This window comes from Mixta intestinalis (genome assembly GCF_009914055.1).
GTDB lineage: Bacteria > Pseudomonadota > Gammaproteobacteria > Enterobacterales > Enterobacteriaceae > Mixta > Mixta intestinalis.
This window is the reverse complement of sequence record NZ_CP028271.1, coordinates 3,152,950-3,268,292: the sequence shown is the minus strand read 5'-3', so window position 1 is coordinate 3,268,292 and position 115,343 is coordinate 3,152,950. Positions and strand designations below refer to the sequence as shown.

The following is a 115,343-nucleotide window of genomic DNA, read 5'->3' as shown; positions in this document are numbered from 1 at the left end:
CAGTGGAATAATGCTGGCCGGGGCTGTCTGTTCCTGCTTTGCCAGGGAGCAGTGGCCTGCGGCTCTTCCCGTACCGCAGGCGTGAAACAGGCGATAGCGATGCGGCATCCTCCACGAAAAAAGATACAGGCCTCATTGATACGCTATACCGGATAGCAGAATTGAATCGTGGAAGCACGAGCTGCGACTAAACCTCTGCGCATGCTTTTGCTTCTTTAACGCGGCTCACGGTAATTTCCTTATTAATATATTTTCTGAATAGCGCACGGGTAGCATATATTGGGCCTACGCCTACCAGTGCATAAGTTAGCTTAATAATGAACTGGGAAACGATCATCGTTTTGATCGTATCCATACTCAATACACCGTAAAAAGCCAGCGTACAGAAAATGATACTGTCAATGGCCGAAGCGATAACGTTGCTGGTAATGACGCGTATAAATAGGTAACGGGAGTTAGTCAACTCTTTGATTTTACACAGTATCATCGAGTTGATGTTTTCAGATATCAGGTAAGCGGCAGAGGAGGCAAAAAGTACTGCAATAATACTCTGCACAAAAGCGGTATAAGAATTATTCAGCTCCCATTCTGCCAGGCTTGGCAGCAGGCTGGTTATCCACAGGCCAGTGACAAAAACTATGTTAGAAATAAATGAGATAAGGATGGTTCGCCGTGCCATCTTTAAGCCATAAAATTCATTGATAATATCGACGAAAATAAAAGAGAGTGGATAGAAAAATATAGCGGGCGGCACAACAAAATTGACTACGGGGATCAGTATGGGTTTCACCCCGCTGACGGTGCTTAACAGGTAGATAACCGTTAGTGCAATGCTTAATATCAGGTAAGCATACCATGAGCGCTCATGCCTGTCGCCCAGGTCATAAGCGGTAACAGTATTACCATCACCGTAGAGCCGTCGATAAAGCGCTTTAAGCTCGTTAGGATTGAAATCATCTGATATTTCACTACTTGCCAGTTCCTGGAGACCTATGGTGATATGTTTTCCGGTCGCCAGGACCATTACATTGGCTGTAATGGTATCCGAGCGGTTAAATCCAAGGAGCTTATACTTCTTATTGTATTCCATCCTGTTTTTATCCTTAAAATTATGACAAATATAGATATTTTACTGAATTCTTTCTTCAATAATCGTTCCCAGAAGCGATGCTTTATCTTTTTGAAAAGGAAGGATTTTGTCATCGTTTTTTCCGATAAATAGTCCCTTTTCCTGCGAATAATATAATGCCAGCTGTTTGCTTTTAGGTATGGCATTACGTTTTATAATCAGAATGTCGCCGGGAAAGAAAATATTACTCATATTATTTTCTACCCGCATCGCTATCGTATTGGATACATCGCCAAAAAACCATGTCAGAGGATATTGCGTAGCCAGATCGCCCACTCTTTTCCCTGCGTTAATAAGAAAAGCGGATTGAGGAATAACAGGAACCGCTGCTGGATTCTTGTTTCCTTCAGGAGATAGCGTGTTTTCTATCGTTTCAATATGTTCTAAATCATAATTTTCGATCACATCGCAGGGAACGCCGAAAAAATCGGCAATGCGCGAGATCGTTGAGCGCTGGACGTTGTTCACCTTGCCGTCCAGTATTTTGTACAGGGTGGCACGGGTGACGCCGGTACGATTGGCGAATGAGACTTTAGTCTCACCTCTGCTTCTCATAATATATTCTATATTGTTGATTATATTCTCTTTTCTCTGAGAGCCCGATAACTTCATTGATGAACATTCCCGTCGGTAGTTTCGCACAGCATGCTATAAAGAAATTTATTACGTTTCAACAAAAGCTCTCTCTAAACCTTAATGAAACCATACATTTAATAATAATTAATGTATACATGTATTTTTTAATTTATTCATATATTACAATGGCTTATGCGGTATTAGTTGTTCTTAGTAGTCATTTTAAATTTCATTTTGTCTCTTTTTGTGTTGACTTTATATGCCATAAAATATTAGGTTGTCTACATAAAGTGTACGTTCGTTGCACAATAATTTTTACATTCTCTATCTTTTCTTCCAACACCAGGGAAACACAGCGGTCAGCAGCAGGTACGCTGACCTGCTTCCTGCCTGGCTTAGTGCCATGATGTACGTATTCAGGTGTTAATACTTCAGTCTGAAGTCATTGATTTTTGGCCATGTGATTGTTGTTTTACAGCTAAAGTGAGAGCAGAGATTAGCGGGCGTGAGCGTTTCTGACAGGAATGGTATTTTTTGTTAGTCATATTTTCATTATTTCATTCTCAATGCATCCATGATCAATGTTGATTAGCGTGGGTATATCTACAGTTAGCTTGAGTATTATTGGTAATTTAATATAACCATTAAACTACTAATGAAGTAGAATGATAATGTTATATCGAAAATAAATATCTCCTCTATTCACTAAACTCCATTAAGATGATTGAGTTTAATACGCTGTATGAAGTTTTGCCAGCCAGATGCATATTCTTGTTTTATTGTAATGATGGATGCTAATCAGCTCCGTTATCTCTCAAAAATGAAGGATGGCATCAGCAGTTCACGGCATAGCCAATCGTTAATAAATTAAACTCAGCCTCTTAGTAGAGGTGGTTTTTCCTGGCTTATTGCTGTATGGGTATAAGTGAACTGAAATATGTCGCGGCAGTTACACCAGTAACTTTAATCATGCTCTTTTAAATATTAAACATGAGTAAATCTTAGTTAAGTAATAACGGCATATTCCGTTAATGAGAGAACACCATTAAAACTGCAACGTATATCATAAAAATAAACCAGAAACTTTGTTGGATGTTTTTGGAGAATATTTTTTTATAATCAGAATGTAAAACTGAGGTCTATTTTGATTCGCTATATACCCATACCTGTCTCACTTCTTGCAATAGTAATCTCTGGCACGCTCAATGCGGCATCAATAAATAGTTCAATGCTGTCAGGCGTCGATAATTTCCGTGATATTGCTGGTTCCACTTCGACCTATGAAATCAGCCACGGTGGGACAATGCGTAGCGGTGTATTTTACCGCTCCAGCGCGCTGACATTAACCGAGGCAGACAGGAATATTTTTGACTCGCTTGGTATTACCCGCATCTACGATGTCCGAACCCTTAAAGAAATAGCTAAAACACCAAATACTAATACTGATGGCATTGATTATACTCATATCAACGTCATTATGGCGGTTCTTGGCCGGGATGATGAAAGTTTACCTGTCGCCATGCCTCAGAGCGGAGAAGAAACAAAATCATTGATGCTACAGGCTAACGTGGCCTTTGCTAATGATGCTGGCCTGCGTACGCAGTTTGCGAAACTGTTTAATAGCATGGCGCTTACCGATGGGGCTGTCGTCTTTCACTGTACCGAAGGTAAAGATCGTACCGGGTGGATTTCGATGGTATTGCTAAACATCGCCGGGGCGGACGATGACGCAATTATGGCCGATTACCTCGCAAGCAATGAATATTCCCGTGAACATATCGAGGCGACAATTGCCCGGCTGCCGCCGCGGCTGGCTGAAATTTATACGCCGTTCCTCTATGCGGACGCCAGCTATTTGCAGGCTGGCCTGGATGAAGCTATCCGCCTGTACGGTTCTGTAGATAACTATATAAAAGAAGGATTGGGGTTATCCCAGGAGACTATCTACGTGCTGCGCAGCCAGATGGTGCAATATAACCAGCTTCCTGGTCAGCAGGCGCTACGGGGTAATGCGGCTCAGGGTGCGGCGCTGCTCAATGCGTTGCAAAATAGCGACCTGGCGGGGCGCTACACCGCATATAACTATTACCTGCAATCCGCGATTGACCGTGGAAGTCTTGGCGGCGTTGAATCCCGGATCGGCGGACAGATCCATGCCGATACGGCCAGCTATCTGTTACGCAGCGGCTCACGTATGGAAAGAGCGCTGGCACCCAACGTTGACAGTCGTCGGCTACGGGATGGCGAAGGGAAACTGTGGCTTACCGCGCTCAATGGCTATCTGGGCAACGAGAGTTCAGACAAGGCGGCCAGCAGTAATGAACACAGTACTGGTACACTACTGGGCTATACCCAACGCGTTAACGCACAGCTTAGCGGCTACGGTACGCTGGGTTACAGCTGGGGCTCGCTGGGCAGCGCCGGTGCTGAGGCGGATGCTAATACCACCATTCTGGGCGCAGGTGCCAGGTATGCGTTTGAGGATCTCGCGTATGGGCCTTTTGCCGCTGCCGATATTCATGCCGGTTGGGTAGACTATAGCAGCACCCGCCGACTGGGCGGTGCTTTGGGAACTGCCTCTGGTGATACGCATGGACAGCTGTTTGGCGGCGCGCTTCGTCTTGGCTACGTCAACCAGTATGAGATGCTCAGCATTGAATCTTCAGTTGGTGCCCGGTTAACACATCTCCATATGAATGGTTTTCGCGAACGCGGGAGCGAACTGGCGCTTAACGTTGATCGTATAAGTGAAAATCGCTCCGGCGGCCTTGCCAATATTAATATCATCTTCCATCCGTTTAACAGCGGAAGCTGGACAGTAACCCCTGCTGTTTCTGTGGGTTATGAACATAGCTTCAGCACGCCTTCAGTACATACTCGCGGGCAGCTTTATAACTACGGAATTGGTCAGCGTTCAGCATTCAATAGCCATAATATGTTTAATGCCGGAGCCAGCATCGGCGTAACGCGCGGATCTTTCAGCCTGAATATTGGTGGTCAGGCTGAGGCTGCCAGCGGAGGCAACAGCCATGGTTTTAGTGGCAATGTAAGCCTGGCCTACGCCTTTTAATGACCAACAGCCGCTGTCGTTACGGGTAGCCTGTCTTGCAGAGGTTAACAGGCTATTTGCCGACGTTTCATCGCTGCGCCGGGTGGTTTTTATCCGGCAGAGAAGGGGCGTACCAGGCAGATTTAAAATCAAACCATCCTGGCAACTCCATTTTGAGGCCGCGCATACTGCGCTGTCCCTGAGTAATTAATCAGTTGTGAAAAAGAGGATGAATTTCAACCCTATTGATGAGCGGGTGGCTTCATTTCTGAGCGGGCAACAGCCCTGATGCCCGCGTGCAGACTGTTCGACCCAGCTTTTGCATACATTGCCTGAAAAGGGGAATTCATGAGGAAATGACTGAAGACGGAAAATCAATCAGGGGGCAAAGCTGCTGCTGGAAAACCATAAATTGGACGAAGCGGTGCCTGAACCCTGTTAAGGGATTCGTGTAATCAGCTCTACTTTGTAAGGATGCTTTCGACTGAATGACAACAACTCACTGTTTTAAAACAGATAATTGTTACGGCTTGATGTTCTGTTCGCGCTTCTGAATGTGGACATAAAAGAGGAACAACCTTAGGCAAATCCATCAATTTATTCGTTCCGTGTTTTGGATCACACTTACAGCATCAAAGGAAACGGATATCTGTGATTACCACGAATGATATCGTTCAGGGTTTTAAACCAGCATAACGGTAGATATCTGGTAAAAGGATCGGCCTGACCTTTAGCGTAATAATCAAAACGTAAGGTTTTAATTTCACCGACCTGTATTAAATAACAAACATCGCAATATGGAGTTCATATGAAAAACGAAAGCAAAAAATTTTATCACACCTATTTTTCAGCAACCGAAAATGCAAAAAACTGGGTTTCAGCAATTTTTAGCGCCACACGACGTGAAACTATGCTTGATAGTGTTATGCAATGGGATTACACCAAACCTGCCATTAAAAAATAAAATAATAAGGTATGGCGATAATGATATCGCCATACCTTTATATCAGATTGTTGTAGTGTTAAAGGCAGTAAACCAGTCTTTTTCAAATTTCTCAACCGCAGCATTGACGGCTGGGGTTGAAATAATTTGTTCGGCGACATCCAGAGGAAGCGTTATCGCCTCACAGCCAGCCAGCAGGCAATCAAGCGCCTGACGCGGGGTTTTGAAGCTGGCCGCAAGCACTTTTGAAGCTGGCGCATGCGTTTTCAATAGCAGCTGTAATTCCTGAACCGTTTGAATGCCGTTTCCGCCCTGAGCATCAAGCCGGTTAACATAAGGCGCGACATACTGCGCGCCCGCCAGTGCGGAAAGGCAGCCCTGAAAGGCTCCATAAACTGCCGTACCTAATGTCGGAATACCTTCCTTTGTGAGCATCTTTATCGCGGCGAGCCCTTCTGCCGTGACCGGTATTTTTACCACGATATCATTAACAATGGCTCTTAACCTTCTGGCTTCTTCAACCATCTGATCCGCATGGGGTGCCATAACCTGTGCAAACAGCACTCCCTCATTTCCCAGCGCTTCTTTTAGCTCCGGTAATAAAACGTCAACGGGTTTCTTTCCGGCAGCCACAATACTCGGATTGGTCGTTACCCCGGCAAGTGGGAAAATTCGGGCAAGACGTTTTACTGAGGCTACATCAGAGGTATCAAGATAAAGTTTCATATTTTGCTCCGCATAACGTTGCGATTACTGGCAAGTTTTCCTCAGTATAACTTTCGAACGGTCGGGCTTATTGATCAAAATCAACATGACTTTCTTTCGAAAGTTTCATTGTTTTCTTACGTAATAGAAAGGCTGTTTTTCACTGGGGCTGTATGCTGGCTGTTATGCTTTGAAAAGGCATCGGCTGTCTTTATTCGTATCAAAGCCCTCCCGAAGGAGGGCAGGTAATCACGCTTTAGAGGGAACGACTCAGGGCATCAACGGCCAGTATGGCATTGGCGACATCTTCACCGCTGAGCGTAGCGTCAAGGTTGCGCAGCGTATCACCGCTGCTGTTCGCCAGATTGCCAATTTTGACAAGGTCGCACCAGGATGCCGTCTCAAGATGCAGCTCTTTAAGCGTGGTAGGCATTTTGATGGAACGATAGAAAGCGATGTATTTCGCAATCTCCTCATCAGAGCGCTGCTCAAGGATCAATTGTGTTAGCGTGCCGTAAGCCACTTTTTCACCATGCGTCAGATGATGAATATCACCGCTAATTGCGGTGAAACCGTTGTGAATCGCGTGCGCGCCAGCAAGACCGGCATTTTCAAAACCAAGACCGGAAAGCAGCGTATTTGCTTCTACAACAGCCTCAACGGCTGGCGTTACCAGCTGTTTGCTGACCGCTTCGTAAGCGCTTTTGCCCCATGTGAGCAGCGTTTTCTCGCAGGCTTCGGCAATTGCCATTGCTGCAACGGTTGGCGCTCCATCAACCATCGATTTGGAATGGCTGCGCTTAACGGCTGCCGCCTCAATATAGGTTGCCAGGCCGTCTGCAATACCGGATGCAAACAGGCGAACCGGCGCTTTTACGCAAATACCGGTATCAACCAATACCAGATCCGGGTTTTTAGTATAAAAGCGATATTTCTCAAATACGCCGGTATCTGAATAGATTACTGAAAGCGCACTACAGGGGGCGTCGGTAGAGGCTACGGTAGGGACAATAATTACCGGCTGCTTAAGCTCGTCCGCAACGGCTTTTACCGTATCTAAGGTTTTGCCTCCACCCAGACCAATTACCGTGGTGGTTTTGTAGGTTTTGGCCAGTTCAGTCAGCCGGGCGATCTCGTTAGCAGAAGATTCGCCGTTAAACGTTTCTTTATTAAAGCTAATATTTGCCAGGTTTAGGGACTCCGTTACACTAGTGGACGTGATCCCCCAAACAATATCGTCGGCAACCACAAATGCTGAGTTGCCCAGCTCTGCAACATATTTACCCAGTTCAGCGATGACTCCCATACCCTGAACATATTTGCGGGGTGATGAATATACAAACTTAGACATGTCAACTCTCCTTATCTGTATCTGTGAACAAAGTGAACATTAAAGCGTAATAACCTTAGTGACTTTAGACAAAGTAGCAGTAAACTTTCTTTCGAAAGTTGATCTGCTTTCGTCTGTGAGAATTTATCCTTTTAATTATCTGTGTTATGCTTTCTAACAGTTTGAAAATTCGAAAGTTTATTGATTTTTTGTTAAATGGAAGTTATGGATTGAGGTGGTAATGAATTCAAGGCAGCAGCTGATACTGCAAACAGTGATAGAAAACGGGAAAATTTCTGTCTCTGAGCTTTCTAAATTGACGGGTGTATCGGTTGTTACAGTTCGCCATGACCTGAATGCGCTGGAGAAAAATGCTTATTTACGTCGTGTGCACGGATCTGCCGTGGCTATCGACAGCGATAGCGTTGATACAAGGATGCTGAATAATTTCAAACAGAAGAAAGTGCTTGCCGAGTATGCCGCTTCAATTGTAGAGAGTGGGGAAACCATTTTTATTGAAAGCGGCAGCACAAACGCGATACTTGCGCGTATTCTTGGTGAACGAAAGGATCTCACGATCGTAACGGTAAGCTCCTATATCGCCAACCTGCTACGCCAAAGCAAGTGTGAAATTATCTTGCTGGGAGGCATTTTACAAAAACGCAGCGAGAGTATGGTGGGCTCCCTTACTCAGCTGGCGATGAAGAATGTGCATTTCAGCAAAGCGTTTATCGGCATTGATGGGTTCCGTATTGATACCGGATTTACCGGCAGAGATATGCTGAGGGCGGATATTGTTAACAGCGCGCTGCAAAAACAGGCAATGAATATAATATTGACTGACAGTTCTAAGTTTGGCGTTGTTCATCCACATCCTCTTGGCCCAACCGGGCTGATTAATATGGTAATTTCTGATTTCAGTATTAATGATGAATACCAGGACTACTTATCACGGCAGGGAATAGAGACAATTGCGCCATCGGGTGATCAATGAACATTATAGTACCGGATAGAATGAGTAACCTGCTTCTCTGAAGCTACGTTGAGATATTTAACGCTGAACAGATCAAACTTCAGGATTCCGCTCTGTATATAATCATTGTGCCGATAGATAACCCCTTGCTGACTTAGCTGCTGCCTGTTTACATCATGGATGTTCAGAGCGGCATCCGTCTCAGGCGGATAGGCACACTGTGGTACAAAATATGATATTTGCAGTTTGAATAAGTACTAAAAAGAGTGTTATATATTTTGTGAAGACGCTGATTTGAACTGTTGTTTATCATCATTTATATCAGTACAGCTAATATAAACTTGCTAATATAGTTTCTGGTTGTTACTTTTGATTTTTTAGGGATGGATAGATTTTACAGGGAATTTTCGATGGCTTTGAAAATAAAAGCTCTGTCTGCCGCGATAGCAATGTTACTAATAAACAGTGCCCCCACGGCTTTTGCTGACACCATTTATTATAATTCTACCGGCGTTCATAGCTCGGGCGTGTGGGACTGGCAATCCCTGGGATATGTGATTGGCGCAGGAGATAATAATAGCGCTGAACTAACGTTAAAAGGTACGTCTGGTTACGATCACGCTTTCTCCGTCGGTAAGGACGGAGGTAAAGGCACGCTGACTATTTCAGAGTTTTCTCGTAACGTAAATGATACCACCTATTTTTCTGTGGGATCCGTCACTAAAGAGAATATGACGCTTAGCAATACCGAAGGTGTATTAAACCTTGTTGGCGCGGATATTGGTGAAGTGACAACGCTTGGCCTTGATATAGGCAGTAGTGGTTTTTTTGACTGGCACACTGAGCGCGAAAGTACGGTAACAGGCATTCTCAATATACGCGATGGCGCGATAATGAATGTTGGAGAAGCCGAAAACTTTTCTAATAACAAAGCGTATGTGGGTGCGGGTAATATCAGTAATACCGGCATCATTAATATTTCCGGCGTTGGTAGCGCTTTGCGTCTGATAAACAACGCGCCTTACTATGGCGATTCAGTTGAAAATGGAACGTTGTATTTAGGATTTATAGGTAATGGCATTGTGAATATTACCGATGGCGGTGAGTTGTCTGCTGGCAGGATTAGCGCATCAACTACGTTGGCAAACAATGGACCCGCTACGGTAGCAAAACCTCCCTATGCGGAGATCAATGTTACAGGAGAAAAAAGTCGCCTTGTTATTGGTAGTCAGATGATCCTGGCCGCAGATGTTTACGACGATCTTCAATCTATCGATGCCAAATTGACACAAAAAGGGGCGGGATCCGCAGTACTGAATGTAAGTGATTATGCTGAGGTTGTTTTTGAAGGTAAAGCCAACACTGACATTGATGGTTTTGATAATCCGGTTTCAGGCCTGTTTATGGCCGGTAATTCTGCAACATCTGCCATCGTAAACTTGAATAAAAATGGTTTTATTACCATCGCTAACAGTTCCTTATCATCAGATAAAGATGCCATTATTGCTGGCGACGGTATATATGCCTTCAATTTAAATGGAGGTACTTTACGGGTAAATGATTGTAGCTACTGTGAAGATACGCTTTCTACTGAAGTAGATATGAATGTCCTGGCGCGGTCGACGCTTGAATCAGGCGACAATAAACAAATGTTGTTGAAGGGTTCATTAGCAGGCCATGGTGGAATAGTTAAAACAGGCGCAGGGCTAGTTGCGCTTGCTGGCAAAAATCATTACCTCGGCGGCACTTGGGTAGAAGAAGGAGAGCTGCGTACTGATAACGATGATGCCTTCGTCAATAATACGCCCTATACCGTTAATGGCGGTAAACTGAATCTTAACGAACATGATTTGGTGATGTCGTCGCTGTCCGGTAAGGGCGGCGTAGTGGATGTCACCACGGCAAATCTTATTATCGATCAAAACTCAAACAGCCTTTATGCCGGCTCCTTTGCTGGCGCAGGCTCTGTTAAAAAGCAAGGTGACGCGACGCTTTATCTGAGCGGCGACAGTCAGCAATATAATGGCGCTATTGTTGTGTTGAGCGGAGGTCTGGATTCCTCCAGGGCGGTAGGCGGAAATATATCGGTCCATAATGGCGGCACGCTATCCGCAGAAGGCTATCTCGGTAAAACTCAGGTAATGAATGCGGGCGTTCTGAAAGTAGGCAGTCTGTATCAGAATAAACAAACCCCGGTATCGTTAGAAATCGATCGCGGGCTGACTAACAGCGGAAGCATTCTGCTGGCAAAAAGCGGGAATATTAAACAGCAACAGGTAGGAAATAAGCTGCTGGTTAATGGTAATTACAGTGGTCAGAATGGCGATATCTACTTTAATACCGTATTGGGAAATGATACTTCCGCTACCGATCGCATGATCGTTACTGGCGATACCGACGGCACGACTGTTGTACACGTTAATAACGTGGGCGGCAAAGGTGCTTATACGAAAAAAGGGATCGAACTCATTAACGTAAGCGGACAATCACAGGGTGAGTTCGTCCAAAAAGATCGCATTGTTGGCGGAGCGTATGAATATTTTCTAAGACGCGGCGTGGGTACGGATATCGGTAACTGGTATCTTGTCAGCGTCCAACCGGCTTTTGAACCGGATCCCACTTCTCCTCTGGATCCGGAACCCGTATTCCGCCCGGAAGCAAGTGAATATGGCGCTAACCTGTGGGCAGCAAATAGATTATTTGTGCACCGTCTGCACGATCGACTGGGAGAACCTCATTATGTCGATTCTCTGACTGGCGAAGAAAAAGTTACCAGTATGTGGCTGCGGCATGTGGGAGGGCATACGCGCTTCAGGGATAACAGCGGTCAGTTGAAAACTCAGGCTAACCGTTATGTATTACAGCTGGGCGGGGATATTGCGCAGTGGAGCACCGATGAGCGAGATCGTTTCCATCTTGGCATCATGGGGGGATATGCGAATCAGAAAAGTAATACCCGTAACTACCGAAGCGGTTACCGGGCGGATGGCAGCGTTCACGGCTATAGCCTGGGGGCTTACGCTACCTGGCTACAGAATAATGAAGAGAAGAGCGGTGCTTACATCGATAGCTGGATGCTGTACAGCTGGTTTGATAATAGCGTAACCGGGCAGTCGCTGACCGCAGAGCGCTACAAATCTAAGGGAGCTACGGCATCGGTGGAAGCGGGTTATACCTGGAAACTGGCAGAGAAAAATAAGCGTGAAAGCTATTTTATTCAGCCAGTGGCACAGCTGACCTGGATGGGCGTTAAGGCCGATCGCCATCGGGAAATGAACGGTACCTGGGTGGAGAGTACGGGGGATAGCAATATTCAGAGCCGCCTTGGAGTACGTGCGTTTATTAAAGGGCACAGCCTGTTAGATGAAGGCAAAGAGCGCCTGTTTGAGCCGTTTGTAGAACTTAACTGGCTGCATGATACGAAAAACGTTGGTGCATCGCTGAACGGCTATCATATTGAGCAGGCCGGTACACGTAATATTGGCGAAATAAAAGTTGGTGTTGAAAGCCAACTGGGGAAAAATATCAACCTGTGGGGAAATATTGCTCAGCAGATTGGCGACAAAGCGTACAGTGATACGCAGGCGATACTGGGTGTTAAGTACCTGTTTTAAATAAGCACAGGACGTATTTGCTGCATGAATAGCGTGATCCGCCACGCATTCAAACAACGTAAGGCGTTCCCGACGGATGATTTAGTGAAGAAGGTGGCGTGACGGGTAATCCAGGCGGCATCGTAAAAATAAACGATGCCGCTTAGAGACTGACGAAGGGTAATGAGTCGCTTTATTATCGTGTTCGGTGATCGCCAGGGCAATTATCATTAACAGACTGACGATAACACGGAATTACGGACCGGCAGGTTCTGTCAGACAAAGCTAACCCCCTGGGTTGCAAGCCGTATAGCACCAACGCCCGCATCTACAGCGACGTTTCTTGCAGCAGCAGGCAAAATAAAACGTCTCAGCAGGTTCATCGCTCTTCCTCCTAAAAAATCAAGCATCGATCCCAGTTGATTAATTCTGTTCCTGAAATGTTGATCTGGCGCAGTGCTACTTAATGCAGTGCCAATCCCGCCAACCGCAGCGCCGATGCTGCTTCCTGCCCATTCATTAGAACCGCCGACTGAAATAGTACTTCGTAAAAAAGAGAAGGCGGCCCCGCCTAATCTTCTGCCTATGAACCTCGTCAGAAAATTATTACCCGTAAAGTTTGTTACGATTGCCTGAGCGGCGCTTCTGGCAATCTCTCCGCCAACTGCGTTGAATGCATATGAAACAGCATTGTCTGCATACCGGCCAACCATTCCCCCGATATAACTACCATAACCTGCATTTTCTCCTACTGCGGTACTGCCATGAGTACCTGTGATAAATCCACCGATAGCACCAAAAGTTGCGGACGTTAACTCCATTGCATAGCTGACATCTCTACCCGCCATTGTGTTAACCGTACCAACTGCAATACCAGCAGCATGCGCTCCTCCCATGCCTCTGTCGGAATTGGCAACGGCCCCGCCAAGCGCGCCTGAAATCGCACCTGCCGCTCCGGCTATGGCGGTGCCCTGTATCCTTGCTCCGGTCAGGTGAGCTGTTGTACTCCCCAGAGCTGCACCAGCCGCCGTATTGGCCGTAACCGATCTCCCCTGTAATCTTTTTGATATAAATTTCGCAATCCCGGCGGTTATTTTATTTATGTTCCATCCGGCAATTGCACCAATGGCAAAGGCACCAACTCCGATAGCGGCCACCACGCCCAGGGCAATACCAGCAGTTGCCGCTCCGGCTATAGCTATACCCGCAACGGCCACTCCTCCCGCAATAGCTCTGGAAACTTTCATTCCACGGGAAAGCGATGCTCCCATGCCTTCCCCCTCTCTGCGCAGACCAAATGCGGCCAGCCTGAAAATATTTCTGTTGCGGTTTTGCGTTGCTTCTCCCGTGTCATCCTCGCAGGTGACCGGATTATTCTGAACCATCCTGAACAGGTTCATCCCGTCCACCGTGCCCGCCGGGTCCGCGCTCAGCCAGCGACCTGCCCATGGCTGATAGTACCGGTAGCCGTAGTAATACAGCCCGGTGGCATCACGCTCCTTGCCTGAGTACCGCATGCTCTTGTAGTTTGCTTCAACCTGATTACGCGCTGTCCAAATCGCCGTACCGCCGTAAGGATAATATTCCTCCGCGCTGATGAGATTGCCATCGCCGTCCAGCTCAAACGTGCTACTCCCGGTCAGGCTGTTATAGCTCCAGCGCATCTGGCCATTGTCGATGTCGGCGGGCTTACCTTTCTCCCAGTGCAGCACCCGCACCTGCGCCCGGCCTGCTTCGCCTGGAGAGATCGCCTGCAGGTTTTCCGTTTCCGTATTGCCGCTTTTTGTGCTGCGCAGCTCCAGCCCCGGCAAATACAATACCTGCTGCGTCTGTGCGCTGTTGCTGGTTTTCTGTACGCTCATTTTCAGGAGGCGTTGGTTATCCGCATCATAGCGATAGCTCTCCCTGTCATCCTTACCGTCGTTTCGAGACACCTGGGTCACCTGCAACAGCTCGTTACGCGGCGTCCAGATAAGGTTTTTTCCCGGCAGTAGCTGCTTCTGCTGGCCCCCGGCGGTGAACAGCGCCTCCACGTCAGAGGCATGTGAGGCAAGAGTATTCAGCACGCCCCGATTACTCTGTTCTGAGACCGTGATATCCGTGGTATAGCCACTGCCGGTTGCTGGCGTATGACGTATTCGCGTCAGGTTACCGGCACCGTCATAGCTGTAAGTACGGATGTAGTTTGTATATGCGGAACTGTCGGTGGGAAGGGGAACGGTGACGGATGGTAAGTTATTGCCTTGCTGACCGGCGTTTGCCATCTCGCGCCCGGTGGCGCTGACCAGCTGGTAGAGGCTGTCATAGGTATATGTATTCTTTGGCACTATTTTCTGATTGTGCCAGAAACGCGTCTCTTCCGCGTCGTTGCTGACGTTGAGTACGTTACCTACCGGATCATATTCATAGCGCAGGTCCTGTAGCACCTTCTGGCCTGACTTGTGTTCTGGCGGTCGTTCCGTCCTGATTCCCGTCAGGCGCTGCGTCTCCGCTTCGTATGTATACGTGGTGACTACGTCGTTGCCGTGCACCTCGCGCAGCTTCTGTCCGGCAGCGGAGTACGTCAGGGATTTCACGATAGCCTGCTCAGTTCCCCCGGCAAGGGTCAACCAGCTGCTGGTCAGTAGCCCCGCCACATCGTATGCCATGCGCTGCATATTGCCTTTTGCATCGGTAGTGGTCAGCACCGCCCCGGTGGCATCAGCGGTTGTCAGGGTGGCATACTCTTCACCATCCAGCATGTCGTTCCAGGTAGCGGCGTCACCCTGCCAGTCGGCCACAACGTCAGGGTTGCCGGCGTCCTTCAACAGGCGGCGGGTAACGCAGAGCGGTACGCCGGTGATCGCCATGCTGGTTGTCTGGAGCAGACCGGCTGTATCGTAGTGGCCGATGCACTGACCCGCCAGGTTCAGGGCTTTCTCCGCGTCACTATTACCGGCGTAGATAAATCGCTCCGTGATACGGGCAGTTTCGCCGGTTACCTGCTCCGTGATGCTCAGCGGACGACCGGGCAGCGCTATATCCTCATACTGCCAGGTGTGGGTCACCGCCTGACTTCTGTCCTCCGTACCGTCGCTGGTGATACTGATGTTGCTGACGGTGATGAACGGTCTTTCGGCTATGTCGCTGATTGTTACAGTGATACCGTTATCCGCGCTTTGTGTACGCAGAGTGTTACCGGCCAGGTCCGTCAGATACCTGAAGTTCGCCAGCCCGGCGTTGCCCAGACGCGGGTCGGCGCTCTGCGCGAGTGCGCCGCGGGCATCGTATTGCTGGCGGGTAATGCGTTCGTCTGTCGTATCAGGAGAATCCGGATGACGATGATACGCGATATTGCGCACGGTCAGGCCACGGTTGTCGAATACCGTGACTGATGGCGTGTTACGAAACAATGCTGTATTCATGAATGTATCCTGCAAAAAATTTTATATAAGAGAAGTGTGTTGGTTGGGAGCCTCGCCTGTTAATGCTAAACAGTGAGCCCGGCCTGTGCTGCCTGTGTGGTAAATGCCACGAACGGAACAGGTGTTTCTGGGTTGCCGCGTGCTCCTGGGCCTGGCGATAAAGCTGTTGTGTATGGCTGACATCCATATCCGGAACGGTATTAATAAAATTAGCGTGGCTTTGATTAACGATATCAAAGACGGTTCGGTAGCCAGCTTTTTGCAGTTTGGTACTGATTCTGCCTCTAAAAATGACAGTAGGCGATTTGTAGGCATACAATTATCTCCAGAGATTTATAATTCACAGAGAATGTTATTTTCTTTCCTGAGTTTCATAAAAATATCGGTAAAAATATATCCTCCATGAGTAAGGGGTTTATATATTTCAAAGCGGAATTAATCTAGCAGGTTGCCGCACAGTTAACAGAATAGATTTTGTTTGATAGTAAACAGAAAGTGGTTCTTTAACGACATCAGAAGTTGTGATTTTATTTGGTTTTCTTAGGAATAAGATAAGCGGGAATGGCTTACCCATCATAATGAGGTTTATAACGCTTCAGGAAAATAATATGGGAGTGAAATTATCAGGAGTATGACGATAAATGTCTAACCAGTAAGCCGTTAATACCAAATGAAATACAACACGTAAAACCTATAATTCAATAATGTGACATGAATTCGATTTCATATTTCAAAATGAAATCCATACAATTTATTTTGCAATGAAATGGTGGTGGGTAATGATTTTTTGTGATTTTAATCACTGGTTAGTTTATTCGATAAAAAATAAAAAAACTTAAATTTCAACAAGATAATAATATAAATACTCTTATTTAATTAAGTCTGGCACGGTGCCTGCAAATATTGGAGAAACAACAAAGGAGAACGTTAAATGGCGTACAAAATTTTACTTCCGCAAGAAATCATGAAGGAAGGGCGGGAATATCTTGAGAGTCGCGGCTACGAGTTGATTACCGGTTCCGGGATGGAAGAAGAAGATATTATCCGCGATATTCCTGACTGCGATGGCATTATTGTTCGTCTCTCTAAAATGTCCGATCGCGTGTTCGATGCGGCAAAAAAATTAAAAGTGGTAGCACGCCATGGCGCTGGTTATGACACCGTCGATTTAGAATCCGCTAAACGCCATGGTGTGACCGTCCTGAACGCACCCGTTGCTAACAGTATGTCTGTTGCAGAACTGGCGATTTTTTACATGTTGTATTGTTCACGTAACTTCAAGCTGGTGGAAGAAAAAATGCTTGAGGATTACTACTGGGCAAAGCTGCGCACCCCGAAAGTTGAGCTGGATGGTAAAACCCTGGGTCTGGTCGGCGTGGGTAACATCGGTTCACGTGTGGCCATCAAAGCGCTGCATGGCTTCAATATGAAAGTCATTGCTTATGATCCTTACAAAACCCAGGAGCAGGTGCCGGAAGGAGTAGAGTTAACCGACGATTTCGACCGAATATTTAAAGAAAGCGATTTTGTCTCTCTGCACTGTCCTGCTACTGCAGAAACCTTCGACTTCGTTAACGAAAAGCAATTTTCGTTGATGAAACCTACCGCCTATTTCATCAACACCGCCCGCGGCAAGCTGGTTGACGAAAAGGCGCTTTATCATGCGCTCTCTACCCACTCCATCGCCGGCGCAGGCGTCGACGTACTGAAAAAAGAACCTTTCGATCCGGCAGATCCAATTTTCACCCTGAGCAACATAGTAATTGCTCCGCACATTGGTGCCGCTACCAAAGAAGCCACCGACCGCGCCTCGCTGCACTCCGCTATCGGTATTGACGAAGTGTTATCAGGCAAAAAACCGTCCTGGCCGGTGCCGGGTTTTTAAGGAGAAAATCATGTCCATTGGTAATCGTGTTTTTATCAAACGTCCGGCATTCGATGTTGAGTTATTGAAACATTATGAGCAGCTTCCTGCGGCAAATATTGCTGACACCATGAACCGCATTGCGGTACTCGGTAACGGCATTAAACGTATCTCTTCACCAAAGAAACCGATTATGGCGGGCTATGCCATTACGGTGAAAGCGCGTGCGGGCGACAACCTGATGCTGCATGCAGCACTGGATATGGCAACGGAAAATGACGTCATTGTTGTCTCTAACGAAGGCGATCGTTCCCGTGCACTGATGGGCGAAATCATGGTTGCTTACGCCCATTACAGCAGGAAAATCGCCGGTATCGTGCTGGATGGCCCCGTTCGCGATATCGATACTCTCTCCGTTATGGACTTCCCTATTTTCGCTACCGGATCAAACCCGGCAGGCCCGTTTAAAGAGGGCCCAGGGGAAGTAAACACGCCGATTGCCGTTGGCGGCGTGGCAGTGTGCCCCGGCGATCTGATTGTGGGTGATGCTGACGGTGTGATCGTGGTGCCGCTAAACGATGCCGCTGCCTTGCTCGACAAAGCCACCAGCTACGCCAAATTTGATGCGAGCAAAGTGGAAGCCGCGAAAAACGGCACTGCCAACCGTGCATGGGTAAGAAAATCATTAGATGAAAAAGGTGTTGAATTCATCGACGACACCTACCGCTAATTCCTACCAATAATGAAATGCCGCACGCTGTAATCAGAGCGTGTGGCTGCCAAATACAGGTAATGTAAATATGCTTTATCTTAAACTCTTACCCGTTATCTTTTTCCCCGTTTTGTTCTGGGTTATACCTCATCCGGAAGGTATTTCCGCACAGACCTGGGAAATCGTCGGTATCTACCTGGCTATGCTGTGCGGGCTGGTTCTGCGTCCGTTTACCGACGCCGTTATTATGCTCATTATCCTCGGTTTTGCCTCGCTGGTGATCGAACCAGGCCCGCTGTTTGCCGGATTCGGTAGCCCGATGGTATGGTTTATTATCAGCGCCTTTATCATCTGTAAGGCTTTCGTGATCACTGGCTTAGGCAAACGTATCGCCTATCTGTTGCTTCAGCGCTATGGCAAAAACACCCTGACGCTGGGCTATCTGATGATGATTACAGATACCGTTTTGGCTCCTGCCACCGGATCAAATATGTCACGTTCTGGCGGAATAACCTTTCCTATTTTTCGTAATATCGCAGAAGCGCTGGGTTCGAAGCCGGATAGCGGTAGCCGTAAAATCGGAGCCTATCTCACGATCCTGATGTATGTGGTATCGATGGGAACCTCCAGTTTGTTTCTGACCGGGATGGCCACCAACTCCATTACCGTCTCACTCGCTAATGAGATAATGGGTGTCAATCTTGAATGGATGGTGTGGTTCAAAGCCGCCATCGTACCGGCAGGCATTGTGCTGTTAGCCGCGCCGTGGATCCTCTACAAGCTCTATGCGCCTGAGCTGAAAACCATCACTAACGTTAACGAAATCGCTACCAAAGGATTGCAGGAGCTCGGCCCGTTGAAGCGAGAAGAGAAGCTGCTGATGGTCTTCTTTGTGCTGGGTATTATCGGCTGGATGACGGGTTCCGTTACCGGTATTGCGTTTATTCCTGTCGGCCTCGCTTTCCTTGCCTGCCTGTTGCTGTTTGGCGTACTGAGCTGGAACGATGTGGTCAGTGAAAAATCGGCCTGGCAGACCTTTGTCTGGTACGGTGCGTTTTATGGATGCGCCGTCGCGCTATCCAAAGGCGGTTTTTACGTCTACCTGGTAGAAGTGATCAAAACCTGGCTCGATCTGTCGCAGCTAAGTGAAATCAGCGCGCTGGGTGTACTGGTGTTTATCAGCCTTGCAGTGCGTTACTTCTTCGTCTCTAACAGTGCCTTTGTGGTGTCGTTCTACCCGGTTCTTTTTACTCTCGGTATGACCACCCAGGCGCACCCGATGTATGTTGCCCTGTCGCTGGCATTCTCCGCCGGTTACGGTGCCCTGCTGACGCACTATGGTAACGGCGCAGGCGTGTTTACCTTTTCCAGCGGCTATGTTCCGCAAAAAACTTTCTGGCTGCTCGGTACCATCATGGTGCTGATCAACGTGCTGGTTTACTTCCTGGTAGGTATTCCTTACTGGAAAATGATTGGTATCTGATAAGGAGAGCAAAATGAAACTGGATATTTTGATTAAAAATGGTCTGGTGGCCGACCTCGACAGTGCAGGCTATGTGAATCAGAACATCGGCATCGTCGGCAACCGTATTGTTGATTTACAGAGCGTTGAAAATGCGGAAGCTGAAACCGTCATTGATGCGGCAGGCTGCATTGTCCTGCCCGGACTGATTGATTTTCATGCTCACGTTTTTCACGGCGGTACCGCCATCAGCGTCAATCCGGATGTACTCTGCCTGCCCAACGGGGTGACAAGCGTAGTGGATGCTGGCAGCAGCGGCTGGGTGAACTATAAAATGTTTCGCAACAGCGTGATAAATACCGCGCAGACGCGCATTAAGAGCTATCTGAATGTGGTCAATGTGGGGTTATCCACGCTGGGCGGCGGACCGACAGGATATCTGGAAAATACCAATCCGGCCAATTTCAACGTAGAGAAAATTAGTCAGACGCTGGACGAAAACCGCGACAATATTCTCGGCCTGAAACTACGTTACAGCCGGGACATTGCTGACGGACGCAACTACAGTGATGATCCCTTCTACGTAACCGTAGAACTGGCCCGTATGCTGAAGACAACGTTGTGTGTACACGTGACGGATTCGCGCCTGCCAGCTGACGAACTGATTAGTCATTTCCAGTCCGATGACATCTATGCCCACTGTTTCCACGGTACCGGTAATGCAATTCTTAAGGAAAACGGTGAATTGTTTCCCGCTATCAGGGAGGCCAAAGAGCGTGGGGTGATTTTTGACTGTTCTAACGGTGTGGCGCACTTTGATTTTAACGTAGCTCGCCATGCCCTGGAGCAGGGGTTTACCCCCGATATCATCAGCACCGATCTGACACTTCGTAACAGCCTGCGTACTAACAAAGTTTTCAGCCTGCTGTTTATCATGTCGAAGTACCTGAACATGGGGATGTCATTCTTTGATGTGGTTCGTGCGGTAACCCAAACGCCCGCACGACTGATGAAAATGCAGGGACAGATTGGCACGCTGGCTCCCGGTGCACTGGCTGATATAGCCATTGTGAAGCTGCGTAAAGAGAAAGTGGTGTTTGAAGATACCAAAGGTGTGTTACTGGAGGGCGATCGCTATATCGATAACTGTGCCACCATCAGCAACGGGCAAATTGTCTATCGTCGACAACGTTTTTGAATGAAAAATCGGTTCAGGATCCTTTGCTCGCGCGCTGCATATGCGCGGGCTTTTTTCATTTGCTCTGGCGGCGCTTTGTGGGATGAGGTCCGTGACAATATGATATTCCCGCATAAATCGATAATTCTGGATTGCCAATGAAAAATAACGAAATCGCCATTTTCTCGGTGTCAAAAACCATTACGCAACGCATATCCAATGTGCTTATCGAAAGAAAAATCGCTATTCCCGTTTATGAATATCACTATTCCGACGTGGTGGAAAAAGCCCGAAAACTGATTCAGAACGGCACTAAAATACTCATCAGCCGGGGAGGAACGGCAGCACTGTTGCGTAGCAACCTGAACATTCCGGTTATTGATATTGCCCATGATTTGCATGGGATCTATCGTATTCTGCAGGATGCGCGCAAGAAGTCGCAGAAAATTGCAGCGGTGGGGTTTCCGCAGTTCTGTAACGTACTTCGCCATTATCAGAACATGACAAATGACGAATTTAAAATTTGTCAGGTCTATAACCACTACGATATTGAAAATGTCGTAAAAAACCTGGCAGAAAATCACTATCAGTTGGTTATCGGCGGCCTGACGGTGGCCGAAATGGCGAAAAAGTACGATCTGAACGTTATCATGGGGGATACGGATAATATCTCCATTGAACAGGCGCTCGACGTTGCTGCCAGCATGCTGAAATATATCAACGCTGAGAGTATGAAGCTGGCGATGTCCTGGTCTGCACTTAACCAGTCGAACGAAGGGGTGATGTGCCTCGACCAGTCGGGAGAGATCATCAATATGAATTCCCGGGGGTTCTCGCTATTTCAGTGCAATACCGGGGAGAAAATCTTCAAAAAAGAGGCGTTTAAGGGGATTTTTGGTTACATCATTAATGAGCAGGATGTAAAAGAACATGCGCTGGAGATCGAGGGAGAAATAGTTTATCTCGCGGTGAAGCACTTTTCTAATAAGCACGGTTTTTACACTATTATCACCGGCGTCAGGCCGGAACAGACGGGCCGATCTGCTTCTCGTAGCGTCAGAAAGAGTGACAATAAAGGCTTTACCACCACTTATTCTTTTGCCGATATCATTGGACATTCGCCGGTTATGAAGACGGTCATTGAGCAGGCCAAAATTTATGCCGCCCACGATCTGCCAGTGAATATTTTGGGCGATAGCGGCACCGGTAAAGAACTGTTTGCCCAGAGCATCCACCATGCCAGTCCACGCAGTGCCGGGCCTTTTATCGCACTCAACTGCGCTGCCATTCCGGAAACGCTTCTGGAAAGTGAGCTGTTTGGTTATGCCGATGGCGCTTTCACCAATGCGCGCAGGGGAGGAAAACCCGGTATTTTTGAGGTGGCAATGAACGGCACGGTATTTCTTGATGAAATCAGTGAAGCGCCGCCTGCCGTGCAGATTAAGCTGCTGCGCATATTGCAGGAGAAAAAGTTCAGTCGGGTGGGGGGAGATACGTTAATCAGCGCTAACTTCCGTCTTATTACTGCCAGCAACAAAGATCTTGGTGCGCAGATAGCGGCGGGTGAATTCCGTCATGATCTTTGGTATCGCATCAATATCCTTGAACTGCGCCTGCCAGCACTTAAAGAGCGTAGCGGAGATGTGATGTTAATTATTGAGTCTCTGCTGGCAAAGCAGGGGAGGTTGCTGAGCTTTACCGATGAAGCCGTGGATTTTCTTAACCGTTATGCGTGGCCAGGTAATATACGAGAGCTGCAGGCCGTTATTTTCCGTCTGATTGTGCATAATGTGCACAAGGTGGATATCGGCGTGTTACAGTCGCTGTGCAATCTTTCGGCTTCTGCCTCAGGCAGTGACGAAATCGTAGTCCCGCTGGCCGGCGAGGTGGATCTGCTGAAAAAGCAGGAACAGAAGCTGATTGCTTCCGTGATGAAACAGACCAACGGCGATCGCACCAGAGCGGCAACTATTCTGGGTATAAGCTCGACCACACTGTGGCGAAAAATGAAAATGTACGGAGTGGAATGAATCGCCACAGATTTAACAGACACCTCAGGGTCACTTTAGATGGCTTAAAGAGAGGTGCTCATCAGCGGTAAGCGTTATCCTGAAGAGTTTAAAATTGCAGCGGTTAAACAGGTTGTTGATCGTGGCTATTCTGTTTCCAGTGTTGCAACACGTCTCGATATTACCACCCACAGTCCGAAGTTGCAGAAAGTTTTTTCCAGCTGCTGAAGTGTGAACGGATAAAGAAAAGGATTTACGGAACGCGGGAAGAGGGCCGCAGTGATATTTTTGATTATAACGAAATGCCTTATAACAGTAAGCGTCGGCAGGGTTCGAGTAATCAGATGCCACCGACGGAATATGTAAATCAATATTATCAACGGCTCAAAATTATCTGCATTATCCGTGGAGATTGACCAAGATAGAATATAAACAACCCAGTGAGACAGCAAAACTGTCTCACTGGGTTGCCTGATTTGGGTCTGATCTCCCTTAACATCTTAGAAATTTCAGATGTTTTATTTCACATTTGTCTACATATAATTTTCCTTTTCTAACCAGGGTTTGACAACACGCTAAACTGATAATCTTCTCGTTAGATTTTTTTGTTTAACTGGCATGATTACTTCAGTACCAAAAATGGTTTTATCTTCATATCCTGACATCTTCAGATAAGGAAGATAGCCATCCGGAATTTCAAGTCTTGGCATCGCACTATATTTTTTTGCCTGAGGCGAACTGAAAAACGCATTGTAAGAATCAATCACCGTATTTAATTCTCTGTTCGTTGGTATTCGGCCTAGTTCAGACATCACCCTCGACAGAATAATTTCAATTCTTTCAATAGGTAATAATTCTGAGGCGGCAATTTTTTCATTTCCTTCAATAGCCCAATACATCGTTCCCTTTGATAGGATTGTCCCGATTAACGAGTTTCTTGCAGCACTATTATGTTCCGAATTTGAATTGCTCCCTTCATTTCCCATCCCTTTTCTGAAAGTAGAGGAATGCGCATAATATAATTGGTTTATTTGTATGGCAGCTGCAGGATTTCCTTCTTTAAGCAGGCCACGTTGCAAGTTATAATATTCCTTATAATTTGACCTGTTGTTATTTGAACCGACATGTGCATGGTGATATAAATCATACTCTTGGTAGGCATATCCTCTTTTTTCTAATTCGGGTATGGTATTAATAGCTGACGGTGGAACCTTGGTGTTGCCACTGATATCTCCACGGCCAGCTCCCGCAGCGGTAACCGAATGTAATATAGCATGTTCAGAAGTATACATAGCTTTACCACTTGCATCCTTCTTATTTTTTAAACCCAATCTGACAGCTTCATTATTTCTGTTTTCATGTGAGCCAAGATCTTTTTTCTTTGAATTTTTCTTACTAAGTGTTAAAAAGTCATTATTACTTATTTCCATATACCCTCTGGCATATTTTGTACTAATTGAATCTATTGCTGAATAGTCTGGCTTATCAATATTCAAAATATCTAAAATAGAATATAATCCTTGGTTATCACTAAACGTGACAGGATTATTTCTGACCATGCTGAACAGGTTCAGTCCATCTGCCGTACCCGCAGGATCTGAAGAGATCCATCTGCCCGCCCATGGCTGGTAGTAGCGATACCCGTAGTAATACAGCCCCGTCGCGTCACGCTCCTTGCCCGAGTAGCGCACGGCTTTGTAGTCCGCCTCCACCGCGCTGCGGGCGGTCCACACTGCCGTCCCGCCGTACGGATAGTACTCTTCCGCGCTGATGACGTTTCCGTCACCGTCCAGCTCCAGACTGCTGCTCCCTGTAAGATTGTCGTAACTGTAACGTAGCTGGTCGCCGGTGATTTCTGTCGGCTTGCCGCTCTCCCAGTGCAGCACCCGCACCTGCGCTCGGCCCGCTTCACCTACAGTGATGACCTGCAAGCTTTCCGTTTCAGTATTGCCCGCTTTTGTGCTGCGCAGCTCCAGGCCCGGCAGGTAAAGTACCCGCTGCGTCTGTACGCTGTTACCGGTTCTTTGCGTGCAGACCTTCAGGATGCGCTGACTGCCCGTGTCATAGCGGTAACTTTCGCTGTCATCCGTACTACCGTCACGCACCACCGGCGTTATCTTCAGCAGCTCGTTACGCGCTGTCCAGACCAGATGCTGTCCCGGCTGCAGCTGCATCTGCTGCCCGCCCGCCGTGAACAGCGCATCCACGTCCGCGGAGTTTTCCGTCAGGGTGCTCAGCACGCCCCGGTTGCTGCGATCGCTGACGGTTATTTTGGTGCTGTAACCGCTGCCCGTTGCCGGAGTATGACGGGCTTGCGTCAGGTTACCGGCTTCGTCGTAGGTATAAGTACGGGTGTAGTTCGTGTATGTGGAGTTGTCTGTGGGAAGGGGAACCGTAGCGGAAGGGAGATTATTGCCCTGCTGGCCGGCATTCGCCATCTCGCGTCCGGTGGCGCTGACCAGCTGGTAGAGGCTGTCGTAGGTGTATGTATTCTTTGGCACTATTTTCTGATTGTGCCAGAAACGCGTCTCTTCCGCGTCATTGCTGACGTTGAGTACGTTACCTACCGGATCATATTCATAGCGCAGGTCCTGCAGCACTTTCGCTCCCGAGGCGTTCCCGTCGGGTCGTTCCGTTTTAATCCCGGTCAGACGCTGCGTCTCTGCTTCATACGTATACGTGGTCACTACGCCGTTGCCGTGCACCTCGCGCAGCTTCTGTCCCATGGCAGAGTATGTCAGGGAGGTGACAATGGTCTGCTCTTTTCCGCCCTTCAGAGTCAGCCAGCTGCCTGACAGCAGTCCCGCCACATCGTACACTACCCGCTGCATATTGCCTTTTGCATCGGTGGTGGTTAGCACCGCCCCGGTGGCGTCAGCGGTTGTCAGGGTGGCATATTCTTCACTATCCAGCATGTCGTTCCAGGTAGCGGCGTCACCCTGCCAGTCGGCCACAACGTCAGGGTTGTCGGCGTCCTTCAACAGGCGGCGGGTGACGGATAGTGGTACGCCGGTGAGGGCAACACTATCGGTCTGTAACAGGCCGGCGGTGTCGTAATGGCTGATACACTGCCCGGCGAGGTTCATGGCTTTCTCCACATCACTGTTGCCGGCATACACGAAGCGCTCCGTAATGCGGGCGATGCCGCCGGTAACCTGTTCAGTCACGCTCATCAGGCGACCGGGCAGTTTGGCGTTTTCATACTGCCAGGTGCGGGTCACCGCCTGGCTTCGGTCCTCCGTGCCGTTATTTGCCGTACTGATATTGCTGATTGTAATAAATGGCCGTCCGGCGGCGTCATTCAGGCTGACAAATGTGCCGTTATCTACTCCCTGTGTCCGCAGGGTATTACCGGCCAGGTCCGTAAGGTACGTGAAGTTCGCCAGTCTGGCATCATGAAGGCGAGGGTCGGCACTCTGTGTCAGAAAGCCGTGGGCGTTGTACCGATGGCGGGTGATGCGCTCAGTGGTAACGTCCTGGGTGCCAGGATGGCGGTGGTACGCGATGTCGCGTATGGTCAGGCCACGGTTGTCGAATACCGTGACTGATGGCGTGTTACGAAACAATGCTGTATTCATGAATGTATCCTGCAAAAAATGTTATTGAGAAGATAGGAGCCACTGGGCAGCCCCGTATTTTCATGACAAAAAATAAGCCCGCTCACGCTGCCTGCGCGGTAAAAGGATGTCCGGATCCCGGCCTGCTTATCTGCATGAATTCCCCCTGACGTTGCTCCCGGATATGTTTTGACTAAAGCGGCAGACCCGCTGCCGCTGTAAGGGGTTATACCTCTGCTGCCGTGTCGTTCTCATCTTCGCTGACGACAAACCAGGGGGTGAACATCCCACGACGCAGCCAGTTTTTTGCCGTTCTGGTCTGCCACACGCGCCCCAAAGGATCATAGAAATGCATATCGGCATACAGATCCTGCCGGGCGGCGTCATCACTGACGTATTTCCAGCTGTCGAGGAAATAGGGCTGGTATGTCCGGACAGCCTGTCCCTTATTGTCATACTCCGTTCTGCCGGAAACCGCCCACCGGAAGCTGGTTTGTGCCGTCGCAGGCCGATCGTCCGGCCCTGCGATCAGGCTGCCGTCTTCTCCCCTTTGCCAGGCATCACCTGCCGTTTGCCGAACCGAAGTCTGCAACACCCGGCCAAAACCGTCACTGAAGGTGACCTGCTGGCGAATTTGTTGCTGCGGATCGTTGTCATAGCGATCGGTGGTCAGCACAGCTACGTGAGGTGGTAGTCTGTCCGCCTGATCCTGTTGCCAGCAGTCCGTAACGTAAATCATGCACTGATAAACAGGCACAGGAGCGGACAGCGCAACCGCCGCATCTACCGTTGCAGGTGGCGTGAACGCACTGTCACTGTATCCGACATTTTCACTCTCCTCCGTTCCCCGGAAGGTGGTCGTCGTCACGCGTCCCAGCGCATCAAGAGTCAGAGAATGAAGGTTATCGTTCGCATCAAAAACACTTACCGGCGTCATAAACCGCCAGTCATATTCTGCTGAAGCAGTCAGGCCCGCTGCATCTGTGGTCTGTGTAATGACGCAGTCGCAGGGATCGCGGGCGAGGCTCACCTCACCGGTAAGGAGCGTATCTCTGACCGCCACCGGCAGGAAGAAGTGTGCTGCAGACGCATAAGTGACGTATCCGCTACGCACCGTCCATAATGTTTTTGACGCTTCATTATCATCAGCAAAAAGATACGGCAACCGGGCATATCCAGCCTGCTCCAGACGAACCGGGGTTAAATCCTCTGCCAACAAAGCCACAATACCTTCGTCAAGTACCGCAGCCTCACTGAATGCCACGCGCGGCGGAAACGCCAGATTACCGGTCGTGGCTTCTCCCTGCGCGTCCAGATACCAGATCTGCTTCTGTCCACTCAATAAGGGTTGCGCATCAGCAAACGGGCCTTCCTCCGCCAGCAAATCTTCGAGCATAAAGCCTTTCGCCGGCACGGCTATTTCCGCCAGTGTGACCTCATCGTTGCGGGCCGCATCGGCCAGACCCGTTATCCAGATACCGCTGGCCGGTTCGAATAAACTGTGCCAGGTGTTTCGGGTCAATGCCAGACGCAGGATCTGCTGCTGCTCATCATAAGAGCTGGCAAAAAGCGTATCGGGTAAGGTATCTGGGTACGGACTTTGTGCTGGCCGGGCGCGGCGCGGGTAACGGATACTGACCTGCCGGAGCGGCTGGCCGTATTCATCGCTGCTCAGGAGTACGTGCTGGCTGCATTGCGGATCGCAACTGATACGTTCATAGCTGTAGTTTCTGCTTTCAACCGTTACCGGAAGAATAACGGGATAGTTGCCGCGGGATTCCACCAGGCGCACCTGCGGCCGGCTTTCACTGACTGAATAGGGGATATCTGCCTGAGCACTCCCGTCACTGCCGTACAGCTCCGAGCGCAACACCATCCCCTTCAGGCCGCGGCGAAGCCAGTATGCGGCCTCATCATCAGGGGTAAAGGCCTGCTCGTTGTCCCCACTGCCGGTGGTAAACCGCGGAAGATAACCGGGGAAAGCCTGCTCATCACCGGCCCAGAATTCATTGTGCAGGCTGTCATCCACCACAGGCAGGCCGGTGGCGTACCAGCTGCGGCTGATGGCGGGCATGCTGATCTCCCCGGCGGTCCCTGTGTCCGCCAGCACGTCAGTGTCGCGGATCTCAACGAAGCCAAAACCCCTAAACTCCCGCTCCCGTCCGTCCCAGACACCGTGACGGTAGCGCACGACGCTGGTCAGGTGATTAGCCGTGATTTCATCGATAACGTCCGTGCGGCACAGCATATACAGCGCAAACGGCAGATAACAGGCTGGCGCTGATTTGCCCTCTGCCACTGCGTCTGCTTTTTCATCCAGCCAGAACTGGGCCGAACTGCGGTAAGTCAGGGCACAGCGGGCCCCCATATTATTGTTCGTCCCTTTCAGCAGCCACGGCTTGCTTTCCGTCAGGTGGCAGACCCAGTGGGTGGGGACAGGATAGGGGACCGTCAGGACCAGACTGGCCACGCCAAGCCCCTGAATATCCGCCAGCTGCAGGCTGCAGGTCCGGTCATAATGGACGCCCTCCGGCAGGCTGATACTGAAAGACTCTGCAAAATGGTTACCGCTCTGATTAAGCCAGACCACAAGTCTGTCGCTCAGGGCGTAAATCAGATCGGTGGTCCCTGAGCCGTCCACATCGGCAAAATACAACTGGTCCGGATTAAAAGCTTCTGTCGGGCAGCTAAAGCCGTCCATGCTGACGGGGGGACCGAAGCGGCCGTGCCCCAGTGCAGGCCAGTAGCGAACGCCTTCTGCACGTACTTCCACCAGATGCTGCTGGCCGCTGCCCGCCATATCGCTGAAGGCAACCAGCACGCCGGCATCCGGGTTAAACTGCGGCAGGGTGATATCATCCGGCTGCATGACGATCGTCGCGGGGTTCCAGCCTTCGCCGGTTCCGCTGTACAGACGTACGCTCCTGGGTCCGATCAGCACCAGATCGCTCAGGCCGGTCCCAGAGATATCCGCCAGCTGCGCGTGAATATGAGCATACTCAACCGGCAGCGCGTTAAACGGTATGAAACCCGTCCAGCCACGTTCCGGCGTACGCTGATAACGCCCTGCGGTACCGGAGGCGGCGACGACCCACTCCAGGTATCCGTCTCCGTTCAGGTCGACCAGCGAGCCGCCTTCCCGCAGGGGCGGAACAGCCGGCAGCGGCGCGGGTTTATCCCAGGTGACCGCATCCGCTCCGCCTGCCGCATCACGTACGGGCGCCCGGTACCACCAGGCTTTCCCATCCTGATACAGAATGCCCGCCATGCCTTCCCCGTTCAGGTCAACCATCCGGTAAGGCTGCAAAAGGTTGAACCTGTCCATGTCAGCCCGTTTCTGCCATTGCACCGTTTCCGGCGGGGAAAAATCCTGCCAGTCCAGCGTCAGTGGAGGAAGCTTTACAGGACGCCCATCGGCCTCATAAGCGATTTGCTGAACCGATTTCAGCGTGGAAACCGAGGCATTCTCCTCCCAGACCAGCAGCAGGCGCGACACCAGATAAGGGACGTTCTCCGCCTGAGCTTCTCCGGCCAGTGCCGCAACATCGTGATACATCAGTACCTGGCGGCAGAGGCGGCGGGTGCGCACATCAAAACCGGCATCGTAAGCTGAGAAACAATCCCTGCGACACGGCCACTCGCCGCTGCCCGGCGCCAGCCACTCAGGGGCGACGTCTGCGTCGGTTCCCCGCTCGCCATAATCCAGAACCAGCGTAAACAGCCACTCTGCGGGGGATGGCTCTGCCATAAGTGCAGGTAATTCACGGGCGGCGACTTTGTTGCCGTACCAGACCGCAGTCAGGTAGCGCTGCGCGGTGGCATTCGGGTGTGCGGCCGTCTCCGTTTCGTCACAGCCTTTTTCATCTTCGCCCCGGTACTGCCAGTAAATTTGTTCGCCCGTGGCCGACACGGAGGATTCAGCCAGCCAGACGGCCACCTGCGCCGGGTTTTCAGGGTGGCTGATACGGGCCTGAGGGGTGCGCCCCAGAAGATGGACCTGCCCGTCGGGGCTGTACATCACCCAGAAACCCGGCTCGCTGTGGCTGTGAGGTTCCCAGAACTCCAGTCGGCTAAAATCCGTTTCGGTTCGGCTGCGCCAGGCTGAAACGGTGAAATCTTCTCCCAGCTCTCTGTCAAGGAGCATGCTGCTGTGGCGCAGATCGGGCTCCCCCGCCTCATTCAGTGCCGGAACAAGGACTTCCCCGTCAGGCCCGGTGAATTCATCTTTTTCATCCCAGGTTGGTACGCCCTTGCTGGTACGTCGGCGCACTGCGGGCTGGCCAACAGCCCAGCCGATGCCAAAGGGCCCGTTACCGGCCCGGCTGTGATAGCTCAGGGCAAGGGAAGGGGCATATCCGCGACCGGTGCTGACCGGCAGTGCGAGCGTAAGTACTGCTGCGCCATCAGGACCTGCCGCAGCCATGTCTCCTTTTAGTCCCGTGACGGCACCTCCGCCTTTTGGTAAAGAAGGCAGCTCCAGTTTGATCGTGTCTGTATTTTGCATATAAGTCTTCCTTACGGCCCCCGGAAGGGGGCCGTACAGCAACTAAAGTCTCAGGACTAGCGGTTACGCATGATGTAGCGGATATGGAAAATAATATCGCTCAGGTTTTCCACGATGGACCGCTGGTTCGGCGCCGCGTCACCGGCGTCCTTCACATTAAAAATGCTCAGCGTCAGGGTCATTGTCCTCGGATCTCTGCCCTCAAACGGCAGGAAGCGGCTGTCGTCGAAGTTCACGACAAAGCGCCCGGTATCCTGTATGCCGTGGGACAGCGTGGCGACGGTCCCCTTGTCATCAGACAGCGTGGCGGCAATGTCCTGATACGGCCCCAGCAGGGTTGGCAGCGTGACGGCAATGCTCTTGGTAAAGAGCGTTTTGTTACTGCTGGTTGGGCCGTAGTCATCAGCCAGCTGCAGGGTTGACATATCCAGCACGGCGCTGAAAATGTTGTTCTCCAGCGTAAGCTTACCGACCGCAGACTTATCCGTGCCTTTATTAAGCACGTCCGCGATGGCGGCACTCAGGCTGCCGCTTTCCTCCCCGCGCACTGCGGCCAGCGACACCGTTCGCGTGGCCTCCAGCCCGTTCGCGCTGTTCTGGATCCAGACGTTCTCCAGCTTCTGCAGCTCGGTGGTGAGGCCTTCGCCAGCCAACAGCCCCTGATATAAATCGTTCCAGACCGGCGTACTGAAAATGCTATCCGTTTTGCTGCTGCCGAACTCACGCTTAAGCGCTTCACGGGCCTGAATACAGACCGGAATAGTGGCATCGTAGAGCTGGTAATAGAGCGAGGACAGGCGGCTGACCATCCAGCTGTACAGGGTAAGCCCCGTAAAGCAGCTGTTATACAGGTCCAGATAAGCCTGTTGATTGGCATACTCCATCTCCGCCAGCGCAATTTGCTTCTGCTGCATAGCAATCTGCGCCTTCAGGCTGTCGATACGGTTATCGGTTTCTTCAATGGATTTTGCCGCAAGCTCGCTTTGCTGACGCCAGTCCTCAGCCCGTCGCCGATAGGAGGCGGTGATTTCACTGATTGCGGCCGCCTGGTCAAGGACCTGTGCGGAAACCTGCAAGCCCTGCGCAGCCGCTTCAACCGGTGCTCCAAGGTCATGCCCTCCGTTTGCCAGACCAAAAATATTGGGAATGGCTCTCATCACGCCGGCCGGAAACAAAGCGATGGCTGCTGCGGTATTGCCCACCATACTGCCGCCGCGTAGTGCCAGCCCGGCGACTTCTGCGGCAGACAGGTCGCCGTTAATCAGGGAGGTATAATATTTCTGGTTCAGCACCAGGCCCTCGCGGCTGCTGTTCAGCGCGGCAAGCTCTGCGTTAAGGCTGTCAAGGTTGTTCTGCGCGATCTCCTGCTGTAAACCGAGCACGCTACTCTGCTGGGACTGCAGCAGCATCGTGACCTTTTCGCTGTCCTGTTTTTCAAGCGCTGCCAGCAAGCCTGAACCAAACTCTCTCAGCCGGCTCACGGCTTCCTGTGCTTTAACAGCCAGCAGCGGGTAACGCCAGCCGGTATCCGCGCGGTCAGCCGGGCTGACATCCCCCTGTATGCCATTGCCACCGGATTGCTGGCGATGCAGTTCGGCAGGGTCAACCGGGGCAGCAAACAGCGGCAGGCTGAGCGGCTGGCCGTCGAGGCTCAAATTATGGCGCAGGTTATAAAGACGGATATCCAGCTTATCCCAGTAGGCCAGCAGCACGTCATTGTACGGCGGCAGAAAATCACCGTCCCCCATTTCATTGGCATCCCCGGCACGTAACCACTGCGCAAAGGTCAGCGGCACACCCTCACCGCTGCGCGTGACCGGATCCTGTATTACATCGGCCTCGGCGGACAGGGTCGGGTTATCCCAGGTATTTGTCATCCGGATATCCGGACGCGGGCCGAGCAGCTGCTGCGCCTGGATATAGTACATTTTGGCTTCGGTCAGCGTATCGCGCTCCAGCAGGCGATAGGCCGCATCGCCGCGGGCAATCAGCAGGTCAAGGGTATGCTGGAAAATTGCCAGCTTATAGTGCATCGGGTCAGCGGTGGCGATCACGTCCGGATCGGTGCTGGCCGGCATATCGGTGAGGCTGTCCCAGGCTACGTCCTGCTGCAAAGGGTAACAGTTCCAGTAGCGCGGCTGACCGTTTTCATCGGTCAGGATATGACCGTCTTCATCACGATAGCCAGCGCTGTTAAAGATATATTTATACCAGCGCTCAGCCTCCTCAAAGCGCTGCTCAGTGGCAAATCGGGTAGCGATCAGATAGGGGGCATGGAAGAAGAGTTCCCACAAATATTGACTATATGGACCAGAAAATGCTCCTCCCCCGACAACATTCTTGTCACCGTTGTAATACCAAAGCCCGTTGTCAGCGATAAGTTTCTGATTTTCATAAGTAAGCAGATTTTCTGTATTTGCTTCCAGATTTTCACTTAACTGACCGAAAAGAGAGGCGGTATCAACCGTAAAGTATTTTTGCTGGTTATTGGCATCAACAAGCCAGACATTATTTGATGTATCTTTCTCTGAAAAGCTATATGGCGAAGAAAAATTAGAGTCAATTTTTAATTTAAAGTCAAGACGAGATGCGTACCTATTATAGCTATCATAAGCTGCGATGGTTAATGTTTCTCCCTTATCTAATGGTATTAATTGTGAGAAAGTATTCCCAGGGTTAATTCTATCTGAAATAGCTTCACCGTCAAGTTCAACGACAAGTTGCAGTTTGGTATTCTCAGAAAGTTGCTCCACATTTTTTATGACCAGCTCACGTGCTTTAATATCATAAGAAAGCACCCCTTTCAGGTGATATTTATTGCCCTCGCCGCCTTGATGTGAAAAAAACATATTATAAGTTTTTTCATCTATGTTATTACAACTTGCCTCGTAGGAGTGAGAGTTAATGAACGTATTTTCCACCTCTGTATGTGTCAGTTGCCAATTGCCGTTTCTTTTTAATACCCAGGTATAATTTCTTATTAAATACCCCAGGCCGCTCCCATCATTTATTAATTTGTCATACGAAGACCAACTACACTGTAAGTTGTTAGATTTATAATTCAACACAACGACATTTTTTATAGGGTCTTTTATGTTAGGGGGAAGAGATTGCCACCCCTCCCACAATATCGGCTTGCAGTCATCATTATGAATAGAAGTATCCAGTAAAACTTTACGACCATAGTATTTTTCATTGAGAAAACCGGTAATGAAAAGAACATTATCCTTGTTGCCTGGAGTCGCGCAAAGAAATTTCATGTAGGCAAAATCATCCATGTCTGCGACAAAAGAAACCAGACTGTTTTTTGCTGCAATGGACGTCAATTTTCCCTGGTTAAGGGTATTTTCAAGTTTCTCAAATAATTCCGTCTTGCCAATGCGCAACGATGGCTCAACATAGTTTCCGGCATAAAAACGAAGCTTCTCCTTGCCGGCCCATGTGCTGTAGCGCTTGTTATACTGGTCCCAGTTATTCAGGAACGCATCCTGTGCGAGGTATGGCGTTGCAGTGTCAGCAAGCTTACCTTCATACCCTTCCAGCGAGCGGTGGATAAACAGCTGCAGGCTGCTGATGGCCTCCGCCAGACGGGAGGTGGTCACGGCATTACTGATTTTAGTATCCAACAGCAGGTATTCGTACAGGTCATCAGCCGTGGTCACGCTACTGCCTTCCGGCAGTGATGAAAAGTCATGCGTCGCCAGATAGTGGCTGACCAGCGCGTCGCGACGCGCTTCCTTAAGATTCTGATTAAATAATGAGATTGACATAGAATTGATATCCTTTATTCAGTTTACTCTGCCTGTCTAGCGGCTCACGCCGGCAGTCAGGGTGTCTGCCACACGGGCAATCAGGACGTTGTCTTCCGCTTCGACACGACTCTGTGCCATGGTCAGCAGGTCATGCAAAGCGGCGGAGCCAACGTTGAGCATCTGACCCGTACGTAGCCAGGTCAGCAGGGAATACAGCTGCGCAAAACTGTGCGGGAATTTGCCGTTGCCAAACCGGAGCGTGTTCATCCTGAGGACGCTGTCCGCCGTGAGGTTATGAAGAACCGCGATTTTCTCCGCCACGTCAGCGGCCTTTGCGGTGCCATCCGCCAGTACCGGCAACAAACGCAGGGCTTCGTCGACGGAGGTAGTCACCTGGCTCTGCCAGCGTTTGAAGCGGGTCAGTAACAGCAGCAGAGGCAAATCTGGTTGCGGAGTGCCAGGGAGAGAGCCATCCAGCTGTTTGGGGGTATCGGTCAGCAGCATCAGGTCCTGCTCGCTCAGATTCAGCCAGCGGGCTACCAGTACCAGCTGGCTCAGGCGCTGCGTCGCGTCCACCAGTCCGGCGGTATCCTTTTGCAAATCTTCCACGGTGGTGTTCTGCGCATTGCCAAAGAACGCCTTGATGTTCGCCCAGTAGCGATCAAGCGTGAAGCTGGCGTCCGTTTTATCCAGCCATTTCGTTACCTGAGCCATAATATTGGCTTTAAGATTAAAGCCGCCAGCCAGCGCACGGCATACCTTCTGATGCAGGGCATCGTCCATTTCACCGTCAGCAGAGAGGGACCCTTTCACGCTGTGATAGACATTTTGCAGGAAAGTGAACATCTCAGCCGTGGCTGTGCCGTTGTAAACCGTGCTCACCATCGCCTGGACCTGAATCAGGTTCAGGTTGTTATCCGCCATCCAGCTCAGTACCTGTTCGGTGCGACGGATAAGGTCAATGGCGGCAAAGCCGGTATCACGACCAAGCGCAACCAGGAGGGCATCAGAACCACCAGCCATCAGCTGCCACAGACACTCCGCTTCAGCAAACGTCAGGCCCAGCATGCGGGGGATTGCGCCAAAGCGATAAATTTGTCCGGCGGTAAGCTCAGACATTTTGAACCTGTCCACATTACCGAAGCAGTAACGGCCGATACGGACAAATTCGTCGCTGGTTACGCCAAGGGCTTTAAAGCAGGCTGACTCATAACTTCCCGCGTCGCCATTGCATTTAACATTGCCGCCCAGCGGGATGCAGCCAGTCTGATCCGCCAGGGTGAACAGACTCTCGTAAAAACTTTTTTCCTGCGCACGGGCATACGGATTGACCGGACCAATAAAGCTGACAAACGTATTTGGGGTAATGCCATAGCGTTCCTGCAAATCGACACAGGCTGCGAGGGCTCTGAGCACCACAGAGTTGGGTATCGGGGAATCGTAACCTGCTGCCTTTGATGCGCTAACGATCACCCAGTCGAGCATTTCAAAAGACAGGCCGGTGGTATTGCGCAGACGAATAAGCTTTTCAGCATTTCCCGCAAGGGAAACCAGGGTGTCATCTGTGAAATTCAGGGCTGCTGGTGTGGTGATATTTCCTGAGGTATCACGTACTTCTGGCTGGATCCACAACAGGCGTTCGTCAGGCTGTGTAATATCATCCAGACCACTATTCAAATATGCAGCGCCATATTTCCAGACGTCTTCACGGCTCGTATTACCGTATTTGTAGAAAGGACAACTATTATGTGCATCAGTAGCACTATGAGCATAATCAGCCTGGGCCGTGAGTTCCAGAACCTGATTAAAAGTAAGGCCGGTTTTCTGACAAAATGTCGGAATATCATTCAGCTGTGTAGCTAAATCACTGGCTGAACGCTGAGCACCATTTTTAAGACCATAATGGCTGGCGATGTCGGCCTGAGTTAGCGTCTCATTGGCCATCAACTGATAACTCAGCGGAGTAAGATTCAGTATGGTTCGCGCCGGTGGGTTCGGGGTAGTATCTGGAGGCAGCATCGCTTCTGGTGAAATCGTGGTGTCGCCCGTTTCATCCTTACAGAAGGTAAATAATAGTGCTGTCGCGGTGGTAGGTTCATTTACCGTCAGCGCATCCGGCCAGTCGGCAGCACCGCTGCTCTTAACTCCGATATAGCCTTTACTGGTTTTAAGCCACGTTCCATTGTTACCGTCAGATTCCAGGGTAATGGCCAGGTGCCTGGTTGGCGAGACTTGCTGATTTCCTTTCGTATTACCCATACGGGCGTAGGGGCCTTCTTTTCCATTATCTTCACCGCTGTCTGCCATCAGATAACAACCAGACAGAGAGATACCATTAAGGGTGACGTCGCCATCAATACCCAGGTAAAGCAAACCCTCTTTCCGGGTAATATTCAGAGGGGCAGTCTGCACTGCTGCAGCCAATGGTTTTCCCACATTCAGATGTGCGCCCGGCAAAGAAGCACCGCCAGCGGTGGCGTGTGACAGCCAGACCATTTCACCCTCCGTTTTCAGGAAAAACCGTTGACCTGAAATCACCTCCGGGGAAGAAACGCTGCGGGTTAAGTACCCATCAACGGCGAAGGACGATGCCTGTGTGTCAGAAAGGCTATCCCAGATACCGTTTAGCGTGCGGCCCTGAGCGCTCAAGGCAGCGTTGATTTGCGTCAGCTTGTCATCATAAGGCAATGTCATGGGGAAGAAGCTTTCTGACAGGGCGTTAAGGTGGTCGCTGTTATTGCCCTGCAGGATCTCAAGCAAAAGATCCAGAGAAGTGATCTCCTGGTTCATCGTGGTTTCGCTGAGGATTAGGTTTTGCAGGTCGGGGCGGCGTTTATTGATATCAAATGCAGAGCCGTTCTCATGGAGGTTTCTGGCCACCTTATACAAAGCAGCGGCATAGCGCCCCGGTGAGAACAGGGACTGAATGGAGGCCGCATCAGTATATTCAGTGCTGCGTGCCAGGAGATCGGAAAAGTCTCCATCTCCGCCCAAATTACGCAGCAGGGTTTCCTTAAGAAGTGGGGATGAAGTTGTTGTAAGCTTTTTCAGCCCGCCAATAACCGGCTCCTGCCGTAACTGCCAGGAACGGAAAAGGCTCTTTAAGGTTTCCGCATGCTCTCGCGCCTGGCGATAAATTTCTCGCGCATGGGTGGCATCTATATCTGGAACAGTTTTGATAAAATGAGCGCGACTTTTATTTACGATATCAAAAACAGTTCGATAGCCTGCTTTATTCAGTCTGATAACAGACTCTGCCTCTGATACAGGCAGTAAATTATCTGTGGACATGCAAAGATCTCCAGGTGATTTAAATATAAAAATTAAGTGGATATTAAAACCCTTGAACAAAGTCTGCTAAAAATCCAAAAAATTAAAATGAGACTTTATCCGGTTACAATAAACAATAATCATCAATCGATAGTGGTAAGTTAATGTGCTGATTTATAAATGGAAAAAATAAAATACAAGATATCCATCTATAAGTTATTTATTGATAATGGTTTTTTTCAAAGCCTCCTTATCAGAATTAAATTTGTTAATATTCAGTTGAAGACTGGCTGTATAATCAGAGTAGTTTCCCCATCGCTGAATGTGATAATCAGGGCGTTCGCAGGATGCCAGTAAAAACTCCGAATGTCTTATAACCCATGTCATATTAAATATTGAATAAATAAACCCCCTTCCTTTTATGAAACAATTATTCACATGAATTTTCTGAGTGAGATGATTTTAACAAGCTTTTATCGATATAAAAATCAGGGAAATAATTCATTACGCAAAGATATTTATTCTGGTCTAATTACTTTTGTTTAATAAGGGTTTAGTGATCTCTACTTACAGTTGTTGTTAATGTTATGAGGAAGTTGAAATAACTATTTTTATTTTATAGGATGAAAGATCGTTTTTGTTTTTTTAGCATGTTATATAATAAATTTCGTTATGTCACGGTTAAATAAAGGTTATGAATCCAAGAAATAATGGGGTTAATAAATTATTCTTTTTTCAAAATGTATGGAATATTAAATAAAAGTTATTGTGCTTGGTGATATCGTGAGAACAGCGGAAGCACTAGACATAACCACATCAGCGCTTAGGCATTCGATAGTTGAGTTCGAAAAGTATTGCGGGGAGAAATTGCGTCAAAAGAAGGAGAAAAAAATCGCCTTACGCATCCAGGCAATTTTATGTATGAAAGGTTCTCTTCTTTGTATAAACAGTCTAAAGAAATAGAGACTGTAATTTAAATTGTGTAATTGCCAGAAAGAATTATTGGGTATGTGGCTAACTCTTGAGGAACCGCTTTGCGGATGTGGCAGGTGCCGTTTCGGTCTTTGGCAGGCTTTATCATCATGCCCATTTTGTACCACCGGGAAGCGGGGCCGGAGGAAAGATAAGGGCGGTAACGACTAATAAACCAACAGATTTTTGGCTCAAAAAGCAAAAACCCGCCTTGTGGGCGGGTTCTCTGAATAAGTGGTGCCCGGACTCGGAATCGAACCAAGGACACGGGGATTTTCAATCCCTTTAAAAGTGCCTATGAACTGCTTTCCTCTGCGTATGTAAAAGATAGATTCATTGGATTACCTTATCAAAAAAATGTTCTCACAGGGGCATCATTTCATACTCGGTTGCAAAGTAATCAAATTAAACTTACCAGAATTCTACCTTGTAAGAGGTAACATAGCGGCACTACTTGTGCTTATCACGGTGGTTATCTCCTCTTGATGCAATCGGCACCAAGAGCCTTGGTAACCAGTATTTTTGTTGCTAACTGAGAAGTGAAAATTACTATTCATGAGAAAATGGATATGAATATTTTAATTGAGTTAATTGAAATAGGAAGTACTTTTCCTCCTTGGATTCAAATTCATATGTTAAAGCGCTGCTTATAAGGTTGAGAATGATTTTACTTATATCCTAACCACTCTCTAATTGTGTTCATTAATTGATTGAAATAAGAGGTTTGCTTAGGTTTATCGTTCATGCCGGTTTCAGTATAATTATGTGAAGTAATATTTGTTTCAGATTTCTTCATTTTTAATGCTAAGTTTGCACTACGATTATTTTCTATTATATCGTTGTGCATATTTCCGGCCCAGACAATTTTATTGCCTCTTATCCAATAGTGAGATCTACATGGGAATTGCCAATTTCCTATAGATGGATGTAATGAAATTTCTTTTCCATTATAAGTCATACTCCAATCAAGTGGAGAAAGTGGAGTAATTACCTCATTCTTACATCCGCATGCACATAGATGAGCTATCGTAGAATATGGCATCGAAACATACAGGATGCCTTCTTCTAATTGCTCGGGGATAAATTCAGTAAAAGTAATGGATAGAGTTTTCATTCTACTCTCTCCATAACCTTATTTGCTATTTTGTTTAACCCTAAACTGTAAGTCATTTCATACGAACTCATGTCGTCACAATAAAAACCAAATAGTTTTTTCCATTGTATGACAGCAAATGCTGCATTTAGGCAGTTTAATTCTACCAACTGAATATTTGATCTGTATACTTCATCATCTCTTGATATGGTTGGCAGTGATTTTAAAGGCGTATCATCCATATCTTTTGCATATAATGTAGAACGACAAGTGCCGAAAATACTGCTTTTGTCTTCAGTAAAACTTAATCCCATACCTACATCAATAAAGCTGATTTTATGTTGGTATAGATAATCAGTGATCATCTTACGTGAAGTGGCGCTGTCTATGCTTATGAAGATAAAATCATAATTAATTAGTTCATGTAAGTTAGTTTCTGACAGCATTTCATTATGAGGAATGACTCCATTTCTCAGATTACTATACGTTTGATAATAGTAATCACATTTTGTTTGTTTTTTTTCTAAGTCATCTATCGATGCGGCTCCAGGAGCACGAAATGAGTTATGTTGTTGGAATTGGTCTTTATCATATAAGTGTATTTCACTTACACAGGTCTTAGATATCATATCTAAAATATAAGAGCCAGTTCCACCCAACCCGATAATAGCTATTTTCTGATTTGCAATTAGATTGTTGAGCTGAACAGTTCCAATACGAGCTGAAGCTGTATCTTGATATGTGAAAATGTCTTCATCATTAGTAAGGTAATGCGAAATAAATGTTTTCGCTGAAACATTTTCATCAATAGCTTTGGCTTGGCTCTCAATAACCCTAACGTAACTAGTAATCTGATGATAATAATCATCATAGCTACCTGACGGTGGTTTATTGGAAAACCAATGATTCCCTATGATGCCATTCCCAAGTGTTTGATTTGGAGTGGTGTGCTGAATGGCTGTTAATATTCTTCCATCAGGGTGGCAGGGATGTTCCCCATTGAAATACATTTGGTGTGTATTAGGTTTACCAACAACATCGGGGGCTACTAAAACAAGATTAGTGATAAGGGTCCCTTTCAGGACCTCTTTATTGGCGTTTACATATGGTACTGAGTGAACCATAAGGAAACCATCTCTAATTTCGAGTTCATAGCCCTCATCCTGAAGTCTTTTCAGGCAAGGATTAAGATTTATCAGTTTGAGTGACATAAAAAATCATCCCGTCGGTTAATTGAACATATTGACCATCAACCATTGAGCCTTCTGGATTGCTAATTGGCCCTTTAGCGTAATCTACAGAATAGATTGATGTTTCCTTATTTTCGGCATGTTCATATGCCAGATGAACAACATCCCAGTAGCTAATCACGCGGCGATTTACGACCCGCATTTTTGCATTGACAATGATGTTAATACTGGTTTCCTGGGTATAAAGGCGCTCAACATTTGGCTGAGTAAGGTCAATATGTTCATGGTCAGTAATGAGTTTGTCTTTCTCATTTTTCATTTCAAGCCATACGTCATTACTGTCAAAATCACACTCTGCGAGAGATTTTACTGTGGCCCCTGTTAAGCTTGGTGCTCCCCAATCAAACATTTTGCCATTAAGTGTAAAACGATAAGTGCGATCGGAGTTAAACATCAGGAACGTTTCAACCCCCTCTTTATCGAGAGTCGTTTTTTCTTCAGGACGAATCTCTTCAAGCAAACCATTTTTCAGCTTCTGGAACAGAACATACTCAACAATGTCTTTGACACCAGCTACAAGAAGGATTTGAGCCCCTGTAGGAGTGAGATCATCGATCTCAACAATTTTGTCATTGATTTTTATGAATTTATTTTTCATGTGTTCTCCTTGGTATAGAACCCTGTAAGGGCAGAGGTATTGAACGATTTTGTTCGACTTATCGAACTTGCAGCTATCATTGATCGATTTTTTCGTTCGGTCAAGTGTGTTTTTATCGTTCTCTTTACCGAAAATGTGTTGATCTTTTGCTCAATAGTTACTATGTAAAAGTACAAAAATGTTCGCTATACTAATAGGCATATGTTTTGGTTAACTTCAAAACGATAATGTTTATAACGAGTAATAGAGCACCAAGGAGAAAGCATGAGTTCTACATTGGGTAATAAAATCAATGCAAGGCGTAGGGAGTTGAAATTTAGTATTGATAAACTTGCTGAATTGTCTGGAACAAGTAAAAGCTATATTTGGGAGTTAGAAAATAGGGAAAGCTCTAACCCTTCGGCTGAAAAGATAGAAAATATAGCAAAAGCATTAGGTGTGACACCTCAATTTTTACTCGAAAGTAAAAGTGCTAATCCTGATGAGGATGTAATAGATGAGGCATTCTTTAGGAAATATAAAGGTCTTTCAGATAGCGATAAGAAAAAAGTGAGGAAGTTAATAGATGTCTGGGATGACGAGGATTGAATAACAAATGAAGCCAAAGGCAGAGGCAAATAAGTTATCAAAGATCCTGAGCATTTTTTTGGGAGAGGATAGGTTTCCTGTTGATGTTGAATCTTTAGCGCTAGAGTATTCTAAAGAAACTTCTCCTAGTGATCCTATAGTGAAAATAAAAAAGAGTGATGTTGATAATTTTGAAGGTGCCTTAATTAAACATCCGAATAAAAGCCAATGGATGATTTTATATAAAGAAAATATTCGTTCAGAAGGTCGTAAAAGATTTACGATTGCACATGAGTTAGGACACTACATGTTGCATCGTGCTGAAATGGATGAATTTTTATGTACATCTATAGTTGGTGAACAATCTCTATCAGTCCGCGATATAGAAAATGAGGCAGATACATTTGCATCATATCTTTTAATGCCTTTGGACGATTGTAGAAAACAAACATCTCATCAGCAATTTAGTATCGAATTACTTATTCACTGCGCCAATAGATATAATGTATCTCTTATGGCTGCAGCGTTGAAATTGAAGGAAATTCTTCCAAAGCGAATTGTAGTTGTCGCAGCTAGGGATGGTATGATTTTATGGGCTTCCTCTAACCAAAAAGCATATAAAAGCAAAATGTATATCAAAACAAAAGGTGTTCCACCTATATCAATTCCAGAGGGTTCATTAATGTCCTCATTATCAACGAATCCTGTTGGTGAAAGTAAAAAACAGCCAGCAAATTTATGGTTTCCTGATGAACCGAAAGATTTACATTTAATTGAACATGTGTTTGTTGCAACTGAAGGATATGACTATACTCTGGGTGTGCTTGAACTTGAAAGTGAATGATTAAATAAATTGGCATTCATAATGCTTTTTATTAATTTCATTTGTGGCGAGAGTTAACTTGTTTAGTATAACCCTCGCCTTGATATTGGAATATTAAGGCTTACTATCTGAAATGCATCACTAATTATCTTTCTATATATAATGAATGTCACGAGTTTTTATTTATACATCTAAAAAGCTGACGGCTCGGTTTATGTCTTTCATTCGGGTAGAATCGCATTGCGGACTCACAAAGGGATGAAACCTGTCTTGCTATGTTTTTACCAAAGTTAACAAGAAGACCATGCTTGATCTTTTCACTATTCGTTCTGACTTTGATGACAAAGCTGAACTGATATACGATTACCTCAATGAGGTCATTGCCAAATGTTATACTGGCGGCGTTGTTTATTTCACGTTCATAATCCCTCAGGTCAGCGTTGAGTCTTGCAGTTGTATCAACAAGCGCATACTTTTTTTCGATAATCATAACTTTCTCACTTATCATGTTAATGTGATTTAATCATCACTAATAATATGTTGTGATTTTAATTACGATTATTCGTCTGTTTACTCCCGTAATGCATTATCTGATGAATAATGTTCATGTGGGGTAAGGCTTCCATAAAGTCAGACTGTTCAATCAGCGAAATGAGTGTGTTATCGATCTCAAACGTTGTATCCGGTAATACCTCAACCAGCCTGATTCGGGACAGGGAAATAACGAACACGCCCGATGACGTACATCCGGCAAGAAACCACTCCGCATGGCTGCAAAGCAGACGGTAGGGATGAACGGTATGGCTGACGTTTTCGTCGGTTCTGATACGCACCTGGGTCTGGTTAAGTATGGCGAGCGTCAGTCTGCTGAAATCACCGAAAAGGGTGGGTTTCTGGCGCGGTTCCGGTAGCATAATCCTGTAGGGGGAAGGGTGCTCCCCGTCAAGCAGAAGGCTCAGCAGTTTGGCATCCATCGCGGGTAATATACGGTCGAGATGCAGCAGTCTCGCCAGTATTTTCATATCCCGTTCCGTGCGGCGACGAAAGTAATGAGAGGCAAGCTGATATACGCCGTTGCTCTGTTCAATATCGAGATACGTGAGGCGGACGTTGAAATCCCGTCGCAGTGTTCGCGTCGTCACCCCGAATTCTTCTGCCAGCGTCCCGATATGCAGCTTTTCACCCTGAAACAAACGGCTCAGAATGATGGAAAGGCGGGTTGCCAGTCTGTCATGTTCGTTTTCTTGTTTTATCAGCGTCATACATCATTTCCGAATTTAGCCGGGAAATAATGCCAGCAGTAGCGGACAGGATTTGTCCGCCCTCTGAAGTTTTTTAAAGTCTGAATACCTTAAATGTAAGTGCTAAACGTCAGTATTCTCAGGTGAATAAAGATGCTTCTGGCGCATGTAGGCAATAAAAATGCAGGATGGTAGCGTCACCCGGTATGCGGGACCGGCTAAATCAATCAGCAGCCAGAGAGAACTGAGCACCCAGCCCACGGGACCGGCAAAAGCGCCCATGGTACGCGTCAGCATGGCATTTCCTGCAACGGTCAGCCCTCTGCCTAACAGGGCTTTCGCCACACCATTTGTGACAACAAGTGCCATCTGATAGGCCGCAAACCCGGATGTTTTTATCCCCGCCTGGATTGCCATGGTCAGCAACTCCGGCGTGGGGTTGCTGTAGCCTGTCTGCAATTCTTCCGCCACGGTCTTTAGCTGATCGGGCGTCATCTTCTCAAGGCTTTTCTCCAGGATCTTCATCAGCAGATTCATTTCAATGGTTTCAACGCTGGATTTGTTGTTGTAGTTCACCTTCATTTTATCGCAGGCATCGGTGAGAATTTCCCGGTACAGCACCCCTTTCCCCCACCGGAGCAGCGTGGCAAAGCTGTTCGCCCCAAACGTCTGAACCTCGGCGGCAATGGCATCCCAGTAGCGCGGGTGGTTGGGCTTGTGTTTTTTATACTGAGGATCATAGGTCAGCGTTTCCGTGATGCGTGCCAGTCCGTCTTTCGGATCGCAGATAAGCACAGAAACCAGTAAATCCAGATCGTCACGATGGCAGTGGCGCAGAAACTCAAGGTCAGGGTCGTGTCGGTAGGTAGCCATATTTCACCTCATAGCGGATATTGGACCTGACAGTTTAATTACTCCCCCCGGACAGGACGTGTCCGGCTGATCAAGAAAAAGTAAAAAAAAACCTGCCCGAAAGCAGGTTTCTGTTCACCGGATGGAGGTATAACGCGTCGGGATTACTTTCCGCGCCATTCCTTTTCCACTTTATCCGCAAAAGCATCGCACTGCCGGGCATATTCCGGGTTATAGAGCAGCTCCGACTGCGAAAGCTGCATGGCGGTCATGCTGCCGTTACGGGCATTTGATTCGAGCCAGGTTCTGCCATAGGTTTTGTTCATCACCTGAAGTACCCGGTTGAATACCGGTCCGTTGAAGCGGGCATTGAGATTAACGCCTTTTACCTGAAGGCCGCTGTCACTGGTCTGGGTCAGGCGGGTGGAGTACATCGCGCAGAAGGTCGAGTTGGTTATCATCTGAGCGTCAGCCTGCTCGTCGGCGAACGCGCTGTGGCTGAAGGCGGAAAGCAGAATTGTGGCGGTTAACAGTTTTAAAATTTTCATCATGTTCCCTTATGGATTGAAAAGCGGAGACAGCCTGCCATACGGGGTGGTCAGGAGATGTCCGGCAGAGAAAAAAGTCAGGGTTTCAGCGAGGGAGCCAGTCGCCAGCGGTGAGGGCCAGCGGATTCGAGCACAAAGGCCAGTTGAGCGAGGTCCCGTCTTGCGGTCCGGGGAGATACGTCAAACTGCCGGATGATGTAGCGAACAGATATTGTCTGACCGTAAAACAGGGCCATGGTCAGCCGGATAAGCCGTTCTCCCTGTCCGGTGACACGTTGCCTGCAACGGCTGGCTTTCATCGTTGCCATACGCGCCATCGGTCCCCTTTCTGAAAAGAATCGAGGTGTCTGGCAAGCCAGATATCAGGGCACGAATCGCCGGTAACGCAGCGGGCAGTAAACCGGTGGCAGTTAAAGTCGAGCAGGCTATAAGGATAGCGCTGACCCACTGCCGCCTTTGCCCGTTCAGCGGCCCGCGCACAACCCTGAGGCGTCAAACCCATACAGTCGGTATACACCGAGATAGCGGAGTTCCAGCCATCGAGCCGGTCAAGAAACCCTTTAGCCTTACTTTTGATAACGGTTCCATCGCCATCAAGATGAACAATATCGCCGTTACCCACATAGATACCGCTGTGTGCGGCAAGGCCAAAAAGCAGTTCGCACTGCACGATACCACCGTAAGCCGGTTCATCGACGCAGGAGAGAATGCAGTTATCGATAAATGAATCCACGAAGTTCAGCAGCAGAAGCCGGTACATAACATTCAGTTCCTTACTACGGGGGAGAGGGGGGATGCGGGGGAAACGTTGTGAACACTCAGCTTTCCCACAACGTACGGACCGTGAAAACCCCCATATCGTGGTAAGCCATAAAGTTACTTTCCCACAGCGACCAGAACTCACGGGCGTCGACATGAGAGATATCGCCACAACGGGAAAGCCACGTGTATTGTTGCGTCCAGCTCACATCGACATCTTTTTCAAGCTCAGGCCATGGATGCCCTGCATAGTGAAAATCGGTGACGTAATCGAGCTGCCAGTCTTCTCCGGCAGGGATGAGGCGTATTTCGACCGGATGCCAGCCGCCCTTTTCCGGTGAGTATTCAGGGTCACGGAAGTTAATGGTTAATCCGGTGATGGGGTGACGATGAGGCGGTTTTTGCGCGAGGATATCCAGAAGCAGTTGGGTGAACGACCGGGAGAGAGGCAGCACATAGCCGCCCTGCAATATTACGGGTGATGACATAGTGAATTTCCTGATTTTTGGTTAACAGAACACAGAAAAAGCGGGGTTAGTCCTGGCTGAGCGTAGCAAGCTGCGTCATACGATGCTGCCAGTCGGCATAGCAGCGGTGCATAAAGAGTCTGCTGCTGTCCGCTTCGATAAGGCAGATATCCGGACTTCTGAGCACAGCAGCAAGAAAACCTGCGTTATTGGTGCTGCCCTGACCAAACAGTGGGCGAAATACACGGGATGGAAAGCTGTCTGGCTGCTGTTCCAGAATGGCGTGAATCGCATCAAGCGCTATCCATTCACGGGAGAACAGGCCCCCTTCGCCATTGGCGGTTAAGCGCAGGGCGAGGCTTCCGGTTTCACCCTCTTTACCCAGCTCATACGTCAGCAGTCCTTTACTGTGGGGGCTGATTTTCTCGGCTTCACCACTGTAGAACACGGTATAGCTTTCGGTGACGGCGGCTTCAGTAGCGCCTTTTTTCTTACTCATGGGTCAGCGCCTCAATCTGGTTCTGGAGTTGAGTGATAACGGTCGTGTCCGGGAACACCAGATAGATACCCTGTCCGTTATCGCAGACGATACCGAGCAGGAGATACCAGCCATCATCAAGTGCGGTGACATATTCCGGGTTAGCCAGTGCCACTGCCAGCAGCGGGTCTTCGGGGAGGGTGTCATCGTGGTTGAGATGCCAGAGCAGGGTTCCCGTTTCGTTCCAGAAGGTGGTAAACAGGTCGATATCATCGACAGGGCCAAGGATTTCATTGCTGAGGGCCGCCAGTGCGGAGGCGGGCAGGTTGAGAAGGGGAAGACTGGTGGGGGTCGTGAGTTTAAACATGATTATCTCCATTTGATTGATTTCAAATGGATAATATGTGCCTGTTTTGTGGCGTGTTACGGCGAAGTATGGAAAAAGGTTTTGACATCGTGGATTTTTTCCAGTTACATTTATCCCGCCTTCAGTGCAGGTCTGTTCATGGCCAGTAAGCATTAAGGAGTCCAGCGCGGCTACCCCGATGAACCATCAGGTGAGTCGTTGACTGGTACAGCGGTCAATGATGTATGCAGGTTATATCCTGCCATCTTTCGCTGTTCTGAGCCTTCACAGTGATGTGTTGTTTCGGGGCGCTTTATCAGTGCCCTGCTCGAGCCTGTAAGAAATTACGGGACCACAAGCGTCTTATGGCGCCAATGGTATCTGCTGGTGAATCCAGTGGATTAACACACGAAATTCAACGGGATCTCTGATCCTTTTGTTTAATTTTCGCGTGGATTCGGGCTATGCAACACATTGTCAAAGTAGTATTTACCACCCTTCTCTTGATTTGCAGCACCCTTGCGTATGCACAGCGTTTAACCGTTCCCGCATACATGGAGGACGCTGTGTCCTGTACAACACAACCTATAAGCCAGTCCCTTATTCAGAGCGTTCAGGCTGAATGTATTCAGAAGGGCAAAAGTCGTGAACTGAGCGACAGCAGAACTACGGGTTTTAAGGCGCTGGTCAGTAAACGAGGCAAAGTCATGTTTGCCGCCCGTTTCAGTTGTGGCGGGAGTAACGTATATCGCCGTCTGGGTGATTATCCGGCACTTACCATCACGCAGGCGCGGTCAGCAGCACAAAAACTAATTGCAGATATGCGGGCAGAGTACCAGCTACGTGGTGCTAACCTGTTCGTTTCGCATAATTTGCTGTTCAGTGGTCTGCTGGAGCGCTTCGAACATGATGTTCTGGACGCTGGTGTAAAGCGTTCTGCCGATACCGATCGTTCAAAAATCCGTAACTATCTGCTTCCCCTTCTTGGGCATTTTAAGATTCATGATATCGATGAGGGCGTTATCGGGCGTTATCTCAATGGCCTGATCAATCTGAAACCAGCCACACGTAATCGTCATCTAGCTCTACTGAAAGCCATTTTTGGTTATGGTCGCAGAATGAAGCTGGTGACGACGTTACCCACTGAGTTTATCCGGATGCTGCCGGAAACCACGTCCCGTCGCAGGGCGATGAGCCATGAGGCATTTCAGCGCTGGTTTAAGGCCTGCGAGCAAAAACACCACAAGGAACCCGATAGTGCAGCGGTCATGCTGCTGATGTTTCTGGGCTTAACCGGGCTTCGACTGGGGGAAACTCGTCACCTTCGTCTGGAGGATGTGGAATGGTCACGTAAGGTCATTACGCTCAGACAGACCAAGAACGGCAGGCAGCGCCATGTCCCGGTGTGTGATAAAGCCTTTGTGCTGCTGACAGAAGCGCGTCAGTTCCTGGGGGATAGCGGCTGGGTTTTCCCTGGAAAAAACACGGATAATCCGGTTGCAGAACCCCGCCGTCTGCAAAAAACACTCTGTGAAACAGCGGGTATCCCGCCTTATACCATCCATGAGTTACGCCACTCTTTTGCGACAATCCTTGTCGAAAGTGGCGCGGATATCCACATGGTCAAGGAACTGCTGGGCCACAGTACGATTAAAGTCACTGAGATCTATGTGCATTCCAGTCCGGAGCGATATCACGCTGCCGTCAATCAGGCAATGGGCGTTGTTAATTCGTAAACAGAACCATCGCAGCAGGCGGATGGGTTCTGGCTTACGCCTGCTGTTCATATTGAATTTAAGGAGACAGTCATGAGTGGCGATAAATTAACCAATCTGGCAGATGATATTGATACTGATATTGATCTGTCACTTAGTCAGTTCCTTACGCAAAAGTCGCTTAATGAGGCGCGTGCGGCAAAAATTCTTGACGATGCAATAGAGATTGAACTGGATGAAGATGAACCGTCGCAGAACGGAAGTGCAGCGGGACTTCCTGTGGGCTACTATAACGGGAGCTCGGGTAGCTTTTTCGCCAGAGGGAAAAAGGTTGTACATATCAGTTCCACTCCCATAATCCCATGCGCCAGATGCTGCTCTAAAAACAAACAGCACAACATGAGCGTTGATCTGATGACCATTAATTACATCGGGCAAAAGGTCGTGGTGTCGGTATCGCTTGACGAGCTGGCAAGAAACCCTGAACAGGTCATTGCTGCTCTGGCGTCCAGAGGATTTGGTGTGACGACATCTGTCCATGCCAGGGCTTACTTTGAGAAATTCATTCATGCGTGCATGAAAATGGCGCTGCCAATGTATCTGGTGGCAGAGTCTATGGGTATGGTCGAAGGAGAAGCTGCCTTTTTGCATGGTGATATGCCGGTTGCCAGGGGGATCTCCGGTTTTGATTACCTTGTTCCTCATAAATCGGTTTTTTCAGGCATTCGCATGTCAGGGTCGTTAGCAGAATGGAAAACGCTTATTGAAGAGAATGTTTACGGATGGCCCCAGTTGTTTGCGCTCAGCAGCTCGTTTGCATCAATGCTACTTGGGATGGCCGGGATGGATGTGGCGTTGTTTCATTTTTATGGTGGTTCGACAACAGGGAAAACGGTAGTTCTTCAGGTGGGAATGTCTGTACATGCCCATGGCGGTGAGCCCGGTAGTCATCCGGACGTCGCTATTCTGCGATGGAATACAACAGATAATGCACTCGAAATCAACCTCAGCGAGTTTTCCGGGTTAGTTGCCTGTATTGATGAAATGGGCGCTTACAGTGATCGAAAATTCTCATCATTGTTGTATAACATGACCTCTGGTCGCTCAAAAAATCGCCTGGATAAGTCGCTCACAGGAAGAAAACCCGTATTGTGGAAGACGTTCATTCTGTCCTCCGGCGAAATGTCTATACCGGAAAAGCTAGCTTCCCGCAATGAACAGCTTCAGGGAGGGCAGGAACATCGGGCTATCAGCCTGAATATTCTGCCGGAAGACGCTGCAAAAGAAGGTGAACCCGTCGGAGAGGTACGTCGCCGCGCTGATATCCTCAAAGCTGAACTGGCGGAACAGTATGGCACGGCTGGAAAAGCCTTTATTGCCTGCTTTTTGTCGCAGCAGAATGATGATGGTAGCTTGATGTCATACAGTGAATTATCCGAACAGATAAAGGAGACGACAGAAGAATGTTGCAAGATGCTCGCGGAGGATCTGCAGTCAGACGGATATGTTCTTTCCGATATTCAGCACCGGGCGTTAAAACGCTTTGCTATTTGCCTTGTTGCTGGCGGTATGGCTGCGGAGTGGGGCATCCTGCCATTTGAACCGCAAATGATTAACGATTCGGTGATGAGCGCGGTTCGCCGCTGGCTGGATGATGGACGGAACCAGTACAACCCGGTTAAAGAAGCATTAAGCGCCATTCAACTGGAACTTATCAAACGACAGGCCGCGCATTTTGTACCGCTACAGGATAAAGAGGCTTATATACCCAGCAATCACTGGGGGTATACACATCCTAAAACTCAGGATTTGATGATTTTTGCGCCTGTATTTGACGACTGGTGCAGGCGACATAACCGTAAATCCGCAGAGGTAGCTAAGCTCCTTTCTGCCAAAAATTATCTTGAGCCGGAAAGTAAAGGGCATTACAAAAAACGTGTTCAGAACAGTGATGTTGAAGGCGTTTTCTACCAGATAAAACGATCGTTTCTCCACTGTAATATTTCAGCCGAGTTCTGATGGTATGCAAAAAAAGCAGGGGCATTTGCCTCTGCTTTTCTGTTATCGCAAGGACGGTAGCTGAGCTGTTATCCTTTCCGCCAGTAGCTGGCTGGTGTTCTGTAAGCGCTGAGGATGAAGATGCGCATACCGTTGTGATGACTGACTGCTGCGATGCCCCAGCTGAGACTGAACGTCATACAGTGTTCCACCGTAGGAAACGATCAGTGCGGCAACCGAATGGCGACAGGTATGAATACACACCTCTTTGTCAAAAATGCCCGCCCGACGAACGATCCGTTGAAAGGCTTTAACCGGATTATTCAGCGGCATTCCCTGCTTTTTGCCGATAAACAACCATGGATTTCCCCGCTGCGTTGGCAGTGTTCTGATAACGTCCAGTGCCAGTGAGTTAAGATGAACAATCCGCCCATAGCCATTCTTGGTTTGGGGTAGCCATAAGGTGCGTTTTACCGGGTCAAGGTGTTCCCACTTTGCCAGACGTAGTTCATCGCGCCGAAGCCCGGTGAGCAGCAACAGTTTGACATAGCGGGCAGCGACGGGGCTGATATCTTTATCGGCGGAGAGGAAAATACGACGAATTTCGTCCTCGGTGAAATAGCGTTGCCGGGCGTTGTTTTCCCTGAGAAGCTGTACCACCCTTGCCGGATGAACAGAGGTAAGGCTTTGTCTCCCGGCCCAGGTAAACACCGCTTTAATGAGTACGATGACACGGTTACAGGTGGCTGCTGACAGTGACATACTTAGCGTTTGCTGAAGCCGAAGAACGGCGCTGGGTGTGATATCGCTCAGCAGCATCTGACCAATGGCGGGGCGGATATGATCCCGGTAGCGCTGAACATCCTTGCCCCAACTGCGTTTCGCGGATTTTGCCCAAACCAGATAATGCTGGTTAAAGAGTTCATCAAATGTCATCTCTTGTCTCTTGTTTTCACGTTCCTGCTTAGGGTCAGTCCCGGTGGCAAGCGAGCGTTTATGCTCTATGGCAATCTTGCGTGCTAAGGTGACATCGACCTCAGGCCAGTGGCCAATGGCGATGGCGCGTTTTCGTCCATGATAGAGGTAGCGGAGCAAGAATTTTTTACGTCCTTCACCTTTGCTGACCAGACACTTCAGACCCGAAATCTCGGTATCGCTGTATTCGGCATCGGTACTGCGTGAATCTGATGAGTTTGGGGGAAGGGATTTAATGAGCTGACTGGTAAAACGGAAACGTTTCGGACTGGACATATTAGCTCCTGTGACTGGTGTAAAGAACGTCAGGGTTGACCCATCCCCGGCACGGCGCTTTTTATGGTTGAGTTGATTTTCTGGTGTGGCTAAGGGAATGCTGGTGCCACATGGTATGAATTAAGACGGGAAATGCAGAAAGAACAGGCTTTACGGTCTGATTCTGGTCTTAAGGGGAAAGATTGCCGTTGGGGAAGAGTTCACAGAAATAATATGTGTTTCAGTCGGGTATAATTACATGCCATAAGGACCAGTAGCGTTGCCTGTATGTGGGGCGGCTATGTGCCAGAAGCGGATGTCGCTATCAGCTCAATATATTAATCAATATAGGGATGATTGATCATTACCGACCCAAATCAATGCCATTCCTTCGCTTGCCGGGCGAACGTTTTTAAAACCGAATTTTTCATACAGTTCGGGGACGTCGGCTACGAGGGTAATATAGGCACCCGATGACACATGCTTTTCAAACCAAGACATTAAATTCTGCATAATCTTTCGCCCGAGACCGTTTCCTTGATGCTCCGGGTCAACAGCAATATCGACAATCTCAAAGTTCAGGGCACCATCGCCGATGATTCGCCCCATCCCGACGATAAGCCCTGCATACTCTATATGAACCCCGTAACAGCTTCCAGGAAGTGCACGTTTCGCGCCGTCCAGAGGACGAGGTGTTAAGCCAGATATGACACGTAAACGGCAGAAATCTTCTGCAGGTGGAACAGTGTTAACGAAGACGTATTTCTGATGCATTTTCTACTTCCAATACAGATAGTCACCTGTTGAATTTAACAATACACTAACATGAATGAAATCTGAATAGTGTTTCAAGGCGACTTCGCTAGTCATCTGGCCGCAGCAAATTTCCGCTTCTCGCTCACAGCGGACCTTCTGCTCAGTTAGTTTGGCCGCGTTCTGCCAACAGCGGGACACGCTAATGCTGGTGTACAGGTGCTGACTCATTTCCTCCTTCACTTTCATCCCGTTATACTGTGAAAAAAAGGAGGTAGGCGTGAAACTGAAAATGCAGGATTTGAGGCTGTTTAATCTCGTGTTTGAGAGCGCTCCTGGCTGGATACTTGATTTCTCTAACCGCACCTTGTCTGCTTTTTTTGATGAAGAACTAAACATTGATATTGATGATGAACGTTATCAGGAAGAGGGGACGTCAAAGGCCAAACGAGTTAGATGCTTGCTGAAACAGGCTGATCGTGAGACCGCTCTGCGGGTTCTTGGCGCTCTCTGGCAGTATAAAACGGAATCCATGCCTGAACAGGCTGAACAAAGCCGTAATGACTATCTTGCACTGATTTCCCGCTTAGAAAACGCTGGCACCGATGAAGCCAAAGGCGTAAAGCCTGTTCAGGCATGGCATGGTGTTGACTGGCCTTCACTTATCGCTGAAATGAACGAGATGAAATCTCTGCCGCCACATCCACGTGGTTTTCGGTTTGAAGCCTGGCTTGCTGAACTGTTCAGTATCTTTAAGCTCGCTCCCCGTTCGTCTTTCCGAAACACAGGCGAACAGATTGACGGAAGTTTCCGACTGAATGATGAATTTTACCTGATGGAGGCAAAGTGGCATCAGAAAAGAACGTCGGCTGCCGATCTCCATGTATTTGAAGGAAAGCTCAGTACCAAGGCAACCTGGACACGCGGCGTTTTTATCAGCTGGATGGGGTTTACGCCTGAAGGTCTGACGGCTTTTGGTAAAGGGAAGCGTGTTATCTGTGTCAGTGGTTATGATCTTTACCACTCACTGAGTCATGGAATCCCTTTGCCCGACCTTCTGGACGCTAAAACCCGGCACGCAGCTGAAACGGGAGAGCCCTATGCTGAGTTCGACCGACTATATGCACTGAAGAACAAACAGTTTGGCACGATGAAATAACGGGTTGGGAAGCGGTGACTGCTCCCCGTTGTTTCACACAGAGTGCTGCTAGTAATGCCCGCATATCCCTCCCAGCGGACACTCAGCTTTAACAGTCCAATACGTTTAGCTCAAGTAGTACTACGGATAAACCATTTTATGATGGCGTGGAGGACGGGGGATTCTGGTAACGGTAAGAAATGAAAAGGAAAGAAGAGCTGTTGCAGGTGGACTGACTGGTGAAGATCCCCATGTGATTGGTGGAGGGTATATGTTGCCAAGTTTCCCCGCTTGCTATTGGGGATTTCCCCACCTTATTCCCCGCGACAAAATCACGTTAAGACCAGCGGATTAAGGCGAAATGATAATTCCCCCGTTTTCCCCGTGCTTTCTTATTCATAATGAATGATTTGAGAGAAAGGAACCGTAGAGGACCGTAGAAAGACCGTAGCAGTGAGGTTAGGAAAAGGTACATCAGAGAATGTTGAGGTGTCTAAAAGTAACGAACATCTGCGAAAATGGCGAGAAATCCAGCAAACAAATAACGTGTTGCAACGTCCAGAAATCTACCGTAGCGAGAAAAGGAAAAAGCCCCACTTTTCAGCGAGGCCTTATGAATAGTGGTGCCCGGACTCGGAATCGAACCAGGGACACGGGGATTTTCAATCCTCGTGCCAAGGTTAATAAAATGTTACTTTGACCCTGTGCACACTTTTACGAGTGTGCAATATGAAAACATTTCCCGTTATTTCCCCTAAAGGCGGTGAAGGTAAATCGATTCCCGCTGACTTCGCTCCTGACTTTTGGATGCCGAAGACAAAGATTTTACCCGTTATTTCTCCTAAAGGTGGTGAAGGTAAATCCACTTTCGCTGCTTATCTGGCGGGCTTCCTTGCCGATGCGGGGCTGAAGGTCCTTCTTATTGATGCAGACTGGTCTCAGCCTACAGCCAGCAGTATTTTCCCCCTGACAAAAGAAGCGCCGTTTGGTCTCTATGAACTCCTGATGCAGACGGTTCCTGACCCTCTGCAGGCCATTTCACTCTCTGCGATTGATAATCTGGAGGTGCTTTATTCCAATGATCCGGATGAGCTTCTACCTACAGCGATGTTGCATGCGGCAGATGGTCGGTTGCGTCTGAGAAATATACTTCTGCATCCATTCTTTTCCCGTTATGACGCAGTTATTGTTGATTCCAAAGGTGCTACGGGGGTAATGACAGAGCTGTCTGTTTTGTCTTCAACAGGCAATGTTCTGGGGATAGTGAAACCAATTTTACCGGACGTACGTGAGTTTATTCGCGGTTCCCTGCACATGTTTGCTCGCCTCAAAACCTATGAAAATTACGGCATCCGCCTTCCCGATATCTCTATTCTTGTGAACTGCTTCGAAAATACGCTCCTTGATCGAGAGGCGATGAATAGTCTCTCAAAAATTATCAGCGAGAAGCTGTATGACAGCAGCGTGTTGGGAGGCCGAAATATATTCAGTCTCCTCAATACCTGTATCGAGCAACTGGATATTTACAAACTGGGTCATGTTAAGTCACAGCCGGTTCATAGACTTGAATATAAAACCCGGCGTAAAGGACCCGCGGCCGCGGATACCATGCATGGCCTTGCCTGTGAACTATTTCCTGAATGGAAAGTGCTCTTTGATAATGTCCTGCCCCGGAGGGAGCGTGTATGAGCCGTAATCAAATTTGGCGTGCTGTTGCTTATTCCACCGATACATACAAAGGGCATGAAGAGATTCACGTGTTTGTTGATGCTCCTGATTACGAAACAGCAAATGAGCGTATTTACGAGCGTCTGGCCGAGGAATGGGGTCTTCCGAGGGGCTTTATCGATATATACAACCTGTGGAATGAATCAGACCTACGCATTATGTCCACAGGAGCACAAATGCCAGCCGGGCTGCCATTGCTGGAGTCTGGAGGTGGAAACGGAAAGATGTATTACGATCGGGAGCCTCTGATCCTGATTGCGTCTGCCCGCCTGCGGGAAGTGCTGGAGTGTGCACTGCGGGAGGTATCTGCATGAATGCTCCAGTTATGGGTACGCTGCAACCATTCTCCCAGCCACATCAGCCGGAATTTCAGTTGCCGGTCTTCAGGTTTTTCCTGTTCAGCCTCGTGCCAGAAACGCTGGCTGATATTGTCAAATTCATCTTCAGTCATCCCTGCACTGAAGATTATGACTGAGGAGGGGATATGACGAATATCAATATTCCCTGCTCTTATGATGCAGAACAGGCTGTACTGGGTGGCCTGATGCTGGATAACGAACGCTGGGACGAAGTGGTCCTGTTGCTGGCACCTGATGATTTTTTCGTGGCCCAACACAGAGCCATCTACAGGTCCATGGCTGAGTTAGCTGCAGAAAATCAGCCGTTAGATTTAATTACCCTCGCAAATCATATGGAGCTTCAGCGACTTCTTGAACCGAAAGGTGGTTTTGCGTATCTGGCCGAACTCAGTAAAAACACGCCATCGGCGGCTAATATCCTGGCGTACGCCGGCGTGGTGGCAGAAAAAAGCCGTCTGCGCCAGTTGCAGGCGGTAGGCAATATGCTGGTTACCGATGTGCAGGCACCGGGGGCAAAATCATCAACCCTGCTGGAGTCAACAGAGAGCCAGTTGTTTCGCCTGGCTGAGCGGGAGATTGCGCAGACCTGCACGGAGCGGGTCATCAATGACGTGATGGATGCGATGGTCAGCCGCCTGGAAACACTGACAGGGATGGAGGGGAGCAGTGGGACGCCCACAGGCTTTCGGGAGCTGGATGAGAAAACCTGTGGTCTGCAGCCGGGCGATTTGGTGCTGCTGGCCGCCCGCCCGTCGATGGGAAAAACCGCTCTGGCTCTGGCGTCCTGCGCCGCAGCGGTAAGAGAACGTCCGGACGCCCACGTCTTTATTTTCAGCCTTGAAATGCCGGCAGAGCAGCTGAGTATGCGTCTGATGGCGATGCTGGGACGGGTGGAGCTGTCCCGGTTGCGCAGTGGTGAAATGGGAGATGAAGAGTGGGCCCGCTTGTCTGCTGCCATGAGCGAGATTGTGGCCTGGAATAACCGTCTGGTAATTGACGACACCAGTTATCAGACGCCATCCACTCTGCGAGCCAGAGTACGTCGCTACGTCCGTAAATACGGTAAACCCTCGCTCATTATGGTGGATTATCTGCAGTTGATGCGTTCACCGGAGCAGGAGAACCGTACCCAGGAAATCGCGGAAATCTCCCGGGCGCTGAAAGCGCTGGCAAAAGAGTTTGGCTGCCCCGTTCTGGCACTCTCTCAGTTGAACCGCCAGGTAGAACAGCGAGCGGACAAGCGCCCTAACAATGGCGATCTGCGGGATTCCGGGGCGCTGGAGCAGGATGCCGATCTCATCATGTTTATCTACCGCGATGAGGTCTACAACCCTGGTACGATGGACATCGGCGTGGCAGAAGTCATCATCGGCAAGCAGCGTCAGGGCCCGACCGGCACAATGAAGGTCAAGTTTGATGGCCGGTATACGCTCTTCTCCGATTTTCAGGAAGGCGGTTATGACCTGGGCTATCAGGGAGGGCGCGTATGAGCCGTAAGAACCCAAACGTCGGGGCGGCCATGCTGCAGCCGGGGCGTAAAACCAGCACGGCCGGAGAATCCAGTGCGACGGAAGCTGGGGTACTGCTGCTTCCCATGGTGCTGACGCTGGATCAACTGGCTCCGAACCCCGATAACCCACGGATAACCCGCAACCCGTTGTATGACGATATCAAGGCGTCCATTCGCGCCAGTGGACTGGATTCGGTGCCGATCGTCACCCGTAACCCGGATAATCCGGATAAATACATTTTCAGCAACGGCGGAAATACCCGTTATCAGATCCTGAAGGAGCTGTGGCAGGAGACTGGTGATGAGCGATTCTGGCGTATCCATACGCTGGTAAAACCCTGGCCGGGCCGGCTGAAATGTCTGGTGGGGCATCTGGCGGAGAATGAAGTCCGCGGCAACCTGACGTTCATCGAGAAAGCGCTGGGTGTCCACCACGCCCGCACCATTTATGAGAATGAAATCGGTCGTTCTGTCTCACTGCGTGAGCTGTCCGGGCTGCTCGCGCAGGAGGGACTGCCGGTTCATTACTCTTCCATAAACCGTATGGAAGATACCGTCAGATATCTTTATCCCTGGATGAAAGAACTGCTGGAGTCCGGGCTGGGTGCTCCTCAGATACGGCTTCTTCTGTCTCTGCGGCAGGAAGCGGAGCGGATCTGGGAACAGTTCGTACTGCTGTCTGACAGCAGTGATGCCTGCTTTACCGACGTATTCGGGGCGTGCTGCCGCAAGTTTGATTCTCCCGAACTGTGGTCACCGGATATGTTCCGGGACGAACTGATTGGTGATTTGCTGCAGGCGCTGCCGCATCCTGAGCTGAACTATGACCGCTGGATGATCGAGCTGGACCCCAAACGTCACTGGCAGCCTGATGAAAAGCCTCCTCTTCCTGAAACGTTGGCCATATCTGATGGATCTGTCGCTACCGACGGTGATGGTGGTGAACAGCAGTCAGAATCAGAACCACCGGAGCAGCAGGAACCACCGACGGGCTTTTCAGAACCACCGTCAGATCCCGGGAATACTGTCCCCCCACGGACTGAGATTCAGCCGGATATGTACGGCGGAGCCTCCGTGATTTCCGGGGGCAGCGAGGATATTACGGAGCCGTACAGTGATGATAATACTGGCGACAGCGATGAGGCGCTGATGTCGATGCTGGCACCGGAGAGGGAGTCGGATGACGACGGGGACGACGATGTGTCTACGTTATCTCCCATTGATGACGATGCCATCTGGCCCATCCCTGCATATCAGGATGATATTGAGCATCTCCAGAATATCGTCTTCCTGCTGGCGTGGGAGCTGGCTGAAAAGCTGGGCTGTGAAGATGAAATCCTGCCTGACCGCGACAGTGATACCTCCCCGGGGTTCCGGGCCGTTGGTGACCACTGCAGTGCCCCGGCAGCCCTGCTGCTCTCTCTTGCCGGGCTCTGTCCGCCCCGAACTTCCCCCTGTGGTCTTGATGCTGTGCTGACGGGTGGGCCGTCGCAACAGGACGTACCAACGCTTGATGATGAACATGCCATGAAGTTGCTGCGCCTGATGCGTGTGCTGCGCCGCCTGCGCGAACTGCAGCGGGAAGTGACCTTTACTGAAGAGGATAACAATGATGAATAACACCCGACAGGAACGACTGGTCAGCCTTGTACGAAAACTGCTGGATCTGAGCCGTCGTAACAGTAATCCCCATGAAGCCGGTCTGGCACTCAGCCGGGCGCAACGCCTGATGAAACAATATGGCATCACTGAACAGGAGGCCGGCCTTTCCGCTATCCGGAAAGCCCCCACGCAGGGCGCCCCGTCAAATGCGGAGAAAGTGCCGGCGTGGCAGGAAAGCCTGGTCTGGGCAATTAACCACGCTTTTGGGTGCCGGGCGTATTACTCCTGGCGGGAGGCGAATGACGGTACATATCGTCGGATTGTGGTTTTTTACGGTACCGGTGAGCGGCCGGAGGTGGCGGCGTATGCCTGGGATGTGCTGTGTCGTCAGCTGAAGGATGCCACAACGGCATATCTGAAGACGCAAAACAAGCGGCTGAAGCTGGCCACCCGTCGTCACCGGGCCGATCAGTTCCGTGCTGGTTGGGTTTGTGGCGTACGCCGGGTGATATCGACCTTTCATATTTCAGAGCAGGAGGTGCAGCTGATGGAAAACTGGATGAACAACCAGAATATGAAAACGGCCACGCTCCGGGATGTGAAGGACTGTCGGGGCAGTGACCTGGCCCGACAGCAGGGTATTGAAGCCGGCAAAAATGCCCGCCTGAACCACGCTGTGGGTGGCCGTGGTCCGGTGGGTATTGGTTACAGGGCGGAGCGGTCATGAAAAAGGAGTATCAGAACGCACTTAAGGTGGGGGCACTGCACGGTCTGTGGAGCTGCGTGATTCTGGGGACACTGGCCGCAAATGTTTATTTTGGACCAGCTCCATGGTCATGGGCAACCACAGACTCATGGACATTCATCCGGGGGCTGGGCGTTGCCGCATTATCCTCTGTCATGGTGGGAATGCTGGCAGCTTATAAGGACAAGGGGGACTTCATCCGGGTTATGGGATGGGCTGCTTTCCTTCCTTTATTAACGAGCCTGGCTCTCTTCCACGCGGGATGGTTGATTTACAGCGTGATCGTCTGGCAATGGCATTATGATTATGCCCTCTTTCTGTATGGCGTTCTCTGGTCTTATGCCTGCATAGCGTGGGGATTATGGAGCTTTATTGCTGTCCCCTTTCTTTATCGCAATCCCCTTTAGCCGGAGAGTTCCTCATGAAAAATACTAACACTAACGGATTGCTGATGCAGTTGGTGCTGGACCTGAAATCGGGATACCTCCGTCGCTGTGAATCTCTGGGGCTGGCCCGCGAGGAAATGCAGATGCTGATGGGGCTTTCCCTGGAGGAGTTGCATTACCTGTCCAACAGCGAGGTGTCGGTGGTTAACGTCAGTATTAACCACAGCAATCTGGTCAGCATGCTGCAGCGGGCCCGGCAGGAACAGAAGCGTCTGCAGCGAATCGATCGGGCGCTGGCCCTGGGCGGCTCCATTGAGCTGATGCAGACCTTCTTCGGGCTGGCGAGCACGGATATCGCCGCCCGGCGCCGTATCGCGGGCATCACTGTCAGGCCCGGACGGGGCTGTACGCTCAGTGATGAGGAAAATGCGGAAATCTGGCGTATCTGGCAGAAGAGTGGCGTCGAAGATGCTGAAAGTCCGGACGGACTGGATGTCATGATGCTGGCTGCCGAGCAACTGAACGTCTCGCTGACGTCGGTCTGGAATGCCGTAAAAGGCTGGCACAAAAGTCCCCGGGGGCGGGAGAAATCCCCGGTAAGGGCAGGTGCATGAAGTTGATCACGATCGGGCCCGGTTTGCGGGCCCTTCCCGGTATACCAGTCCGGTACTGTAAGAAGGCACGGCGACAGATTCAACTTTTCCGCTGCGGTACCCATAACTACAAACGGCTGGAGGACAGAGGATGCGGATATTTCAAAATTGATATCGGTCCGTTCTGGCGTCTGCTCAGCCGAAATAATGGCCGGACCTGGCTGTTACTGAGCCATGAGCGCTATAACCGCGAAATACGTAAATAGGACGGGGGAAAACTGAACAGTACTTTTATCCTGCACCTGTCAGTCGGGTGCAGTAATAAGCGTACTTATTCTGAATGTTGTGAACGGAATGGCTGCGAATGACCACAGAAGGATATATATAACCATGATGCCGGCTGACAGTCTGATTGCACATACGCTGGAGAAAATGAATGCCCGCCTGGCCACGAAACCTCTGCATGAGGATGGCCGGATACGCAGTGGTCTTCTGTATACCGGGAACGTCCATGATGCCATCCCGCGTCGGTTGCTTCTGGATACCCGACTGTCCCCGCTCGACAAGCTGGGCTGGATGATGATCCGCCTGTACGCGCAGAATAATGAGGGGGCCGTGTTCCCCACTTATGATGAGCTGCAGCTGCAGCTGGCGTCCCCGGGAAAGGGGAAAGCTTCCCGGGAGACGGTCAGCCGGGTGTTGCTGATGCTGCGAATAACCGGCTGGCTCAGCCTTTGTAAACGGGTACGCGACGAATATGGCCGTGTGCGGGGCAATATCTACGCTCAGCATGATGAGCCGTTAACGTTCCGTGATGCGGAGACCTTCGATCCACGTTTTCTGGATACGGTCGTCGATGCCTGCCGGAGCAAAAACAAAACAATTAGCCAGACCGCCAGGGAAATTCTTGAGGAGATCAAGTCCGATCCCACCATGCGTCATTACCGCAGCCATCTCTCCCTGCTGGAAACTCGTCTGGGCAGCCCACAGGACGGGCGGCAGATGGCAGCCCGGCAGGCAGTCAGGGAACAGAGTCCGGAAACCGAACCCTGTCTCCGGCAAATAAAAAACGGGCAAAAATCACCGGATTCGGAAGCCGAACTCAGTAAAAAACAGAGACAGGATGCACAGAGTTCGGATTCCGAACTGCCAGTAAAATCAGCAGGTTACCACAAAGTTCGGAAACCGAACCATTACGTACGTAGTATCACACAGAGTGTGAAAAAAAATACGTACGTTGCCGATGGCAATTTGCTCCCGGATATTCTGAACAGCATCGTTTCCGCTGAGGATCGGATGATGCTGAACGGCCAGCTGCAGGCGTTGCCTGAAGAGCAATCCCGGCAGATTTTGTCCAGCCTGAAAATCATGCTGGACCGCCGACAGGTGGCAAACCCTACCGGCTGGCTGCTGGCGATGATGAAAAAAGCCCGGGAGGGACAGCTGAATCTAAATCCTGGAACAGCCGTCGCAGAGGATAAACCGCAGCCACGCCCGGAGCAGCGACCATTTGTGCCAGCTTGTCAACCTGCGGGGCAACCAGTGACAGAGCAGCAGGCCCGTCAGTATGTGAGCCAGCTCCGGGCCAGACTTAAGACTGTGATTAAAAAGTGAACAGTGTTGGCAGTGCCAACAGTGATTAAAAAGTGAACAGTGTTGGCAGTGCCAACAGTGATTAAAAAGTGAACAGTGTTGGTAGTGCCAACAGTGATTAAAAAGTGAACAGTGTTGGCAGTGCCAACAGTGATTAAAAAGTGAACAGTGCTGGCAGTGCCAACAGTGATTAAAAAGTGAACAGTGTTGGCAGTGCCAACAGTGATTAAAAAGTGAACAGTGTTGGTAGTGCCAACAGTGATTAAAAAGTGAACAGTGTTGGCAGTGCCAACAGTGATTAAAAAGTGAACAGTGTTGGTAGTGCCAACAGTGATTAAAAAGTGAATAGTGTTGGTAGTGCCAACGGTGATTAAAAAATAGACAGCGCTGCCAGTGGCAACAGCGGTTAAAATGTGAGCAGCGTTGGCAGTGCCTGCAGTGATATCCCTCCTGAAATTTTATTCTGTCGGGATCTGGTTTCTGATTGTCCCGTCATACCCTGTCCGGGACTATTTCAAGCGGAAGTGCGTCCATCATTATTCACTTGAAAGGAAAAGGGGGGCCTGAATGGCTGACGAGAAAAACAGCGTTGAAAAGAAAACTGCACCGGTACCAAAACCCGGGGCGTTGCAGTCATCACTTTCCATGTTGTTGCATACCTGGTATGCAATTCGGCTCTGGGAAGGGCGCAGGCGCGATGACGACAACAGCCGCCATGAGATTATCAGTATGCCGCAGGTTATCTCCCGGGCAGGGATCGCGTTTCGCGATGCTGCTGCGGATAATCCCTATGCCGATGCGGTGCTGGTAAAAATGGAAGAGGCGATTAAAGCCGCGTCCGACAAAATTCAGGGGTATGTTTCTGTTCTCGACAGTACCCTGTCTGATATCCCCAAAGGCGTAACGCTCTCGGATGTGGAATCCAGCCAGCCCCTGAATATTCAGGTCTACAGCCGTTCTCCCCTCGGATACCGCTGCGTCTGGTTGCTGGTCGGCTATGATCAGCTGGCGATGAAAGCCTTCCAGGCATTCCATTACGGTCTTATCTCCCGCACTCAGCGTGATACCTGGCTTAATAATGGTGGTCACGCCATCCGTAAGGTTTATGGCGCCGTTCAGCATTACCGCACCGTTGCGGTTAACCGGAATGATATCCTGAACCTGACCGAACGGGGGCGAGAGGCGGTGCAGCTACTGGGCGAACCCGATCCCGATATTTTCTCCGGTAAAATACGTTCGTCGTTTTCTCCGCCGCTGGAAAAACGCTGAGGCAGACTATGCAACTTTATCAACTTTATCTGTGTGAAAAGCCCTCACAGGCAAAGGATATTGCCAGGGTGTTGGGCGTCAGCCGGCGTGGACAGGGATTTATTGGGGATGGCAATACCGTTGTGACCTGGGCCATTGGGCATCTGCTGGAGCAGGCCGATCCGGAATCGTACGGGGAGCAATTTGGTAAACCCTGGCGGGCAGACGTGCTGCCCGTCCAGCCGGAGCGCTGGAAGATGGTAGTAAAATCCCAGACCCGGGACCAGTTTACGGTTATCAGTAAACTGCTGAAGCAGGCCAGTGAGGTGGTGATTGCTACCGACGCTGACAGGGAGGGGGAAGTCATCGCCCGGGAGCTGCTGGAATACTGCCAGTACCATGGTCCTGTACGCCGCCTGTGGCTGTCGGCACTGGATGAAGCCAGCGTAAGGGAAGCGCTGGCCAATATTCTGCCCGGAGAAAAAACCGCCAGACTGTACGATGCCGGCAAGGGCCGAAGCCAGGCCGACTGGCTGATTGGTATGAACCTGACGCGCCTGTATACGCTGAAGGCCCGTGATGCCGGTATCTCAGAAGTATTGTCTGTCGGACGGGTACAGACGCCCACGCTTGCCATGGTGGTGAACCGCGATAACGAGATTGCCCGTTTTGTTCCGGTTCCCTGGTGGCAGGTGCAGGCCGTACTTGAGAAGGATGGGATTCGTTTCCATGCAACCTGGGTTCCTGTTACTCAGTACTGTGACGATGAAAAGCGTTGCATTAATAAACAGGCTGCACAGGCGGTTGCACAGCTGTGTCAGCAGCATAAAAGCGCCGCTGTACTGGAGGTCAGTCAGAAACGGGAGAAAATGCCTGCACCGCTGTGTTTCGATCTCGGAACGCTGCAGCAGATCTGTTCCCGGAAATTTGGGCTGGGTGCCCAGCAGGTACTCTCAATCGCCCAGTCGCTGTACGAGACGCACAAGGCGACGACCTATCCGCGCACCGATTGTGGTTACCTGCCAACATCCATGCAGCAGGAAATTCCTGAGGTATTGTCTGCCGTTGCTAAATCAGATCCGTCGATAGCGCCAGTGCTGGCACAACTGGACCGGGAATTTGTCTCGCGGGTCTGGAATGATAAAAAAATTACGGCGCACCATGCCATCATTCCCACCCGGCAGGCGTTTGATATTTCACGCCTGAGTGATGATGAGCTGAAGGTCTATCAGCTGATTCGTTTGCATTATCTGGCTCAGTTCCTGCCGTTGCAGGAGTCTGATGTTACCGATGCCTCATTCAATATTGGCGGACAGCTGTTCAGAACCCGCGGAAAAGTGAATGTGGTCACCGGCTGGAAAAGTCTGTTCCAGGCAGAAAAACCGGAAGACGGCGCTGAAGGTGAAGAGGAGCAGTCATTACTGCCACCACTGAGTAATGGCGACAGCTGTACGGTCAGTGGAGCCGTGGTGGATGATAAAGTCACCGCGCCGCCGAAACCGTTTACCGAGGGTACATTAATTGCGGCCATGAAGAACGCGGCCAGCCAGGTCAGCGATCCAAAGCTGAAAAAGGTGCTGCGTGATAACGCAGGGCTGGGTACGGAAGCGACCCGTGCCGGCGTACTGGAGACGCTGTTTAAACGTAACTACCTGGAGAAGAAGGGAAAATATATCCGTTCGACACAGCTGGCCCGGGAGCTTATTGCCGCATTGCCCGACACCCTGACCAGCCCGGGGATGACCGCCCTGTGGGAGCAGGCGCTGGACGATATCGCGCAGGGAAAAATGTCGCTGGACGTCTTCATGCAGAAGCAACAGCAGTGGACCCGCCACCTGATTGAAAAGGGACGCAGTCAGGGAATAAAAATCACGGCGCCGGTCACGCCGCCCTGCCCGGTCTGCAAGGGACCGACCCGTAAACGGAAAGGGAAAAACGGGGATTTCTGGGGATGCATTCGCTATCCGGACTGTAACGGCATTATCGGCGGGAAAAGTAAAAAAGCCGGTGCCCGTAAGAGAAAAGGCGCTACAGCAAAATCAGCAAAATCACCGGCGACCGGCAACTGATTCCATCTACACATTGTGAGCCAGTTCTGCTATGGTTGCCGGGCTTTGATGCAATGAGTACCCCGCTGGCCGAGGGGCTGCCGGTAAACTTATAACGGGGTTTATCGCTGGCCGGCCCGACAGTCGGTACCTGCACACTACCGGACTGTAAGACGCGAAACCTCCGTGAAAACCGCGCCAGGGAGAATATGGATACTCCCCGGAGAACAGAATAATGACCACGGGTTACGTACTGACCCCAGGGCGCTGGTAACAGCGCCTTTTTGTTATACGCTCCCCCTGAAGCAGGTTTACCTATAAATACAGTTAATTGCGATTATCTTTATCGGTTCTGGGTTGACATTTTTTAACGGCGGTTTAATTATGGCATGGCTGAACTGTCGTTTTTACGACCACTAATGTTCCTGTAGTCTGTGAGGAACGCCTTCGGGTGGCTACATAAACTCTCCCGTACCCTGAGAAGGGAGAGCACAGAGAATTCTGTGGGGAAACCTGCTCACCTTTGAAAGCAGATATCGCCAGTTTAGTTTAGGCGCGCTATGACGCGGCGATGAAGGTCATTTCACTCAACTTACCAGACTGTCAGAATACAGCTGATTCTGACTCCCCGACGGGAAAACAACCCCCGTCAGGGCTGATGTTTTCTCCGTCGTACCTCTTTTACCTCCATGGAGAAAACATCATGTCTGCTAACAACACTACTGCCAAAACTGAATACTTCAATCTGACCATTAAAGGCCTGGGGTATCTCAGTAATATCCGACAGGTTAACCATCAGAACGGCTCGTTTCTCAGTTGCGTCATTAATGCACTGAGTGGCCCGACTGATAACCCGTCGTATGTCCGTTTCGATGTCGTGGTTGCCGGTAAAGAGGCAACCAGCCTGATTGCCCGCTGCCATAAGGCCGTTGATGAGGACAAGAAGGTTTTGCTGGGATTCAATCTGAGTAATCCATCCACCGACATCTTTACGCTGAACAAAGGCGAGCATGCCGGCGAACAGCGTGTCAGCCTGAAAGCCCGCTTAATCAAAGTGGACTGGATCAAGATAGGCCAGGATATGGTTTTCAAAGCTGAATCGGACTCCGTGCCGCCCCAGACTGGTGCTGCTCAGCACGAATACGCTGAAAACTCTTTCTGAACCATTTTTACCTTCACCTCCCTGAACAGGCCTTCTCCGTCAGGGAGGCCTGTTTTCTTTTACAGGAAACAAATCATGAACAATTCTCAAGGCGTTCTGGCTGCAGCCGCTGGCTTTCACTTATCCCTGCAGGTGTTGAAAAACAATGCCGGCTATTACATTGGCACGATGAATCATCAGGGTCCTGTTTCCAGAGAATCGGAAGAATATTTCGATACCTTTGAACTGGCAGAGAAAGCGCTTGAATGCGGTGGCTGGACACAGCGCTGCCAGCCCTGGACATAAGGAGAAAAACATGGCTTCACGTGGCATTAACAAAGTTATCCTGGTTGGAAATCTCGGTCAGGACCCCGAAGTTCGGTATATGCCCAATAATGGCGGAGCGGTAACGACATTATCACTGGCAACATCGGAGCAGTGGCGCGATAAGCAGTCCGGTGAAATGAAAGAAGTGACTGAATGGCACCGGGTGGTGATATTCGGAAAGCTTGCTGAAATCGCCGGGGAATATCTGCGTAAGGGCTCTCAGGTATATATCGAGGGTCAGCTGCGTACCCGTAAATGGCAGGGGCAGGATGGCCAGGATCGTTACACCACCGAGGTGGTGGTTTCCGTGAATGGCGTCATGCAGATGCTGGGTAGCCGTTCGCAGACATCCTCCCGATCACAAACCGGGGGATGGGGCGAGCCTCAGCAGCCCTCTGCGCCGGCATACAGTGGACAGCCAGCTAAATCGCAACCCGCTAAAACCGCGCAGCCATCGGCAGGTAATGCTGCGGGTGAGCCCTTCGGTGATGATATCCCCTTTGTCGGGCGGGGCTATGGAACGGGTAAATCTGCCATATATGCGCTCTGATATTTAACGCCCGGGGCTGCTTTTTACGCCCCTGTTTTGTTTATGGTATGCTCTGTAGTAACAGTATGCCATAACTTCTTTTACTAACCGGAGGCTCCTATGGGAACTCTTTACGATAATGATTTCTACGGCTGGACTCAGGAGCAGGCCGATTTGTTGCGTTCCGGTCAGTTGTCAGAGCTGGACACACAGCATCTGCTGGAGGAAATTGAAGCGATGGGAAGAAGCGAACGTCGTGAACTGGAATCCCGCCTCAGGGTGTTGTTCATGCACCTGCTCAAGTGGCAGTATCAGTCCGAGCGCCAGAGCCGGAGCTGGAAACTGACTATTGAGGAGCAGCGTTTGCAGGTTGCTGAATTACTAGCGGAAAACCCCAGCCTCAGAAATCGTCTCCCGGGACTTACAGAAAGCGCCTGGCGTCTGGCCATTATTTCGGCTGAACGTGAAACCAATATCCGGCGTTCAGTTTTTCCGGCAACGTGCCCCTGGACATTTGAACAGGTGATGGATCCGGAATTCTGGCCTGACTGATTTACCGTTATACACAACCCTTAACGCTGACCTTCCGGTCGGCGTTTTTTTTCATTTATGGAAAATCAGTTGTTAATTGAGTGAATGCGGGGGGATTTCGCACAGTGAGGCCTGTTAATCACTGTAATGGAAATCCCACATGAAACTTCATTCCCGCTGTAAGACCCTTACCGCTGTTCTGCCGCTGCTTTTACTGGCCGGCTGCTCCTCTCCACCTCAGAAACTACAGCAGCGTGATGCAGCGGTGCTCACGCCTTCCGTGACTGTCACCCGCAATGTTCAGCCCGTCGCGCCTGATGAATATGCCCGGACGCCGGAGGTGGTGCGTTATGACCGTTATCTGCTGGTCAGCACGGCTCCGATGGTTGCCCAGCGCGATCCGCTGTCCCAGGTTATTGATATCCGTATTCCGTCATCCCTGCATCCGACCGTGGCGGATGCCCTGCGCTACGCGCTGAAGCAATCCGGTTACTCTCTCTGTGCTACGGGACCGGCAAACGGTGTTCTGTACCACCAGCCACTGCCGGCCGTGCAGTATCAGTTGGGGCCCATGCGCCTGCGCACCGCCCTGCAGGTGATGGCGGGCCCGGCCTGGCAGCTGGAGGTTGATGATGTTCAGCGCGTGGTCTGCCACAGCCTGCGCGACGGATATCAGTTACCGGCCAGCCAGTTACCGCCTGTCCGGACTCCCTGGCAGGCACCCGTCCCGGCTAAGGGAGGGTTTCTGAAAAAATGAGCGACAGGAACATCACTGAGTCTTTACACGTCGGGAAAAAGAGGCGTCTGCGTTCATGGTGGTCTGCTGTTGGCACCTGTCTTTGCCTGATGATGGCGGCGGCCGGTTTTGTGTTGTATGTACTCGTCAGCGGCGTGACTGATCTGGATATGCGCCTTTCACGTCTGGAAGCGCAGGACAATACCGGCACAACCAGCACGATGTTATCCACCCTTCAGTCGGAGGTCTCAACGCTGCAGGCCGGGTTGGCCGATAACCAGCAGCGTGTGGCCACACTGCAGAAAGACACTGAAGCCCGGACCAGGCCTTCGCAGGAACTGACCGCTCTGCAGGCCTCTGCCGCACGGCTGCAACAGGTGCAGCAGGAGATGGAGACCCGGCTGAGTGCGCTTGCTGAACAACTGAATGCCCTGAAAGCGGTACCGGCGGCTGTGACTCCGGCTCCGGGAAAAACACCGACAGAGATCAAAAAACAGTTACCCGTTAAACCCCGTTCAACTGTACGTCATGCGCCGTTTGTGCTGACCGGCGTGGAAAGACGAGGCGCGGAGTCGTGGGCGGCGGTGGCCCCCCGCGGTTACCACAGCCTGTCGCAGATAGCGCTTATCGGGGAAGGGGAAACCGTCTCCGGCTGGACGCTGGTGCGTGCCGGTTACAGCGAAGCGACTTTCCGTGTCAACGGGCGCCTGACTGCCCTTAAGGTGGAGTAAACCATCATGAAACTGAAACTGACCTTTCTGGCGCTGGTCATGCTGAGTTCGCAGGCTCAGGCGGCCACAGATACCTCCGTCGTTGAAAACTCGCAAACCACACAGAGCCAGACGCAATCCCTGCAGCAGAAAGCCGGCGAATGGGGGCTAAGCCCGGAGGATTACCAACGGTATCAGCAACTGATGAATGGCCCCAGGGGGATTCAGTCCCCGGGTCTGGATCCGCTGTCGGCGCTGGGGATTGAGGCCCGCACGCCGGCAGAGCGCCGTCAGTATGCGGAAAAATGGGTTAAAGAGGAGTTTGTCCGTACGCAAAAAGAACTGGATTTCCAGTGGGAAATCAATGCCGCCTGGCAACGGCTTTATCCGGACAGACTGCCGGTGAATCTGGGGAATGCTGCCGGTGTTGCCCGGGATGCCGGGGGGCGTCTGGCGTTGTTCGTTAAGTCGAAGGACTGTCCGACCTGCGATGCGCGGCTGTCTGCGGTGCTCAGTGACAATCGTCCGGTTGATATTTACCTGGTCGACAGCGAGGGGAGTGACGATAAGTTACGCCAGTGGGCTCGCGCTCACCGTATCCCGGCGGAAAAAGTCCGTTCCCGGCAGGTTACGCTGAATCATGACGGTGGGCGCTGGTTGCGCTTTGGTGATGGCAAAATGCCGGTATTGCTGCAACAGGGGGAAAAAGGATGGCATATCGCCGCGTTCTGATCGCCCTGATGCTGGTCTTGTCGGGAAACGGCAGTGCATCTGCTGCGGGTGAGGCTGTACCGGAAGGGTATATCCGGGTGGCCGTTGCGCACGGGATACCGCCGGAAGCGCTCTATGCTGTCTCGTTGACGGAAACCGCTATGGCGCCACGATCGATTGCTGCGGTAGTCAGGCAGCAGACAAATCTGCCGGTGGTGAGCCGTCCCTGGCCGTGGACGATTAACGTGGCGGGTAAGGGATACCGCTACGCCAGCCGACTGGAGGCCTGGCGGGCGCTGCAGGTGTTCATAAAGCGTTACCCCCTGAAACGTATTGATGTCGGTCTGGCTCAGGTAAACCTGGGCTGGAACGGGCATCTGTTTGCGTCCACCTGGGAGGCGTTTGACCCGTACACCAATCTCAATGCCGCAGCCACCATTCTGCGCGAGTGCCAGGAGCGTAAGCCGGGTAGCTGGCTGGATGCGGCCGGTTGTTATCACCATCCGGCGGGTGGGCAGGCTGCAGCACGATACAAAACTATCGTGAAACGTCATCTTGTCCGTCTCAGCGGCACGACCCGCCAGCCCCCTTTGTTGCCGCCTTCTTTATTACCTCAGACAGTGGCAGCCATTGCCCCTGAACCTGGTTTTATCTGGACTGAGCCCGGGAGTGAACCCTGATGAAAAAACGGTTTTTAATGATGTGTCTTTTTCTGCCCCTGACGGGCCATGCCGGACTGAACGTCCTCGCTGACCTCGGCGGGGAGGATGCCACGCCTTATTTTGATGGCATTAATAAACAACCCGGCCTGCCGGAGGCGTCGCCGGCAACCACACAACCGCTAGTTTCTGCGATGGCAGCGATGTTTCCGATCAGCACGCCGGAGATGACGCCGGGGGCGGTGGAGGATCGTCCGCTGCAGTTGCCGGGCATTGGTGCGCTTTTCCTTATCGGTGATGACGCACAGTCGCGGTACTGGCTGGCGGAGAATGCGCAGGCGCTAATTGCCCGGCATGCGGCAGGTCTGATTGTCAGTGTTGACAGCACGTCGGCTGTTGAGTCGTTGCGGGATCTGGCTCCCGGTGTTCCGATGGTGCCGGCATCCGGCTCTGAGCTGGCCCGCCGTCTGCAGTTACGGCATTACCCGGTGCTGATCACCGACACCGGATTGTCCCGACAGGTACGGCCGTGATGAGCGCACTGGACAACCCGTGGGTGGCCCTGCTTCTGTCGGGGCTGTTTATCGTGATGACTCTGCTTTTTGGTTTTTGTCAGTGGGAGGATAAACAACCCGGCCTGTCGGAGGCGTTGTCAGCAACCATACAGCCGCTAGTTTCTGCGATAGCGATGTTTCCGATCAGCACGCCGGAGATGACGCCGGGGGCGGTGGAGGATCGTCCGCTGCAGTTGCCGGGCATTGGTGCGCTTTTCCTTATCGGTGACGACGTACAGTCGCGTGTGTGGCTGGCAGAGAATGCAAAGGCGCTGACGACCCGGCATGCGGCAGGTCTGATTGTCAGTGTTGACAGCGCGTCGGCTGTTGAGTCGTTGCGGGATCTGGCTCCCGGTGTTCCGATGGTGCCGGCATCCGGCTCTGAGCTGGCCCGCCGTCTGCAGTTACGGCATTACCCGGTGCTGATCACCGATACCGGATTGTCCCGACAGGTACAGCCGTGATGAGCGCACTGCAACTGAGTGCTGCGCTGATGGTCAACCCATTGCCAGCCCTGCTTCTGGCGGCGCTGTTTATCGTGGTGATGCTGCGTCTGAGCTTTCGCCAGCGGGAGAAAGCCAGCGTTCGTCGCCACCGTCGCTATCAGGCTGCGGCGGCACGGGTGCTGGAAAAACTGGGCACTCTGCCGGGGGACGGCCAGCGTATGCGGTACCTGCGCAAAATTAACCCTTATGTATTTGAGGAATTGCTGTTGCTGGCGCTGGAGCATCAGGGGCTGAGGGTTGTGCGTAATACCTCTTACAGCGGCGATGGTGGTATCGACGGGCAGGTCATTATCGATAACCAGTACTGGCTGATTCAGGCCAAACGTTACCGCTACGCCATCAACCCAGCCCATGTCCGGGATTTTGATACATCGCTGCAGCGCCGGGCGTCCCCGGGATTATTTATTCATACCGGCCGTACCGGCCCTAAAAGTCGTGCTTTCTGCTCAACGTCACCCTGTATGCACATTGTCAGCGGCCAGCGATTGCTGGATCTGCTGGCGTGCAAACCGGAGTGGTGTGCAGGCCTGCGCGGCATTCCTTCCGTTCTGATTAAGGAGTCTGTGTGATGCGATTTTTTTCATTATGGACACTGAGTGTGTGGGTCATTCGCCTGCTCCGGGAGATTTTTATCTGGCCGTCCCTTCTTTTGGGCGCAGTGATACTAGCAGCCCTGCTCCACCAGTATGTGGTTTACGAGGATATCCCGGAGATTCGTGTACTGTTGACGCTTCTCCTGCCATCTGGCCTGGTACAGCGTAACCCGGGCCGCTGCCCGTACCGAAAGCGGAGAAAGTCGCAGTGCTATTACACGCTGGCCGGAGGATACGCCGGGCGGAAAGGAGGAGCCTCATGAGTAACCGCTATGTCATTGAAGCGCTGCTGCGGCCTGCTGTTGAACTGAATACTGCTGTCGTTGCGGGCGTCGCTGCGTTTGTCTGCATCAGGGCACCGTGGGCTGTAGCATTGGCCCCTTCCGTCAGCTATGTCACTGCGGCCGGATTTGGTGTTCTGGCCGCAGCCCGGCTCCGTCAGGGTACGCAGATCATCCGCTACCGGCGCAACCTGACCCGTCTGCCCCGCTATGTTATGAGGACAAAACAGATCCCGGTCAGCCGGCACCGTCTGTTTCTGGGACGGGGATTTCGCTGGACACAGAAGCACACCCAGCGGCTGCAGGACACGCTGCGCCCTGAGGTGGCGAAGTACCTGCAGCCCGGGCGGCTTTATCGGGCCGCCCGGTGGCTGGAGTTGAAAACGGACCAGACGGTGCCCGGGGTGCGAAAACTGCTCAGCCGGGATTCCCCACTGAACCCCGTCAGGCCACTGCCACCGGTGGGGGGCAATCCAGTACTGCATGGCGTGGAGCCTGACGAAGTGGATGTCAGTCTGGCGCTGGGTGAGCGTGTTGGCCATACAATCGTGTATGGCACCACCCGCGTGGGAAAGACCCGCCTGGCGGAGCTGTTGATCACTCAGGATATCCGCCGCGGTGAGGTGACCATCATATTCGATCCCAAAGGCGATGCTGATTTGATGAAGCGGGTCTGGGCGGAGGCACACCGTGCCGGCCGCGGTGATGAACTGTATATTTTTCACCTGGGCTGGCCGGAGATTTCCGCTCGCTATAACGCCGTTGGCCGTTTTGGCCGTGTGTCAGAGGTGGCATCGCGTGTGGCCGGCCAGCTGTCAGGGGAAGGAAACAGCGCCGCATTCCGGGAATTTGCCTGGCGTTTTATCAATATCATCGCCCGGGCCCTGGTGGCGCTGGGCGAACGCCCGGATTACACCCTTATTATGCGCTATGTAAATAATATCGCTGATCTGTATATCCGCTACGCAGAGAAGATTATACATGAGCAGTTGCCGTCGCTGCAGACACAGATTGAGAACAATGCGCAGGTGCTCGGGGAAGACGATGTTCCGCGTAATATGCAGGGGCAGCCTGACGCAGTACGAATCTGGTCCATTGAGGTGGCGCTGAGTTCAGAGGAAGGGAAGCAGCTGTATGATCCTATTCTCGACGGACTGCGTAGCGCGGTTCGCTATGACCGCACCTACTTTGACAAAATCGTGGCATCGCTGCTGCCACTGCTGGAGAAACTGACCACGGGCAAGACCGCTGAACTGCTGGCGCCGGACTATCTGGATATGGAGGATATGCGCCCAATATTCGACTGGGAGCAGGTGATCCGTAAAAAAGCCGTGGTGTATATCGGCCTGGATGCGCTCAGCGACAGTGAAGTGGCCAGTGCGGTGGGGAACTCCATGTTCGCCGATCTGGTGAGTGTCGCCGGTCACATTTACAAACACGGTATCACCGCCGGTCTGCCGGGCGCCAGGGAGGAGAAAATACCGGTAAACCTGCACTGTGACGAGTTTAATGAGCTGATGGGGGATGAGTTTATTCCGCTCATCAACAAAGGGGGCGGTGCCGGTATGCAGGTTACCGCCTATACCCAGACATCGTCGGATATTGAGGCCCGTATCGGCAATGCGGCCAAAACGGCGCAGGTTCAGGGTAACTTCAATAACCTGATTATGCTGCGCGTCAGGGAAAACCGAACCGCCGAGCTGCTGACCACGCAGCTGCCCCAGGTGGAGATCTACACCAAAACCCTGGTGTCCGGTCATCAGGACACCGCCGATGTCAGTGCCGGACAGGACTTTACATCGAGTACTCAGGACCGCGTGGGAACGGTTAAGGTGCCGCTGCTGGAGCCGGCCGATATCGTCACCCTGCCGAAAGGCCAGGCATTTGCGCTAATAGAAGGCGGTCAGTTATGGAAAATACGGATGCCGCTGCCGGCGGGTGATGTCGATGATGTTCACATGCCGGAAAACATCGAAAAGATAGCGGAGGTGATGCGGCGCAACTATCACAGTGGAGAAGGGTGGTGGAATGACACGTCGGTGAACGTCCGGGCCGGGGCCGGAGGTGAACATGGCTGAACCTTCGCGTAACAGCCAGGCGCAACCCCGACAGGAGAGAGAAAAAGCGCATGGCCTGCTGTATAACCTGCTCTGGGGCTGGCCATGGGCGCTGTTCGGTATGCTGCTGGGGTCACTGATGCTGAGCCTGCTGATGGAATATATCGGGATCGCCTTTTTCTGGCCGGAAGCTGGCGCGGCACATAGCGAGGCGGTGATGAACACTGAACTGGGCTGGCTGTCCACGGAGTTCACCCGCAGCCTGCTGATGTCAGAGCCATCGCTCACAGTCGTCAACTGGGTGACGGCCGCATACCAGTGGTTGTTTGTGGACAGTGGTTTTACGGGCTGGATACAGCAGCAGTATGCGCTGCAGATGGGCAGCGATAATGAACTGACCCGCCAGCTGAGCGGCTGGGGTGAATGGCTCGCCGGGTATCTGCATGAATATCTGATGGCCACGGTGTGGGTAACGATAATTACCCTGATCCGGGTGACGATTCTGGTGCTGTCATTGCCGCTGTTTGTCATGGTAGTGATGGTTGCGCTGGTCGAGGGGCTGGGGCGGCGTGACCTGCGGCGCTATGGTGCCGGCTATGAGAGTTCGTTTGTCTATCATCATGCCAAAAAGATGGTGAAGCCGGCGGTGGTGGTGCCGGTGATGCTGTATCTCTCCTGGCCAGCGGCAGTGTATCCCAACCTGTTGCTGTTACCGGCTGCGATTCTGCTGGGAACGGCGATTACGGTGACTACAGCATCGTTTAAAAAGTACCTGTAAGTATAAGCTGGACGGAGGCGTACAAAACTTGCTTTTGTGTGCCTCCGTCAGCAGACAAGCCCTGTAACAACGGTTACTGGCGCGTCAGTCGCTTTCAAATTTCTTCAGAGACAAACTCACTTTTAATTTTCATCATCGCAAAAAGAGTTTATCGCTGACCGTTCTTCCTGTCCTGCGCATTCTGTACGCACCTTTTAACCCTTGTGGAGGTGTGTATGAACCCATCCTGTCCGGTCCGGAGCCCAGGTGCCCGCATTCCGGGCATCACCGGCCTGCTGCTGCTGGCCGCTTTATCTGTATCAACGTCAACCCGGGCTGCCGAGAAAGATGAACTGGCCTCGGTCCTGCGTCAGCTGGACCAGGTGCAGGCAGCGCTGGAACGGGCCCGCGTCGCTGCCGCTCAGGCCGATCCGGCAGCGCGTGGGCGCTTTTTCTTTGACTACCGCCAGGCGACATCAGACCTGAACACGATTCGGGGCGGTGTTGAGCGCTATCTGGAACCCTCCCGGGCGCAGCCCCGGTCATTGCATATCGGCGGTGATTACCGCCGGGAGCGTCCCTGATGAATGCTAATCAGTCCGCAGCATTTAAAGCCGGCTCAGGAAACATCGACATCAGCATTCTGCACCTGTCCTGTATCGGTGCACTGCTGGCATTTTTGTTCCTTTGGGCTGCATGGGCACTGGTGGATGTCTGGACTGGCTGGAGTCATGAAAGGGTCCGTTCTGCTGCGCTGGGACGTTTTGCTATTCGCTCTGTGTTGCTACTTGTTGTCAGCATCTGGATGTTTGCCAGCTGAAAAATCAAAACAGTTTATTAATCTTTAGGAGAAAAAATGAAACCTTTTCATTGTGTTATTGCTCACCTGAATCACGGTATCAGGTGTATTACGGCCCGGATCATGTCCCTGGCTCTGCTTGCCTGGCTGACCTGTCAGCCAGCGCTGGCCGATTTGCCAACCGTTGAGCCTCCCGAGTCCGGTGGTGGTAGTGGACTGACAGGCCAGATCAAAGGATATCTTCAGGATGGAGTTTTAATCGGTGGCCTGGTTATTGCTGCAATCGCGTTTACGATGGTAGCTGTTTCAGCCGTTCACACGTTTACCGAGGTGCGGAATGAAAAAGCCACCTGGACTAAATTCGGCTCGATTGTAGTTGTCGGAGCGGTACTTCTTGTCGTGGTGATTTGGCTGCTGGGCAAAGCTGCCGGCATTATTCTCTGAGGCCACCTTATGCAGCAGACCATTCGCTTTCTGCCCGATCGACTTAACAGCGAGCCCGTAGTGTTTCGCGGGTTTACCACCCCGGAGCTGGGCCTGGCTGCACTGACCGGTGCAGTAGCCGGTCTGCTCCTCTCGTTACCTTTTATTCCTGTCGCCGGCTGGGTCATTGTACCCACCGGCATATTGCTGACACCGCTGCCGCTCATCGCGTTTGGCGGACAATGGCTTAGCCGTATCAAGCGAGGTAAGCCGGAAGCATGGATTTGGCAGCGACTGGAGGTATTCAAACGACGCCATGGCCTGGGCAACCTTTCCCTGATAGTAGATGCCCGGGGATGGTCCCTGAAACGTACCGGGAGACAAAAATGAGCCGTTTTCGTCATGCGGTTAAAAACCGGGACCAGCACATCCTGACGCTGCGCATTGCCTGCGGCGTGCTGATTCTTTTTATCCTAATAACAAGCGCGGGCTGGATGCTGGCCCCCCGCAGCCTGACCATTCATAACCCGCCGGATTTACGCAGCGGTAGCACCCGCCCCTGGTGGGAAGTGCCGGCACCGTCCGTTTACAGCTTCGCGTTCTATATCTTCCAGCAGCTCAATGCCTGGCCGAAGAACGGCGATGTGGACTATCCGGCAAAAATTAATGCGCTGTCTCCATACCTCACACCAACCTGTCGAAGCTTTCTGGAAGCTGATGTGAAAAAGCGTGGCAGTGAGCTGCTGAATCGCGTGCGTGTGGTGTATGAAATTCCTGGGCGGGGTTACAAGACGAAAAGTGTGAGTGTAATTGACCGTGATCATTGGGTGGTACGTCTCGATCTGGTGGCTGATGAATATTTCAATGCTGAACCAGTCAAGCGTGCTCTGGTTCGCTATCCGCTGAAGGTAGTGAGATGGGATGGTGATGCTGAGCGTAACCCGTTCGGACTGGCGCTCGACTGTTATGACGGTATTCCTCAACGCCTGGAAGCGGCGCCGCCGGCCCCGGCCTCGAAAAAATCAGGAGTATTCCAGTGATGATGACCCGAAATGATGCCCGCGCCGGGCTGATGGCGCCGTCTCTGTCACTGATGCCAGCGGCTGCGCTGGTTTCACCGGCTCAGGCCGACGAACTGATGAAATGGGAGCGTATTCCACTACAAATACCGCTGAAGGTGGGACAGGAGCGGGTGGTGTTCGTGGACAAAAATGTGCGGGTGGGTTTTCCGCCGGCACTGAACGGAAAATTGCGGGTGCAGAGCACCGGGGGCGCCGTGTATCTGAAGGCCGACGGTAACTTTCCGCAGACCCGGCTTCAGCTGCAGGATGTGGAGAGTGGCGAGGTGATTCTGCTCGATGTCACCGCCGGCGAAAAGGGGCCGGCCGAGCCTGTCCGTCTGGTTTACAGCGGCGATGTGACAACGCTCAACAGTGCTAACAGTGCAGACGCGACCGGTCAGCCGAAGCATACAGCGCCCGGCAGAGATGATGGCACGCAGGCAAAGCGCAAAAAGGTGCAATACAGTGCACCTGTCCCAGTATTGCTCACCCGCTATGCGGCACAGAGCCTGTATGCGCCGCTGCGTACCATTGAAGCCGTCCCCGGGATTCGTCCGGTAAACCCACATCTGCCGGCACGCATCACCACCCTGTATCCTTCTGAGCCGGTGCGGGCAACACCGCTGTCCGCATGGGGAGTGGCGAACCGGGCCGTGGTGGCCATTCGCCTGCAGAACACCGCCAGCCGCAAAATCACTCTCGATCCCCGTGTCCTGCAGGGGCAGTTTACCGCCGCGACCTTCCAGCATCGCTGGCTGGGGCCCGCTGGTACGCCGGAAGACACCACCACGGTTTATATCGTGACGGGGCCCCGACCAGAGCAGGCGTTTATCGCGGAACCGTCTGCCGTTCGTAAGGCTGTCCGTACGGTTAAGAAGGAGGCGGGCCATGCAGATTAAATCCAATACCGTGGTGAAGTTTATTGTTCCGGCAGTGATAGTCGCCGGACTGGTGGTGGGCCTGAAAAGCTGTAAGGAGGAAAAGCCGAAGGAGAGCGCGCCGGCCGATGTGACCACCGCGCTGAAAAATCTGTCGCCGGATGAGCTGAAGGCTCTTGGCGTGGAAGGCGACACGCCGGAAGACACCCTGCGTACGCTGATTGGCCGACTGAACGACGTTCGCGATCGTCAGAAAATACTGGATAAGCAGAATGCCGACTTACTGAAAGAGAATGAGCAGTTGCGTAAACACGGCACTAACATATCCGGTCAGGTTGACCAGGCAGTACAGGGGTTGCGTAGCGACTATGACAAACGTCAGCAGCAACTACAGGATGAACAGACCAGCCTGCTGGCAAAAGTACAGGCGCTGTCTGAGCAACTGAAAACCACCGGTTCAGCGGGTGGAAAACAGGGCTCCGACAGCGATATCCCGCTTGGGCTGGGGCTAGATGGTCTCGGGGGGAACCCCGGCAGCAGCGCCACCCGGGGCAATGACGGTCTGATGTGGGTCACGCCGACCGATCAGAAAGAGCCCGATCCGCGTGATGCGGCCCAGGGTAAGGCACCGACGTTTCCGACGTCATTCCTGGATGACAATCCTCTGACCCGGCAGAAAGCTGCTTATGAACAGCAGGTCAAGGGTTACACGAATGAGAAAGGTGCGCAGGACAGCGCTGAACCTGCCTATACCCTGCCGGAAAACTCCACGTTGGTGGGCAGCCGGGCGATGACAGCGTTGTTGGGGCGAATCCCAATCAATGGCACTGTGACCGATCCATATCCGTTCAAGGTTTTGATAGGTAAGGATAATCTTACAGCTAATGGTATCGAGCTGCCTGACGTTGAGGGCGCGATTGTATCCGGCAGCGCCACTGGCGACTGGACACTATCCTGTGTGCGGGGCCAGGTTAACAGCATTACCTTTGTTTTTGCAGATGGCACTGTCCGTACCGTTCCCCAACCTGCCAGCGGGAAAAATACCGGTAACGGCAATACACAGAATAAAACCGGTACCGATGGCGGCATCGGCTGGATTTCCGATAATGCCGGTATTCCCTGTATCAGCGGTGAGCGCAAATCCAATGCATCCACCTATTTGCCCACTTTGTTCGGCCTGTCCGCCGCCAGTGCGGCAGGCGATGCCCTGAGCGAGGGACAGTACACCACGCAGAATAACGTTAACGGCATTTCCTCCACGCTGACCGGCAGCGCCGGCCAGGCAGCGCTGGGTAAAGCCCTGTCCGGTGGCATGGGGGAAACCGCTGACTGGGTGAAACAGCGTTACGGACAGACATTTGACGCCATCTACGTCCCACCGGGCATGACACTGGCCGTACACATTACCCGCCAGCTGGCAATAGATTACGAAGACAAGGGCCGTAAGGTTCGCTACGACTTCACCCTGCCGGGTGGCGTCAGCGATAACGGCGGTCTGGACTGAAGAGGAAACAAATGAATCTGAAACCGATCATTATGGTATTCACAGGAGCGCTGCTGGTCAGCGGTTGTTCGACGACGAAAGAAGAGATGCTGCCCGCCGGAGACCATTCCATGCTGGAGCTGTGGAACGGTGCTGACGGCGGAGGAAGTACCGCCCGTCAGGCGGCTGCACGGGAATCCCTGCACCGGCCGTTGACCGATAGTGAACATCAGGCGGCTGCACAGGACGATCGCAGTTACAGTCGCACTCAGGAGACAGAAATCACGCAGCAGTTCCCGCGTCTGCCGAACCCCGATATGGTGATGTACCTGTATCCTCACCTGGCCGGCGGCAACACGCCGGTTCCAGGATACAGCACGGTGTTTCCGTTTTACAGTCAGACGCAGTATGCGATGCCTGGTGAACGTACGGAGGCCCTGTAATGTTTTCGCTGTTTAAAAAAACGTCTTTGCCCCGGGCTGAAGCCACTGCCGGTGAATCCGAATCCAGGCTCGCCATCAATGGCCGTGAGCCGCTGACGCGCCCGGGGTGCATGACCCACCAGGATGAAACCCGGGTTTATCATGCCAACCCCTCCATCATTGATTTTCTGCCCTGGGTGGAGTTTCTGGACGAGGAGCAGTGTCTGCTGCTCGATGATGGCGTCTCCGTGGGCGCCGTCTACGATGTCACGCCGGTGGCCACCGAAGGGCGTACCGATGAACGCCTGGAACAGATACGCGATACGGTGGAGGATGCGCTGCAGGACAGCTTTGACGAATATGACGAAAATCCCTGGGTGGTGCAATTTTTCTGCCAGGACGAGGAGGATGCGGATGCGTATCTCGATCATCTGCGCAGCTATGTGAAGCCGCATGCGCAGCGCACCGCCTTTACGGAGGCCTGGCTGGGCGAGATGGAACGGCATATCCGCAGTATCTCACAGCCACAGGGGCTGTTTACCGACGCGATAGTCACCGGTCAGCCGTGGCGGGGGCAACAGCGCCGCACCCGAATGGTTGTGTACCGCTGGCTCGGAAAATCCGCTGCCCGTGACCCGATGCCGCCGGTGGCCATGCTCAATCAGGCCTGTGAGCGGGTGGTCAGTGCGCTGGGCGGTACCGGTATCCGCTGCTCCCGCCAGAACGGCCTGCAGGTGCACAGCTGGCTGCTGCGCCTGTTTAATCCGGCACCGGACTGGGTTGATAAAACCACCCTGTATCGTCAGGCGGCCTATGTGGTCCCCGGGGATGCACCGGACGGGGAAATGCCGGTGCGTAATGATTTTGCGGAAACGCTGTGGTTCACGCCGCCGGTTTCCGACCCGGAGAATGGTGTGTGGTGGATCGATAACAAACCCCACTGTGCGGTGCCGGTTGAGCGGCTGCGCACGCCGCCGGTACCGGGAGCGATCACAGGGGAAATGCCGCGGGGTGAGAAGAAAATCAACGCCCTGATGGATATGTTCCCGGCAGGGACGATGATGTGCATGACCGTTGTTGTTCAGCCCCAGGACCGTCTGGAAGAGACGTTTAACCGGCTGGCCAAAAACGCGATAGGGGAAAATACTGAATCCGGCCGCGTTCGTCAGGACGTGAATACGGTGAAGGAGTACCTGGGGAATCGTCACAAGCTGTACCGGGCCGGCATCACGTTTCTGCTGCGTGGCGATGATCCGGAGAGCCTGAAACGTAAGCGGCTTGATTTGACCACCGTGCTGCTGGGCGCCGGCTTGCAGCCGGTTCGCCCGGAGTTCGAGGTGGGGCCGCTTAATGCGTGGCTGCGTGCATTACCGATGTGCTTCGATCCGGATACCGACAAAAAACACTGGTACACCCGCCTGACCTGGGTACAGCACATTGCCGGCCTGCTGCCGGTGACCGGCCGTGAAACCGGCACCGGCAATCCGGGGCTGAGCTTCTTCAACCGTGGCGGGGATATCCTGACCTTTGACCCGCTCAACCGGCAGGACCGGACACAGAACGCACACCTGCTGCTGTTCGGCCCGACCGGCGCCGGCAAATCCGCCACGCTGTGCACCATGTTTTCGCAGGTAATGGCGGTTCACCGCCCGCGCCTGTTTATCGCCGAAGCCGGCAACTCCTTTGGCCTGCAGGCTGACTATTTTGAAAGTCTGGGCCTGACGGTTAATAAAATCAGTATCAAACCCGGCAGCGGCGTCAGTCTGCCGCCGTTCGCGGATGCGCACCGGCTGGTTGAGGAAGGGATTGCGGTTGCCGTGGATGAAGCGGACCTGCCGGACATTGATGACGATACTGGCGAGGAAAATGAAGACAAGCGGGATATCCTGGGCGAGATGGAAATCTCGGCCCGTATGATGATCACCGGCGGCGATCCGAAAGAAGAGGCTGACCTGAAACGCGCCGATCGCGCGATGATCCGTGAAGCACTGCTGATGGCCGCACACACATCTTACAACGAAAACCGGCAGATGCTGCCCTCTGATTTACAGGCGGCACTGAACGCCATTGCGGCCAGTGAAGGCGAGGAGGGAGGTACCGTTCGTAATGCGCAGCGCCGGGCGAAGGCCGCGGAGATGGCGGAGGCGCTGGGCATGTTCACCCAGCCCGGCAGCTTTGAGGCGGAGCTGTTTAACCGTGAAGGCGAGCTGTGGCCGGAAGCGGATGTGACGCTGATTGACCTGGGGCACCTGGCCCGTGAGGGTTACGAAGCGCAGATGGCGCTGACCATGGTCTCGATGACCAACATGATTAATAACATCGCGGAGCGTGACCAGTATCTCGGCCGCGATATCGTGTTTGCTGTTGATGAGGCACACATCGTGACCGTCAACCCGTTGCTGTCGCCGTACATGACAAAAGTGGTCAAGATGTGGCGTAAGCTGGGTGCCTGGTTGTGGCTGGCCACCCAGAACCTGAAGGACTACCCGGATATTGCCGAGAAAATGCTGAATATGGCGGAGTGGTGGATTTGCCTCACTATGCCACCAGAAGAGGTGAAAGATATCAGCAGATTCCGTGCACTTACACCTGAACAGGAGGCGGTGCTGCTGTCGGCCCGTAAACTATCCGGCTGCTATACGGAAGGGGTGGTGCTGGCCAAACGCATTGAGGCGCTATTCCGGGCGGTGCCGCCGAGCCTTTACCTTGCCTTGGGTATGACAGAGAAAGACGAGAAGGCAGAACGCCGGAAGCTGATGCGGGAGCATAATTGCAGTGAGCTGGAAGCGGCTAAATGGGTGGCGCGCAAGCTTGACCGGTTGCGCGGTCTCGATTGCGGTGGTGCAGAAAGGAGCGCAGCATGTTAACTCTCAGATATCCGACTCCACAGGCGTTCATTTTTACAGAGGATCAGCCGCATAACGTTTTTACACTGCCATTACAGAGTGAACCACGCATATCGGCAGAAACACAGGCGAACCTTCGTAAATTAAATAGGTATATTCGGCAAAGGCTTGCAGATCCGGTAACGGTTATCTGCCATCCCCATCGGGTCGGGTTAAGCAGCTGCGTGGCCGTAACAGTTGAAGGAAGGCTGCGCAGGACGGTAAATATCCTTATCAACGTCAGCGGCCAGGAAAGCTGGCCAACGGATGAGGAATATGAGCATCCCCGCTGGTATATCACCGTGACGGATACGGCCGATATGCTCTATCTGGTGCTGTGGTTGAATGGTGTGGTAGTGCATTAAGAGAGGGCGGCGTAAGAGAACTGAGCCGAAATCTGCTTCAGCTTTTGAACTGATAATGGAAACGTAACTAAGGCCGGAGAGGTACCACTTTCCGGCCTTTAACATAACAGATGAAAGAAGCCGATCTGCTGTTTGACTCGTTTTATCAGTCTTTTTGAATAATCAATTGTGCGTAAGTTCTGGCAGGATTTGACATGTCTGCTTGATCGGTTTGCTGTACGATCTTCCAGCCTTTGCTGGCCAGTTCTGGAATCGTGCCGGAAAGATTTTCGCCACAGTTGAATACCGTTTTATCTGTCAAAGCAGCGTTGGCTGCTGTGTTTGTAACTGGCTGGGAGTGGCATACATGGGCCTGTCCCGCCAGTGATGGTCCTGCAATAAGCAGGCAACCCATTGCAAACAGATATTTTTTTAACTTCATTAAAATGTCCTCTTGTCGTGTTATCAGACCACGTTGTTGTACGTTTTTTCTTGTTATCTCTCTGTTAAACAACTCGTTAGAGTTAATACCCGTATTTACTAGATGGGTATTGGGACGATATCAACTTTAACAGCGTTAATGAATTAACTTTTATCCACGGATTTTTAGTTTATTGCAGCTTTCCTGAAAGCCGGGGAGCACGCTGTCAGGCGATTTGGTCTGATGGAGTCTCTCAATGAAATTACGTCATTTTATCTTTCTGTCGGCGCTTCTGCCGACGACGGTGCTGGCGGGCACGGTGCTTTATACCGACAGCCAGCATTTACCTGAAAATCTTTCCCCGGATGTCGTAGTTGTTTTGCTGGATGAGCCTGAGCGCCTGCAGTTGAAAATGTTTGGTCAGCTTTCGGCTGACCCGGAGCTGGCAACATTGCAGGCAAAACAGGTGATGTCCTCCCCCCAGTGGCAACAAAAACAGCAGCAGTTGGTCACGGCATATCGCCAGGTAGTGCATGCACGGGAACTCGGCATCCGCAAGGTGCCCGCTGTCGTTTTTAACGATCGGGATGTAGTTTACGGCACTACCGATGTGGTACGGGCTACAGAGCTGCGTCAGCAGGCAGGAGGTGGACAGTGAATCACCCCCCTTCCCGGCTCAGGAAAACGCTTTGCTCTGCCGCTGTCGCCGCCGTTCTGGTCACTGCATCAATACCTGCAGCATTTGCCGCGTTAAATACAGCACAGATAGTGGCCAGTGCCGTTTCTCAGGACTGTATTAGTTGGCGGGTGAGCGGTATCTGCTACTGGCTGTTCTGTACGCCGTTTGGTTGTACCGTCAAAACGTCCGTAAAAGTTACCCACTATATCCCTGAAGCAGTAGTGTCCACCTATGTGGCTCCGGGTGGTAATCCCTGGGCTGAAATGGCTTTTGTCAGCCAGGCATCCGGAGGGCTGGAGAATGCCATCACCAGCGGCCTGTCCGGAGTCTCTGCCGGCGGTGCGAATCCGGCGGATATGAAGAACCCGGGGCAGCGCCATTCCAGCATCCGTTTCAAGTACGCAGACGCCATCGGACATCCCTCTACCTCCATTATCGGTGGCAGCATTTCCGGTTACTCCTGCGACAGCGCCGCCACTCCCTTGATGCCGTATTTCCTCAGCACACTGGATTCTGTTGCCTGGAGAACAGGCGTGCCTGAATCGCTGTATCCCGAGGCACTGGTTCCTGGCCTGAGGGAAATAGGCAACCAGGTTGCCGGCAATATGTGGGGCAACGTCTATCCGCGCTCAGGGTTTGTCAGCCAGACCGATGATGATAAAGCCTCTGCACTGGTCGCCCAACGGGTGGCTGACATTATCACCCGCGCCGGTCAGCCCCATGTCTATCAGGTGCTGCAGGGCCATAAGCAGGATGGTTACTGGCCGCCGGACCCGGTAACAGAAAATACCGGCACAAAAAACCATAAGTGGCAGCGACTGGTGCCGCAGCTGAGCCAGAGCTGTGCGGTATTTCCTGATGGCAGCCATACCGCCGCCAGCGACAACAATGCGGCCTTTGCTCTGTGGCAGCCGTACAGCTGCTGTAAGCGCCAGGGCCAGAAATTCCTGAGCAGTACTGATATTTGATAAGAAGAGGTTAAGGTAATGAACATCGATAAATTAATTAATACTTTATTTACTATTCTGACTGGGATTGCTCTTGCATGCCTGCCTGCTTTGATAATGATGCTGATCTCAGCGATATCCCCTGCTCAGGCAATTTCTCTGCCGCAGGTGAATGACAGTGCGTTTGGCTATGGCAAATCTGTGGACGGCGCGGTATCCGACAAGCTGTTTTATACCCTGGGCGGTGGGTCGGTGATATCGCAGCCGGCGACGCGCAGCAATATGAAAAAACTGGGGCTGGATGTGGGGTGGAGCAGTGACCTGATGTGCGGCAACTTTGACCTCAAAACCACCATTGGCAACCAGTTAAACGGCGTAACCGATGGCTTTAAAAACCTGATGGGCGACGTTATTCAGGGGGCTACTGGCGCGGTGGTCAGCCTGCCGGCGATGCTGATCCAGCGGGCGAACCCGGGGCTGTATGACATGCTGACCAACGGTGTCCTGCAGGCGAACGTGTCATTCGATAAAGCGCAACTGAACTGTCAGAACATGGCGAAGAAAATGATGGATTTCAGTGATACCAGCAAGTGGAGCCAGGCAGCTATCGCTGAAGAGTATAAATCGCTCGTCAATAGCGGAGAAACGGACGCAATACGTGCAGACCAAAAATATCAGAATGCAGATGGAACCGCTGGCAAAAAATGGATTGGTGGTCAGATAAGAGGAGGAAAAGGGCAGAAGGCTATCCGGCCGACCTATGATTTGGCATCTGCAGGTTACAACATGATGAATAGCCTCAACGTATTAAGTTCAGAAACCGTTAGTGGCACCAGTTGTAACGGTGGTGCCTGCAGTAAGTTCAGTAATGCTGAAGAAGCTGCACAAGCTGTGGTGAAAGTTCTTGGTGATCGCTCAATGCGCACCTGCAGCAATGCGTCGCAGTGCACCAGTGGAGATACCGACGATCAGCCTGGTATTTCCGTTGCTGGTACAGGATTTTCTCCGATGCTGGAAGACGCCACAAAGAACAATATAGAGCAACTGGTGAAACTGGTTAATGGTACCGTAAAACCCACGGCTACTGAACTGGCGAAGTTGAAAACGGGTGGGCTGCCGGTAACGGCCAACGTTATTAAGGCGTTGCAACGTGACCCGGATAATACTGCACTGACAGTTCGTCTCGCCAGTGAGCTGGCCATGTCTGATACGGTAGAAACCGCTCTGTTGATGCGCCGGATGCTGACAACAGGTATGAGTGAACCAAATGCTCAGGATCAACCTATCGCACTGGAAGAAGGTGCTCGCCGAATTGATGCACTCGATCGCGAAATCATGGCGTTGAAGAATGAAATGGACCTGAAGCGAGAGTTGGCGAGGAACTCGGTACTGACCATCATCGAGCGGGACAATCAACGTATCGGTACAAACCCAATGATTCAGCAGACGGATAATGCTGACAGCCGCTTCCAGAAACTCGAAACCCCTGATACGAAATAAGGGAGGCGATTGCATGAATAATAATCATCGCAGCCTGCTGCGCAAAACAGGCAGGAGCCTGAAAGTCGGAGGACTCTTCCTGCTGGCCCTGCTGATGGCCCTGGAGGGCGGTCTCTGGCTGGCCGATCTGGGTCCTGAAGGCATGGCCACGGTTAAGAACTGGATGCATGAGACTCGCTATGGCTGGCTGGCATGGCGTCTGATGCTTTACTGCGCTGTCGGATGGGGGCTGTGGAAAATCTGGCATGCACCGGGTTTTCGTCCGGAATATCGTCGGCCACTGCTGCGCATTGCCAGCGTCAGTATATTGTTCTTTCTTGTCTGCGAGTACTCCATTTTTTCCGGCATGGGGGCTCTATGACAACGAACAGCTATCTGGAGTATTTCCTGACCCTACTGGGCTGGCTGGTTAATAACGGTCTCTGGGATGTTCTTATCAGTACTGGACTGTTTGCGTTACCTCTGGCCTTTAAAATTGTAGGTATCTGGTTGAAGGTTCGCGAAGAAGGAGAGGATGAAGGTAACAAAGGCATGCTGTCACTGCCCCGCATCGAGAATGCGCTTTATGGGGCTTTCTTTGTAATTATCGCCTGCTGTGTACCACTGATTCAGGTAAGCCTGACCACGCTGGAATTTGATAGAACCCGGGCAAAAATCTGTGGTACCTGGACACCAAAAGCACCGGGTGAAAGTGGTTACAGCAATATTATTTCCAGTATGAACAACGAGTTCGCTGCTGCACCGGTTTGGTGGGTGTTAGTTCACAAAATTTCCAAAGGGGTGACCCAGGCGGCAGTGGCCAGCATTCCGTGTCGGCCGGATCTAAGGCAATTGCGTTTTGAGGTTCAACGGACGTTCATTGAGAACCGCGCGCTGGCCGACGAGCTGCAGGATTTCACCAACGACTGCTATTCATTAGCACTTTATCAGTGGAAACGGCGTGACCAAGGGCAGACAAAGGATAAAGCGGTTCTGTCAGATCTCAGTTGGATAGGCAGTAATACCTTTCTGAAGGGAGACTATACCACGCTGCAGTCGAAATTGCCGCGGGGGATGTTCTCCTGGAATGATGCCCGTGACAGCGGCCGGCCGAATACCGGTAATGGGGGATACCCCTACTGTTCTGAGTGGTGGTCTGCAGCAGACACTGGCCTGAAGGCCAGGGTGATGAAGCAGGTTGATGATAGCTACTGGCTACGATTATCTGCCGCAATGAAAATGATTGGCAGCAGCCAGATAAATTATCAGGAGGAAGTTATACGCCGGCTGGTCAGCCCGGCGAACCTGACGGTATCACATGGCGGTGAGGTTTATAACGGCTATGGTGGTAATGCGGATTTGACGGAGCAGAACGTGCTCACTCGTATTGCCGGCACAGCAGGCGCTTCTGTCGCCTCGCTGGGCGCTTTTCCGGCTCTGGACGCGATGCGTCAGGCATTACCGATGGTGCAAGCCGTTCTGCTGATGGCTATTTATATTATGGTACCATTGATCCTTGCCTTTGCAGCTTATGAATTCAAGACGGCGATCACCCTGACGTTTGTCATTTTTGCTATCAACTTCCTGACATTCTGGTGGGAATTAGCCCGTTGGCTCGATAGCTGGATGTTGACGGCTCTCTATAGCTCTAATACACATACTCGCTTCAATATGATGGGATTTCAGAATACGTCAGATGATCTGATTATGAATCTGGTTATGGGGTCAATGTTTACTGTATTACCTGCCGTGTGGGTTGGCGCGCTATCGTGGGCCGGAGTGAATATTGGTATCGCAATTACGGGATCATTGAAAGATGGAACCAGTAAAGCTAGTCAATCCGCAGAAAACGCGGGAAATCTTGCAAAAATGGGAGGTGCGAGTTTCTCAAAAGGTTTTAGTAAGGGTCTGGATAGTTAGACTAACAACGGCGCTAACTGTCGCCGTTTAAATTCTTAACACTAAATAAACAATCCCGCCACGAACAGCGGGATTGTTTATTCATGGTCTGAGTGCCAATGCCAGTTTTCAGAACTATATAAGGCGAATGGACTCTCGTCATCGGATTCTGTTGAGGTTTCGATTAAAAAAGGTGTTTCGTTCTCATCTTGCTTACTTGGGCAAGGATCAGGAAGTACCGCATTCAACAGCTTTTTCAAGAACATATTCATATCTGAGCCTTCTCCTGTTTGACCTGATGCTGTTTTTTTGTTCGAGTTTTCTCTGTATCATAAGGAGTATTGAAGAGAGGCGCAACCTTGCCTTAGCCTTTACGCTATCAGTTTAATTTTTATCATTCGGAACATTATGTTAAGGAGGAAAGGATGTTCAGAAAGAAAGTATTGATTGTTAGTATTGTCTCTGTGTTTACAACAGCTTGTTCCATGGGTGAATTGACTTCCGTCAATAAAAAAATCAGCGATTTTGGCTTTTCAATAACAGGAAAACAATCAGCCCAAGGTGAGTCTGGTATGCCAAAATTGGCACCCAAAATTGATGCTGCTCAGGATTCTATGTCGAGCGATTTATCAGTTTCTATTGATGTTGATACTGCCGCAGCTCGTTTGCGTCGTTATTATAAATTTATGACCTCAGACGAGTTAAATAGTATCAAAAATAGAGAAAGCACTTCTGCTCGCCTGACTGCTGCAGCAATTGAGGAGCAAAGGCCTGAATGGGCTGCGTCGCCAGGGAGCTACTATAAAATGGGTCGGAACTGGGGGGGGGGCGATCATATTACATTGGAAGTTGAAAAGAATGGTATCGGGAGTCGTGTTTATATTCAATTTTTTTCTTCAAACCCTCAGCATTTAACAGAAGCCTATTTGGGAAATCTATTTGCACAGGTGAAAGGTGTTGCAGAGGGTAAGGTTAGATAATAGATGAAAGAAATAAGAAGAGTGACTGCCTTCTTATTTCTTTATTTTTATACCAATAGCTGTTTTATTATAAATAATAATGGAATGGTTGTGCGTGTGTTGGTTTATTGAAAGGGATGTGAAATGGGGAATTTGGAAGATTGGTTTTATTCTGCCTGTTATAATTCATTTAAAGTTAAGAGCAAGAGGCAAGTGATTTTAGCAGTGGAACGTTGGCACAGATGTTCTGAACGGGTTATGGATGAAGTTAAAAAAGAAAAAGGTTTAAATTGTGTATGTCAAAAAGGATGCTCGCGTTGCTGCTCTTTACACGTTTCACTAATTACGCCTGACGTGTTTTTTATTGCTGAAAATTTAAAAAATAATTTTAGTGAATCAAAGTTGTTTTTTATAAAGAAAAGACTAAAACTCCGAGCTGATAAGGTTAATGAATACACTGATGATAAATATAGAATAGAGTGTGTTTTTCTCGGGAAAAGTTCTGGGCAGTGTGTTATCTATAATTATCGCCCGGAAGCATGCAGACGTTTTTTTACTAATGATAAAAAAGATTGCATTGAAAGTAATGGTTCACCACTTCAGAATGGCGCAGTATTTTATTCAACTGGGATTCTCTCTACTTATATGGCTCTGGCAGCACATAAAAATAATCTATTTATAGATAGTCATGAAATGAGTAAGTCTTTACATATTGCTTTGGATAGCCCCTTGCTTTTTAAAAAATGGCTGAGAGGAGAACCTAATGTCTTTCCAGGCGTTACGTGGGAGAGATACCAACAAGGCATTAGAAAGTTAGGTGCTGAAATGAAAGTTAAAATAAAGTAAATCCCCTCAGCCATTAATATACTGGCATGTGAATATTGACGAAAACCTGCTTCTATTGATAGTCTTCAAGTGTTGTATGTCGTCAATGGCGACCACCAATGTTCCGGTAGCCTGTGAGGAGCGCCTTCGGGTGGCTACTGTCGCTAACGCGACCACCAATTCTCCCGCAGCCTGAAAGGGAGAGCATATCGATGTGGTACATCTGCGCACCTTTGGAAGCAGATATCGTCAATACAAGCGCACTATGACGTGACGATGAGGGTTTCTTTCTCTTTGCTCAGCTGCATACCGGTTCGGGTGTTGCACAACGGGCTGGCAACTTCCAGTCAGACGAATGTCGTCTGTGGAAGTCGCATCAACATTTCGTTTCTTCAGTGATACGTCCTGAGTTTCGTACGACTTTTGCATCGACCGGATAGGCCATTTGGTACATTTGGCCGCTTACGGCGTTGCATTACGAGCACGAAACTGCGCGGCGTCACTTGCGTGCAAGCGAAGCGAACACCAAGTGACGCGCGCAGCGCATACTATTCAAACGCACGCACGGCGTGGTTTTCATCGTTTTCGTACCATCTGACACACACGTAGTACGTGTCATTCATGGAGAAAACATCTTCACATCAACGTTTGTACGACGGAGTACCCGTCTGAACGTCCCAACGTAATAAGGAGAAAATCGGCTCGATATCGATGGCGACACTACAGAAGTAGTGTTGGAGGCAGCTTGACGAATGTCAGCTCTGCATCAGCAGCAAACAGGTCAGAGACCTGAGGTGCCTCGCAAGAACTCAACAATTCAATTCGCCGCCCCGATGCACAGATATCAGTCGAGACGCAGGAAGCGCAAAGTTAACCGTGTCGTCGGGGTTAAATTTTTGGGGTACAGATCCGTCAGTTTTATAAAAAGCAGAAGGCTGTGTATGTCATATGGAGGTAGTGTGTCCAGATTCAGTAAGCAACTTGAAAAACAACTTGTCACACTGGCACGTCAGGGGCGGGGTAGCTTTAAAACCGTAGCAGATCGTTCCAGAATTGCAGAACGGTTCTCTGAACGTCTTGCACAGTTAAATATTCAAATTCGGGATGTAAAACACATAAAAACGGTGCATATCCAAAAATATATTCATAGCCGACAGGATGAAAATATATCAAGCCGTACGCTGCAAAATGAAATGGCGGCAGTGCGTACAATCATGTCTGTCGCCGGGAGGAATAAACTGGCTGATCCGCAGCATGAAATGTTGAGTAACAAAGCGCTGGGGATTTCTGCCGCCAGCAGAGATGGTACTAAAAGACCAATATCTGATGAATTACTCCAGAAAGTCGTTAATTATTCCATCAGTAAAGATGAAGGCGTGGCTCTTGCCGTGCAACTGGCACGGTATATTGGTCTGAGAACAGAAGAAACCGTTCAGTCAGCAAAATCATTAAGAACGTGGCGACAGTCGCTTTTAAAAGGTGATGAACGTGTTTGCGTGGTATTTGGTACGAAAGGAGGACGCCCTCGTGAGACCACAGTTTTTGACAGGGATAAAGTTCTGGGGATTTTAAATAAGGCCATCGCATACTGCGATAAAAATAATGGAAAGTTAATTGATAAGCCAACATTACATACTGCGATAGAGCGATACCGTAATATTATTCGTGACGCCGGTATGACAGGAGAAAACGCACCTCATTCGTTGCGGTATGCATATGCAAAAGACGCTGTGAATTTTCATCTTAAAAATGGAATGAGTCGGGATGAGGCTAATGCATTAGTCTCAATGGATTTAGGGCACGGAGATGGCCGGGGGCGGTATATAAGACAGGTTTATTTTAAAAAGGAACTGGATGAATGACCGTTAGTTATGCATATCTGTCAGTAACTTACCGGGCAGATTGAAGATGTTTGACGCAGTCGCACACGATAGCGACTGCGTCTTGAAGTTTCCCGCAGTTTGTGGTTATTATTTGGACGTTAACCTGTCGCTAACGCGACCACCAATGTTCCGGTAGCCTGTGAGGAGCGCCTTCGGGTGGCTACATAAACTCTCCCGTACCCTGAGAAGGGAGAGCACAGAGAATTCTGTGGGGAAATCTGCGCACCTTTGAGAGCAGATATCGCCAAACTCACGCGCACTATGACGCGGCGATGAAGGTCATTTCATTCAACTTACCGTCAGCCAGAAAGGACATCTTTCTGACTCCCCAATGGGAAACACTTTCCCGTTGGGTTGGTGTTTCCTTTTTTTGTTTAAAGGATGACACCATCATGAAATTTTACTTTACCTGCCTGATTTTTCTGACCGATTTTATTCTGGCAGTGTTGCCGAGAAAACCGGCTCTGTCACATCTGTATGCTCAATTGCTGATTTTTAGTCGCGATTTGGAAATACTGAACTCGGCGCTGATGAGCATTCGTCTTGCAACGCACGCAGAGACTCTGCGGAAAAAAAATGCCCACTGGGCTGCGTTTAGATACCATTGCCGTCTGGAAACGCATGTGCAGGCTCTGCGACAGGAAGTTCTGTACGGGGCTGCGTTTGAAATTAGTTTGCATATGAGACCACATAAGCTGCTTGATTTTTGTGTGTTCCATATCTCACGCCAGGGCGAAATTTTACTACCTGTAGCCTGGATGAACGGCTGGCGTGACGGAAATGAAGAAGCCAGTAGACAGGCGCAGGCAGCCCAGGAAGTTGAGTGGGAAAACAGTGAATATCTGTAGCTGCTGAGACTGTAATTCACCCGGACGGGGATTTATTCCCCGTCCGGGAATAAATCCCCTTTTTTATTAACTATTAAAGAGGATTTAACTATGGCTAAACGTTTTTTACCTGCTGGTCGTCCCGTTATTTACACCATTGAGCAGTGCAGTACCGTTCCGTTTGATATCTGGAATCAGTTTATCTCGACGGTTATCGATCTGTATTATTGTCTGCCGTTTTGTATGCGCCCTGTTAATCCGCGTAGCAATTATCTACAAACCGGAGCTTATCAACTCTTCAGACCCGACAGCAGATACGAAGCTGATGAGCTGGTTTTCAGCGGTAGAACTGATGAGGGCTTCACTCAGCGCATTATCTCCATTTCGCGTGAGCGTACCCGGAATGTACTCAGTGTGGACGAAATTGAGGCTGAGCATCAAATGTCGGTAGATTTATTTACCCGCATGGTGATGTTGGCCCTTCACAATGTCTGTGGTGAACATTTTCTGGTTCATTCTACGGCTGGAGTTTGTTCCTGGGCGCTGCCGCTGGCCATCATGAACCGGGCCCGTGACGGACGGTTCTCAGCCTGGGCTGCCCCGGATGCGTCGCAGTATGCACTACCATTTGCCTGGCTGACTGAACAGGTAATAGCTGACAGCCTGATCTTGAGCTCGGCAATAGAGTTATCCCGTGAACAATGGGAGGGGATTGCAGCACTGGAATTCAGGCTGTACGAACCTCTTGAAATGGGTTCGGATACGGAGAGCATTCCTCCGCTGGAGATCGTTCTGGGCTCAAGCGCAGGTCCCCGTAAACAGGTAATGTTAAGCGGTCTGGATGCGCTGCTTTACTGGATCAGTGTCAATATGCCGGACTATGAGTGTGGCATACCTGATCAGGAACCAGTATTTCTCTCACGCAACCATCTCGCATTGCTGCGCGATGATATCCACAACGGCTGGTTCTCGGCGTACGACAACGATCCGGATTACGGAGAAAAGTTTTGTACGGAGCTTCAGCTGATAGCTTTATGGGCCGATTACTGTATCCATACGCTGGACATGGAGCGGGAAAGTGTTTTCCTGTTTGCAGTCTGGTAGGGACAGATTTGTTTTAACTCCTGAGCGGTGTCGCTATACCGCTTAAAAATATTAACCCGGCAGGGATCTTCCTGCTGGAAGCCCTGCCTTTTCTTTGAGTAAGGAGCATGATTATGCTGCGTTTTCACGGAAAAGACCTGAAGGCTGTTCTTACTGAGACCATCAGCCGTAACAGGCCTGTGGTTCTGACCTGTAATGCCACCGTCTCACTGTCCGTTCAGGATGGCGAACGCTTCCATCCGGCCCCCGGGCATGAGGGCCAGTTACGTCATCAGGCGTTTGCTGATGGCTGCCATCCCGATCGTGATTCAGGGTGGACAACGTTTGCCCGTATGTTGACCGGCAACACCGTTTTTACTAAGCCTCTTGACCTGACTGAAGGGCGTGTCTGGGATATTTTAAACAAAAATCATCAGCTTACGCTGATGCTTTCAGCAAACAATATCGATATATACAACGGTGAACGGCACTATGTGCCGGTAGCCTGTTACCGAGACCTGACGGACAGGATGCATGTGGCTGCAGTCTGGCATTTCAACGCCTGCAATGCTCTCAGCGAGTTAAAATTTTGGCGAATGACAGTAATCCGACTGCTTCAGGACATGCGTCCCATAGCCTGCCGTCATGCCAGACCGGTCGATCATCACAATTTTCTGCTGGCTGCGCATAACCTGCAACGCCGGACTGAATGTGTTTCACCCAGTGGCGCGCTGCTTCTGAGCGTCTGATTTACTGAATTATTTTCCACCCGCCTGTGGCGTGTCTCACGCCCGCAGGGAAGGGGCACGCCTGTCTTTCTTAAGGAGTGTTCCATGACAACTGGTAACCATCCCACCGCCACGGTCCGTAAAAAGCCGGCGGCAAGCAAATCCTCCTCCGTCAAACGTCGCCGGACAGGTACGACCGCGACGCCTACTGGCGGTGGCGATATTTACCGTCTGATCACTGACCGGATAATTGTCGCGCTGGAAAACGGTATACCACCCTGGCGACGTCCGTGGCGAAATGCGCAGCAGGGGATAAACACCCTGATGCCGGTCAACGCGCTTACCGGCCGGGACTACAGCGGCGTGAATGTTCTGCTGCTGTGGCTGGCGGCCGAAGAGCGCGGTTTTACCAGCGATCGCTGGCTGACATACAACCAGGCACAGGAGGCCGGAGGTCAGGTCCGCAGGGGCGAAACCGCCACGCTTGCGGTGATATACCGCGACTGGACAAAGCAGGCTGAAGACAGCAGTGGCAAGCTGTTTGATGCTGACGGGAAGCCGCAGATGGAAACGGTGCCGATGTTGCGCCAGTTTCCGCTGTTCAACGCTGAACAATGTGATGGTCTTCCCGACCAGGTACGTGGCACAGCCACCGTCACCCGGCCGCAGGAGGATTTCGCTGGCGTCAGTCCGGCACAGCTGCAGAAGGTCCTGTCGGTGGTCAACGCCACTGGCGTGCAGTTTTCACCCAGGCCGCAGAACCGGGCGTATTATCGCGCCTCCACCGACCAGATAGTGCTGCCCCTGACGTCACAGTTTGACGCTGAAGGTGACTACTGGTCCACCGTGCTTCATGAGCTGGTGCATGCCAGCGGTCATGCGAAGCGACTGAATCGTGAAGGGATAACGCGGACGACAAAGAAATTCGGCGACCCGGTGTATGCCTTTGAGGAACTGATAGCTGAAATCGGCAGCGCTTTTTTGTGCGCACATCTCGGGATAACCGGTGATTTGCAGCATGAAAGTTATGTTGATGGCTGGCTGTCAAAATTAAAGTCCGACAAAAAGGCGCTGTTCAGTGCCTGCCGGCAGGCCCGGGAAGCGTCGGAATATTTACTCGCGCCACTCAGCCGTCAGGCTGATACGGCGTAATTAATCCACCGGGTGGCGGCAGTAATATAACCGCTACTCTCCCGTGAGGGCATCGCTCCTCACGGGACGGTGCCCTCTTTTTTACTGAAAGAGGAGTATCAACTTATGTCTGAATGGTGCCAGAACCGTTTTGAAATTACCGGTAAATCTGTCTGTATAGATGTGTTGTTGCAGTGGATAACCGGCACAGACACGCCACGTTATCGCCACGCCATACTGCAGAGCATTCAGCTGTTTCTGGCGGGATGCGCAGGAATACTGAAGCCGGTTCGTACTGCATCGTTCCCGCCCTGTCAGGGGCTGGTTCGGCAGGGTACAGGGCAGTCCGTTCCTGAAAATCTGGCTTATGAACAATGGCTGGAACTGTTGCAGAAAGATGTGGTGCTGGAGACAGAGACAATACGCCGGGTTGATCAGCTGTATCACCAGTCCGGAGTGGGGGCGCTGAAGTGGGAAAATATTCCTCAGGCACAACGCGACATCATGGCATCGCTGATGAAAAGACAGTATGCGGACTGGTTTGGTCTGTCCAGCCTGAAAGATGAACCTGACGCTGCGGTTTGCTGGGAGCGCCTGCGGGAATATCCGGAGCGATCTCAACCCTGCGATATGCTGATGATCATTCCGACACGGCTGGCGACTGAGTTGAATGCCACCGGTGGCCTGCTGTCTGGGGTCTCTACCACAAGTAGTTTCTATAGCCGAATATACGGTATGGAATGGCCGGCCGGGCATAATGTGAACTGGCACCGCCCTGCCACGAACGGGTTAACGCTGTGTCTGGATTCGCCCTGGTATCCACCGTCAGGTGAGGTAGTAGCCGGTATCTCCAGCCTCTTTGAGTGCGAGGTGCGACACACCTACAGTGAACCGGTGAGCGGCCTCAGTGGTTATGACTGTTATGACCTTGGGGCGCATGTTGATGGTTATCAGGGGGTGCCGGCGGAAACGCAACCCATCTCACCGACACTGTATTTGGTCAGCAGTGAGCAGCCTTCGCCTGAACTAGGGGTAACTGGATATAAAGAGATCCGGGGATAACCGGTATGACCGCGCTGCAGCCTTCACCGGGCTGCAGCTTTTTACCCTAAGGGGAACACTGTTCTCCTGCCGGGATACGTGTTCCTCTTTTTATGGAGAATGCGTATGGCCAGTTTTATTGACTATGAGAAAGCGTTTATTTCACTTTTTAACCAGACAGCCCAATACCATAAACGACATCGGGTCTTTGAGGACTTTGTCAGTTGTAGCGTTATTGCACTGGAGAACCGGTTAAATTTTAACGAGGCGCGTGAAAAAAAATATCTGAATATTGTCAGTGGATACCAGAAATCGGATGTTATTCGCATGGCGGAGTTGCTGGGCCATGTGGTTAACGGGCTGCAGAATGGCTTCTGTGATTTCCTGGGAAACGTATTTATGCAGTTGGAGCTGGGCGATAAGTATCGCGGTCAGTTCTTTACCCCCTGGGATGTGGCCAGAATGATGGCGCAGCTACAGCTGGGGGATGTGAAGGCTATGTTTGATGAAAAGCCTTTCATCACTCTCAGCGAGCCTGCCTGTGGTGCCGGCTGTATGGCGTTGGCTTTTGCCGATGTTCTTAATCAGGCAGGCTATGCGTCACACCGCTATCTGTGGGTTTCAGCGACGGATATCGATCCGCTGGCAGCCGGCATGGCTTATATCCAGCTGTCATTATGTGGCGTGGCCGGGGAGGTCGTGATCGGCAACTCGCTGTTTGGCGAGCGGCGGCGTGTTTTACTGACGCCGGGACACTATCTGGGAAACTGGTCTTCCAGACTGCCAAAGCATTATTCGGTAGCGTAACTAACTTCCGCCCCTTTATCCTGAGGGGCTTTTTTATTATGTCCGGTCTTTATTTTTGAAGACGATGAATCTGCCTGTATTTATTTTTAATATGTGAGTTTGACTTTTCCCTCGAAATTATTCGTCGTTTTTTCCATTTTGTATGCCCTGATTATCTGTCTGGAGGCATATATGTCCTGGAGTACAACCCGTGAACAGGATGCGATCATTCACTGGAAAGGAAGCCGTCTTGTTGTTAATGCGTTTGCAGGCACCGGCAAAACGTCCACACTGGTCCGGTTTGCGCTGACGAACCCGGATAGCCGGATGCTGTATCTGGCCTATAACCGGGCTATTCGCGACGAGGCGGAGCAGAAATTTCCATTCAATGTTGAATGTAAAACCTCTCATCAGCTGGCCTGGTCCCGTTTTGGCCGGCATTTCCGTCACCGGCTGGTCGCAAATCTGCGGATTACAGATGCGGCCAAGATGCTGAATACCCGGCACTGGCCACTTGTCCGCCAGGCGATTGCGGCCCTTAATGCCTTTCTCTGCAGCGCAGAGTCAGAGCCTGGAGTGATGCATCTGCTGTCGGAAGATGACCGTAACGGCCTTTCCGGCCTTTCGGCCGATAAAATTCTGGGCGCAACGCAAATACTCTGGCATCAGATGAGCAGTACCGATTCAACATTTCCGGTCACTCATGATGTCTATCTGAAACTGTTTCAGTTGTCCAACCCGGATCTTGCCCGCCGCTGGGATACCATCCTTTTCGATGAGGCGCAGGATGCCAACCCAGTGACCAGCGCGTTTGTACTCAGCCAGCCATGTCGGGTCATCCTTGTGGGCGATCGCTATCAGCAAATTTATCGATTTCGGGGAGCAGATAACGCTCTTAGTGCACCACTGCTGGAGAGCGCAGACCGGCTGTGGCTGACAAATAGTTTCAGGTTCGGACCAGAAGTGGCCCGTATGGCGAATATTCTGTTGACCCGGGCCGGGGAAACCATGCAGGTAACGGGAAGCGGTGGTGAGGATCAAGTGACTGAACGGCTGCCTGCCGATGTCCCCCATTTTACAGTACTCAGCAGGACGGTTGCTGGCGTGATTGGCGCAGCGTTGGTAGCCAGTCTGCATAATAAAAAGGTTTTCTGGGTCGGAGGGATTGCAGGCTACAAAACGGAAGAGCTGGAAGATCTCTACTGGTTTTCTGTTGATATGCCGGAGCGTATGCAGTCACCAAATCGTTTGACTCGGGATTATCGGGATTTTGAGGAGTATTGTTCGATTGCCAAAGCCACTCGGGATGCGGAAATGAACCAGGCCATCCGGCTGCTGGATGAGTTTTTCCCGTTGCCGGAAAAGCTGGCCATCATGCGCGGCCAGGCAGTGACGGATAAGGCGGCTGCTCAGGTGACGGTATCCACTGCACATCGCAGTAAGGGGCTGGAATGGGACGTTGTTGTACTGAACGAGGACTTCAGCGATATCACCGATCCGTTGCTTTCCACCGAAGAGCGTCAGGACGAAACAAATCTGTTGTATGTCGCCACTACACGGGCCCGGCGGGTTCTGGTACTGAATGAACTGATGACAGTGCTCAGGGATAATGAGGCCCGGGAGGATGAGGCTGCAACTGAAGGGGCTGGGGAAAGCGGGCAAAAAAAAATCTCTCATGAGGTGTAACTGGTTTTTCGTGGAAAGACCGGAGGGGCAGGATAACACTCCTCTGGTTTTTTATAAGGAGAAGTCATGTTCGCAAAATTCAAAACGTTTTTATCCCGCGCCGGGGATACTGTTGTACCTTCTCCCGTTCGTGTTGCAGCGCCGGTCGGATATTTTTTACCGGAAAAAGCGGTGACTCTGCTCAATACTCCCCGGCGCAGGGAGTGTCTGAAGAAAATCCAGGAAAGTTCGTCGCTGCCAGCGGATGTGTGGCAGCAGCTTTACCTGGCGCCTGTTAACACCCTGCTTGAGCGGGTGCAAAATGTACCCGCTACAGAAGAGGGAATATGGGCCGGCGCTGGCGGATTTGGTGATTTAACGCTGCAGTTTACGTCATATGCCGTCAGGCTGGCCAAAGGATACATGTTCCCGCCAGGCGCTGCGCCAGAGGAGCAGGCCGCGCAGGGCGTGGCATGGCAGGCGGTGATTTTCTGGGAGGCTCTGTTCTGGCATCTGCCGTTGCTGGCAGATATTGAGGGGGAACTGGAGAGTGGCGTGACCTGGTGTCCGGGAATTTCCGTACCGGACAGGGCTTACCGGTTCCGGTTTGCTAAAGTGCCTTCAGACAACTATGCACAGGCTTTGTCTTCACTGATTGCCAGCCAGCTGCTTCCTGCCGGTGCAGCGCCCTGGATTTGTTGTCTTCCCGGAGGGATGGAAAACCTGTCAGTGGCACTCTGGAATAAACAGACCGTTATGCCCGTTATCGGGGAAATATTGCAACGGGCTGCCGGACTGGCTAAATCTCCTGGTATATTTGCGGTTAATAAAGGCGGTGATTTGGTATCTGTTTCGGACTTGTCGCCAGGAACAGATATTTCACTCGTGTCTGAAAAAGATGAAACTGTGATTTTACCAGAATTATCTTATGAATCGGATAAATCTATTTGCTCAGGATGTGACAGTGCAGAAATGTCTCCTGATATACTTCCGTCAGCTTTTAATCTGGCTTCAGATGATAATTTTACCGATGTTGTTGATCAGCAGAAAGAAGCGTTTAGTGATAATGGGGATGACTCTGAAGAAACGGAAACACTCCTTGCCCTCTTCGGAGATATATTACCCTCTGCTTCGGATGAAAAGAATGATGAAACTGAAATAATGACTGATATGGAAGTTAACTCCGGGGTTAATCAGTGTGAGCAGTATGTTGATTTCGTGGAGGTAAAAAATAATGAAATACTAAATAACCGTCACTCTGATGAGCCTGCCGAAAAAACGCTTTCTCCGGGTGAGGAATTTATATCGTGGCTTACAAATGGACTTGTTGAAGAAAAAATCAGCATCAATAAGAATGATTCCCGCATTCATATTGTTGCCGGTTTCGCTTTTCTCTGCGTACCGGGTGTCTTCTGGCTCTTTCTCCGTGAAACGGGGAAAGATTACAGCAGGGAGATTCTTCAGGCATCGTTCGAAAAACTACGGCTGCATCGTGTCCGGCGGGGAGAACGCTTCACGAAGGCACGCCTTTATGGAACGGAAGAACGAACCGGGAAATACCAGCGAATTAATGGCTACCTTGTCAAAGTGGTACATATCTTTAAAGGCGTCACGCCCCCGGAAAGCGGTCTGCTATTTTTCCCGAACTGAGGACGTGAAAATAATTACCTCATTGATGAGGTATGAACTATCAGCAACAGGAGTGCAATATGAACGTGGATGCTAAGGAAAATTGGAGCTGGGATGAATTACTGGATGAGTATTTTTTCTCTAAAAATCTCAGACCGGCCACGGAGGAAAGCTACCGTAAAGTTGTGAATGTACTACGTCAGTTTTGCAGGGGAAAAACGCCTGAAGATATTACTCATAAAGATGTGTTATTGTGGAGACGTGAATTACTGAAAGAAAAACAGCGCTCAGCTCAGACATGGAATAATAAGGTCGCACATATGCGGGCTCTATATAATTTTTGGATTTCGCAGGGATATATTTCTATGGATAAAAATCCGTTTAATAATAGTACTGTTCAGCGCGAAACAAAAAAGAAAAAAACGCTTTCCCGGATACAATTAACACGAGTTTATCTGGTTATGCAGCAACTAAGTGAAGATGAGAGAAAATACTGCATTCGGTACACTTGGAACAATGCAATGTCACCAGCCTGGTACTGGCTCGTTGTACTGGATACGCTCAGATATACCGGAATGCGGCTGAACCAGCTGTTGCACGTTCGTCTGAGGGATATCAACCTGGATGAAGGATATATCAACCTGATGCTGGAAGGCAGTAAGACACATCGGGAATGGCGGGTTCCCGCTGTTAATCAACTGCGCCAGGGGCTGGCTTATCTGCTGGAACAGGCGGAAAAACGAGGAATCAAACCGTCAGAAAAGCTTTTTGATGTCAGCCGGTATGTTGAAGTTGCCGAACGCTCAAAAAATGAAAGCAGCTCCAAAAAGAGACAACAAAAGGTGCGATCTTTTTTTCGGCGCCTTTCCCGTGAATGCGGATTTACTGTTTCTCCTCACCGATTCCGCCATACGCTGGCGACGGAGCTAATGAAAGCCCCTGAACGTAATCTGCAGCTGGTGAAAGATCTGCTGGGTCACAGGAGTGTGAATACAACGATGGAATATGTCGAACTGCAGATGGATATCGTGGGCAAAACGCTGGAGCAGGAATTGTCATTACACACTGACAAAAGCACCGTACGGGAGTGTGGGTATTGACATCAGGCTGATTGACTGGAATTATTCAGGGTGATCGAGAGCAGGGAGTCTGTTTGCGGCAGACTCCCTGACTTGAGGGAACAAGTCGAATCATCAACCAGTGTACAGGTTCAGATAACACCGGAGGAGATTTCGTATGACCGGCCCCTGCATTTACCGCCCGTCAGGGCTCTCAATTCCTGACCAGCGTGCTTTGATGCAAATTTGTTAAAGTGGTGCCCGGACCCGGAATCGAACCAGGGACACGGGGATTTTCAATCCCCTGCTCTACCGACTGAGCTATCCGGGCAACGGGGCGCATTAAACCGTAAAGGCTGGCGAGCGTCAACGGCTTTCTACGAAAAAGTTGCGAAAATGCAGCCGATCGTCTGCTTTTCAAGCAGTGTGGCGGAAAAATGTTACGTTAAGGCACCATTGCGACGACAAAGCGCAATATGCAAAACGTCTTCTGCCAGCCGACGTGCAACGGCGATATCCTGCTGGTTGCGTTTCACCAGCAGTTTGCTCAGGCACCCTTCCAGGATCAGTTCCATCTGATCGGCTACCAGCGTAGGGTTGTCGGTGCCCAGCAGCGTCAACAGCTCATGGGTATATTGCCAGGAGGCGCGCTTTTGCTGTTCCGCCAGTTGATGAATCGGGTGATCGGGCTGTGGGTAAAAACTACAGGCAGCGATAAACAGACAGCCGGGAAAGCGCCCGTTGCCAACCGACTCCTCCAGAACCCTGTAACGTGCCAGCAGCTTTTCTTCGGCGCTTAGTGCCTCATCCAGCAGCAGTTGTCGACGCCAGTTATCAATTTGCTGACCGTGATAACGCAGGGCGTCATACAGCAGGGCGTCATGGTTAGGCCAAAAGCGCTGCAGTTGCGCATAAGGCATTGCTATCTCTGTCGCCAGCTCTTCCAGCGACAGGGTGCCTGCCAGGCCATTATGTTCCAGTACGTTAAGTGCGTGATCGAGTACCTGTTCACGTTGCACGTGAGACTCCTCCTGTAAGCGTTCCTCTACCGGTAAATCGGGAGTCACGTTCATTGAACCTGACTCCAGTGTCGTTTACCGCGCCAGTTTCTGCAAATGCGCGCGGAAGGCCGTGGCGTCGAGATAGCCCGTAATGCGTGAACCGGGGATCTCATGCCCCCGAACGTCGAAGAACAGAATTGTCGGCAGGCCCAGCACCTGCAAATGTTGTAACAGTTCGCTGTCCTGCGCATTATTGGCGGTAACGTCAGCCTGTAGCAGTTTTACCTGCGCCAGCTGTTGCTGAACGCCAGCATCGCTAAAGGTATATTTGCTGAACTCCTTACAGGCAACGCACCAGTCGGCGTACAGATCGAGCATGGTGATTTGACCCTGCGTGTCCTTAAGCTGCGTATTTAATTGATCGACAGTGCTGACAGCGGTGAAATTCAGGCTGGCGTGCGGCGCGGTGGCTGTTTCGTTGCCAAAGGCCCAGTCCTGTAGAGGCCGTGCGCCGGTTAACGCGGCCAGCAGCAGCAGCACCTGAATAACGCGCATCCATCCGTGCTGCGTACGCAGACTGATGATAAATGCCCAGGCGAAGAAGCTCACCGCCAGCAGGCTCCAGAGACGCAATCCCCAGATATCCCCAACGATGCGCTCCAGCAGAAATACCGGCAGCGCCAGAATTACAAAGCCAAAACCTTCCTTCACCGTCTGCATCCAGGGCCCGCTTTTGGGCAGCAGCCGATTACCAAATAGCGTAACGGCAATCAGCGGTAGCCCCATGCCGAAGGCGTAGAGCCACAGCGTACCGGCACCCGCCAGCAGGTTACCGCTTTGGGCGATATAGAGCAGAATGGCGCTGAGCGGCGCGGTAGTACAGGGCGAGCAAATCAATCCAGCCAGCGCGCCCATCAGAAATACGCCCGGCAGCGATCCGCCGCGTTGACGATTACTCCACAGTGTCAGGCGCGTTTGCAGGCTGGCGGGTAGCTGTAAGCTGAACAGGCCAAACATTGATAGCGCCAGTAATACAAACGCCAGAGAGAGGGCGATTAATACCCAGGGATGCTGTAGCGCCGCCTGAAAGCGTAATCCAGCCGCTGCGACCACTATCCCCATCAGCGTATAGGTCAGCGCCATACCCTGTACGTAAACCATCGAGAGTGCCAACAGCCGTCCCATTGAAAGCTGGCGGTTGCCACCGAGGATGATGCCCGAAATAAGCGGATACATCGGCAGTACGCAGGGGGTGAAGGCCACGCCGATGCCAATCAACAGCGCCCACAGCGGTGAGAAGGGGAGCGGGGTACTTTGCGCAGCGTCAGACACCGGGGAGGGCTTGACCGCCGGTAAAGCGGCGTTGGATGCGCTAACCGCGTTAAGCGGGATTACGCGCGTCTCCGGGGGATAACAAAAGCCCGCCGCTGCACAGCCCTGATAGCGCAGCGTCACGCTGGCGTGACTATCCGCCTGCTGGATAGTCACCGGCACCGTCAGATCCTGCGGATAGATTTCGCTTTTACCGTAGAACTCATCCTCATGCGGCTGGCCTGCCGGAAGCTGGAGCGGTGCCAGCGTTGCCTGCTGCGCCGTCAGGCTAATCTGCTGACGATAAAGATAGTAGCCGGGCTTCACCTGCCAGTGCAGCGTCAACCGGTTACCCTGCTGACTGAAATCAAAGGAAAACGCCTGATTGACCGGCACAAACTGCGAGCGCGCACCGTTATCAAACAGGCTTGCCTGCGTTGAGGCGCTGAGAAGAACGCTAAACAGCAAAAAGATTAACGAAGCGATGCGCTGAGCCATGACAGATAATCACTCTCTCCATGTTGTACCGGTAGCACCAGCAGTTCGGGCGTATCGTAAGGGTGTTCCGCCTTCAGCAAAGCGATCAGCGCCTGCTGATGGGTGACATCACTTTTAAACAGCAGCTGCACTTCGCTGGCGGTTTCACGCTGACCCTGCCAGACATAATAAGACGTTGCGCCTGGCAGTACGGTGACGCAGGCGGCCAGCCGGGCAGATAACGCTTTATCTGCCAGCTGTTCGGCGTGCTGTGCATCAGGCGCGGTGCAAAGAACAATGACGGCGGTTGAGAGTGTCATGACCTGCTCCAGTATGGAAAAGGGCCATCATAACACGATGGGCTGGACGGGCAGTAAACAGGCGTAACCCGGCAGCGCCGGGTTAGCCGGTAGGTTTACAGGACTAAATGACCGAAAAGAAAACCAAAGGCTACCGACAATACGATCGCCAGCGTGCCGGGGATTAAAAAGGAGTGATTGAAGACAAATTTACCGATGCGCGTAGAGCCGGTGTCATCCATCTCTACCGCCGCCAGCAGCGTTGGATAGGTGGGCAGCACAAACAGCGCCGAGACCGCCGCGAAAGAGGCAACGGCGGTAATCGGTGAAACGCCCAGCATCAGCGCTGCGGGCATCAATGCCTTGGTGGTCGCCGCCTGAGAATAGAGCAACGTTGAGGCGAAAAAGAGTACCAGTGCCAGCATCCACGGATAGCTGTTCAGCAGTTCGCCCGCCAGCGTCTGGATATCATTGATATGCCCTTTCACAAAGGTATCGCCCAGCCAGGCCACGCCCATGACGCAAATACAGGCGCTCATGCCCGATTTAAAGGTGCTGGCGCTGAGGATCTCGCTGGTATTCACTTTACAGCTCAGGCAGATCAGCGTGGCGATAGTCAGCATAAACACCACAATCGCTTCGTTACGTGGCAGCACCGGGTTCTGAATCAGGCCGACGTTTTCGCTGATGGCCGTTGCATAGAGCATCACCGCCAGAATGCCGATCAGGAACAGCAGCACGGCGCGCTTTGCCCCCGGTTTCTCTTCGAAAACGCTGGCACCGCGCAGCGTAACTTCACCTTTAGCCAGGCGAGCCTGGTAGATCGGATCGTCCTGCAATTCTTTGCCGAGAAAGTTAGTGATCAGTGCGGCGACAAAAATCGCAGCCATGGTAGAAGGGATGGCAACCGCCAGCAGGCCCAGGTAGCTAATGCCGCGAGGTTCAAGGATCCCGGCGAAAAACACCACGGCGGCAGAAATGGGCGAAGCGGTAATGGCAATCTGTGAGGCGATGACGGCGATCGAGAGCGGGCGCGAAGGACGAACGCCCTGTTCCTTGGCAACTTCGGCAATCACCGGCAGCGTAGAGAAGGCGGTATGTCCGGTTCCCGCCAGGATGGTCATGCTGTAGGTGACCAGCGGTGCCAGGAAGGTCACGTAGCGTGGATGCTTGCGCAGCAGCCGTTCAGCGAGGCTGACCAGATAATCCATGCCGCCCGCAACCTGCATCGCCGCGATCGCGGCGATAACCGCCATAATAATTTCAATAACGTCGAAAGGTATCGCGCCCGGCTTCATCTGACACAGCAAAGCCAGCACCAGCACCCCCAGGCCGCCCGCAAATCCAATGCCGATGCCGCCCAGCCTGGCACCTAAATAGATCGCCAGCAGGACGATAATCAGCTCTACCCCCACCATACGTTGACTCCTTAAAAATAATGCTAAAACGTAATAAATGACTTGAGTGGTACTACAAGAAAAAAGGCACGCCGTTCAGGGAACAGACGTGCCTTCAATGGCTTAATTGCTGGGATTAATTTTCGCTTTCATCAGTATAGCGCTTCGCTTTATAAGCCGGGCGCATCAGGTTAGGAACGGAAAAGATTTCATCCAGCTCAGCTTCGGTTAACAGGCCGCGTTCCAGGACAACTTCACGCACGCTTTTACCGGTTTCAGCACAAATTTTGCCGACGATGTCACCGTTGTGATGTCCGATATAGGGATTCAGATAGGTGACGATGCCGATAGAGTTAAACACGTAAGCTTCACAAATCGCTTTGTTTGCGGTAATGCCGTTAACGCATTTTTCCAGCAGGTTATAGCAGGCGTTGGTCAGAATATGAACCGACTCAAACATCGCCTGGCCGATAACCGGTTCCATAACGTTCAGCTGCAGCTGGCCCGCTTCAGAGGCCATAGTGACGGTTGTATCGTTACCGATGACTTTAAAGCAGACCTGATTGACTACTTCTGGCACCACCGGGTTAACCTTGGCGGGCATAATGGAGGAGCCCGCCTGCAATTCCGGCAGGTTGATTTCATTCAGCCCGGCGCGCGGGCCGGAAGAGAGCAGACGTAAATCGTTGCAGATTTTTGACAGCTTCACCGCCAGACGCTTCAGGGAGGAGTGCACCATAACGTAGGCGCCGCAGTCTGAGGTGGCTTCGATCAAATCTTCCGCTGGTGTGACCGGCAGGCCGCTGACTTCAGCCAGCCGCTGTACCGCCAGTTGCTGATAGCCATCCGGCGTGTTCAGACGCGTACCGATCGCCGTCGCGCCGAGGTTCACTTCCAGCAGCAGTTCAGCGGTGCGGGTAATGTTTTTAATCTCTTCTTTCAGCAGCACGTTAAAGGCGTGGAACTCCTGGCCCAGCGTCATCGGCACCGCATCCTGTAACTGGGTGCGTCCCATTTTCAGGATAGCGGCAAACTCGGCGGCTTTACGTTCAAATCCTTCGCCCAGCTGAGCGATCGCATCCAGCAGTTTTAAGATTGAGGCGTAAACCGCAATACGAAAACCGGTAGGGTAAGCATCGTTGGTAGACTGGCATTTATTGACATGATCGTTGGGATTAAGGAACTGGTATTCTCCTTTCTGATGTCCCATCAGCTCAAGGCCAATGTTAGCCAGCACTTCGTTAGTGTTCATGTTTACTGAAGTACCGGCACCGCCCTGATAAACATCAACCGGAAACTGATCCATACATTTGCCCTTGTTCAGTACCTCATCGCAGGCCTGAATAATGGCATCGGCAACGTTACGCGGAATGGTTTGCAGCTCTTTATTCGCTAATGCCGCCGCTTTTTTCACCATTACCATGCCACGAACAAACTCTGGAATGTCGCTGATTTTATGGCTACTGATACAAAAATTCTCAATCGCACGCAGAGTATGAATACCGTACCAGGCTTCTGCCGGTACTTCGCGCATGCCCAGCAGGTCTTCTTCGATACGAATGTTATTTGCCATGGGAACCTTCTTGTTAGAGCTACCGGTTACATCATTACTGGTGATGCGTTCATAGTGTTATCTAAAGCGCGCGCCGATAAATTGATGTCTATCAGCCCGACGGTACGATCATAAACATAAGCGAACGAAATGTCTGAGCGGCGATCGCGTTTCAGCACAGATAATGCGTCCTGTTATCTTTTTTGTGATGCGATCATAAACATAATCCTGCCACAGCGGAGAAAATTGACCGCGCTGGTTGAAAAATAGCGGGGCAAGCCCCATCTCTTTATCTTACCCGGTATGGCTTAGCGCAGGCAGAAGGGCATAACCTCTGTCCGTACCGTTGCATTTGATACCGAACAGCATTCTGCCGCTGCGCCCCAGGCGTGACGGCCTGACTAAAGGAGAATACGGTGCGCTGGTTACCGTTATTAATACTGTTTTTATTCGCCTGGATTGAAATTTCATTATTTATTCAGGTAGCACACGTATTAGGCGTGTTAATGACAATGTTGCTGGTGGTCTTTACCTCCTGCATCGGCGTGTCGCTGGTAAAAAATCAGGGCGTGAAAAACTTCATGCTGATGCAGCAGAAGCTGGCGCAGGGCGAGAGCCCGGCGGCGGAGATGATTAAAAGCGTATCGCTGATTATTGCCGGTTTTCTGCTGTTGCTGCCGGGCTTTTTTACCGACTTCCTCGGTCTTCTGTTACTTTTACCGCCGGTGCAGAAGCATCTGACGCTGAAGCTGATGCCACATCTGCGCGTCTGGCGCGGGCCGGGTGCAGGCCCCGACAGCGGCTATACCATGGAAGGTGAATACGAGCGCAAAGACAGCGAGCGTATCGGCCACGATGACGATCGCCACGATCGCTGATATCTCTGATTTAGGGTGAGGGTGACAACCGTCACCCTTTTTTCTTCAGGGGGTTAGCCGTATCGGTGAAATTAGCCTCAGGCTAAAAAAATTTTTTAGCCTCCCCCTTGAAAGCGGTTGTCGCTGTCCCTATCTCTTGAGCCACGAGGCCGGAAGCCCATTAAGCCCGGCGTTCATCCCAAACATGACTGATTGGACTTCTCAAAGGAGAGCTATCAAATGAAAATTCGTCCATTGCACGATCGCGTTATCGTCAAGCGTAAAGAAGTTGAATCCAAATCTGCTGGCGGCATCGTTCTGACTGGCTCCGCTGCGGGCAAATCTACGCGCGGTGAAGTGTTGGCTGTGGGCAATGGTCGCATCCTGGAAAACGGCAGCGTGAAGCCGCTGGATGTGAAAGTGGGCGACGTTGTGATTTTCAACGAAGGTTACGGCGCTAAAACCGAGAAGATCGACAACGAAGAAGTTCTGATTATCTCTGAAAGCGACATTCTGGCAATCGTTGAAGCCTGATTACGCGAAACTCCATCGAACATACGAATTTAAGGGAAATTTCAAATGGCAGCTAAAGACGTAAAATTCGGTAATGACGCTCGCGTAAAAATGCTGCGCGGCGTGAACATCCTGGCAGACGCAGTTAAAGTTACCCTGGGCCCGAAAGGTCGTAACGTGGTTCTGGATAAATCTTTCGGTGCGCCGACTATCACTAAAGATGGTGTCTCCGTTGCACGTGAAATCGAGCTGGAAGATAAGTTCGAAAACATGGGCGCGCAGATGGTGAAAGAAGTGGCCTCTAAAGCGAACGACGCTGCGGGCGACGGCACCACCACCGCTACCGTACTAGCACAGTCCATCGTTAACGAAGGTCTGAAAGCGGTTGCTGCGGGTATGAACCCGATGGACCTGAAACGCGGTATCGATAAAGCGGTTATCGCAGCGGTAGAAGAACTGAAAGCGCTGTCTGTACCATGCTCTGACTCTAAAGCTATCGCTCAGGTTGGTACCATTTCTGCTAACTCCGACGAATCCGTAGGTACCCTGATTGCTCAGGCGATGGAGAAAGTGGGCAAAGAAGGCGTTATCACCGTTGAAGAAGGCACTGGCCTGCAGGATGAACTGGACGTGGTTGAAGGTATGCAGTTCGATCGCGGCTACCTCTCTCCTTACTTCATCAACAAACCGGAAACCGGTGCAGTAGAGCTGGACAGCCCGTTCATCCTGCTGGTTGATAAAAAAGTTTCTAACATCCGCGAACTGCTGCCGGTTCTGGAAGCAGTAGCGAAAGCGAGCAAGCCGCTGCTGATCGTCGCTGAAGACGTAGAAGGCGAAGCGCTGGCTACGCTGGTAGTGAACACCATGCGCGGTATCGTGAAAGTGGCTGCGGTGAAAGCGCCGGGCTTCGGCGATCGTCGTAAAGCGATGCTGCAAGATATCGCTATCCTGACCGGCGGTACCGTAATCTCTGAAGAGATCGGTATGGAGCTGGAAAAAGCGACGCTGGAAGACCTGGGCCAGGCAAAACGCGTAGTGATCAACAAAGACACCACCACCATCATCGATGGCGTAGGTGAAGAAAACGCTATCCAGGGTCGCGTAGCGCAGATTCGTCAGCAGATTGAAGAAGCAACCTCTGATTACGACAAAGAAAAACTGCAGGAACGCGTAGCGAAACTGGCAGGCGGCGTAGCCGTTCTGAAAGTGGGCGCGGCAACTGAAGTTGAAATGAAAGAGAAAAAAGCACGCGTTGAAGATGCCCTGCACGCTACCCGTGCTGCGGTAGAAGAAGGCGTGGTTGCCGGTGGTGGTGTGGCACTGGTACGCGTTGCGGCTAAACTGGCTGAACTGACTGGTCAGAACGAAGATCAGAACGTCGGTATCAAAGTTGCGCTGCGCGCAATGGAAGCTCCGCTGCGTCAGATCGTGGCTAACGCCGGTGAAGAACCGTCTGTTGTTGCTAACATGGTGAAAGCAGGCGACGGTAACTACGGTTACAACGCGGCTACCGAAGAATACGGCAACATGATCGACTTCGGTATTCTGGATCCGACCAAAGTAACCCGCTCTGCGCTGCAGTACGCTGCGTCCGTTGCTGGCCTGATGATCACCACCGAATGCATGGTGACCGATCTGCCGAAAGACGACAAAGCTGACTTAGGTGCTGCTGGTGGTATGGGCGGCATGGGCGGTATGGGCGGCATGATGTAATCCTCCCCCAACGGCTTACGTTGTATGAAACCCCTCGCCAAAAATGGCGGGGGGTTTTTCTTTTGACGCCGAAAAAGGTATAAGTAGACGCACAGGTTTATCCTGACGTTTTGTGGCAAGGGATGTTTAAGAAAACGCTGGTTTTTCTGATACGCTCGAACCGGATACTGACCATAATAAATGGGGAATAACATGCGGATTAATGTCTTGCTGGGGCTTTCTGTGGCGGCGCTGCTGCTGACAGGGTGTAGCACGTCGAAAGATCTAAGTGCGGCCGGACAGCGCGTCACCTTTACCGATCAGCAACCGGGAGAAGCGTGTCAGTTACTGGGGGAAATTACCGGTAGCCAAAGCAACTGGCTGAGTGGAGCGGGCGGCGAAAGCAGTTCTCTGCGCGGGGCGGCAAACGATTTGCGCAACCGTGCGGCGGAGATGGGCGGCAACGTGATTTACGGTGCTACCAGCCCGACACAAAATATCTGGTCAAGCTTCGCGCCGCTCGACAGCAAAATGAGCGGCCAGGTTTATAAGTGCCCCTAAGCGCTGCGCGCCGGAACAGCCATCAGGCAATGCATGAGGCTATTCCGGCTTATCCTCTTCATCAGCATCCTCATCGTCGTCTTCATCTTCATCTTTCACTTTTTTCTTCTCGGCAGGTAAGAACATCGCTCTGACGATGGCTCCTTTCGTCGGCACGACACCGCGCTCCGTCATCGGTAGCGTTAAATCGTCAGGCAGCTGCCAGCTATCCAGCGTCAGGCGGTTCACGCGCCACGGTACCAGGGAACCCACCAGCGCTTCGCCTTTCGCATTGGTTTTCACACCAAACTGCTGATAGTTACCGATGCCTGGCGTATTCGGTACCACGATCAGCGCCATGGTGTCGCTGATTTCTTGTCCCAGCGTAATGCCGTTACGGTGAGCCAGCACCGATCCGCGAACGTCGATACGTCGTTCGCGCGTGCCGCCTTCGCGATAAGCGCTGATGGTGGCTTCACCGGCGTTATATTGATAGCCCAGCGAGGCGTTATATTGATTGTCGGCGTGAGGAGTATGCAGCGCCGAGAGATCGTAACGCAGGCTGTAATCCGAGAGTGCCGAGCCGCTCAGACCGATCTCCTCGCTGGGGTCAGAGTGGCTGGCGAGGTTATGGCTGTAACTCAGGCTGGGCGAGCCGCCGCCGGGAATATCGGGCAGTGCCAGGCTGAGCGTGATGCCCAGCGTGGTTTCGCTGCGGCTGCTCTGCTCTCGAGAGCGTCCCAGCCATACGCTGATATCCCAGTCGCCCACGTTTGCCTGATAGCTCAGGGAAATATAGCGGCGATGACCAGAGGTATTGCGCCAGTTTTGCTGTGTGTAGTGCAGGCTCAGGCTCTGTTCTTCGTTCAGATAGTGGTTGATCCAATATTCCTGGGTCAGCAGACGATTTTTAGTTTCATCAAAAAGCCAGTCGTAGTCTGCGGAAGGCTGCGTAATTTTCTCCTCCAGCGCGCGAAATTGCTGTCCGGCGGGGTAATAGCGTAGCAGGGCGCTAAAGTTGGTTCCGCTGTTAAAAAACGTTCTGGCGTAGCGCAGACGCCAGACGCTACCGCGATAATCTTCCGCATATGAGGTATAGCGCGACCAGGTGGAATCCACAGAAAACGAACCCAGCGAATTCAGATGTAAACCTGCGCCCGCAAGATAGCTGTCATATTGATCGGCGTGCTGGGTACCGGTATAGAGCGTGAGGGTTGGGGTAATGCCGCGTGCGAGGGTAGCCTGCAAAAAGGTAGGTTTAGCGAGATCGCTACCGCGCCACGGGCGATAGCGCCCGGCTACCAGCTCATAGCTGTAGTTGCCTTCATGCACCAGCGCGGGCATCGCCGACCAGGGCAGATAGCGGCTTGATTCGCTGCCGTCGCTCTCTTTAACCGTCAGTTGCAGCGTGCCGTTATTATCCGGTGGATAAAAATCGCGGATTACGAAGGGGCCGGGCGGCACGTGTATACGATAAACCGTCATCCCGTTCTGGCTGATGGTTACTTCGGCATGACTTCTGGCGTAGCCGTTAATCCAGGGCGAGAAAGGCCGCCAGCTATCGGGAAACATCGCCTCATCCGTAACCAGCGTGATGCCGCGAAATGGCACGGCGTCAAACAGCGTAT

102 protein-coding genes, 1 tRNA gene and 4 pseudogenes (2 of these 107 only partly in view) are annotated in these 115,343 nt (G+C 51.1%); 73 read left to right on the top strand and 34 right to left on the bottom strand.

Annotation, left to right across the window (positions count from 1 at the left end; all coding sequences use genetic code 11):
- A protein-coding gene (locus C7M51_RS15135) for a DeoR family transcriptional regulator (RefSeq protein ID WP_160622495.1) crosses the window boundary here: on the top strand, positions 1-11 show its 3' portion. 811 nt of this gene lie to the left of the window's left edge; only the last 11 of its 822 coding nucleotides appear in the window; the start codon falls outside the window, past its left edge; the stop codon is at positions 9-11.
- 176 nt (positions 12-187) lie between these two features.
- Here C7M51_RS15135 and C7M51_RS15130 read toward each other — a convergent pair whose 3' ends face one another.
- Both C7M51_RS15130 and C7M51_RS15125 read right to left on the bottom strand, forming a co-directional pair.
- Complete coding sequence (locus tag C7M51_RS15130) at positions 188-1,090, bottom strand: queuosine precursor transporter (RefSeq protein WP_160622494.1); 903 nt, start codon at positions 1,088-1,090, stop codon at positions 188-190.
- 39 nt (positions 1,091-1,129) lie between these two features.
- Positions 1,130-1,741, bottom strand: a complete 612-nt coding sequence (locus tag C7M51_RS15125) for a helix-turn-helix domain-containing protein (protein WP_160622493.1) — start codon at positions 1,739-1,741, stop codon at positions 1,130-1,132.
- A gap of 1,192 nt (positions 1,742-2,933) precedes the next feature.
- Here C7M51_RS15125 and C7M51_RS15120 point away from each other — a divergent pair.
- Positions 2,934-4,775: a tyrosine-protein phosphatase gene (locus C7M51_RS15120; RefSeq protein WP_167522373.1), complete on the top strand. Its 1,842-nt coding sequence runs from the start codon at positions 2,934-2,936 to the stop codon at positions 4,773-4,775.
- 67 nt (positions 4,776-4,842) lie between these two features.
- Here C7M51_RS15120 and C7M51_RS22495 read toward each other — a convergent pair.
- Positions 4,843-4,965: pseudogene (locus C7M51_RS22495) on the bottom strand (hypothetical protein); the annotation flags it as partial.
- A 597-nt stretch (positions 4,966-5,562) separates the two neighbouring features.
- Between C7M51_RS22495 and sgrT the strand changes: the two are divergent.
- Positions 5,563-5,718 carry a glucose uptake inhibitor SgrT gene (sgrT, locus tag C7M51_RS15115; protein ID WP_160622491.1) on the top strand — a complete coding sequence of 52 codons (156 nt, stop codon included), beginning with the start codon at positions 5,563-5,565 and terminating at the stop codon, positions 5,716-5,718.
- 42 nt (positions 5,719-5,760) lie between these two features.
- Here the strand turns inward: sgrT and fsa are convergent, their stop codons facing one another.
- Entirely contained in the window at positions 5,761-6,423 is a 663-nt protein-coding gene (gene fsa / locus C7M51_RS15110; RefSeq protein ID WP_160622490.1) for a fructose-6-phosphate aldolase, read from the bottom strand.
- A gap of 235 nt (positions 6,424-6,658) precedes the next feature.
- The gene (locus C7M51_RS15105; RefSeq protein WP_160622489.1) at positions 6,659-7,753 is read right to left on the bottom strand and encodes a glycerol dehydrogenase; all 1,095 of its coding nucleotides are present in this window, start codon (positions 7,751-7,753) and stop codon (positions 6,659-6,661) included.
- 220 nt (positions 7,754-7,973) lie between these two features.
- Between C7M51_RS15105 and C7M51_RS15100 the strand changes: the two genes are divergently transcribed.
- Together C7M51_RS15100 and C7M51_RS15095 are read left to right on the top strand one after the other, a co-directional pair.
- Complete coding sequence (locus tag C7M51_RS15100; RefSeq protein ID WP_160622488.1) at positions 7,974-8,726, top strand: DeoR/GlpR family DNA-binding transcription regulator; 753 nt, start codon at positions 7,974-7,976, stop codon at positions 8,724-8,726.
- A gap of 389 nt (positions 8,727-9,115) precedes the next feature.
- Positions 9,116-12,319 (top strand): autotransporter outer membrane beta-barrel domain-containing protein, encoded by a 3,204-nt coding sequence (locus tag C7M51_RS15095; protein WP_160622487.1) that lies wholly within the window; start codon positions 9,116-9,118, stop codon positions 12,317-12,319.
- 1,322 nt (positions 12,320-13,641) lie between these two features.
- Here C7M51_RS15095 and C7M51_RS15090 read toward each other — a convergent pair.
- Positions 13,642-15,702: pseudogene (locus C7M51_RS15090) on the bottom strand (RHS repeat-associated core domain-containing protein); the annotation flags it as partial.
- A complete protein-coding gene (locus C7M51_RS22795; RefSeq protein ID WP_160622485.1) occupies positions 15,680-16,021 on the bottom strand; it encodes a Tc toxin subunit A in 342 nt (113 codons plus the stop codon). The gene C7M51_RS22795 and the pseudogene C7M51_RS15090, both read right to left, overlap by 23 nt.
- Before the next feature lie 612 nt (positions 16,022-16,633).
- Between C7M51_RS22795 and C7M51_RS15080 the strand changes: the two genes are divergently transcribed.
- The 7 genes and pseudogenes from C7M51_RS15080 to C7M51_RS22785 form a co-directional block, all read left to right on the top strand.
- Positions 16,634-17,587, top strand: coding sequence for a hydroxyacid dehydrogenase (locus C7M51_RS15080; protein WP_160622484.1), 954 nt, complete (start codon positions 16,634-16,636; stop codon positions 17,585-17,587).
- Between the two features lie 10 nt (positions 17,588-17,597).
- Positions 17,598-18,296, top strand: coding sequence for an RraA family protein (locus C7M51_RS15075; RefSeq protein WP_160622483.1), 699 nt, complete (start codon positions 17,598-17,600; stop codon positions 18,294-18,296).
- A 70-nt stretch (positions 18,297-18,366) separates the two neighbouring features.
- Positions 18,367-19,761, top strand: a complete 1,395-nt coding sequence (locus C7M51_RS15070) for a DASS family sodium-coupled anion symporter (protein WP_160622482.1) — start codon at positions 18,367-18,369, stop codon at positions 19,759-19,761.
- A 13-nt stretch (positions 19,762-19,774) separates the two neighbouring features.
- Positions 19,775-20,938 carry a metallo-dependent hydrolase gene (locus C7M51_RS15065; RefSeq protein ID WP_160622481.1) on the top strand — a complete coding sequence of 388 codons (1,164 nt, stop codon included), beginning with the start codon at positions 19,775-19,777 and terminating at the stop codon, positions 20,936-20,938.
- A 137-nt stretch (positions 20,939-21,075) separates the two neighbouring features.
- Positions 21,076-22,947 carry a sigma 54-interacting transcriptional regulator gene (locus tag C7M51_RS15060; protein WP_160622480.1) on the top strand — a complete coding sequence of 624 codons (1,872 nt, stop codon included), beginning with the start codon at positions 21,076-21,078 and terminating at the stop codon, positions 22,945-22,947.
- Between the two features lie 60 nt (positions 22,948-23,007).
- Positions 23,008-23,121 (top strand): annotated as a pseudogene (locus tag C7M51_RS22790) (transposase); the annotation flags it as partial.
- 5 nt (positions 23,122-23,126) lie between these two features.
- Positions 23,127-23,342: pseudogene (locus C7M51_RS22785) on the top strand (IS3 family transposase); the annotation flags it as partial.
- A 159-nt stretch (positions 23,343-23,501) separates the two neighbouring features.
- On the opposite strand, the gene C7M51_RS15045 reads toward C7M51_RS22785, so the two are convergent.
- The 7 genes from C7M51_RS15045 to C7M51_RS15015 form a co-directional block, all read right to left on the bottom strand.
- A complete protein-coding gene (locus tag C7M51_RS15045) occupies positions 23,502-26,504 on the bottom strand; it encodes an RHS repeat domain-containing protein (RefSeq protein ID WP_244323741.1) in 3,003 nt (1,000 codons plus the stop codon).
- A 205-nt stretch (positions 26,505-26,709) separates the two neighbouring features.
- Entirely contained in the window at positions 26,710-30,987 is a 4,278-nt protein-coding gene (locus C7M51_RS15040) for a SpvB/TcaC N-terminal domain-containing protein (RefSeq protein ID WP_160622479.1), read from the bottom strand.
- A gap of 56 nt (positions 30,988-31,043) precedes the next feature.
- On the bottom strand, positions 31,044-34,757 hold the full coding sequence (locus tag C7M51_RS15035; RefSeq protein ID WP_160622478.1) for a Tc toxin subunit A-related protein: 3,714 nt from the start codon (positions 34,755-34,757) through the stop codon (positions 31,044-31,046).
- A 36-nt stretch (positions 34,758-34,793) separates the two neighbouring features.
- Positions 34,794-38,030, bottom strand: coding sequence for a Tc toxin subunit A (locus C7M51_RS15030; RefSeq protein ID WP_160622477.1), 3,237 nt, complete (start codon positions 38,028-38,030; stop codon positions 34,794-34,796).
- A 1,618-nt stretch (positions 38,031-39,648) separates the two neighbouring features.
- On the bottom strand, positions 39,649-40,095 hold the full coding sequence (locus tag C7M51_RS15025) for a ubiquitination-like system serine protease family protein (protein ID WP_181499871.1): 447 nt from the start codon (positions 40,093-40,095) through the stop codon (positions 39,649-39,651).
- Entirely contained in the window at positions 40,092-41,285 is a 1,194-nt protein-coding gene (locus C7M51_RS15020) for a ThiF family adenylyltransferase (RefSeq protein ID WP_160622476.1), read from the bottom strand. Before C7M51_RS15020 ends, C7M51_RS15025 begins: the two co-directional genes overlap by 4 nt.
- Positions 41,260-41,922, bottom strand: coding sequence for a multiubiquitin domain-containing protein (locus C7M51_RS15015; RefSeq protein WP_053069300.1), 663 nt, complete (start codon positions 41,920-41,922; stop codon positions 41,260-41,262). The genes C7M51_RS15020 and C7M51_RS15015 overlap by 26 nt, the downstream gene beginning before the upstream one ends.
- Before the next feature lie 264 nt (positions 41,923-42,186).
- Here C7M51_RS15015 and C7M51_RS15010 point away from each other — a divergent pair, with 264 nt between their 5' ends.
- Positions 42,187-42,510: a helix-turn-helix domain-containing protein gene (locus C7M51_RS15010; RefSeq protein ID WP_048227226.1), complete on the top strand. Its 324-nt coding sequence runs from the start codon at positions 42,187-42,189 to the stop codon at positions 42,508-42,510.
- A 7-nt stretch (positions 42,511-42,517) separates the two neighbouring features.
- Positions 42,518-43,333 carry an ImmA/IrrE family metallo-endopeptidase gene (locus C7M51_RS15005; RefSeq protein ID WP_160622475.1) on the top strand — a complete coding sequence of 272 codons (816 nt, stop codon included), beginning with the start codon at positions 42,518-42,520 and terminating at the stop codon, positions 43,331-43,333.
- Between the two features lie 148 nt (positions 43,334-43,481).
- Here the strand turns inward: C7M51_RS15005 and C7M51_RS15000 are convergent, their stop codons facing one another.
- The 9 genes from C7M51_RS15000 to C7M51_RS14960 all read right to left on the bottom strand — a co-directional run bounded on the left by C7M51_RS15000 (position 43,482) and on the right by C7M51_RS14960 (position 48,024).
- Positions 43,482-43,802 (bottom strand): hypothetical protein, encoded by a 321-nt coding sequence (locus C7M51_RS15000; RefSeq protein ID WP_048227224.1) that lies wholly within the window; start codon positions 43,800-43,802, stop codon positions 43,482-43,484.
- Positions 43,803-43,860: 58 nt separating this feature from the next.
- Positions 43,861-44,574: a helix-turn-helix transcriptional regulator gene (locus tag C7M51_RS14995; RefSeq protein WP_160622474.1), complete on the bottom strand. Its 714-nt coding sequence runs from the start codon at positions 44,572-44,574 to the stop codon at positions 43,861-43,863.
- Positions 44,575-44,676: 102 nt separating this feature from the next.
- Positions 44,677-45,426, bottom strand: coding sequence for a YaaW family protein (locus C7M51_RS14990; protein ID WP_000257250.1), 750 nt, complete (start codon positions 45,424-45,426; stop codon positions 44,677-44,679).
- Positions 45,427-45,569: 143 nt separating this feature from the next.
- A complete protein-coding gene (locus tag C7M51_RS14985; RefSeq protein WP_223349776.1) occupies positions 45,570-45,956 on the bottom strand; it encodes a hypothetical protein in 387 nt (128 codons plus the stop codon).
- A gap of 74 nt (positions 45,957-46,030) precedes the next feature.
- Positions 46,031-46,189, bottom strand: coding sequence for a DeoR family transcriptional regulator (locus C7M51_RS22780; protein WP_227666965.1), 159 nt, complete (start codon positions 46,187-46,189; stop codon positions 46,031-46,033).
- A gap of 59 nt (positions 46,190-46,248) precedes the next feature.
- Positions 46,249-46,713, bottom strand: a complete 465-nt coding sequence (locus tag C7M51_RS14975) for a lecithin retinol acyltransferase family protein (RefSeq protein ID WP_032319209.1) — start codon at positions 46,711-46,713, stop codon at positions 46,249-46,251.
- Between the two features lie 58 nt (positions 46,714-46,771).
- Complete coding sequence (locus tag C7M51_RS14970) at positions 46,772-47,200, bottom strand: DUF2787 family protein (protein ID WP_049012548.1); 429 nt, start codon at positions 47,198-47,200, stop codon at positions 46,772-46,774.
- A gap of 46 nt (positions 47,201-47,246) precedes the next feature.
- Complete coding sequence (locus C7M51_RS14965) at positions 47,247-47,678, bottom strand: hypothetical protein (RefSeq protein WP_054625980.1); 432 nt, start codon at positions 47,676-47,678, stop codon at positions 47,247-47,249.
- Positions 47,671-48,024 (bottom strand): hypothetical protein, encoded by a 354-nt coding sequence (locus C7M51_RS14960; protein WP_160622472.1) that lies wholly within the window; start codon positions 48,022-48,024, stop codon positions 47,671-47,673. Before C7M51_RS14960 ends, C7M51_RS14965 begins: the two co-directional genes overlap by 8 nt.
- A 443-nt stretch (positions 48,025-48,467) precedes the next feature.
- On the opposite strand from C7M51_RS14960, the gene C7M51_RS14955 reads away from it, so the two are divergent.
- Positions 48,468-49,739, top strand: coding sequence for a site-specific integrase (locus tag C7M51_RS14955; protein ID WP_069219370.1), 1,272 nt, complete (start codon positions 48,468-48,470; stop codon positions 49,737-49,739).
- 72 nt (positions 49,740-49,811) lie between these two features.
- Entirely contained in the window at positions 49,812-51,737 is a 1,926-nt protein-coding gene (locus C7M51_RS14950; protein WP_160622471.1) for a DUF927 domain-containing protein, read from the top strand.
- Between the two features lie 42 nt (positions 51,738-51,779).
- On the opposite strand, the gene C7M51_RS14945 is transcribed toward C7M51_RS14950, so the two are convergent.
- Complete coding sequence (locus C7M51_RS14945) at positions 51,780-52,967, bottom strand: tyrosine-type recombinase/integrase (protein WP_063921945.1); 1,188 nt, start codon at positions 52,965-52,967, stop codon at positions 51,780-51,782.
- Positions 52,968-53,288: 321 nt separating this feature from the next.
- Positions 53,289-53,720: a GNAT family N-acetyltransferase gene (locus tag C7M51_RS14940; protein ID WP_160622470.1), complete on the bottom strand. Its 432-nt coding sequence runs from the start codon at positions 53,718-53,720 to the stop codon at positions 53,289-53,291.
- A 259-nt stretch (positions 53,721-53,979) separates the two neighbouring features.
- On the opposite strand from C7M51_RS14940, the gene C7M51_RS14935 reads away from it, so the two are divergent.
- From C7M51_RS14935 to C7M51_RS22485, 36 genes are all read left to right on the top strand, one after another.
- On the top strand, positions 53,980-54,858 hold the full coding sequence (locus C7M51_RS14935) for a restriction endonuclease (RefSeq protein WP_047401140.1): 879 nt from the start codon (positions 53,980-53,982) through the stop codon (positions 54,856-54,858).
- Positions 54,859-55,644: 786 nt separating this feature from the next.
- Positions 55,645-56,526, top strand: coding sequence for a ParA family protein (locus tag C7M51_RS14930; RefSeq protein ID WP_141177365.1), 882 nt, complete (start codon positions 55,645-55,647; stop codon positions 56,524-56,526).
- Positions 56,523-56,879 (top strand): hypothetical protein, encoded by a 357-nt coding sequence (locus C7M51_RS14925; RefSeq protein ID WP_141177341.1) that lies wholly within the window; start codon positions 56,523-56,525, stop codon positions 56,877-56,879. Before C7M51_RS14930 ends, C7M51_RS14925 begins: the two co-directional genes overlap by 4 nt.
- The gene (locus C7M51_RS14920; protein ID WP_160622469.1) at positions 56,876-57,040 is read left to right on the top strand and encodes a hypothetical protein; all 165 of its coding nucleotides are present in this window, start codon (positions 56,876-56,878) and stop codon (positions 57,038-57,040) included. The genes C7M51_RS14925 and C7M51_RS14920 overlap by 4 nt, the downstream gene beginning before the upstream one ends.
- 9 nt (positions 57,041-57,049) lie before the next feature.
- Positions 57,050-58,414 carry an SPI-7-type island replicative DNA helicase gene (gene dnaB-PI, locus C7M51_RS14915; RefSeq protein ID WP_141177342.1) on the top strand — a complete coding sequence of 455 codons (1,365 nt, stop codon included), beginning with the start codon at positions 57,050-57,052 and terminating at the stop codon, positions 58,412-58,414.
- Complete coding sequence (locus tag C7M51_RS14910; RefSeq protein ID WP_141177343.1) at positions 58,411-60,054, top strand: ParB family protein; 1,644 nt, start codon at positions 58,411-58,413, stop codon at positions 60,052-60,054. Before dnaB-PI ends, C7M51_RS14910 begins: the two co-directional genes overlap by 4 nt.
- Entirely contained in the window at positions 60,044-60,763 is a 720-nt protein-coding gene (locus C7M51_RS14905; protein ID WP_141177344.1) for a DUF2786 domain-containing protein, read from the top strand. The genes C7M51_RS14910 and C7M51_RS14905 overlap by 11 nt, the downstream gene beginning before the upstream one ends.
- The gene (locus C7M51_RS14900) at positions 60,760-61,188 is read left to right on the top strand and encodes a hypothetical protein (RefSeq protein ID WP_141177345.1); all 429 of its coding nucleotides are present in this window, start codon (positions 60,760-60,762) and stop codon (positions 61,186-61,188) included. The genes C7M51_RS14905 and C7M51_RS14900 overlap by 4 nt, the downstream gene beginning before the upstream one ends.
- A gap of 14 nt (positions 61,189-61,202) precedes the next feature.
- Positions 61,203-61,781 (top strand): DUF2857 domain-containing protein, encoded by a 579-nt coding sequence (locus C7M51_RS14895; RefSeq protein WP_141177346.1) that lies wholly within the window; start codon positions 61,203-61,205, stop codon positions 61,779-61,781.
- Complete coding sequence (locus C7M51_RS22490) at positions 61,778-62,026, top strand: ParE family toxin-like protein (RefSeq protein WP_141177347.1); 249 nt, start codon at positions 61,778-61,780, stop codon at positions 62,024-62,026. The genes C7M51_RS14895 and C7M51_RS22490 overlap by 4 nt, the downstream gene beginning before the upstream one ends.
- Before the next feature lie 124 nt (positions 62,027-62,150).
- Entirely contained in the window at positions 62,151-63,374 is a 1,224-nt protein-coding gene (locus tag C7M51_RS14890; RefSeq protein ID WP_141177348.1) for an STY4528 family pathogenicity island replication protein, read from the top strand.
- A gap of 546 nt (positions 63,375-63,920) precedes the next feature.
- Complete coding sequence (locus tag C7M51_RS14885) at positions 63,921-64,622, top strand: PFL_4669 family integrating conjugative element protein (protein ID WP_141177349.1); 702 nt, start codon at positions 63,921-63,923, stop codon at positions 64,620-64,622.
- Between the two features lie 8 nt (positions 64,623-64,630).
- On the top strand, positions 64,631-66,670 hold the full coding sequence (locus tag C7M51_RS14880) for a DNA topoisomerase III (RefSeq protein ID WP_141177350.1): 2,040 nt from the start codon (positions 64,631-64,633) through the stop codon (positions 66,668-66,670).
- A gap of 682 nt (positions 66,671-67,352) precedes the next feature.
- Entirely contained in the window at positions 67,353-67,811 is a 459-nt protein-coding gene (locus C7M51_RS14875; protein WP_141177351.1) for an STY4534 family ICE replication protein, read from the top strand.
- 75 nt (positions 67,812-67,886) lie between these two features.
- Positions 67,887-68,096, top strand: a complete 210-nt coding sequence (locus tag C7M51_RS14870; protein ID WP_141177352.1) for a hypothetical protein — start codon at positions 67,887-67,889, stop codon at positions 68,094-68,096.
- Between the two features lie 10 nt (positions 68,097-68,106).
- Positions 68,107-68,667 (top strand): single-stranded DNA-binding protein, encoded by a 561-nt coding sequence (locus C7M51_RS14865; RefSeq protein WP_141177353.1) that lies wholly within the window; start codon positions 68,107-68,109, stop codon positions 68,665-68,667.
- Positions 68,668-68,766: 99 nt separating this feature from the next.
- The gene (locus C7M51_RS14860) at positions 68,767-69,198 is read left to right on the top strand and encodes a DUF29 domain-containing protein (RefSeq protein WP_141177354.1); all 432 of its coding nucleotides are present in this window, start codon (positions 68,767-68,769) and stop codon (positions 69,196-69,198) included.
- Positions 69,199-69,337: 139 nt separating this feature from the next.
- Positions 69,338-69,934, top strand: coding sequence for a PFGI-1 class ICE element type IV pilus protein PilL2 (gene pilL2 / locus C7M51_RS14855; RefSeq protein WP_141177355.1), 597 nt, complete (start codon positions 69,338-69,340; stop codon positions 69,932-69,934).
- Entirely contained in the window at positions 69,931-70,644 is a 714-nt protein-coding gene (locus tag C7M51_RS14850; RefSeq protein WP_141177356.1) for a hypothetical protein, read from the top strand. Before pilL2 ends, C7M51_RS14850 begins: the two co-directional genes overlap by 4 nt.
- Before the next feature lie 6 nt (positions 70,645-70,650).
- Positions 70,651-71,355 carry a TIGR03759 family integrating conjugative element protein gene (locus C7M51_RS14845; RefSeq protein WP_141177357.1) on the top strand — a complete coding sequence of 235 codons (705 nt, stop codon included), beginning with the start codon at positions 70,651-70,653 and terminating at the stop codon, positions 71,353-71,355.
- Between the two features lie 8 nt (positions 71,356-71,363).
- Positions 71,364-72,014 (top strand): transglycosylase SLT domain-containing protein, encoded by a 651-nt coding sequence (locus C7M51_RS14840; RefSeq protein WP_377090339.1) that lies wholly within the window; start codon positions 71,364-71,366, stop codon positions 72,012-72,014.
- Positions 72,014-72,526, top strand: a complete 513-nt coding sequence (locus C7M51_RS14835; protein WP_160622468.1) for an integrating conjugative element protein — start codon at positions 72,014-72,016, stop codon at positions 72,524-72,526. The genes C7M51_RS14840 and C7M51_RS14835 overlap by 1 nt, the downstream gene beginning before the upstream one ends.
- A gap of 56 nt (positions 72,527-72,582) precedes the next feature.
- On the top strand, positions 72,583-73,011 hold the full coding sequence (locus C7M51_RS14830) for an integrating conjugative element protein (RefSeq protein WP_425281019.1): 429 nt from the start codon (positions 72,583-72,585) through the stop codon (positions 73,009-73,011).
- Positions 73,011-73,622: a restriction endonuclease gene (locus C7M51_RS14825; protein ID WP_141177991.1), complete on the top strand. Its 612-nt coding sequence runs from the start codon at positions 73,011-73,013 to the stop codon at positions 73,620-73,622. The genes C7M51_RS14830 and C7M51_RS14825 overlap by 1 nt, the downstream gene beginning before the upstream one ends.
- Before the next feature lie 283 nt (positions 73,623-73,905).
- Positions 73,906-76,005, top strand: coding sequence for a type IV conjugative transfer system coupling protein TraD (gene traD, locus C7M51_RS14820; RefSeq protein ID WP_141177990.1), 2,100 nt, complete (start codon positions 73,906-73,908; stop codon positions 76,003-76,005).
- Entirely contained in the window at positions 75,998-76,762 is a 765-nt protein-coding gene (locus C7M51_RS14815; protein ID WP_141177989.1) for a TIGR03747 family integrating conjugative element membrane protein, read from the top strand. Before traD ends, C7M51_RS14815 begins: the two co-directional genes overlap by 8 nt.
- Before the next feature lie 215 nt (positions 76,763-76,977).
- A complete protein-coding gene (locus tag C7M51_RS14810; protein WP_141177988.1) occupies positions 76,978-77,325 on the top strand; it encodes an integrative conjugative element protein, RAQPRD family in 348 nt (115 codons plus the stop codon).
- Positions 77,325-77,561, top strand: a complete 237-nt coding sequence (locus C7M51_RS14805; RefSeq protein ID WP_141177987.1) for a TIGR03758 family integrating conjugative element protein — start codon at positions 77,325-77,327, stop codon at positions 77,559-77,561. The genes C7M51_RS14810 and C7M51_RS14805 overlap by 1 nt, the downstream gene beginning before the upstream one ends.
- Before the next feature lie 36 nt (positions 77,562-77,597).
- Positions 77,598-77,984 (top strand): TIGR03745 family integrating conjugative element membrane protein, encoded by a 387-nt coding sequence (locus tag C7M51_RS14800; RefSeq protein WP_141177986.1) that lies wholly within the window; start codon positions 77,598-77,600, stop codon positions 77,982-77,984.
- A 9-nt stretch (positions 77,985-77,993) separates the two neighbouring features.
- A complete protein-coding gene (locus C7M51_RS14795) occupies positions 77,994-78,353 on the top strand; it encodes a TIGR03750 family conjugal transfer protein (protein ID WP_141177985.1) in 360 nt (119 codons plus the stop codon).
- Entirely contained in the window at positions 78,350-79,003 is a 654-nt protein-coding gene (locus C7M51_RS14790; RefSeq protein ID WP_141177984.1) for a PFL_4703 family integrating conjugative element protein, read from the top strand. The genes C7M51_RS14795 and C7M51_RS14790 overlap by 4 nt, the downstream gene beginning before the upstream one ends.
- The gene (locus C7M51_RS14785; protein WP_425281018.1) at positions 79,003-79,923 is read left to right on the top strand and encodes a TIGR03749 family integrating conjugative element protein; all 921 of its coding nucleotides are present in this window, start codon (positions 79,003-79,005) and stop codon (positions 79,921-79,923) included. The genes C7M51_RS14790 and C7M51_RS14785 overlap by 1 nt, the downstream gene beginning before the upstream one ends.
- The gene (locus C7M51_RS14780) at positions 79,913-81,406 is read left to right on the top strand and encodes a TIGR03752 family integrating conjugative element protein (RefSeq protein ID WP_141177983.1); all 1,494 of its coding nucleotides are present in this window, start codon (positions 79,913-79,915) and stop codon (positions 81,404-81,406) included. The genes C7M51_RS14785 and C7M51_RS14780 overlap by 11 nt, the downstream gene beginning before the upstream one ends.
- Positions 81,407-81,417: 11 nt before the next feature.
- Positions 81,418-81,828: a TIGR03751 family conjugal transfer lipoprotein gene (locus C7M51_RS14775; protein ID WP_141177982.1), complete on the top strand. Its 411-nt coding sequence runs from the start codon at positions 81,418-81,420 to the stop codon at positions 81,826-81,828.
- Positions 81,828-84,674, top strand: a complete 2,847-nt coding sequence (locus C7M51_RS14770) for a conjugative transfer ATPase (RefSeq protein WP_141177981.1) — start codon at positions 81,828-81,830, stop codon at positions 84,672-84,674. Before C7M51_RS14775 ends, C7M51_RS14770 begins: the two co-directional genes overlap by 1 nt.
- 203 nt (positions 84,675-84,877) lie before the next feature.
- Complete coding sequence (locus C7M51_RS22485) at positions 84,878-85,057, top strand: hypothetical protein (RefSeq protein WP_244323739.1); 180 nt, start codon at positions 84,878-84,880, stop codon at positions 85,055-85,057.
- Between the two features lie 145 nt (positions 85,058-85,202).
- Here C7M51_RS22485 and C7M51_RS14760 read toward each other — a convergent pair whose 3' ends face one another.
- On the bottom strand, positions 85,203-85,478 hold the full coding sequence (locus C7M51_RS14760; protein ID WP_244323738.1) for a hypothetical protein: 276 nt from the start codon (positions 85,476-85,478) through the stop codon (positions 85,203-85,205).
- A gap of 235 nt (positions 85,479-85,713) precedes the next feature.
- On the opposite strand from C7M51_RS14760, the gene C7M51_RS14755 reads away from it, so the two are divergent.
- The 5 genes from C7M51_RS14755 to C7M51_RS14735 all read left to right on the top strand — a co-directional run bounded on the left by C7M51_RS14755 (position 85,714) and on the right by C7M51_RS14735 (position 90,482).
- Complete coding sequence (locus tag C7M51_RS14755; RefSeq protein WP_141177979.1) at positions 85,714-86,115, top strand: TIGR03757 family integrating conjugative element protein; 402 nt, start codon at positions 85,714-85,716, stop codon at positions 86,113-86,115.
- Positions 86,112-87,104, top strand: a complete 993-nt coding sequence (locus tag C7M51_RS14750; RefSeq protein ID WP_141177978.1) for a TIGR03756 family integrating conjugative element protein — start codon at positions 86,112-86,114, stop codon at positions 87,102-87,104. Before C7M51_RS14755 ends, C7M51_RS14750 begins: the two co-directional genes overlap by 4 nt.
- 96 nt (positions 87,105-87,200) lie before the next feature.
- Positions 87,201-88,583, top strand: coding sequence for an integrating conjugative element protein (locus C7M51_RS14745; RefSeq protein WP_244323845.1), 1,383 nt, complete (start codon positions 87,201-87,203; stop codon positions 88,581-88,583).
- A 13-nt stretch (positions 88,584-88,596) separates the two neighbouring features.
- The gene (locus tag C7M51_RS14740) at positions 88,597-88,944 is read left to right on the top strand and encodes a hypothetical protein (RefSeq protein WP_141177977.1); all 348 of its coding nucleotides are present in this window, start codon (positions 88,597-88,599) and stop codon (positions 88,942-88,944) included.
- Positions 88,941-90,482 (top strand): conjugal transfer protein TraG N-terminal domain-containing protein, encoded by a 1,542-nt coding sequence (locus C7M51_RS14735; protein ID WP_141177976.1) that lies wholly within the window; start codon positions 88,941-88,943, stop codon positions 90,480-90,482. Before C7M51_RS14740 ends, C7M51_RS14735 begins: the two co-directional genes overlap by 4 nt.
- Before the next feature lie 77 nt (positions 90,483-90,559).
- On the opposite strand, the gene C7M51_RS14730 is transcribed toward C7M51_RS14735, so the two are convergent.
- Positions 90,560-90,733 (bottom strand): hypothetical protein, encoded by a 174-nt coding sequence (locus tag C7M51_RS14730; RefSeq protein ID WP_160622466.1) that lies wholly within the window; start codon positions 90,731-90,733, stop codon positions 90,560-90,562.
- A 153-nt stretch (positions 90,734-90,886) separates the two neighbouring features.
- Here C7M51_RS14730 and C7M51_RS14725 point away from each other — a divergent pair, with 153 nt between their 5' ends.
- From C7M51_RS14725 to C7M51_RS14670, 12 genes are all read left to right on the top strand, one after another.
- Positions 90,887-91,441, top strand: a complete 555-nt coding sequence (locus C7M51_RS14725; protein WP_244323737.1) for a hypothetical protein — start codon at positions 90,887-90,889, stop codon at positions 91,439-91,441.
- 123 nt (positions 91,442-91,564) lie between these two features.
- On the top strand, positions 91,565-92,266 hold the full coding sequence (locus C7M51_RS14720; RefSeq protein ID WP_141177975.1) for a YkgJ family cysteine cluster protein: 702 nt from the start codon (positions 91,565-91,567) through the stop codon (positions 92,264-92,266).
- 938 nt (positions 92,267-93,204) lie between these two features.
- Positions 93,205-94,107: an integrase domain-containing protein gene (locus C7M51_RS14715; RefSeq protein WP_181407960.1), complete on the top strand. Its 903-nt coding sequence runs from the start codon at positions 93,205-93,207 to the stop codon at positions 94,105-94,107.
- A gap of 413 nt (positions 94,108-94,520) precedes the next feature.
- Positions 94,521-94,976, top strand: a complete 456-nt coding sequence (locus tag C7M51_RS14710) for a hypothetical protein (RefSeq protein WP_160622465.1) — start codon at positions 94,521-94,523, stop codon at positions 94,974-94,976.
- Positions 94,977-95,066: 90 nt separating this feature from the next.
- A complete protein-coding gene (locus tag C7M51_RS14705) occupies positions 95,067-96,059 on the top strand; it encodes a hypothetical protein (protein WP_141177973.1) in 993 nt (330 codons plus the stop codon).
- Between the two features lie 113 nt (positions 96,060-96,172).
- On the top strand, positions 96,173-96,787 hold the full coding sequence (locus C7M51_RS14700) for a hypothetical protein (RefSeq protein ID WP_141177972.1): 615 nt from the start codon (positions 96,173-96,175) through the stop codon (positions 96,785-96,787).
- Between the two features lie 84 nt (positions 96,788-96,871).
- Positions 96,872-97,918: an ArdC family protein gene (locus C7M51_RS14695; RefSeq protein ID WP_244323736.1), complete on the top strand. Its 1,047-nt coding sequence runs from the start codon at positions 96,872-96,874 to the stop codon at positions 97,916-97,918.
- Between the two features lie 105 nt (positions 97,919-98,023).
- On the top strand, positions 98,024-98,959 hold the full coding sequence (locus C7M51_RS14690; protein WP_141177971.1) for a DUF1281 domain-containing protein: 936 nt from the start codon (positions 98,024-98,026) through the stop codon (positions 98,957-98,959).
- A 105-nt stretch (positions 98,960-99,064) separates the two neighbouring features.
- Positions 99,065-99,745, top strand: coding sequence for an N-6 DNA methylase (locus C7M51_RS14685; RefSeq protein ID WP_141177970.1), 681 nt, complete (start codon positions 99,065-99,067; stop codon positions 99,743-99,745).
- A 171-nt stretch (positions 99,746-99,916) separates the two neighbouring features.
- Complete coding sequence (locus C7M51_RS14680) at positions 99,917-101,410, top strand: UvrD-helicase domain-containing protein (RefSeq protein ID WP_141177969.1); 1,494 nt, start codon at positions 99,917-99,919, stop codon at positions 101,408-101,410.
- A gap of 66 nt (positions 101,411-101,476) precedes the next feature.
- Positions 101,477-103,039, top strand: a complete 1,563-nt coding sequence (locus C7M51_RS14675; protein ID WP_141177968.1) for a TraI domain-containing protein — start codon at positions 101,477-101,479, stop codon at positions 103,037-103,039.
- A gap of 59 nt (positions 103,040-103,098) precedes the next feature.
- Positions 103,099-104,118, top strand: a complete 1,020-nt coding sequence (locus C7M51_RS14670) for a tyrosine-type recombinase/integrase (protein WP_141177967.1) — start codon at positions 103,099-103,101, stop codon at positions 104,116-104,118.
- A gap of 213 nt (positions 104,119-104,331) precedes the next feature.
- Here the strand turns inward: C7M51_RS14670 and C7M51_RS14665 are convergent.
- From C7M51_RS14665 to aspA, 6 genes are all read right to left on the bottom strand, one after another.
- Positions 104,332-104,407: transfer RNA gene (locus tag C7M51_RS14665), tRNA-Phe, on the bottom strand.
- 109 nt (positions 104,408-104,516) lie between these two features.
- Positions 104,517-105,095, bottom strand: a complete 579-nt coding sequence (gene dicD, locus C7M51_RS14660) for a division control transcriptional repressor DicD (RefSeq protein WP_160623664.1) — start codon at positions 105,093-105,095, stop codon at positions 104,517-104,519.
- Between the two features lie 75 nt (positions 105,096-105,170).
- Entirely contained in the window at positions 105,171-106,886 is a 1,716-nt protein-coding gene (locus tag C7M51_RS14655; RefSeq protein WP_160622464.1) for a protein-disulfide reductase DsbD, read from the bottom strand.
- Entirely contained in the window at positions 106,862-107,185 is a 324-nt protein-coding gene (gene cutA, locus C7M51_RS14650) for a divalent cation tolerance protein CutA (protein WP_160622463.1), read from the bottom strand. Before cutA ends, C7M51_RS14655 begins: the two co-directional genes overlap by 25 nt.
- 95 nt (positions 107,186-107,280) lie before the next feature.
- On the bottom strand, positions 107,281-108,582 hold the full coding sequence (locus C7M51_RS14645) for an anaerobic C4-dicarboxylate transporter (protein ID WP_160622462.1): 1,302 nt from the start codon (positions 108,580-108,582) through the stop codon (positions 107,281-107,283).
- Positions 108,583-108,697: 115 nt separating this feature from the next.
- Positions 108,698-110,134: an aspartate ammonia-lyase gene (aspA, locus tag C7M51_RS14640; RefSeq protein ID WP_160622461.1), complete on the bottom strand. Its 1,437-nt coding sequence runs from the start codon at positions 110,132-110,134 to the stop codon at positions 108,698-108,700.
- A gap of 395 nt (positions 110,135-110,529) precedes the next feature.
- Between aspA and C7M51_RS14635 the strand changes: the two genes are divergently transcribed.
- The 4 genes from C7M51_RS14635 to C7M51_RS14620 all read left to right on the top strand — a co-directional run bounded on the left by C7M51_RS14635 (position 110,530) and on the right by C7M51_RS14620 (position 113,736).
- Positions 110,530-110,991: an FxsA family protein gene (locus C7M51_RS14635; RefSeq protein WP_160622460.1), complete on the top strand. Its 462-nt coding sequence runs from the start codon at positions 110,530-110,532 to the stop codon at positions 110,989-110,991.
- Positions 110,992-111,210: 219 nt separating this feature from the next.
- Positions 111,211-111,504, top strand: coding sequence for a co-chaperone GroES (locus C7M51_RS14630; protein WP_160622459.1), 294 nt, complete (start codon positions 111,211-111,213; stop codon positions 111,502-111,504).
- A gap of 45 nt (positions 111,505-111,549) precedes the next feature.
- A complete protein-coding gene (gene groL, locus C7M51_RS14625) occupies positions 111,550-113,196 on the top strand; it encodes a chaperonin GroEL (RefSeq protein ID WP_160622458.1) in 1,647 nt (548 codons plus the stop codon).
- A gap of 192 nt (positions 113,197-113,388) precedes the next feature.
- Complete coding sequence (locus C7M51_RS14620; RefSeq protein ID WP_160622457.1) at positions 113,389-113,736, top strand: DUF4156 domain-containing protein; 348 nt, start codon at positions 113,389-113,391, stop codon at positions 113,734-113,736.
- 39 nt (positions 113,737-113,775) lie between these two features.
- Here C7M51_RS14620 and C7M51_RS14615 read toward each other — a convergent pair whose 3' ends face one another.
- Positions 113,776-115,343 carry the 3' portion of a fimbria/pilus outer membrane usher protein gene (locus C7M51_RS14615; RefSeq protein ID WP_244323735.1) on the bottom strand. Its footprint extends 493 nt past the window's final position, so the window shows 1,568 of its 2,061 coding nt (coding positions 494-2,061); the start codon falls outside the window, past its right edge — the gene reads right to left on this strand; its stop codon occupies positions 113,776-113,778.

What these genes read in the sequence shown, in the direction of transcription:
- C7M51_RS15130 (WP_160622494.1), bottom strand. Translation starts at nt 1,090, where the DNA reads ATGGAATACAATAAGAAGTATAAGCTCCTTGGATTTAACCGCTCGGAT.
- C7M51_RS14880 (WP_141177350.1), top strand. Translation starts at nt 64,631, where the DNA reads ATGCAACTTTATCAACTTTATCTGTGTGAAAAGCCCTCACAGGCAAAG.
- C7M51_RS15100 (WP_160622488.1), top strand. Translation starts at nt 7,974, where the DNA reads ATGAATTCAAGGCAGCAGCTGATACTGCAAACAGTGATAGAAAACGGG.
- C7M51_RS14695 (WP_244323736.1), top strand. Translation starts at nt 96,872, where the DNA reads ATGACAACTGGTAACCATCCCACCGCCACGGTCCGTAAAAAGCCGGCG.
- C7M51_RS14645 (WP_160622462.1), bottom strand. Translation starts at nt 108,582, where the DNA reads ATGGTGGGGGTAGAGCTGATTATCGTCCTGCTGGCGATCTATTTAGGT.
- C7M51_RS15025 (WP_181499871.1), bottom strand. Translation starts at nt 40,095, where the DNA reads ATGAAAACTCTATCCATTACTTTTACTGAATTTATCCCCGAGCAATTA.
- C7M51_RS14945 (WP_063921945.1), bottom strand. Translation starts at nt 52,967, where the DNA reads ATGTCCAGTCCGAAACGTTTCCGTTTTACCAGTCAGCTCATTAAATCC.
- C7M51_RS14680 (WP_141177969.1), top strand. Translation starts at nt 99,917, where the DNA reads ATGTCCTGGAGTACAACCCGTGAACAGGATGCGATCATTCACTGGAAA.
- C7M51_RS14845 (WP_141177357.1), top strand. Translation starts at nt 70,651, where the DNA reads ATGAAACTGAAACTGACCTTTCTGGCGCTGGTCATGCTGAGTTCGCAG.
- C7M51_RS15000 (WP_048227224.1), bottom strand. Translation starts at nt 43,802, where the DNA reads ATGATTATCGAAAAAAAGTATGCGCTTGTTGATACAACTGCAAGACTC.
- C7M51_RS14785 (WP_425281018.1), top strand. Translation starts at nt 79,003, where the DNA reads ATGATGACCCGAAATGATGCCCGCGCCGGGCTGATGGCGCCGTCTCTG.
- C7M51_RS15015 (WP_053069300.1), bottom strand. Translation starts at nt 41,922, where the DNA reads ATGAAAAATAAATTCATAAAAATCAATGACAAAATTGTTGAGATCGAT.
- C7M51_RS14670 (WP_141177967.1), top strand. Translation starts at nt 103,099, where the DNA reads ATGAACGTGGATGCTAAGGAAAATTGGAGCTGGGATGAATTACTGGAT.
- C7M51_RS14740 (WP_141177977.1), top strand. Translation starts at nt 88,597, where the DNA reads ATGAATAATAATCATCGCAGCCTGCTGCGCAAAACAGGCAGGAGCCTG.
- C7M51_RS14965 (WP_054625980.1), bottom strand. Translation starts at nt 47,678, where the DNA reads ATGAGTAAGAAAAAAGGCGCTACTGAAGCCGCCGTCACCGAAAGCTAT.
- C7M51_RS14890 (WP_141177348.1), top strand. Translation starts at nt 62,151, where the DNA reads ATGATGCCGGCTGACAGTCTGATTGCACATACGCTGGAGAAAATGAAT.
- C7M51_RS15060 (WP_160622480.1), top strand. Translation starts at nt 21,076, where the DNA reads ATGAAAAATAACGAAATCGCCATTTTCTCGGTGTCAAAAACCATTACG.
- C7M51_RS14700 (WP_141177972.1), top strand. Translation starts at nt 96,173, where the DNA reads ATGCTGCGTTTTCACGGAAAAGACCTGAAGGCTGTTCTTACTGAGACC.
- C7M51_RS15040 (WP_160622479.1), bottom strand. Translation starts at nt 30,987, where the DNA reads ATGCAAAATACAGACACGATCAAACTGGAGCTGCCTTCTTTACCAAAA.
- C7M51_RS14995 (WP_160622474.1), bottom strand. Translation starts at nt 44,574, where the DNA reads ATGACGCTGATAAAACAAGAAAACGAACATGACAGACTGGCAACCCGC.
- C7M51_RS14795 (WP_141177985.1), top strand. Translation starts at nt 77,994, where the DNA reads ATGCAGCAGACCATTCGCTTTCTGCCCGATCGACTTAACAGCGAGCCC.
- C7M51_RS14955 (WP_069219370.1), top strand. Translation starts at nt 48,468, where the DNA reads ATGCAACACATTGTCAAAGTAGTATTTACCACCCTTCTCTTGATTTGC.
- C7M51_RS14770 (WP_141177981.1), top strand. Translation starts at nt 81,828, where the DNA reads ATGTTTTCGCTGTTTAAAAAAACGTCTTTGCCCCGGGCTGAAGCCACT.
- C7M51_RS14655 (WP_160622464.1), bottom strand. Translation starts at nt 106,886, where the DNA reads ATGGCTCAGCGCATCGCTTCGTTAATCTTTTTGCTGTTTAGCGTTCTT.
- C7M51_RS14760 (WP_244323738.1), bottom strand. Translation starts at nt 85,478, where the DNA reads ATGAAGTTAAAAAAATATCTGTTTGCAATGGGTTGCCTGCTTATTGCA.
- C7M51_RS14800 (WP_141177986.1), top strand. Translation starts at nt 77,598, where the DNA reads ATGAAACCTTTTCATTGTGTTATTGCTCACCTGAATCACGGTATCAGG.
- C7M51_RS14675 (WP_141177968.1), top strand. Translation starts at nt 101,477, where the DNA reads ATGTTCGCAAAATTCAAAACGTTTTTATCCCGCGCCGGGGATACTGTT.
- C7M51_RS15095 (WP_160622487.1), top strand. Translation starts at nt 9,116, where the DNA reads ATGGCTTTGAAAATAAAAGCTCTGTCTGCCGCGATAGCAATGTTACTA.
- C7M51_RS14775 (WP_141177982.1), top strand. Translation starts at nt 81,418, where the DNA reads ATGAATCTGAAACCGATCATTATGGTATTCACAGGAGCGCTGCTGGTC.
- C7M51_RS14895 (WP_141177346.1), top strand. Translation starts at nt 61,203, where the DNA reads ATGAAAAATACTAACACTAACGGATTGCTGATGCAGTTGGTGCTGGAC.
- C7M51_RS15035 (WP_160622478.1), bottom strand. Translation starts at nt 34,757, where the DNA reads ATGTCAATCTCATTATTTAATCAGAATCTTAAGGAAGCGCGTCGCGAC.
- C7M51_RS14875 (WP_141177351.1), top strand. Translation starts at nt 67,353, where the DNA reads ATGTCTGCTAACAACACTACTGCCAAAACTGAATACTTCAATCTGACC.
- C7M51_RS15005 (WP_160622475.1), top strand. Translation starts at nt 42,518, where the DNA reads ATGAAGCCAAAGGCAGAGGCAAATAAGTTATCAAAGATCCTGAGCATT.
- C7M51_RS14930 (WP_141177365.1), top strand. Translation starts at nt 55,645, where the DNA reads ATGCCGAAGACAAAGATTTTACCCGTTATTTCTCCTAAAGGTGGTGAA.
- C7M51_RS15125 (WP_160622493.1), bottom strand. Translation starts at nt 1,741, where the DNA reads ATGAAGTTATCGGGCTCTCAGAGAAAAGAGAATATAATCAACAATATA.
- C7M51_RS14780 (WP_141177983.1), top strand. Translation starts at nt 79,913, where the DNA reads ATGCAGATTAAATCCAATACCGTGGTGAAGTTTATTGTTCCGGCAGTG.
- pilL2 (WP_141177355.1), top strand. Translation starts at nt 69,338, where the DNA reads ATGAAACTTCATTCCCGCTGTAAGACCCTTACCGCTGTTCTGCCGCTG.
- traD (WP_141177990.1), top strand. Translation starts at nt 73,906, where the DNA reads ATGAGTAACCGCTATGTCATTGAAGCGCTGCTGCGGCCTGCTGTTGAA.
- C7M51_RS15045 (WP_244323741.1), bottom strand. Translation starts at nt 26,504, where the DNA reads ATGAATACAGCATTGTTTCGTAACACGCCATCAGTCACGGTATTCGAC.
- C7M51_RS15075 (WP_160622483.1), top strand. Translation starts at nt 17,598, where the DNA reads ATGTCCATTGGTAATCGTGTTTTTATCAAACGTCCGGCATTCGATGTT.
- C7M51_RS15120 (WP_167522373.1), top strand. Translation starts at nt 2,934, where the DNA reads ATGCTGTCAGGCGTCGATAATTTCCGTGATATTGCTGGTTCCACTTCG.
- C7M51_RS14815 (WP_141177989.1), top strand. Translation starts at nt 75,998, where the DNA reads ATGGCTGAACCTTCGCGTAACAGCCAGGCGCAACCCCGACAGGAGAGA.
- C7M51_RS14630 (WP_160622459.1), top strand. Translation starts at nt 111,211, where the DNA reads ATGAAAATTCGTCCATTGCACGATCGCGTTATCGTCAAGCGTAAAGAA.
- C7M51_RS14720 (WP_141177975.1), top strand. Translation starts at nt 91,565, where the DNA reads ATGGGGAATTTGGAAGATTGGTTTTATTCTGCCTGTTATAATTCATTT.
- C7M51_RS14735 (WP_141177976.1), top strand. Translation starts at nt 88,941, where the DNA reads ATGACAACGAACAGCTATCTGGAGTATTTCCTGACCCTACTGGGCTGG.
- C7M51_RS22490 (WP_141177347.1), top strand. Translation starts at nt 61,778, where the DNA reads ATGAAGTTGATCACGATCGGGCCCGGTTTGCGGGCCCTTCCCGGTATA.
- C7M51_RS14690 (WP_141177971.1), top strand. Translation starts at nt 98,024, where the DNA reads ATGTCTGAATGGTGCCAGAACCGTTTTGAAATTACCGGTAAATCTGTC.
- C7M51_RS14910 (WP_141177343.1), top strand. Translation starts at nt 58,411, where the DNA reads ATGAGCCGTAAGAACCCAAACGTCGGGGCGGCCATGCTGCAGCCGGGG.
- sgrT (WP_160622491.1), top strand. Translation starts at nt 5,563, where the DNA reads ATGAAAAACGAAAGCAAAAAATTTTATCACACCTATTTTTCAGCAACC.
- C7M51_RS14710 (WP_160622465.1), top strand. Translation starts at nt 94,521, where the DNA reads ATGAAATTTTACTTTACCTGCCTGATTTTTCTGACCGATTTTATTCTG.
- C7M51_RS14865 (WP_141177353.1), top strand. Translation starts at nt 68,107, where the DNA reads ATGGCTTCACGTGGCATTAACAAAGTTATCCTGGTTGGAAATCTCGGT.
- C7M51_RS22780 (WP_227666965.1), bottom strand. Translation starts at nt 46,189, where the DNA reads ATGGCCCTGTTTTACGGTCAGACAATATCTGTTCGCTACATCATCCGG.
- C7M51_RS14745 (WP_244323845.1), top strand. Translation starts at nt 87,201, where the DNA reads ATGATGCTGATCTCAGCGATATCCCCTGCTCAGGCAATTTCTCTGCCG.
- groL (WP_160622458.1), top strand. Translation starts at nt 111,550, where the DNA reads ATGGCAGCTAAAGACGTAAAATTCGGTAATGACGCTCGCGTAAAAATG.
- C7M51_RS15010 (WP_048227226.1), top strand. Translation starts at nt 42,187, where the DNA reads ATGAGTTCTACATTGGGTAATAAAATCAATGCAAGGCGTAGGGAGTTG.
- C7M51_RS14975 (WP_032319209.1), bottom strand. Translation starts at nt 46,713, where the DNA reads ATGTACCGGCTTCTGCTGCTGAACTTCGTGGATTCATTTATCGATAAC.
- C7M51_RS15070 (WP_160622482.1), top strand. Translation starts at nt 18,367, where the DNA reads ATGCTTTATCTTAAACTCTTACCCGTTATCTTTTTCCCCGTTTTGTTC.
- C7M51_RS14725 (WP_244323737.1), top strand. Translation starts at nt 90,887, where the DNA reads ATGTTCAGAAAGAAAGTATTGATTGTTAGTATTGTCTCTGTGTTTACA.
- C7M51_RS15030 (WP_160622477.1), bottom strand. Translation starts at nt 38,030, where the DNA reads ATGTCCACAGATAATTTACTGCCTGTATCAGAGGCAGAGTCTGTTATC.
- C7M51_RS15020 (WP_160622476.1), bottom strand. Translation starts at nt 41,285, where the DNA reads ATGTCACTCAAACTGATAAATCTTAATCCTTGCCTGAAAAGACTTCAG.
- C7M51_RS14840 (WP_377090339.1), top strand. Translation starts at nt 71,364, where the DNA reads ATGCTGGTCTTGTCGGGAAACGGCAGTGCATCTGCTGCGGGTGAGGCT.
- C7M51_RS14830 (WP_425281019.1), top strand. Translation starts at nt 72,583, where the DNA reads ATGACTCTGCTTTTTGGTTTTTGTCAGTGGGAGGATAAACAACCCGGC.
- C7M51_RS14920 (WP_160622469.1), top strand. Translation starts at nt 56,876, where the DNA reads ATGAATGCTCCAGTTATGGGTACGCTGCAACCATTCTCCCAGCCACAT.
- C7M51_RS14860 (WP_141177354.1), top strand. Translation starts at nt 68,767, where the DNA reads ATGGGAACTCTTTACGATAATGATTTCTACGGCTGGACTCAGGAGCAG.
- C7M51_RS14985 (WP_223349776.1), bottom strand. Translation starts at nt 45,956, where the DNA reads ATGATGAAAATTTTAAAACTGTTAACCGCCACAATTCTGCTTTCCGCC.
- C7M51_RS14685 (WP_141177970.1), top strand. Translation starts at nt 99,065, where the DNA reads ATGGCCAGTTTTATTGACTATGAGAAAGCGTTTATTTCACTTTTTAAC.
- C7M51_RS14925 (WP_141177341.1), top strand. Translation starts at nt 56,523, where the DNA reads ATGAGCCGTAATCAAATTTGGCGTGCTGTTGCTTATTCCACCGATACA.
- C7M51_RS14870 (WP_141177352.1), top strand. Translation starts at nt 67,887, where the DNA reads ATGAACAATTCTCAAGGCGTTCTGGCTGCAGCCGCTGGCTTTCACTTA.
- C7M51_RS14960 (WP_160622472.1), bottom strand. Translation starts at nt 48,024, where the DNA reads ATGTTTAAACTCACGACCCCCACCAGTCTTCCCCTTCTCAACCTGCCC.
- C7M51_RS14885 (WP_141177349.1), top strand. Translation starts at nt 63,921, where the DNA reads ATGGCTGACGAGAAAAACAGCGTTGAAAAGAAAACTGCACCGGTACCA.
- C7M51_RS14705 (WP_141177973.1), top strand. Translation starts at nt 95,067, where the DNA reads ATGGCTAAACGTTTTTTACCTGCTGGTCGTCCCGTTATTTACACCATT.
- C7M51_RS15105 (WP_160622489.1), bottom strand. Translation starts at nt 7,753, where the DNA reads ATGTCTAAGTTTGTATATTCATCACCCCGCAAATATGTTCAGGGTATG.
- C7M51_RS14950 (WP_160622471.1), top strand. Translation starts at nt 49,812, where the DNA reads ATGAGTGGCGATAAATTAACCAATCTGGCAGATGATATTGATACTGAT.
- C7M51_RS14940 (WP_160622470.1), bottom strand. Translation starts at nt 53,720, where the DNA reads ATGCATCAGAAATACGTCTTCGTTAACACTGTTCCACCTGCAGAAGAT.
- C7M51_RS14900 (WP_141177345.1), top strand. Translation starts at nt 60,760, where the DNA reads ATGAAAAAGGAGTATCAGAACGCACTTAAGGTGGGGGCACTGCACGGT.
- C7M51_RS14850 (WP_141177356.1), top strand. Translation starts at nt 69,931, where the DNA reads ATGAGCGACAGGAACATCACTGAGTCTTTACACGTCGGGAAAAAGAGG.
- C7M51_RS14970 (WP_049012548.1), bottom strand. Translation starts at nt 47,200, where the DNA reads ATGTCATCACCCGTAATATTGCAGGGCGGCTATGTGCTGCCTCTCTCC.
- C7M51_RS14790 (WP_141177984.1), top strand. Translation starts at nt 78,350, where the DNA reads ATGAGCCGTTTTCGTCATGCGGTTAAAAACCGGGACCAGCACATCCTG.
- fsa (WP_160622490.1), bottom strand. Translation starts at nt 6,423, where the DNA reads ATGAAACTTTATCTTGATACCTCTGATGTAGCCTCAGTAAAACGTCTT.
- C7M51_RS14755 (WP_141177979.1), top strand. Translation starts at nt 85,714, where the DNA reads ATGAAATTACGTCATTTTATCTTTCTGTCGGCGCTTCTGCCGACGACG.
- C7M51_RS14810 (WP_141177988.1), top strand. Translation starts at nt 76,978, where the DNA reads ATGAACCCATCCTGTCCGGTCCGGAGCCCAGGTGCCCGCATTCCGGGC.
- C7M51_RS14835 (WP_160622468.1), top strand. Translation starts at nt 72,014, where the DNA reads ATGAAAAAACGGTTTTTAATGATGTGTCTTTTTCTGCCCCTGACGGGC.
- C7M51_RS14990 (WP_000257250.1), bottom strand. Translation starts at nt 45,426, where the DNA reads ATGGCTACCTACCGACACGACCCTGACCTTGAGTTTCTGCGCCACTGC.
- C7M51_RS14825 (WP_141177991.1), top strand. Translation starts at nt 73,011, where the DNA reads ATGAGCGCACTGCAACTGAGTGCTGCGCTGATGGTCAACCCATTGCCA.
- C7M51_RS14730 (WP_160622466.1), bottom strand. Translation starts at nt 90,733, where the DNA reads ATGAATATGTTCTTGAAAAAGCTGTTGAATGCGGTACTTCCTGATCCT.
- dnaB-PI (WP_141177342.1), top strand. Translation starts at nt 57,050, where the DNA reads ATGACGAATATCAATATTCCCTGCTCTTATGATGCAGAACAGGCTGTA.
- C7M51_RS14620 (WP_160622457.1), top strand. Translation starts at nt 113,389, where the DNA reads ATGCGGATTAATGTCTTGCTGGGGCTTTCTGTGGCGGCGCTGCTGCTG.
- C7M51_RS15065 (WP_160622481.1), top strand. Translation starts at nt 19,775, where the DNA reads ATGAAACTGGATATTTTGATTAAAAATGGTCTGGTGGCCGACCTCGAC.
- C7M51_RS14905 (WP_141177344.1), top strand. Translation starts at nt 60,044, where the DNA reads ATGATGAATAACACCCGACAGGAACGACTGGTCAGCCTTGTACGAAAA.
- aspA (WP_160622461.1), bottom strand. Translation starts at nt 110,134, where the DNA reads ATGGCAAATAACATTCGTATCGAAGAAGACCTGCTGGGCATGCGCGAA.
- C7M51_RS15080 (WP_160622484.1), top strand. Translation starts at nt 16,634, where the DNA reads ATGGCGTACAAAATTTTACTTCCGCAAGAAATCATGAAGGAAGGGCGG.
- C7M51_RS14805 (WP_141177987.1), top strand. Translation starts at nt 77,325, where the DNA reads ATGAATGCTAATCAGTCCGCAGCATTTAAAGCCGGCTCAGGAAACATC.
- cutA (WP_160622463.1), bottom strand. Translation starts at nt 107,185, where the DNA reads ATGACACTCTCAACCGCCGTCATTGTTCTTTGCACCGCGCCTGATGCA.